Genomic DNA, 113,368 nt, shown 5'->3' on the forward strand with positions numbered 1-113,368 from the left:
ATGGCTGCGCAGGCGACGATGGCGGTGGCGGAAACCTCGTTGCGGGCCGCCGTGGCGGAACGGATCGGCGAGTCCCGGTTCGGCCTCTGGTTCGGCGAGGGGGTCCACCTGGGCGTGGCCGGCGACGCGCTGGAGGTCGGCGTGCCCAACGCCTTCTTCCGCGAGTGGATCCGCGGCCACTTCGCCGGCAACCTGATCGAGGCGGCCCACGCCGTGACCGGCCGATCCTTGCGGCTCCGGTTCCACGTCGCCGACGAGGCCGAGCCGCCCCTGGGACACGTCGTCTCCCCCCTGCCCGCCCCCGACCATCGGCCCGGCGGCGGCGATGATCACCCGACGATCCCCCTGCCCTCCCCCCCGGCCGATCGCCCCCGCGCCCAGTCCGCGCCGGCCCCGAGCGTCACGCCGCCGCCCCCCGGCCGCCCGGCCCGGCGGCTGGAGGATTTCGTCACCGGCCCGGGCAACCGGCTGGCGCACGCGGCGGCCATCGAGCTGATCCAGGCGGGCGGGGCCTCGTTCAACCCCCTGGTCATCACGGGCGGGACCGGCCTGGGCAAGACCCACCTGCTGGAAGGGATCGGCGCCGCGCTGCGGGCCCGACACCCCGGGCTGCGGGTCGTCCAGATCACCGCCGAGTCGTTCACCAACGGGTTCCTGGACGCCATGAGGCACGGCACCCTGACCGCCTTCCGGGCCAAGTACCGGGGGGCCGGGGCCTTGCTCGTCGACGACGTCCACTTCCTGGCGGCCAAGAAGGCGACGCAGGACGAATTCCTCCACACCTTCAACGCCCTGGTGGCCGACGGCGTGCCGATCGTGCTGACCGCCGACCACCACCCCCGGCAGATCGCCAAGCTGAGCGACGAGCTGGCCACCCGGTTCCTGGGCGGGATGGTCGTCCGGCTGGACGCCCCCGACCCGGCCACCCGCAAGGCGATCCTCCAGGCCAAGGCGGCGGCGCGGGGCGTGAGCGTGCCCGACGCCGTCCTGTCCTACGTGGCCGAGCACCTCCGCGCCAGCGTCCGCGAGCTGGAAGGGGCGTTGCACAGCCTCCTGGCCCACGCCCTGCTGGCCGGCAAAAGGCTCGACCTGCCCCTGGCCAAGGTGGCGCTCCGCGACACGATCCGCCACACCGCCCGCTCGGTGGCGCTGAAGGACGTCGAGCGCGTGGTCTGCCAGCTGTTCTCGATCGAGCCCGACGCCCTGAAGGCCGACAACCGGGCCCGCGCCATCGCCTACCCCCGGATGCTCGCCATGCACCTGGCCCGCCGGCACACCGGGGCGGCCTACAGCGAGATCGGCCGGTTCTTCGGCAACCGCAACCACTCCACCGTGATCTCGGCCGAGAAGAAGGTCGAGGGCTGGCTCCGCGACGAGGCCCGCAACGGCATCCTCCCCGGCTTCGAAACCATGGGCGACATCCTCCACGCCCTGGAACGATCGCTGGGCGCTTGAGGCACTCGCCTCTTGACGGATGTCAGAGGCAACCCGCAAACTGGTCCCGGCTGGCCGAACCCAGCCCGGCCATCGAGCGGGGGCGGATCCGATGCGTGGGCGGTCATTCTTGGTGTCGTGCATCATCGCGGCCGTGCTTTCCCCGGGACGCCGCACGATCGGCCAGGAGGCCGGGGGCCTGGCAAATCCCCTCCGCGCGATCGTCGGGGCCCAGGAACAGGCCCGCCGGCGACTCGACGAGGCGCCCGAGGCGAAGGCGGACGCGGCCATCGCCGACTACCTGGCGGAGACGGCCCGGAACACGGATCGGGCCCTCGACCTGATCCGCGCCCATCCGGCCGACCCGGCTGTTGTCGAGGCCGCCCGGTTCGTCATCACGACGGCCGGCCGGGGCCCGGGGGACCAGTCCTACCGGGCGATGGAGATCCTCCTGGACGGCCACGTCGCCGACCCGGGCATGGGGGAACTGTGCGGGCGGATGTTCCACTTCGCCCACGCCCCGGTCGCCGAGCGGCTGATCCGGGCCACGCTCGCCACGCACTCGGACCATGCGGCCCGGGGTCTGGCGTGCCACTCTCTGGCGACGCTCCTGGGCTATCGGGCCGGGATGGTGCGGGCGATCCACGAGGGACGCAGGGGGGCCGACGACTACGCCCATGAGCCGATCCTGGAGTCGACCCGGCGCCTGGTGGCCGAGTCGGACCCGGCCGCCCTGGATCGCGAGTCGGCCTCCCTGCTGGAACGGTGCGTGGCCGAGTTCTCCGACGTCCCGGACTGGTTCACGCCCCGGCGGTCGGTGGGGGCGATCGCCGAGGGGGAGTTGTTCGCGCTCCGCCACCTCGGCATCGGCCAGGTCGCGCCGGAGATCGAGGGCAAGGATCACGAGGGCAAGCCGTTCAAGCTCGGCGATTACCGCGGCAAGGTCGTGGTGGTCGTCTTCTCGGCCAGCTGGTGCGGCCCCTGCGTGGGGATGTACCCCGAGGAGCGGGCCCTGGCGAAGAAACTGGAGGGCCGGCCGTTCGCCCTGCTGGGGGTCAACGCCGACGCGGATGTGGGGACGCTCAAGGCGGCGATCGCCTCGGGCGAGATCACCTGGCGGTGCTGGTGGGATGGCGGGATGGACGGGCCGATCACCACGCGGTGGGGCGTGTCCGGCATCCCCGAAACCTACCTCATCGACGCCGCCGGGGTCATCCGCCGCAAGAACCTCCGGGGCGAGGAGCTGGAGCGGGCCGTCCTGACCCTGCTCGACGGGCCGCCCGCCGGCCCGCCCTCCCGATGATCCGGGCGGGTGAGCCTGCCCCGAGCGGAGGCACGTCGACGCACCGACGCCGAACGGATCCGTCAACGCCGCCCGCGAGGATCGGTCCGGGCGGGTCGGTTGTGGCGTCAGGGCAACCCGCCATGAGGCCTGATTTCCCCACGAATTGACCCGCCCCGGGGGCCGTCCGGGGTCCATTGACTCGCTCGGAATTCGGCCGCTACACTGATCCGCGGCCTGCGCACGATCGCCGGGCTCGCTCGCGCGATGGGTGGCGGACCCCGGGATGTCGATCATGAAAGACGCGTTGGTCATCATCTCTCATTACAATGCCTGGCCGGCCACCCAGCTCGTCAGCCTGCTCGACCAGATGCGCGAGATCCCCGCGGGCCACCCGTTCCGGGCCCGGATCGTGGTCAACCAGGCCGAGGACAAGCCGCTCGAACTCCCGGAGCGCCATCGGGGCATCGACGTCTTCTATCGCGAGAATGTCGGCTACAACATCGGCGCCTGGGATCACGGCTGGAAGCAGGAGCCCAAAGCGGACTTCTACCTCTTCCTCCAGGAAGAGTGCGTGATCCTGAGGCCGGGCTGGCTGCGGGACTTCATCCGGGCGGCCTCGGATCCCCGGGTCGGGCTGGTCGGGGAATCCCTCGAACTCTGGCAGCAGACCTGGGAGCAGATCGATTATTACCGCGACCTCGCGGGCAACGTCCCGATGACCGTCTTCGGCCGGGATTGTTCCTGGTCGGAGGCGAACCGGATGTTCCTCGACAAGCACGGGATCCGGGCCGGGAGCGGCTCGGATCATCTCCAATCCCTGATCCTCGGGATGCGGGGGGATGTGCTGGAGAAGATCGGCGGCTTCCCCCTGGGGGTGACCAAGGACGAGGCGATCTGCTCCGAGGTCGCCATCTCCAAGGCCGTGCAGGCCCTCGGCCTCCGGATCCGCCAGGTCGGCCTCCGGAGATTCACCCGGATCCACCACCCGCAATGGGAGGCGGAGCGGGCGGAATCGCACCGCATCGGCTGGATGGTCGGGCGGGCCTTCGAGACCTATCTCCCGTCCACCAACCGCCGCGTCCGCGGCACCCTGTCGTCCCTCAAGGGGAAGGTCCGGGGCCTGCACCATCGCTGACCCGGCGTCGGGATTTCGACCGCAGACCCCGGCGCGATCGGGCGCGGGCCGGACGAGGTGCGGGGGGACGTCGAGGAGGATGGGCCCCCTCCGTCCCCCGCCTCGGACCGGATCAGCCCTTCTTGACCGTCTCGTTCGGGGACGGGGTGTTCCCCTTCAGTTCGCGGAGCCGGGCGCGGGCCTCGGCGCGGCGGATGAGCTTGCGTTTCCTCTGCTGCACCTTCAACGAGCTGGTCTTGACCATGGCGGTTCTCCCTGGGTCGATCCGGGCGTGCGCCCGGCGAATCACAGCGACGATTGGACCAATCCGGCACCGCTTTGGCAACACCGTCCGGGAGGATCTCGGACGCCGGGCTCGGCCGGCCACCCGGCGGTGGGCCCGCCCCCCCGGTGGCCGATGGGCCTCTCCCTGCTAAAATGGGGAGGGCGGGACCCGCCCCCCCGCGCCCCGGGAGTGGCCTCGCCCTCCCCCCACGAATTCGTTAAAAGTAGTTCCGGGGACCATTCAGCCAGCCCGAACGATCGGGCTTGGTCAATCCAGGAGGCCGGGGTTCATGGCCTCGGATCGGGCCGAGGGATGAGAACAGACGTTTTCAAAGAAGTGACCGCGCAGCGGAACCAGGCCCTTTGGCTGCTGCTGGGCTTCCAGAGCGGCTTCATGAACGCCGGGGGCTTCCTGGCGTGCCACCAGTTCGTCTCGCACATGACGGGCTACGGGACGACGGTCGGGGTCTCGATCGGGACGGGTGACTATATCCGCTCGTTCGAGCTGGCCCTGGCCCCCCTGTTCTTCCTGGCCGGGGCCGCCTATGCCGGGTGGCTCGTGGACCGGCGGCTGATCCTCGGGCTGGAGCCGAGGCTGGAGGCCGGGATCCTCACCCTGGCGATCATGAACGTCGCCGTCTTCGTGGGCGATGCCTCGGGCCTGTTCGGGCCGTTCGGCGAGCCGCTGGTCATGCAGCGCGACTTCTTGCTGCTGTTCTGCCTGTGCTTCGCCTGCGGCCTCCAGAACGGGCTGTTCACCGGCCTGACCGAGGGGAAGGTCCGGACCACCCACATGACCGGCCCGACCACGGACATCGGCCTCACCCTGGCGAAGGTCTTCACGCTCCACCGGGGCGACCCGGAGCGGGGCAAGCTCACGCGCCTGAACCTGCTGCGGGTCAAGATCGTGGTCGCCTTCTCCGGCGGGTCGCTGATCGCCGCCCTGGTGTTCCAGCAGATCACCTTCGAGGGGTTCGCCATCCCGGCGGCGACCTCGCTGTTCGTGCTCTGGTACGTCCGCCGGCTGCTCCGGGTCGGCGGGCCCGAGTCGCCCGACCAGGTGGTGCAGTCCCTGCTCATCCCCGACGAGCCGTCCCACGCCGCCAAGGTCGGCTGACCCGGACGCCCCCGTCGAGGCACGGCCCGCTCGCCGGGGACCGGGCCTCGCTCGACCCGACCGGCGCGCGGGCGGGGGGCGGCGAAGTCGATATGACTCGCCGCCCCCCGCCCGATCACATCCGGTTCACGCGACTGGCCGAGAGGCTCAGCGCGGGATCTTCCTGGCGGGGCCCGCGTAGCTGGCCCGGTTGAACCGCCCGGCGAAATCCGTGCCCGGCCGGTTGTTGCCCGCGCCATCGAGGCCGACGCCCTGGATGCTGCGGATGCCGCCGGGGCCGCCGTTGACGGCCACCCGGTACGCCCCCCTCAGCGGCAGCCTCTGGGCGAGGGTGAGCACGACCTGATTGGTCCGCGCGATGAAGCGGATCGAGCGGATCCGGACGGACGCCCCGTTGCCGCGGGACACTCGGTAGTTGCTCAGCAGGCTCGCCGTCGCCGGGTCGACCGGCCCGTCGAACGAGATGACCAGGGTGGTCTTCTGGAAGGCCGTCCCGTACCGGACCACGCCCGCGACCCGCGGCCCGACGAACACCGGCGCCGGGGAGACGTTCAGGATCACCGAGCCGAGGTTGCTCTGGGACGTCCCGTCGCTGGCCCGGAAGGTGAACTGGTCCACCCCGGAGAAGCCGGCGTTGGGCGTGTAGGCGAACGACCCGTCGGCGTTCAGGATCAGCGTCCCGTTGGCCGGCGGCGTCACCAGGATGGCGGACAGCGGGTTGCCCTCGGGGTCGGTCGCGTTGGCCAGGATGCCCGGCGCCCCGACGATGGCGGACTGGCCGGCGATGGCCGCGAAGGTCTGGCTGCCCGGGATCACCGGCGGGGCGTTCGCCGCCGCGATGGTCAGGGTGACCGTCGTGATGGGCCCGTTTTGCGTGCCGTCGTTGGCCTGATAGGTGAAGCTGTCCGCCCCGACGAACCCGGCGTTGGGCGTGTAGATGAACGAGCCATCCGCGGCGAGCGTCAGGACGCCGTTGGCGGTGGTCGTCACCAGCACCGCCGTGAGGGACGAGCCTTCGGGGTCGAAGTCGTTGCCGAGCACGCCCGGCACGGCGACGACCAGGGGCGTGCCCTGCGTCCCGTTGTAGAAGTCGGGCAGGGACACCGGGGCGCCATTGACCGCCGTCACGGCGATGGACACCGAGGCGATGTCGCTCTGGCCGCCGCCGCCGCCGGCCCGGTAGGTGAAGCTATCCAGCCCGGAGAAGCCGGGGTTGGGCGTGTAGGTGAACGACCCGTCGGCGTTGAACACCAGCGCGCCGTTGGCCGGGCCGCCGACCAGCACCGCCGTCAGGGCGGCGCCCGTCGGCGAGTTGTCGTTGCCCAGCACGCCCGGGGCGGGCACCGTCAGCGCCGCGCCGGCGGAGACGGTGTAGGTGTCGGCCACCGCCACCGGGTTGGTCGCGACGACCTGCGAGACCAGGATCGTCACGCCGGTCAGGTCGCTCTGGTTGACGGCGTCGCTGGCCCGATAGGTGAAGCTATCGACGCCGAAGAACCCGGGATTGGGCGTGTAGGTGAACGAGCCCTCGGGGTTCAGGATCAGCGTCCCGTTGGCCGGGCCGGCGACCAGCACCGCCGACAGCGGGGAGTTGTCGACGTCGGTGTCGTTGGCCAGCACGCCGGCCGGCGCATCGATCGTCAACACGGTCCCCTGGGGGGTGGTGTACGTGTCGGGCAGCGCCACCGGCGGGGTGTTCACGAACGTGACGGTGAGGGTCACCGTCGCGATGTTGCTGGCCTGCGAGCCGTCGTTGGCCCGGTAGGTGAAGCTATCCTGCCCGGAGAAGCCGGCGTTGGGCGTGTAGGTGAACGAGCCGTCGGCGTTGAGCGTGAGCGTCCCGTTGGCCGGGTTGGCGACGATCACGGCCGTCAGCGGGTCGAGGTCGGCGTCGGTGTCGTTGGCCAGCACGCCCGAGGCGGCGGGGACGGTCAGGGGGGTGCCCTGCGGGGTCGAGTAGGCGTCGTTCGCCGCCACCGGCGCCGCGTCGTCGTCGATGATCGTCAGGACGGCCGTCGCCACGGTGCCCAGCGCCGCCCCGCCGGTGGGGTTGGTCAGGGCGAGGTTGATCGTGGCGTCGGGCTCATCCAGGCCGTCGTCGATGATCGGGATCTGGATCGTCTTGGAGGTCTCGCCGGGGCCGAAGACCAGGACCTGGTCGAAGGCCGTATAATCCGCCGGGCTGGTGGCCGTCCCGTCGGAGGTGGTCAGGCGGATCGTGGCGATCCCCTCGCTGCCCTCGACTCGGTTCACGGTGATGGTCGCGAACGGCCCGGCCTCGCCCGTCGAATAGGTCGCCGTGCTGAATCGGAACGAGCCGAACGGGGCCACGGCCAGGCCGCGGAGCAGCAGCGGCGTGGCCCCGCCGATCGGCGAGGCGCCGACCCGGGTGGCCTGGCCGCTGCCCAGGTCGATCGTGTAGAGCGACGAGGAGACGCCGTCGGTCGTCAGGGCCGCGAAGGCCAGGTTGCCTATGCCGCCGAACGACAGGATGTCGAAGCCGGCCACGTCCTGGAAGTCGACGCCCAGGGCGCCCACGTTGGTGAGCGTCCCCGCGTTGGGCGGGTCCTGCACCACCAGCGAGTTGGTCGTCGAGTCCAGGTTGTACAGCGTCGTCGAGGTCGAGCCGGCGAAGCTGTTGGTGTAGGCCGAGGAGACGACGTTGGGGTTGCCGGACGCGTAGGCCAGCGCCCCGTCGGTCGCCGTCAGCGTCCCGTCGTTGGGGTTCAGCCGGAGGTTCTGGTCGGCATCGCTGGTCACGCGGGCCCGGTCGGGCACCGGGTTGAAGTCGAAGCCGAACGTGGTGCCGTTCAGGGTGAACGCCCCGTCGGCGCCGACCTGGGTGGCCGCGCCGGTGAGCGGGTTGATCGTGTAGAGGCGGCCGTTGCCCAGGCCGTAGAGCTGCCCGGTGGACGGCCGGAAGTCCAGGTCGAGGATCGACTCGCCCGACGCCAGCCCGGTGATCGGGATCGAGATGATCGCCGTCGAGATGTTATTGCTGCTGAACCGGACCAGGTTGCCCGTCGTGGCGTCGATCCCGTAGAGGATCGCGCTCGGGGGGACCTCCGGGACGATGGCGATGTCGGTGACCAGGGTCGGGGCGGAGCCGATCGCACCGATGGGCGTGGCGGCCCCCGTGGCCAGGTCGATCGTGTAGAGCGACGAGGAGACGCCGTCGGTCGTCAAGGCCGCGAAGGCCGTGTTGGCGCCGACCGACAGGATGTCGAAGCCGGCCACGTCCTGGAAGTCGACGCCCAGGGCGCCCACGTTGGTGAGCGTCCCCGCGTTGGGCGGGTCCTGGATGACCAGCGAGTTGGTCGTCGAGTCCAGGTTGTACAGCGTCGTCGAGGTCGAGCCGGCGAAGCTGTTGGTGTAGGCCGAGGCGACGATCCTGGGCGTACCGGCCGAGTAGGCCAGCGCCCCGTCGGTCGCCGTCAGCGTCCCGTCGTTGGGGTTCAGCCGGAGGTTCTGGCCGGAGTCGCTGGTCACGCGGGCCCGGTCGGGCACCGGGTTGAAGTCGAAGCCGAATGCGGTGCCGTTCAGGGTGAAAGCCCCGTCGGCGCCGACCTGGGTGGCCGCGCCGGTCGAGACGTCGATCGTGTAGAGGCGGCCGTTGCCCAGGCCGTAGAGCTGCCCGGTGGACGGCCGGAAGTCCAGCCCATTGAGGGTGTCGCCCTGGGCCAGGCCGGTGATCGGCGTGGTGGCGATGATCGCGGAGGGGGCGGCCGTATCGAAGCGAATCAGGGTGTTCCCGGCGGTGACGCCCAGCGCGGTCGCCATCAGCGTGCGGTCTTCGCACTGTTCCAGGAGCCGGATCGAGCGGAGTTTTCGATTCTGGCGATCCCGCCGTTCGGCGGAGGCCGATCGCGACGCCTGCCATGAGCCCCAGAGAGAAACGGTCATGTCGCCCGGCTCCTTCGAAGAAATTCAGAGACCGCGAGCGAGGATCGGCGCACGACAGCCGATGGGCCCTCGCAAACCAACGGCGGCCCCGGGCGATGGCCCGGTCGAACGCGCCATATAATCCGGCCGAAGCCGCCCAGCCATGATGCCGTGAAGGAGTTCATTTCTCCATAGGTTGAAAGGCGGTTTGGGTGAAATAGGTAAAGATTTCGCCATTTCCCGGGTTCCCGACCCGCCAAATGATGCGTTTTGGCAGCGGTCGGGATGCGATTCGCGAGGAACTGGCCGACCGCGCACCAACCAAGGCAGGCCCTGCGACGTAGCAAGGACGGGCGGGCACGACCGGGGAGACGCCCGATCCGCCCCGCCGACTCCTCATGTTGGGAGCACACAGCAATGAATCTCACGAGCGGATTCTTCCCGAAGGCGGCCCTGGCGATGGCGATGATCGCCGGCACGATCTCGCCGGCATTCGCGGGGCATGGCGGTGGCGGCGGCGGGCACGCCGGCGGAGGCCATGTCGGAGGCGGGCACCCCTCCGGGGGCCATGTCGGCGGGGGTTATGCCCACCACGGCGGATATGGGGGCGGGGGTTATGCCCACCACGGCGGATATTATGGCGGCTACGGCGGGCTCGGCCTGATCGGGCTGGGCCTCGGCGGGTATGGCTACGGCAACGGGTTCGGCTATGGCTACGGGAATGGGTTCGGCTACGGGTTGTCCCCGAACTTCGGCTATTCCAGCGGCTACGCGACCGCCCCGGCGATCCCCGCGGCCCAGCCCGCCTCCGCCCCCTATCCGACCGGGCAGACGTACGAGCCGGGCGACGGCTACAGCTATCCCGTGTACTACGACCCGGCCACCGGGCGCACGATCTACTATCCGGCCGCGCGTTGAGACGGGGCGGAGGCCCGGCCCTCCCCGGCTCAGGCCCGGGAGGGCTGGATCGCGCCGGGGGCGGCCGGGATCGGGGCCGATCCCGGTTGGTGGGCGTTGCGGCGTTCGGCGACCAGGGCGACGGCCAGCGAGATCGCGGCGCACCCGGCCATGGTCGCGGCCATCGGCCGGGGCGTCCCGTCGTGGAACAGGGCGACCACGGCCCCCGTGCCCGCCCCCACGGTGAACTGGAGCGCCCCCACCAGGGCCGACGCCACCCCGGCCCGGTGCGGGAACGGCGCCATCGCGGCGGCGGTCGCGTTGGGCAGGATCAGCCCGACCGTCGACAGGCAGGCGAAGATCGCCGCGAAGCACGCCGGGAACCCGCCCCATCCCGACCACGCCAGGGTCAGCACCAGCGCCGCCGACGCCGCGTTCGCCAGGCACGCGGCGCGGAGGATCGCGTGGGTATCGAACCGGCGGGTCAGCCACCGATTGACCTGCGCCGACCCGATCAGGCCGATGGCGATGCTGGCGAACGCCAGGTTGAATCCCCAGGGCGACAGCCCGTAATACCGGGTGAACATCGACGGGGCCGAGCCCACATAGGCGAAGATGATCCCCAGCGCCAGGCTGACCGGGGCCGCATACCCCATGAACCGGGGGTCGACGATCAGCTCGCCGTACTGGCGGAACACCACGCCCAGCGAGTCGCGGCTCCGGCGATCGGGCGGGTGGGTCTCGGGCAGGTCGACCGCCACGGCGACGCCGCACAGGCAGGCGAACCCGGCCAGGGCCCAGAAGATCGACCCCCAGCCGCCGAGGCCCATCAGCCACGCGCCGACCGACGGCGAGATGATCGGCGCGATGCCGATCACCAGCATCAGCATCGAATAGATCCGCGCCGAGTCCGCCTCCTCGAACGAGTCCCGGACCACGGCCCGCGCGATCACCATGCCGGTGGCCCCGGCCAGACCCATCGCGAACCGGGCCAGGATCAGCGCCCCGATCGACCCGGCGAAGGCGCACGTCGCCGAGGCCAGGGCGAACGCCGCCGCCCCATAGAGCAAAGGCTTGCGCCGCCCCACCCGGTCGGAGATCGGCCCGCAGATCAGCTGCCCCACCGCCAGCCCGGCCAGGAACATCGAGAGCGTCAGGGGCATCGCCCCGCCCCGGACCCCGAGGTCCCGCTCGATGCTGGCGAACGCCGGCAGGTACATGTCGATCCCGAGCGGGCCGAAGGCGTCCAGCAGGCCGAGCAGCAGGATGAAGCGGAAGCCGGAGCGGGGCGAGGGGGACGCCGGTTGGTCGAGGGGCATCGAGAGATTCCGGGAGGTCGGCCGAGGGGAGGGTTTCGGCGGGTGGTCGCTGGCGGATGATCCGGACTCATCCTAGGCGGGCAGGCAACCCGGACGCCCCTCCTCGGCCAACCCTCGCGTCACATCGCGCACATCCCCGAGCCGCATCCGCCCCCGCCGCAGCCGAACGACGGGGCGGCGGCCGGCTGGCAGACCGGCAGCGACGCCCCCTGCCCCGCGTTGGCCCTGGCGGCGGCCGGGACGCTGAACTGCTTGGCCAGTTCGGTCCCCCGGCAGCGCGGGCAGCGCGGGGTGTCGCTCGACGAGCGGACCAGGGTCTCGAAGGCGTGGTCGCAGGGCTCGCAGCGGTACTCGTACATCGGCATCGGAGGCCACCTCTCCCGTCTCGACATCCCGGGGCGGAGTTCGCCGCCGCCCCCCGGTTCGCCGGCCATTTTCCGCCCCGATCGGCCGGCCTGTCAACGCCGCCCGGCGGATCGACGTTGCCACGGCCCGGGATCGGGCGGACAATGGGACCATCGAAAAGGAGCCGCCGATGCCCGTCCGCCCGCTCTCCCGCGACGAGGTCCGCTCGATCGACGCCCGCGCGGCCGAGGAATTGAAGCTGCCGACCCTGGCATTGATGGAGAACGCCGGGCGCGGGGCCGCCGCGCTGATCCGCGACCGGATCGGGTCGGGACGCGTCGTGATCGCCTGCGGGCCGGGCAACAACGGCGGCGACGGGTCCGTGGTGGCGCGGCACCTGGATGCCTGGGGCTTCGACGTCCGCGTGCTCTGGTTCGTCCGGCCCGATCGGCTCAAGGGGGATGCCGCCATCCAGCGCGACGTGGTCGAGCGGTCGGGGATCGCCGCGACGGAGGTCGACGACGGCGGCCCGATCGACGGCCTCTGGGAAGGCGCCGACTGGGTCGTGGACGGCCTGCTCGGCACCGGGCTGACGCGCGAGGTCGAGGGGCCGCTCGCCTCGGCGATCGCGTCGATCAACCGTTCGGGGCGGCCGGTCCTGGCGTTGGACCTCCCCTCGGGGCTCGATGCCGATTCGGGCCGGCCCCTGGGGGACGCGGTCCGCGCCACCCTCACGGCGACGTTCGTCGCCCCCAAGCTCGGGTTCAGCCAACCCGGGGCGTCGGTTTATACGGGCGAGGTCGCGGTGGTGGACATCGGCGTCCCGCGGCTGATCCTCGCCCCGTTCCTCGCGGATCGATGATCCGCCCCCCGCCCCGGCTCAGAAGTCGCGCGGCGGGGCCGGGACGGCGGGGCGGGTCGCCCGGGGTTCTTCGAGTTCGAAGGGGGGCAGTTCGTTCTCCCTGGGCTCGATCCTGGCGCGATGTTTCGAGAGGGCCACGTCGTTGAACCGACCCTTGAGGCGATCGGTAGCCATCGGCGTGTTGTCGGTCGGCCAGAAGAAGGTGGCCGCATAGTCGCCCGGCACGGCGCCATCGCCGTCGGCGTCGGTCGAGAGGACGAAATGCCCCGCATCGTCGGCCACGCCCACCGGCCGGGCGGCGTTGCCCTCGGCCGAGGGGTTATGCATGGTCACGATCATGCCCTTCGCGGGGACTCCGCCTACGAGCACGGTGCCGCGCACCGGATACTTGGCCGGCCCGTCGGCGGTGCCGCCGCATCCGGCCGCCAGGCCGGCGATCCCCATCAGCAGGGCCGCCGCGGCCGTCCGGCATCGATTCTTGGTCATGGGTGTGAGGTCGGGTCGTGGTGGGTTCATCGGGGGTTCAATAAGAATCGGCGCTGATGATGGTGCCGTCGTTGATGCCGATCAGTCCGAACAGGGTGTTGGCGGCCAGGGTGGACTTGAGGAAGCGCACCGACCCGTCCCCCATCACCACGTTGGCCCCGCCCGGGTGGAAGCTGTACGGGCAGGACGTCGCCGAATTGGTGCAGTTGATGACGCAGTTGCCGCCGCCCGAGATCCGGCCGTCGAAGCTGAACGTCCGCTGCGACAGCCGGTTGGTCGCGCCCAGGTGCCCGGTGAAATAGCCGTAAGGATTGTCGCCGCCGTCCACGCCCTTGGCGTAGTAGACCTTCGGGCCGCCGGTGATCTCCGCGAAGAAGATCGTGTTGGACAGGCCGTCCGTGATCGCCGAGAGCGGCATCGACTTGAAGCCGGCCGAATAGGAGATCGCCCCTTCGTACTGGAGCGGGGGGACGTAGACGTTGGCGGCGGCGTGGTAATCGACCAGCGCCGCGCGGAACTTCCCGCTCGGGGCCCCCGCCACCAGGAGGCCGGCCGGGGTCGTGAAGTCGTCGACCAGTTGGGTCGGGTTGGAGGGGCAGTGGTAGGCCGAGATCCCGGCCTGGCAGACCGTCGTGTTCGGCGCCTCGGCGAAGTTGAAGCTCACGTTCCAGGCGTTGAACGACGACCCCAGCTCGATGAACGGCAGCAGGCTCACCGACCAGTTCGTCGCGATCCGATAGCCCCGCGCCGTATCGGTGTTGTAGACGTCCTGCCCGAGCGGGACCGTGCCGTTCGCGTCGATGTAATTGTGGACGCCCAGCCCGATCTGCTTGAGGTTGTTGGTGCACTGGGTCCGCCGGGCCGCCTCCCGCGCCGCCTGCACGGCCGGCAGCAGCAGCGCGATCAGGACCGCGATGATCGCGATCACCACCAGCAATTCGATCAGCGTGAAAGCCCTGCGGGCGGCGGGCGTGCAACGGACGCGGCGTGAACCTCGGGGCATCGGTCGTCGGCTCCACAAGCAAAAGAGTCCGGATCGGCGGCGAGATCGACGGGACCAACGCCCATCCCACCCGATCGGCCCTCGTCAAATCGCGAGTTCCTTGCGAAAGGCCTGTCATCGTCGGAATAAGTTTGAAATCGAGACTCGATCTCAACTACAATCCGACGCGATCAAATTACCGCGGCGATCGCGGGCTTTCAAGGACGGACTTGCCGTCGCGTCCGAATCGGGTCGGACAGGTTCCCGGCGGAAGGCCGGCCCCGTCGGGGAGATGGGTCATGGGGATGGTCGAGGTGCCGATGCTCGCCGAAGTCGCCCAGGAGGCGCCCGCCGTGCGGGGGCCGCGGCCGTTGCGGAGTCCCAGGCCGGCCGCCGCGGGGCCATTCCGCACGGTCTGGCGGTGGCACTTCTACGCCGGGATGATCGTCACCCCGTTCCTGGTGATCGTGGCCCTGACCGGCGCCCTGTTCATCTTCGAGCCCGAGATCATGCGGGCCGCCCACGCTCGGCTGATGACGGTGCCGCCCGGGCCGGCTTCGGTCGGGGCGAGGGCGATGGTCGAGGCGGCGGTCCGGGATCAGCCCGGCCAGATGCCGATCGTGCTGGCCCTGGGCCACGAGCCGGATCGGGCGGCGGTCGTCCTGTTCGGCAACCGGGAGCGGAGCATCCAGGTGTTCGTGGACCCCCGCACCGGGCGGGTCCTGGGCTCGGTCGACGACTCCAGGGACCCGGTCGCGATCCTGATGCGGGCGACCCTGAAGCTCCACCGGCAGTTGTTCCTGGGGACGACCGGCCGGATCTTCGTGGAGCTGGCGACCGGCTGGACGGTGGTGCTGCTGGTCTCGGGGATCTACCTCTGGTGGCCCCGCCGCCACGAGAAGGTCAAAGGGGTGTGGAAGGTCCGCTGGTCCGGGGCCAAGCCGTACACCCGGCTCCGCGACCTCCACTCGGTCTCCGGGGCGTACCTGATGCCGGTGGCCCTGGTGATCGCCGTCACCGGGCATTTCTATACCCTGGGCTGGGGCACCGGGGCCCGCTACGCGATGGGGGCCGTCCCCCCCGCGTCGAAGGCGAAGCCCGCCGCCGGCGGCCAGGCCCCCGCCCCGGCCAAGGTCGCGGAGATCCCCCCAGGACTGGACCGGATCGTCGCCGAGACGCGGGCCCTCTACCCCGACCGGGTGATCCGGGTGCCGCTCGCGGCCACGCCCGACCGGTTCGCTCCCGAACTGGGCAAGACGGTGGCCGCCACGGCGATGAATCGCTATGAATCCGGGGCGTATGGGCCGATCCGGGGGGCCCTGGTCACCTGCCGGCCGGAGGACGGGTCGGTGATCTCGCATCGGTCGATGGCCGAGAAGACCGATCGCTGGGTGCAGAGCTGGGCCTACCCGCTCCACGTCGGCAGCATCGCCGGGCTCCCCTCCAAGCTGATCTGGCTGGCGGCGTGCCTGGTGCTGGCCGCCCTGCCCGTGACCGGGGTCTGGATGTGGTGGCAGCGCCGGCCCAAGGGGCGGCTGGGCCTCCCGCGTCGGCCCGAGGCGGCGATCCCGGCCTGGCTGGGGGCGACCGTCACGGCCCTGTCCTTGTTCTATCCGGCCGTGGGCCTGAGCGCCCTCCTCCTGGTGTCCTGCGAGTTCGCCTGGACCCGGTCGGCCCGGCTCCTGGCCCGGCGGAGGGGGATCGGCGCGGCCTCGGCCTGAGCGGATGGCACGGCAACTGCGGATCCATCCCACCCGGACGATCCGCCCAGGCCGATCCACGCGGGGATGATACGCCGTGGCAACCAAGGTCAAGCACCCGGTGGCGATCTCGATCTCGGAGGACGTGCGGGCCCGGGCCATGCTCGTCAACGACCGGCTTTGTGCCGAGTACGACGCCCCGATCCCGTTCTTCCACGACTTCGACCCGATGAGCGAGCTGGTCTCCTCGCTCCTCTCGCACCGGACCCGAAACGCCGATTCCGGCCGCGCCTTCAAGCAGCTCCGGGCCCGCTTCGCCGACTGGCCCGCCGTCCGCGACGCCCCCACGGCCGAGGTCGAGGACGCCATCTCCCCCTGCACCTGGCCCGAGCAGAAGGCCCCGCGGATCCAGCTGATCCTCCGGACGATCACTGAGCAGCGCGGCGAACTGTCCCTGGACTTCCTCGCCGACCTGCCGGTGGTCGAGGCCCGGCGATGGCTCGAATCCCTGCCCGGCGTCGGCCCCAAGACCAGCGCCGCGGTGCTCCTGTTCAGCCGCCTGCGGATGCCCGCCCTGCCGGTCGACAGCCACCACCACCGCGTCGCCGCCCGCCTCGGCCTCATCCCCGCCAACATGGACGTCGGCCCATCCCACGCCGTCCTCGCCGCCCAGCTCCCCCCCGACTGGTCGGCCCAGCAGGTCTACGACAACCACGAAGCCCTGATGCTCCACGGCCAGAAGGTCTGCTTCCCCCGGGGCCCGAAGTGCGCCAAGTGCGTCGTCCTCGACCTCTGCCCGTTCGGCCAGGGTCGCACCAAAACGGATTGATGTCTTTCCTGCCGCCGGGAGATCGATCTTTCAAGCCAGCCCGTCCGGGAGCGATCGCCAGGGTTCTTCAAGCTCCTGGATGATGTCCGAGGCATCGGTCTCCAGCCGGACGTCGGCGGTGCGGGCCTCGGGCCGCCACCCCCGTTCCAGGCCCCGGCGGATGACGGCTTCGATCCAACGCGGCATGAAGCCGTGATCGGTGAATAACGTGTACGGCAGGTGTTCGGAGAGGACGAAGGCCACCAGGCGGGAGGAACCGCCGACGTCCGAGAACACGACGAGTTGGTGGCGAGCACGGGCCCGATTCGGCGGCGAAGGCTTGCCGAATCGCCAGTACAGGCGGCGGCCATCGACCGTGATCGTTCGCGCGGCGCGGGTCGAGCGGGGCATCGGCGGCGTCTCGGTCGGTCGCGGTCCCGGCGGAATGGGCGTCCGGAGCGGAGGATGAGCATGTTTCACGATTGTAACACGGTCCGTCCCGAAATGTCGTCGATCGTGCTCCCGCGTTCGGGTCCGGCGACCTCGGCGCGGTACGGGTTGGATCGGTGAAGTGACGGGCGTTGATGCCATGATTCCGGGGAAAAGCGCCGATGATGCATTTAATCATGCGTCGACACGACAAGTCACCCCGGGCGTAAGGTGAGCATGCCGGCCAACTTGCCGGGCAGCCCCCCTCACCCCGGAGTGACGCATCGATGATTCGACGCATGACCGCCCTCGCCGCTACGTTCCTGGTCCTCGGCTCCATGAGCCGGGCGGATGCCGCGCTTTCGATCGCCTCGATCGTCGGCGGCGTGCCGACCGGCGTCAATTATGTCAATTTCAACGACCTGACCCTGGGCGCCGGGGGCGGGACGAGCGGGGGGATCGCCGTCACCTTCACCGGCACCGCGCAGGCGGTCCAGGGCTCCTCGTCCGGCCTCTATGCCGCGCCGTTCCTCTCCAACAGCAACGGGGCCCTCTTCGGCGATCCGACCGTCGCCGGTGCGGACGCGACGACCTACCTCTCGACCGGGACGGGGACGGTGAGCCTGGCGCTGCCGGGGACCCAGATGTACCTGGGCCTGCTCTGGGGCTCGGTCGACTCGTACAACACGCTGCAATTCTTCTCCGGCAACAACCTCGTCGGGACGCTGACCGGGGCGGACGTGGCCATCGCCGCCAACGGGGATCAGGGGGCCTCGGGCACCTACTACGTCAACATCAACTCGACCCTGGGGTTCGACCGGGTCGTCGCGTCCAGCTCCAGCAACGCCTTCGAGTTCGACAACGTCGCGTTCAACCCGAACGCCGTCCCCGAGCCGGCCTCCCTGGCCCTGATGGGCTCCGGTCTGATCGGGTTGGTGCTCGCCCGGCGGCGGATGGCCCGCTGATCGGGAGAGCCCGCTCGCCGAACGGGCCGCGGGCCGCCCCCCCACCGGGGCGGCCCGAGGCCCGATGCGCGTGGCGGATCCGGCGGCGAACGCGTTCGGAGGTGCTGGAATAAGGCGATTTTGGCGCGAGTCTTGCTAAGAGCCCCCCCGGGACGGACCGGCTTGAATCGAACGATCGGGGGGTTGCAACAGGATGATGGGAAATTTGCCCAGGGTCGCGGAATACAAGCTGACGGACCTGCTCAGCTCGGCGGGCGCCACCATCGGCGTGATCATCGCGGGGACGATCTTCCTCCAGTTCCTCAGCACGAAGTTCACCGAGCTGGGCGGGCGCTATCGCGACCTGACGCGGGAATATCGGGGCGTGGACGGCGAACACATCCGCCACGGGCCGCTCCAGTCGCAGATCCGGAACTATCGCCAGCGGCTGATCCTGCTGAACCGGGCGTCGTGGCTGGGGGCGGTCGCGCTGCTCTGCTTCCTGGCGGCGGTGCTGGCCGGCGGCCTGTCGCTGGCCTACCCGCCGGTCCGGGCGTTCAAGGCGGTCGGGACGGCGGGCCTGGCGCTCGGGCTGCTGCTCGTCGCCGCGGCGGTGACGCTGGAACTGGCCGAGAGCATCATGGCCCGCAAGGAGATCCTGGACGAGATCTCCGACCTCGACGACGACGCCAAGATGGTGTCGCATCGGTGATCGTCCCCATCGGCGAAGGACCCCGGCGGCCGGCGATGGCCCCGGGGTCGTGGCGTGCCGATCCGGGTCAGGCGTACCAGCGGGCCAGGACATCGCGGGGGCCGTGGTTGGCCGGGCCGAACGAGCGGGTGAAGGCCGGGCGCCGGGCGGGCGGGGTGGTGGCCGGGATGTCGGTCGTGGTGCCCAGGACCAGGCCGGCCTGGCGGGTCCCGGTCGAGGCCTGGACGACCTGGATGGCCGACGAGGTGGGGGTGTAGGAATCGGCGGCGGCCATGTTGACCGTGTAGCCGATGTCGGCCAGCGAGGCGACCGTGATCCGGCTGATCGGGTTGCTGGCGGCGGAGATGTAGCCGGTCATCAGCTCGTTGCCGAACAGCGACTCGCGCCAGTGGCCGTCGCGGGTGCCGGCCGGGGCGGGCGTGCCTTCCACCGGCACGCCGGAGGCGTTGGTGCCGAAGATCGCGTTGTACTCGGCGATCGCCCGCGTGCCGAGGAACTGCGGGTTGGCCGTCCCGGCCCCGGACAGGAGCCCCAGCATCTGCCAGATGGTGCCGATGCCCAGGACGTGACCCATCTCGTGGAGGATCACCTCGGTCAGCGTGCCGTTGCTCTCCATCGACGCCAGGTCGGCGGTGTCGAACTGCATCGTGCCGTGGATCGGCAGCCGCGAGGCGCTCCGGATCGAGTCCGGCCCGGCCTGGCCCAGCACGCCCCCGGGGCCGTCGATGGCCACCGAGCTGGCGTCGATCAGGAGGTCATCGACGGCGATGCCGTTGTAGGTGGCGTTGGGCAGGTCGCCCACGATGATCGACTCCCACCGGGCGGCGGCGTTGTCGAAGGCGAGCTGCTGGGTCGCGGTCAGCCCGGAGGCCCGGATCACGATGTCGAACGCCCCGGGCGTCGGGGTGGTCGTGCCGCCGGCGGGCGGGGCCACCGTCAGGGTGTAGGACGGGTTCGTCGCGCCCCCGGTGCCGAAGGCCCGGACGAAGTAGGTGCCGGCGCCGAAGCCGGCGAGCGACACCGTCTCGACGTTGCCCGCGGTGTTGGACGCGGCCAGCACCTGCCCGGAGGCGTCGACCAGCTCCAGGCCAAGGTCCCCCTGGCCGTTCTGGAAGCTGATCGAGACCGAGCTGTCCGAGGCGCCCGCCGCCGTGGTGGTGAAGCTGAACCAGTCGGCCGAGTCGGCCATCACCAGGTTGGACACGGTGCGCGGGGCCGTCAGCGTGCCCAGGCCGGAAGCCGTCGCGCGGGTGTCGTTGTCCTCGAACGAGTCGTCGGCGACCTGCTGGATCGCCGGGCCGTCGACCGCCCACGAGTAGGCCCCGCCCCGGGTCCCGGAGTAGCTGGTGATCCCGAAGTAGTAGCGGCTGCCGGCGGCCAGCGTGACCGTCACCTGGCTATCCCGGTTCGACGAGGAGATGTCGTCGTTGTAGGCGATCCGGGTGCCGGCATTGGAGAAGACCCCGAGCACGGTGTCCACGCTGCTGGACGGGGTCGTCGCGGCGATCCGGTAGGAACCGCCCGTGGGGGCGACGAAGGTGTAATAATCGTTCTCGCTAGTCGCGATCGTGGCCGCCCCGGCGGCATCCCCCTGCGAATTCAACGACACCGCCACCGCGTTGCTCGGGGGCACGATCGAACTCGGCGGGGTCCCGCCCCACGACAGGACGAGACGTTGCTCCAGCGCCTCCAGGCTCGGACGATTCGTGCGGCGGGCCTGGGACGGACGCTGGGCGCGAGTGGCGAACATAGAGATGCGATCTCCGGGCCGGATGATGCGTGACGCGACGGTGTAATTCAGCGGGGTGCGGACGATCGAAGGGGCGGACGGACCGGCGAACGCCCGCGAGAAGACGCGGGGACGATCGAGGCCGTGAGAATACGTTATGGGCCCGACGATGGTTCGTCAACCCTCGGAATATCCGCGGCCGTGCCGTGTCCAGGAAGCTGTGCACGGCCGATCCGCCGATCCGAGGGGCGTGGGACGCCTGGCGAGGCCGGCCTCCGATGGGATCCTAGGTCGGCGTTCGCGATCGTGCCGCCCGGTTCATCGCCCCGGTTGCGCCCGGGGTTTGGAGGGGCCGAGGATCCCGGGGCGGGGCGGGCGCGGGTGCCGGGCGGCGTGCCGGGACCCGGCCGGGGGCGGGGCGTGGTCCGGGGCGATGATCGGCCCGACGCGATGCTCCAGGTCATCCCACAGGCCGGCCAGTTCGGCGCGGGCGGTCTCCGGCCGGGCCCGCGACGCGAGGCCGGCGACCTGTCGGCGGAGGCGTTCCAGGTCCGGTTCGTCCAGGACCCCGGCGCCGGTCAGGGCCACCAGCATGGCGTGGGTCGCGGCGACCGCCCGCCGCCACTCCTCGGCGGCGACGTCGGGCGGGACGACCGCGGCCAGGGGGTCGATGGCCGGGGCCACCCGGGCCATCCCGAACGCGGCGCGGGCCTCGTGGCGGGCCTTCCAGGCGCGGAAGCCCCGGTCCAGCCCGAACCACAGCGCCAGCACGCCCGCCACCAGCACCGCCACCGTCCACCGCCCCGAGACCCCGGGCGGTGCGGCATCTCGCCTCGTCAAATCGTCGCGCCTCCAGCGGCGGGTATTCATCGGCGACGCCTCCGGTCGTCCCGTTTCAGACGTGGGCGACCGTATTATCATGGGCGCGAAGGGCCTTGCGTGCGACTTCCCGGCGTCATTTTATCGAACCGGGGACGCGGATCGCCCCGGCAACTCCCGGAGGGGGAACGGCCGGGGCGATGGCATCGGCAGCAATCCTGACCCGTCTCAGGCGACCCGGCGACGTCGGGCCCAGGCACCCAGGCCGGCGATCCCGGCGACTCCGCACATGGCCAGCGACGCGGGCTCGGGCACGGCGTTGGGGATGATCCTGGCCGAATAAGAGCCCGGGAAGAACAACTCCTGTTGCACCACATCATCCGGGGATGGGAAGCTGACGGAGCCCGAATTCGTGGTGAACGTCCCGACAACCACCGGGTTGATGATATTCGGGTTGTTCGAAAGGGCGAATCCGAAATTCGAGGTCAGACTCGACGTTTTCGGGTCGGAGGCCAGCCCGAGGAGGACGAATTCCTGGTTCCCGGAGAGGGATAGGAAGCTGGCGTAATCGACCGTAAACCCCAGCGGGGTTGCCGGACGGCCGGAGTAGATGGCATTGAGGCCCGTCAGGTTGATGACAGTGTCGTCATCTTGCTGGAGGTCGCCGGAGACGGTCCCGGATATGGACTGTCCATCCCGGAGATTATAGGAAAAGGCGACTGTGACGAAAGAGGCCTCCGCCCGCCCCGTCGACCAGGCGATCATGCCCAAAGTCGCAACCATCAAAGCGCATCGACTCATCAGAGTGCTCATCCCCTGCGTATTCCAACATCGTCCGCCCGGCACCGGCCGGACGGGCGTGACATTATCGACGATTCAAATGATGACACAAGAAGGATGATATGATTCCGCACGGCGTCCGAGAAACGCCCGATATCTGGCCTTGCTCGCGCCGGGGCCGGGGATTATCCTCGCCGATGCAAGGATCGCAACCGCCCGGACGGCCGCGCGCCGGATCGGGCCCTGATTCACGGAAGGACCCGGCATGCTCCAGAAGATCCACACCGCGCCCCCGTCCCGCGCCCGCTTGCTGCTCAAGTACCTGATGTGGCCCGGCACCAATTGGGTGAGCCGCGACAAGTCCAAGGTGGTCAAGCTGTTCCGCGCGGGCACGCCCGAGAAGCCGGTGCGGACCCTGGATTGCGGCTGCGGCAACGCCTTCTTCACCCACCAGGCGGCGCTCCGGGGCGGCACCTGCACCGGGATCACGATCCACGACTGGGAACGCGAGAAGTGCGAGGAGATGCGCGACTACCTCGGCATCTCCGAGGAGCGCATGAGCTTCGAGACCACCCGGCTCGACGCGATGGCCGCCGACCCCGCCTACCGGGGGCAGTTCGACCAGGTCCTCCTGCTCGACGTGATCGAGCACATCATGGACGCCAAGGCGACGTTCCGGCAGATCCACGACCTGCTGGACGAGGACGGGTTCGTCTACATCACCACCCCCGATCGCGACTGGCAGGCCAACGCCGACCGGATCCGCGTGACCCCGGTGGAAGACGGCTGGCACGTCCGCAACGGCTACAGCTTCGACCAGCTCGAACGGGTCCTGGAAGACTCCGGCTTCGAGCCGATCGACCGCCTCAAGTTCGGCACCCTGGGCTCGACCGTCGTCACCCGGATCCAGCACCGGCTGTTCGGCTCGAAGATCGACACCCTGACCGTCGCCCTGTTCCCGCTGCTCAAGCTGATCTCGGTCGCCCTGTCCCCCTGGCGCGACCCGCACACCATCTTCGTCCTGGCCCGTAAGAAGCGGGCCAACCTGGCCTGACCGGGAGGTGGACTCCCGCCCGGGCGATCTCGCCCGGGAGGAAGCCCGCCGCCCGCCCGGTTCGAGACGTTCACATCGTCGACCAGTCCGCGTGGTCGAGGTCCTCGATCATCCCGGCCGTCTGGGTGGGGCGCCACCCCAGCCGCTGCTGCGTCAGGGCGCTCGACGCCGGCATGTCCATGCCGGCGAACATCGCCATCCAGCCGAAGTGGCCGGCGACCTCCTCGGGGGACAGCGAGGCGACCGGGAGCTTCAGGCCCCGCCCCAGGGCTTCCGCGATCGCCCGGGCCGTCACGCCCTCCTCGGCGACCGCGTGATACCGGGCCCCGGGCGTGCCCTTCTCAAGGGCCAGCCGATAGACGGGCGCGGCGTCGAGCAGGTGGACCGCGGGCCAGCGGTTGAGACCATCGCCGACGTAGGCCGAGACGCCCTTCTCGCGGGCGGCGGCGACCAGGAAGGTCACGAGCCCCTGCTTCCTCGTGTCATGCACCTGGGGTAGGCGCACCGCCGACGCGCGAACGCCACGCGCGGCGATCGCATCCAGCGCGACCTCCGAGGCCGTCCGGGGGTTCGGGTGATGGAGATCGAAGCGGTCTTCGGTCGCGGGTTCGCCCGGCCCGCCGCTCCCCATCCCGGTCCCCGAGGTGACGACCAGGGGCTTGTCGGTGCCCGCGAGCGCGTCGCCGAGCGCCTCGATGGCGCGGCGGTCCACCTCGCAGACTTCCTGGAACCGCGAGAAATCGTGGATGAAACCGCAGTGGATCACGCCATCCGAGGCGGCGGCCCCGCTGCGCAGGCTGTCCAGGTCCTCAAGATCGCCCCGGTGGACCTCGGCCCCGGCGGCGGCGAGGTCGGCGGCGTTCCGGTCGGAGCGGGCCAGCCCGAGAACCGTGTGCCCCGCCTTGATCAGATCCTGGACGACGGCGGAGCCGACGAAGCCGCTGGCCCCGGTCACGAAAACATGCATCGGCAGACCTCCCTGAGTTCGACCCGGCCGAAAGCTCGGCCTCGCGACTACCAGGGTAGGATGGGCCCTTGATACGATCTATGCTCCTCAGTCCAATCTTTCTTCGCGATCGTACGAGGTGCCGATGGACCCCCTCTCCGGCGTGCTGTCGCTGCTGAAGCCCCAGAACACGATGTGCGGCGGCTTCGACGTGGGCGGGGACTGGTCGCTGCAGTTCCCCAGGCATGACGGGATCAAGTGCTACGCGATCGCGTCCGGGCGGTGCTGGCTCGCCGTCGAGGGCGATCCCGAGGCGATCCAGCTGAAGGCGGGGCAATGCTTCCTGCTCCCGCGGGGGCTGCCGTTCCGGCTGGCGAGCGACCTCGCCCTGCCCCCCGTCGACTACCGATTGATGCATAAGAGGCCATCGAACGGCGGCTTCGCCGTCTGGAATGGCGGCGGGGACGTGTCGGGCGTCGGCGGCTACTTCGGCCTGCCCGGCAAGCACGCCGGCCTCCTGCTGGAGATGCTGCCGCCGATCGTCCACATCAAGAGAGAGTCGGACAAACGGGCGTTGCGCTGGTCCATGGAACGGATGATGGCGGAGCTTCGCGAGCCGCAGCCGGGCGGCTTCCTGGTCCTGCAGCACCTCGCCCACATGATGCTGGTCCAGGCCCTGCGGGCCCACCTGGAGGAAGGCCCCGGCGGGGGCGTCGGGTGGCTGTTCGCCCTGGCCGACCGGAAGGTTGGGCCGGCCATCAACGCCATGCACGACGACCCCGCCCGCCCGTGGACCTTGCAGGAACTGGCGGATCTGGTCGGGATGTCGCGATCGAGCTTCGCCGCGAAGTTCCGGGAGGCGGTCGGCTCGACGCCCATCGACTACCTGATCCGCTGGCGGATGCTCCTGGCCGGGGATCGGCTGAAGCACTCCGACGAGCCCATCTCGGCCATCGCCGCGTCGCTCGGCTACGAATCCGAGAGCGCCTTCAGCACCGCTTTCAAGCGGGTCATGGGCTGCTCGCCCCGGCAATACAGCCGCGACCGGGAAGTGGAATTGGTCGCCGCCTCGCCGGGGCCCGGCCCTCATCCCGACGAGGGCCGGGCGGCCCCCCCGGGCGACATGGATCGCCTCCTCGCCGGAGCCTGACTCGTCGGGTCGAGCAGGACGCGGTCGCCGGGCCGAAGCCCTTGCTTGACCTCGACGGCCTGCGGGTTGGCCCAGCCGAGGGACACCTCGCGCATCTCGACGGCTCCGGCGGGGGTCTTCACCGCCACCCAGTCCTTGTTGCCGATGCGGACCACCGCGCCGAGCGGCACGGCCAGCACATCATCGACTTCGAAGATCGGGATGCCGACCAGGGCCGTCATCCCGGGCCGCAGGTGGGGGACGGCCTTCGCAAGCTGGATGATGGTCGTGTACACCTTCCGGCCGGAGGCGCGGGGATCCGGGTCGGGCCTCGGGGCGACGGACTGGACGACGCCGTCCCATACCTGGTTCAGCATCGCGTCGATCTTGACCCGGACCGCCTGGCCCGGCCGGACCCGATCGACCAGAGACTCGTGGACCTTGGTGTTGACCTGCATTGGCGCATCCTGGTCGACCAGCCGGAAGAGGACCTGACGCTCGCGGACCGTCGCCCCCTCCTCGTACGCCGGCCCGTCGTCCTGGATGAGCACACCGTCGCCGGGCGCGCTGATCCTGCAAAGATTGATCTGGCGTTCGATCTTGCCGGCCCGGGTCAGTTCCAGGGCACACGCGGATGCCCTGGCCAGTTCCTCGCCCCGCGCCTTCATGACGTCGGCCCGGAGTCGGTTCGTCGTCCTGGGGATGCTGTACTTTTCCAGCAACATCAGCCGGCCTTCGATCGATTTGACGTCGAACTCCTGCGACCGGAGGGCAAGCTCGGCCTCGTCGAGGCGGTCGCCGAGGGCGAGGTCGGCCGCGATGTCGGCGGGCGTTTCGGGGCCGGCCCGGCGGGCGCCGGCCTCGTCGAATCGCTTGCGGGCGAGCCCGATCCGCGCCAGGCGTTCCCGGCCCTTCTCGACGCCGGCCCGGGCGAGGGCGACCTTCCCCCGCAAATCCTGGAGTTCCCGCGGCCCGATCCCATCGACATATTCGACAAGGGCAAGTTCGGCGGCCTCGCGGGTCGGCTTCGCCCGATTGAGCGCCGCCTCGGCCGAGGCGACGGCGATCCTCTGCGTCGTCAGCGCGTCGCGAAGTCGGGCCGAGTCGAATTCGGCGACCATCTCGCCTTTCTTGACCCGGGTCCCCTCGGGCCTGATGCCGATGAGGGTCGCCCCCCCTTCCACCTCGCAGATCAGATCGGACTTCCTGGACGCCTCCACGGCCCCCCGCTCGAGGATGACGTGCTCGAGCTTGCCCGGCCGGACCTCGACGACCGATGGGTCGTCGGCCGGGCGGGCCGGGCCCTCCTCGGCGGGCGGCGGCGGGCCGGCGGGCCGGTCGCCGCGGTCCTGGGCCAGCAGCCCCGCGCCCGAGGCGACGCCCAGGGCCAGGAGGGCCGGGGCCAGCTTCCCCCATCGAAGGATCGTCATGGAACGGATCACCTCCCGGGCAAGGGCCGCGGCCGTGCCCGGGGCGATCGCCCGGGACGCGACGAACCGGACCGCGGCGGCGGTCGTGCTCCCGACCAGGGCGGTCGGGAGCATGGGCAGCAGCTCGGGGCGGAGGGCCGGCAGGGCCAGCCCCGGGGCGATCCCGCGCCGGGCGAGCCGGTCGCGGAGCCGGTCGCGGGCCCGGGCCTGGCGGCTCTTGACCGTGCCGACCGGCCAGCCCAGGGACCGGGCCGCCTGCTCGTGGGTCCGCCCTTCCAGGTCGCAGAGCACCACCGGGGCCCGGTAGCGTTCCGGGAGCCGGTCGATCTCCTCGTGGAGCACCCGGGCCGAGTCGTCGGCCGGCTCCGGCCGGCGGGCCTCGTCCGCGATCGCGACCCGGAGGTTGAGCCTCCGACGCCGGGCGACGTTGGACCGCAGGCGCGACGCGGTCCGGTGGGCCGCCTGGTGGAGCCAGGGGCCGAGCGAGTCGCGGACCCAGAGGCCCCGGGCCCGGGCGATCAGGACCAGGAACGTCGCCTGGAAGGCGTCCTGCGCCTCGTGGGGATCATCGAGGATCCCCCGGGCGACCCGCAGGACCATCGGCCCGTGCCGCTCGACCAGGGCCGCGAAGGCCTGCTCGGCCGCCTCGCCCCGGCCGGCCGCGAACCGCTCCAGGAGTTGCCCGTCGGACAGCTCTCGGGCCGCCCCCAGGTCCAAGGCCATCCGGAGATGGCGGCCGACGGCCCCGTCCCTGCCGGTCGTCACGGGTCACCCCCTCGCCCTGCCCGACCCCACGCCCCCCCGGCGGAGGGCCCTGGTGTAATGTCACAGGTCGGGCCGGCGGTTCCCACTTTCTTCCCCGATCATCGGGGGCGGCCTCTTCCCCGCCGGCCGGGAACCCATTTCCATCCGTACACATTTCCCGGCCAAGGACTTGCACCCGGATTTCCGATCGGTGGCCGAATCAAGGCAATGGAATCGTCGAGAGGGGAATCATGCGAATCCGCATGAATCCGCGGCATCATCAGGCACGGCAGCAGCAGGGCAAGCCATCCCGAGGTCAGGAAGTGTCCTCCCGGTCGAATTGTCCACTCGGGGTCGTCCTGTTAATCGAGGGCGATCGCTCGCGGTTTGAATGATGTGGCCGCAGCGAGGGTACGTCATCCCGAAGAATGCCGGCCGAGTGCGACCCCGGAGAGAACGATGGTGGCTATTCCGCGAACCCCGATGCTCCTCTTCATCGCCGTCGCCTTGCTTGCGGAGATCGCCCACGCCGTGGACGGCGAAGCTCCGCCCGCCGACGGCAAAGAACTTGAGGTCGCTCACGGCCTGTTGCTCCAGGCGAAGCGGATTCTCGATGCCAAATATCGGGCGAATCCGATGGGTGGCTCCCGCTACACGGATGGCGTCGCCGCGGCGCTGGCCGAGGTCGGGGATCGCGACGCGGCCGAAGCGACCTTCAGCCACCTGCCGCTGGGGGACCGTTTCGGCAACGTCCGCCTGAGAACCCTCGCCGTCGGCTATGCTCGTGGCGGAAACCTGGAGCGGGCCCGACAGACCATCAATCGCATCCGTGATGCCGAGCCGGGCTACGCGAATCAGAGGTTGCTTGCCTGGCGTGAGGCGGGGCGGGCCCTGGCAAAGTTGGGGCGCACGCGAGAGGCGGCCGAGGCATTTGCCGAGGCCGTCCGCAGCATCGCAGGTCGTGATGATCGCCCCTGGTCGGAAGCGGCGCCCCTCTCCGAAATCGCCGAGGCACAGCACGCGATCGGCCGAGCCGATGAGTCTTCCGCGACGTTCGAGATGGCGGTCTCGCTCGCCCTCGCCGACCCCGACGAGTCGCTGCTCCGGATCAGCCTGTCGAATATCGCCGCAGCTCAGGCCAGGGCGGGTTACTTGCCGCAAGCTCTCGCGACCGTCGATCGGATCGGCGATCCGGAGCACCGGTGGTGGGCCTGGTATGGCATCGTCGAAGCCGAGGCCAACTCGGGCCGCCTGGACGAAGCGTACCGGATTGCCGAGCGGGTGGAGGGCAAAGCCGTCCCCAAGACGTGGATGGCACTCGCCGATGCCCAGGCAAAACGGGGCCATCGGCCCGAAGCCGGGCGGGCGTTGGAGAAGGCCGAAGCCGCGGTGAGGCCGATCGCCGAGATCGGCTATCGCATCCAGATGGTGCTCCTGCTGGCCGAGTCGCGTGCGTCGCTGGGCGACCGGAGTGCCGCCGAGGCCTGGCTCCGGCAGGCCACCGAGATCGCCGAAGGGGCGGTCGTCGTCGAAGGCGGGCCGTTCGCCCTCCTCCGTCGGATCGAACAGGCGCCAGGCGCCGTCCATCGCGAATTCAACCTCTGCGCGATCGCGATGACCCAGGCGAAACTGGGCTTCACGGACGCCGCGGGGGGTACTTTCGATCGGGCGAAGGTCGCCGCGGAGGGCCAACGAGCCGGCTTGTGGAGGGACTCCGCATTCAGGTCGCTCGCGGAAGTGCAGGCCAAATCGGGTTTCCCGGACGATGCAATTCGGACCCTGGCGGCGATACCGACGACCGAACGGGGCTGGTTGGCCTATGCGCCGATTGCCGCGGCGAAGGCCCGGGCCGGCGATCTCGAAGGGGCGGAGCGAGTGGCGGGCCTCCACGCCGGTGACGCGACGTCAACGCGGTTCTACATCGCCCAGGCGCTGCTGGAAGCCGGCGATCCCAAGAACGCCTTGCGGGTCGGCCTGAGGGCCGCGAGTTTGGTGGAGGAGGTCCTTCATGACGCCGCCCGTAGGCTTTCCGAATCCGGCGATGTGGCCCGTGTCACGGACGCCGTCGCCCAAGCTTACGAAGAAGACCGCGTGGCACTGCTCCTGGGTGCGGCCGAGGGGCTTTTCGAGCGGAGCGGCCGGCGGGCGAAGGGCGCGGCGGCCGCGGCGTCGGCCCCCTCGAAATAAGGCCATTCGGGGCCGGGTCCAACCTGAGCCCGGATCAAGGCCGACTGATGAAGTCTGAGACCGGAGGGCTCCGGCGGATCTCAGCCCGAGGTATCCCGTCGCTTCCGCCGGTCTGACAGGTCCCTCGCCAGCCCGGCGCGTCGGCCTTTCGCTAGATCGGCCGACGACATCCGGGGGCAATCCGCGAACCGCAACCCCCTCGACGGCATCACCTCGGGCGGGGGATGAGGGATCGTCAGCCCCATTGGCGGGGGATGGCCATCTCGCGGACCTGCTTCTCGACGGTGAGTCCGTGGGGGATCAGGGCCTCGCGGAACGCCTCCAGGGCCTCCGACGCCATCACGGCGGTGGCGAAGGTGAGCCAGCCGGAGAACCGGACGTCGGTGGCCTCGACCCTCTTGGTGAGCGCGTGCTTGCGGACCCCCCGGATCTTGAACGCATCGGACAGGGCCTTGATGATCTTCGGGGCCTCGGGGATCTCCGCGACGCGGTCGTCGGCCTCGTCCAAAGGCCAGGTGACGTGCAGGTTGCAGCTGAGGTTGCGGTCCTCGGGGTTGCGCGCGAACAGGTCGAACGTGCTGTCCAGCTCGAACCGGAGGATCAGCAGCTCGGCGGCGACGATCCGGGCGAGCTGGCCGGGCGCCGCCCCGGCGTGCGACCTCTGGGCGCCGCCCCAACCGGACAGGTTGCCGGTCGGGGAGGCGTGCCCGGCATGGGGCGGGGGCGTTGCGGAGGGGCCGGGCCGGAAGTTGCTGGCCCAGCTCGTCTTCTTGGACGGCGGCTCCGGCGCGCGGGGCGCCTCGGCGGGCCGGACGTCGGCGCCGGCCCGGCCGACCACGCGCGCGGTGGACAGGACCTCGTAGGCCCGCGCGATCACGCGGAACGCCCACTCGTCGCCGCCGAGGTCGGGGTGATACTTCTTGCTCTTCTTGTGGTAGGCGTCGCGGATCTCCTGGAGCGTGGCATCGGCGGACACCCCGAGCACGACGAAGGGATCGAACTGGAACGTATGCATCATCGGAGGCGACGCCTCGTCTCGGCCGGTGTCTGGAAGATCGCACCCATGCGGGGCCGGGCATTCCGCCCTCTCCCCCCTACTGTACGTCACGACTCAAGGCTTCGGGCATCGCCGGGGCGGGAACGGGGCCGGCCTCACGAGCCGAGCGGCACCGCCGACGGCCTCGGGGCCCGGCGCCCGCAGAGCTTGCGGCACAGGGCGGCGTAGTCGGCCCGGCCGGCGGCCGTCGCCCCGTAGCCGATCGCATAGGCCAGGCAGCCCACCGACAAATTGGCCAGCAAAGGCAGGGCCCGCGCCAGCCGACCGATCCCGGCGGGGTCGGGCGGCCAGGCCGAGCGGAAGGCCCATGTCGCCACCACCAGGGCCAGGGCCCCGGCCAGGGGCGGGCCCAGCGTCCTCCGGAAGAACATCGCCGGGCGGATCTCCAGGACCCGGCCCACATACAGGCCCGGCACCAGCAGGTTGGAGAACAGGGTCGTCAGCACCGTGCCCCAGATCACCCCGACCACGCCCATCCGGCGGGTCAGGACGTAGCTCAACGGCAGGTTCACCAGGGCCCCGGCCAGGGCCGAGAGCGCCACGACCTTGATCTTCCCCATCCCGATGGCCATCTGCACCAGCACCGAGAGCATCAGCGGCAGGGTCGCCACCAGGAACAGCTGCATCATCCCGGCATCCTTGGCGAACTCGACGCCCACCCAAAGGGTCAGGAACGGGGCGGCGTAGAGGCCGGCCAGCAGCGAGATCGGCAGGAGCATGGCGATCAGCAGCCGGGTGCCGTCGTACTTGATCCGGTCCAGGCTCTCGCGGTCCTTGGCCACCGCCAGGCTCACCACGGCGGGCATCACCAGGTAGGCCAGGGTCCAGCCCATCTGGCGGATCTGCATGAACGGCTTGCTGACGTTCTGGTAGACCGTCAGCATCGGCCCGGCCTGCTTGGCGTCGGGCAGGGCGAAGCCCAGGATCGTGGTGTCGACCTTGTCGGCCAGGACCACGCTCAGCTGCATGAGGGCCATGTACAGGCTGATGTGCAGCATCGGGGCGAAGTCGGACCAGCTGGTGCGGCGGAACCGGGGGACGATGCCGAGCTCCACCACCATGACCCAGGCGGCCGGCCCGAACGACAGCCCGATCTGGGCGGCGACCTGCGCCGCCACGATCCAGATGAACGGGACCCGGAACCAGATGCCCGCCCCCAGGATCGCGAACCGGAGCACCACCACCACCAGTTCCAGGCGGGGGATGAACTCGTACCGCCGCGCCGCCTGCAGCACGCTGCCCACCACCGTGGACGCCCCGAAGAACGGCGCCGTCAGGATCTGGATCCAGAGCACCTGGATGACCAGGGTATCCCCCCGGAACTTGGTATAGGGCAGGACCACGTAGGCGATCGCCAGGAGGCACGCCATCTGGATCGCGGCCAGCCAGGCGTAGAACTTCATCCCGCAGGCGAGGGCGCGGTCGAAGCCCTCGCGGTCGCCCCGCGTCCAGGTGTCCACGACCTGCTTCTGGAGCGCCGAGCCCATGCCGAATTCGAGCAGGAACTGGATGAAGCCGAAGTTCCAGGCATAAAAATAGGCGCCGTTGGCCGCGGTACCGATGTACGCCTGGGTCAGCGGGACCTGCCAGAGGGCGATCACCATCTGGATCGGCGTCTTGAGCGCGAGCCAGAACGTCCCGCGCATGAGGCGGCCGAGGACGGGGATCTGGTTCGAATCGGGGGGGGAGTTGGGGGCGAGCGACACGGAATCCTTCCTCGGCGGGTGCGTCGTCATGGCGTGGGCGTCCTCGCCCGATCGTCGCACTATAGCCCAACGCCCGGAAGCTGGGTAGGCCGACCGCCCGGCGGTCAGCGGGCCCGGCCGATCGCCATCGGGATGTCGCAATGCCCCTCCGGGGCCGCCTCCCAGGCCATGCGGGCGGGGGCTGGAGGGGACGGCAACGGCCTCGCGGGGGCGGGGATCGGGGCCGGGGACGCCTGGAAAAACGAAGCCAATTGGCCGGTCGGCTCCGACGCCTCCTCGACCGCCCTCGCCACGGCCGCCGCGATCGCCGCCTCCTCGACGGCGGCCGTGTCGGCCTCGGCCCGCATCCGCCGCAACTCCCTGAGGGCGGCGTGGAAGCCGCGTTCCGAGGCCGCCTCGTACTTCCGCGCCAGGATCGCCCCCGGCGAGTCGTCGAACAGCGCCCGGTTGGCCGCGTCGGCCCGAAGCGCCCGGGCATTGCCGGCGTAGCGGTCCGACGACGCCATGAAGGCATCGGTCGCCTCGCGGACCCGGCCGGACAGCGCGGCGGTCTCCTGCACCACGGCCCTCTCCATGCGGACGGCGTGCACCGCCATCCGCCGCACCAGGACGGCGCCGGCCTCGCCCGCCGGCTTCAATTCGGCGCGGAAGGCCTCGGTGAGCCGGTCGACTTCGGCGGCGTCTTCCCTGGGCAGGACGATCCCGGCGCCGGTCATCCCGTGCTTGAGCGAGTTGGCCCGCGAGCGGGATTTGCCGTCCTCGCTGGTCGGCCCCGTGCTCTTCAGGCTGTTCCGGCGGTTGGCCTCGATCTGCGCGGGGGTGGCGGGCATCGGCGTCGTCCTCGGTGATCGTCGCTTCGGCGGGGTGGGGTCTCCACCCGATAGTATCACCTCCGGAGGACCGGCTTAATCATACATTATCCAGGATCGGCAATTTTCATCCCGAAAAGGGGACGGACGTCCCATTTCAATCAGACCGGCCGGCGCGGGGCCGGGGGATGGGGCGGAAGACGCGGATGGTCGGCCGGCCCGCGATCTCCTCGACGGGCTCGTAATCCAGGCGGCCCAGCCAGGCCGGGCTACCGCGTTCGTCGGCGGGGATGGCGATCACCGCCTCCTCGCGGGGGACGTCGCGGTTGGCCGGATTCGGGGAGGAGCTTGCGCGATAGGTGGCGCCCCAGAATTTCCGCGTCGAGCCCCGGTCCCGGAGCACGACGTTGGCGTGGAAGACCACCGGCCAGACCGTCCAGTAGGTCCCGGCCAGGTGGGTACACCCGGCGTCGAGCAGGTCGGCCGTCATCGCCCCGTAGCGCCGGTCGAAGTCGGCGCGGACCCGGGCCGGGGATGGCCGGCCATCGCGGGCGGCCGAGGCCAGGACCAGCAGCGCCGGCGCGGCGAAAACCGCCCATCGACGCAGCCGAGCATCGCCCGGCCATGCCCGGAGCGGGGCGGCCGCCACCAGCCAGCAGGCGGCCTGGATCTGGATCGTCGCCACCATCGTGTAGCGATAGTCGTACCCGTTGCCCGCGACCCACGACCGGGTCCCGATCAGCAGCCAGGAGGCGACCGCCGAGATCAGCAGGGCCGCGGCCCCCCGGATCACGCCCGGCGACCGCCGCCGGACCTCCGCCGATCCCGCCCATGCCGCCAGGCCGAACATCCCGGCGCCGCCGAAGGCCAGGGGCCAGGTCCCGGGCCGCTGCGCGATCGCCATCTGACCGGCCAGCCGCCACCACGCTTCCGGCCATCGCCGGGGGGGCAGGGCTTCGGCGTTGGTCGGGGACGTGACCGTGACCAGCCCCATCATCGCCGCCCCGGCCGCGTAGCCGACCGCCAGCAGCACCAGGGCCACGGCCGTCTCCGACCCCCTCATCCATCGGACCCCCGCGCCGATCGCGTGGCCGACGTCCAGTTCGCCGAGCCTTCCCCGTTCCCACCGCGCCCGGATCCGACGGGCCAGGGCGAGCGTCGGCCCGGGATCGGCCAGCAGGCCCAGGGCCCCCCGGGCCGCGACCAGCGGGGCCAGGTAGACCGCCGTGGCGCAGTTGACCCAGTGGGCCAGGAGCATCAGGGCCAGGCCCCCCGCCCGGGGGAGCGTCCCCCGCCCCGGCTCGGCCAGGATCAGCCCGAGCAGGGCCAGCGAGAGGCCGACCCCGTAGGGCTGGTCGATCAGGTACTCGAACCGGAACAGTTCCGGGGCCAGGAGGACGAACGCCGAGGCCGCCAGGGCGGCCGCCATCGGGTAGGACGCATCCCGCGCCACGAACCGGGCCAGGAGGAAGAACGCGGCCAGCCCCCCCGCGACCGTCATGCAACCCTGGGCCAGCAGGTTCGCCATCGGGTCGCGGATCGGCAGGGCGAGCAGGGGGACGAGCATCCCGAACCGGTCCTGCTCCCAGTAGAACGGGGTCCAGCGTTGCAGGCTCGCCAGCACCGGGATGAGCGAGTCGGCGTGATGGCCCCGATGGATCGGCCCCAGGCCGATCCAGGCCGAGGCCGCCAGGCAGGCGACCATCCCGGGCCAGGCCGGCGGGATGGCCGCCGGCCGCCCGGGGTCGGGGCCCTTGCTCACCTGGGCTGGGCTTTGGGCATCGCCGGGGCCGGGGCCGGGGCCGGAGCGGGCGGCGGCGGGATCGGGATGAGCGGGCCGGCGGCCTTCCTGGCGGCGGCGTCGGCGCGGTTGGGGTTGGGGATGGTCCGGACCTCGCTGTAGGTGACCGGCGTGAGCAGGTAGCGGCCCTCCCACTCGTCGTTCTTGCCCTTGACGGTCCCCTCCAGAAACTTGGCGATCGCGGCGGGGAGGCCGGGCTCCAGCCGGAGCAGCTTGTAGCCGTGGAGCGCCGAGGGGAACGACTCGACCTTGTTGGCGCGGACCCGCTTGACCACGTTGGCGACCGAGGCGACCATGCCCGCCGAGGCGGCGTCGCGCTCGCCGTAGAGGATGTCCATCGGCACCCGCGCGGCCATCCGCGAGATCGGCGAGGCGGCGGGGAGGCCCTGGGCCTGGGCGTCGACCATCGGCGAGACCAGCACCAGGGCGCCCAGGTCGCTGGTCCGGCCCTCGCTGGAGACCCCGCCGCCGTTGGCGGCCCAGGCGGCGGCGAGGTTGGCCCCCTCGCCCACGGCGACCACGCCGAGCTTGGCCAGGTTCAGCTCGCCCCGGTTGTGGCGGTCGACCAGGCAGGCATAGGCCGCGTTGAGGTCGTCGATCGCCGACGGCCAGTCGATCCGGGCCTGGGCCTTGCGGGGGTTGTCGCCGTGGCCCCGGAGGTCGATGGCCAGCACCGCATAACCCTGCTTCTGGAGGTCCTCGGCCAGCGTCAGGCCCTTCAGCTCGACGATCGTCTCCTCGAAGTCCTTGCTGGAGCGGTCGCGCTCGTGGATCAGCAGCACGGCCGGGGCCGTGTTGGTGAGCGGCGACGGGTAGTAGGCCGCGGCCAGCGGCTCGTTGTCGGCGACGGCGAGCTTGAACCGATAGCGGAACGTCCCCAGGGCCGCGGGCTGGCCCGCCGCGTTGGGGTTGTTGGCATCGGCCGCGGGGCCTGCCAGGGGGTCGCCGGCCTTGCGGGCCGCCTTGAGCCGGTTGCCGCCGGGGACCCGGAGGCCCCCCTTCTTCGCCGTCCGCCCCTTGGGGTTGGCGGCGGGCGGGGCCGCCCTGGCGTTCGGGAGCGGCTGCGGCGGGGCCGCGGGCGGGTCCTGGGCCACCACGGCCCCCACCACCAGCGCGGCCATGACGACCGAGGCCGCCCCCGCCCGGAACCTGCGCTCTCGACGGCCTCGCATCGCTGCCTCCCCTCGGGGTTGATCCGGCCCCGATCGCGATCGGACGGCCCGGCTTTCTCCATCCATCGTAGCCCGCGCCAGCCCCCCGCCACAAGCGCCGAGGCCCGCCCGGGCGGCCGTCGGTCGCCGGGCTTTCGCGCTTCCATTATGATGCCCGGAACGACGGCCGGGGCGAAATCCGCGCCGGCCCGCTTCGGATCGCCGTCCCCCTCGCCCCACGGAGACCGCCCGATGCCCGAACCGAGCCCGATCCCCGCCGTCCTTCGCCGCGACTTCCTCCGGCGGGGCCTGGCCGCCGCGACCGCCGGCCCGCTGGCCCTGGAGGCCGTCGCGTGGGGGCAGGAGCCGCCGCGCGGGGCGACGCCGGGCGCCTCGGCCTTCCTCGCCGTGTTCGTCCGGGACTGGCTCCTGCTGGCGACGGCCGCCGCCGAGGCCGCCTGGATCGCATCGACCGACGTGTCCGAGGCCCACACCGCCGACCAGATCGCCAGGCAGCAGGCGGTCAACGAGTTCGTGGGGAGGCAGGGCAACATGCAGCGCCTCCGCATCTACCTCGCGAACCAAGCCGACCTCGACGAGTCGACTCGCCGCCAACTCGACAAGCTCCGGCTCAAGGCGGCCGAGGCGCCGGGGACGATCCCGGAAGTCGTCAAGGCACGCACGGAAGCGGAAGCGAAGCAATCTGCGACGCAGGACGGGTTCACCTATACGCTCCGGCGTCCAGGAACTCCCGAAAGCCATCCGTCCGCCAACGATCTCGACCGGATGCTGGTCGAGTCGCGCGACCTGGATGAGCGTCTGGCGGTGTGGGAAACGTCCAAGACGATCGGCGGGCCGCTCCGCCCCGGGTTGCTGAAGCTCCGCGACCTCCGCAACCTGGTCGCCCGGCAGTTCGGCTTCCAATCCTTCTTCGAACTCCAGGTGGCCGACTACGGGCTGACCGTCGACCGGATGATCGCCCTGTGCGACGACGTGGTGGCCCAGACCCGGCCGCTCTACCAGCAGTTGCACGCCTGGTCCAAGCACGCCCTGGCGAAAAGGTACGGCGTGGAGGCCCCCGACGGGCCGATCCCGGCGCACTGGCTGACCAATCGCTGGGGGCAGAACTGGCCCGGGCTGGTGGAAGGGGTCGACGCCGACGGGCCGTTCCGGGGCAAGACCGCCGAGTTCATCACGAAGCAGGCGGAGGCGTTCTACGTCTCGCTCGGCTTCCCGGCCCTGCCGAAGTCGTTCTATGAGAAGTCCGACCTCTACCCGGCCGACCCCGCATCCGGCCGCAAGAAGAACTCGCACGCCAGCGCCTGGCACATCGACCTCGACGAGGACGTGCGGAGCCTGATGAGCATCGAGCCCGACATGCGCTGGTTCACCACGGCGCACCACGAGCTGGGCCACATCTACTATTACCTCAGCTACTCGACCCCCCAGGTCCCCCACCTGCTCCGCGAGGGGGCCAACCGCGCGTTCCACGAGGCGATCGGCGAACTCGTCGGCCTGGCGGCCAGCCAACGGCCCTACCTCAAGTCGATCGGCCTGCTGTCCGACGCGGCGGCCCAGGCCGACCCGGTGACGTGGCTCCTGGAGTCGGCCCTGGACAAGGCGTCGATCGTCTTCCTGCCGTTCGCCGCCGGGGTGATGACCCACTTCGAGCGCGACTTCTACGCCGGGGCGATCCCCGACGACAGGCTCAACGCCGCCTGGTGGGACCTGGCCCTGCGGTTCCAGGGGATCGCCCCGCCCGGACCCCGGCCCGAAGACTCCCTGTGCGACGCGGCCACCAAGACCCACATCAACGACGACCCGGCGCAGTACTACGACTACGCCCTGGCCACCGTGTTCAAGTTCCAGTTGCACGACCACATCGCCCGCAAGATCCTCAAGCAAGACCCGCGCGACTGCAACTACTTCGGCAACCGCGAGGTCGGCGACTTCCTGCGTGGAATCCTCGCCCTGGGGGCCACCCGCGACTGGAACCAGGTGCTCCGCGAGGCGACCGGCGAGGGGATCTCCGCCCGGCCGATGATGGAGTACTTCGCCCCACTGCTCTCCTGGCTCCAGGAGCAGAACCGGGGCCGCAAGATCGGATGGGAGTGACGAAAAACGTCCCCGGCGTCCAGTCGGAATCTATCCGCCCTGGACGCCGGAAGGCTTGCCGTATCAGGCCCTGGCGCGCTCGAACTTCTCGCGGCGGGGGCCTTCGAGGTTCCAGGCGGTGTTGATCAGGCCGAGGTGGGAGAACGCCTGGGGGAAGTTGCCGAGCTGGCGGCGGGCCTTGGGGTCGTACTCCTCGGCGAGCAGGCCGACGTCGTTGCGGATCGCCAGCAGGGCCTCGAAGACCCGGCGGGCGTCGTCGGCCCGGCCCATCAGGGCGTAGTTGTCGGCCAGCCAGTAGCTGCACAGGAGGAAGGCCCCCTCCCCCTTGGGGAGGCCGTCCACGCCGCTCTCGGTGCGGTAGCGGTCCACGAAGGCGCCCTGCTTGGTCAGGGTCTGCTCGATGGCCTCGATGGTGCCGGCCAGGCGCGGGTCGTCCGGGGGCAGGAAGCCGACCTCCAGCATCACCAGGACGCCGGCGTCCAGCTCCTTGGAGCCGTAGGACTGGACGAAGGCGTTGAGTTCGGGGTCGAAGCCCTTCTCGCAGATCTCCGCATGGATCGTCTCGCGGAGCGCCCGCCAGCGGTCCACCGGCCCTTTCAGGCCGAAGCGCTCGACGTCCTTGATGGCCCGGTCGAAGGCCACCCAGGCCATGAGCTTGGAGTGGACGAAGTGTTGGGTTTCTCCCCGGACTTCCCAGATCCCCTCGTCGGGCTCCTGCCAGACCCGTTCCAGGCGGGCCATCAATTCGCGCTCGATCCGCCAATCGTCGTCCTCGGAGTCCAGGCCGAGGTGGCGGGCCAGGTGGAGGCAGTCCATGACCTCGCCGAAGACGTCGAGCTGGAACTGGTCGTAGGCGCCGTTGCCGATCCGGACCGGGGTCGAATCCTCGTAGCCGGGCAGCCAGGGGAGTTCCATCTCGGGCAGGCGGCGTTCGCCGGCCACCCCGTACATGATGTGGAGTTCATCCCCCTTGCCGGCCACCGACCGCACCAGCCATCGGCGCCAGGCGCGGGCCTCCTCGGTGTATCCGCTCTGGAGCAGCGCGGTGAGGGTGAAGGTGGCGTCGCGGAGCCAGCAATAGCGGTAGTCCCAGTTGCGTCCGCCGCCGATGTGCTCGGGCAACGAGGTGGTGGGGGCGGCCACGATCCCGCCGGTCGGGGCGTAGGTCAGGGCCTTGAGCGTGATCAGCGACCGCACCACGGCGTCGCGGTATTCGCCCCGGTAGGTGCAGCGGCCCGACCATTCCCGCCACCACGCCTCGGTCGCCTCCAGCGCGGCTCGCGGGTCGGTCTCGGCCCCCGGGGGCAGGTGCGACGGATACCAGCAGAGGACGAAGTCGACCCGGTCGCCGGCCTTGACCTCGAAGCTGGCCGACGCCGCCCACCCGTCCAGGGTTTGCGGGACGTCGGTGCGGAGGTGGAGCGTGTCCGGCCCCGCGATGGCCACCACCCCGCCGTGGTCGAGCCGGGTCCAGGGCGTGGCGCTGCCGTAGTCGAACCGGGGGGCGAAGTCGGACCGCATCCGGACCGTGCCGCGCACGCCGACCACGACCCGGATCAGGTTGGGGGCCCCGTCGCGGATCGGCATGAAGTCGACCAGCGTCGCCTCCCCCTCGCCGGTGACGAAGGTGGTCTCCAGGATCAGGGTATCGCCCCGGTAGGAGCGCCGGACCTCGCGGACCTCGGCCTCGGGGGCCACCCTCCACCGCCCATGCTCGGGGGTGCCCAGGAGTGCCGCGAAGCAGGCCGGGGAGTCGAATCGGGGGAAGCAGAGCCAGTCGAGCGAGCCGTCGCGGCCGACCAGGGCCGCGGTCTCGCAGTCGCCGATCAGGGCGTAGTCCTCGATGAGGGGAGGGTTCGTCACATATCACCATGTCGGTTTGCGTTATGGAAGCCGGCCCGAGGCCGCGCTTGACGATTCGCATGGTCGCAAAATCGAGGCCGCACGCCGGTTCGGGCCGGCCTCCCCGAGATGAATCGGGGTCCCCGGGGGGCCCGGGTCGCCGCGTTCCTCCCGCCTCTGGGCCCCGGTGGCGGCCGTGTGGCACGGCCGCCACCGGGGCCGCTCCGGGTGTTGTACGCCGGCTGTGGCGTTGATAGGATGATCCGACATTCCTCCGGCCTGGGATGACCTTGCGATGGTCCCCGGCCGCAGCATCGTAAGACGCGAACGCGGAGCGCCGTCCATGACGAGAGCGGGTATTGCGGCGGGCGATTCGGCGGTGGGATCGGCCCGGCCCCACGACGCCCCGCCCGCCCACCGGCCCTTCTCCGCGCCGACGGCCATCGCCCTGGTGCTGATCATCGCCCTGGGGATCGCCCTGCGGGTGAGGATCAACCTCGATTACGACGGCCTGGCCCACGACGACGCCCTGCTGAGCTCCAACGTGGTCCGCTTCGACGAGTGGCGGCTGCTCAAACCGCTCGAACTCGCCCAGGCGGCGCCGATCGGCCACCTCCTGCTGATGAAGGAAGCGTCCCGCATCTGGGGGACCGGGGAGCGGATCCTCCGCCTCCCGTCGCTGGTCGCGTCGATCCTGGCGCTGGCGCTGAGCCCCTGGCTGTTCTCGCGGATCACGCGGCCCGCGGGCACCATCGCCGCCACGGCCCTGCTGGCGTCCTCGCTGTTGACGATCATGTACGCGGGGACCGTCAAGCAGTACTCGGGGGACGTGCTCGCCGCGGTCGCCCTGCTGGCCGCCGGGCTCGGCGTGCTGAGGTCGCCGGGGGGGGCCTGGCGATTCGCCTGGATGGGGGCGGTGGGGATCGTCGCGATCTTCTTCTCGCAGTCGTCCGTGTTCCTCCTGGGCGGGATCGGCCTGACGCTGATCGCCTCGGCGCTCCTGGACCGGAAGTTCGGCGAGGCCGCCGGCTGGGTCGGCGTCTCGGCGGCCTGGCTGGCGGTGTTCCTGGCCCTCTACCTGCTGATCTACAAGGCCTACGCGGCGGACGAGTACTTCGCCTCGTGGTGGAAGGCGAACTTCGCCCCGTTCCCGCCCCGGTCGATCTCCCATCTCAAGTGGTACTCCGACACCTTCTTCGCGATGTTCTGGGATTGCCTGGGCGTGAAGTTCGCCGGCCTGGCCGGCGTCCTGTTCCTGGCCGGCGTGGCCCACCTGTATCGGCAGGGGCGCGGGCGGGAGCTGTCCATGCTCCTGCTGCCGGTCCTGCTGACGCTGGCCGCCTCCGCGCTGCGGAAGTACCCCTTCGGCGACCGGCTCATCCTGTTCATGGGCCCGATCCTGGCGGGGCTGATCGGGGCCGGCCTGGCCAGCCTGCTCGACATCCCGGGCCGGGCGGCCCGGACGTTCCTGGTGCTGGCCGCGATGGTCCTGTTCTTCCACCCCGCCTACCTGTCCATGAAGCAGCTCACCGGCGGGTTCCCGGTCAGCCACGACATCAAGCCGGCGCTGGCCTACGTGTCCGACCACGTCCAGCCGGGGGATGAGATCTTCCTGGAATTCGACGCCACGGAGTTGACGGACTATTACCGCGACGTGATCAACTTCAAGGACACGCGACGCCTCCAGTTCATCCACGGCCAGTTCGCGGGCGGCGGGGCGGGCCTGGAGCAGGAACTCGCCTTCCACGAGAAGATCCTCGACCGCCTCCGGGGCAAGAAGCGGGTCTGGTTCATCTTCGCCATGAATCACACGATCATGGAGCCCAAGTACGCCCTGCTGCTCAACCGCATCGGGATGCAGATCGACGCGTTCCATTCGGAGGGGTCGTCCGCCCTGCTGTATGACCTGAGCCGGGGCAAGGCGCCCGAGGCCGCGGAAGGGCCCGAGGAGGCCACGAAGCCGCCCGAAGCCGCGAAGCCGCCCGAGGCCGCGGAGGAGCCGGAGCAGGCCCCGAAGCCGCCAGCCCCCCCGGCCTGACGGCCCGGGCCGCGCGATCGCCCCGCCGCGATCCCGGCCCCGTTCCCCGCATCGATCGGGCCGCCGCCCGCCTCCCCGCCCGGACTCTGGCGCACCGTCTGCACCAGGGGTTCCCCGGACCCGGATGGGCGCCGGCTCGGGCGCCCACGCGCCCCGACCGACATCGATGCTGGAGACGCAAGATGGCCTCGCGATTGATCATCCTCGGTGCGACCGGCGACCTGGCCGGACGCTACCTCTTCCCGGCCCTGGCGGACCTCGAACATCAGGGGGTCCCCCAGCTCCGGGACACCGCCATCGTCGGCGTCGGGCAGGAGGACTGGGACACCGAGGCGTTCCGCCGCCACGTCGCCGACCGGCTCGACAAGCACGGGTCCAAGCTCCCCGAGGAGGCCCGGCGGTCGCTGGTGGCCGGGCTCGAGTATCACCAGGCCGAGGTCACCGACCCGAAGAGCCTGGGCCCGGTGATCGAGGGGGGGGACGGCCCGGTCGTCCTGTACCTGGCCCTGCCCCCGGGCCTGCTCGCCGACGTGTTCCGAGGGCTCGCCCAGATCAAGCTCCCCGAGGGGAGCCGGGTCATCGTCGAGAAGCCGTTCGGCACCGACCTGGCCTCGGCCAAGGCGTTGAACGAGTTGATCCTTCCCAGTTTCCCCGAACACTGCGTCTTCCGGATCGACCACTTCCTGGGCAAGCAGACGATCCAGAATGTGCTAGGGCTCCGGTTCGCCAACCGGATCTTCGAGAACCTGTGGAATCGCGACAACATCGAGCGGGTGGAGATCACCTGGGAGGAGTGCGTGGCCCTGGAAGGCCGCGCCGGCTATTACGACCGCTCCGGGGCCTTGCGGGACATGGTGCAGAACCACCTGCTCCAGCTCCTCTGCCTGGTGGCGATGGAGCCCCCCCTGTCGTTCAACCAGCGCGATTTCCGCGATCGCAAGGTCGAGGTGCTCCGAGCGGTCCAGAAGTTCGGGCCCGACGACGTGGCCCGGCACACGACCCGGGGCCGATACACGGCCGGCGAGATCGACGGCCGCGCCATCCCCAACTACGTGGATGAGGAGGGGGTCGACCCCGCCCGCGACACCGAGACGTTCGTCCAGGCCACGCTGTTCATCGACAACTGGCGATGGTCGGGCGTGCCGTTCGTCCTCCGCTCCGGCAAGGCGTTCGCCGAGAAGCGGGACGAGATCGTGATCCACTTCAAGCCGGTGCCCCACCTCCCGTTCCAGAAGGGGGAGACCGCCCCCAACGTCCTCCGCCTGACCATGGCCCCCGACCAGGTCGGGCTGGGCATCAACGTCAACGGGCCCGGCGACCCCTTCGACCTGGAGCGGGTCGACCTGAACACCACCCTGGCCCCCCAGGAGTCGTCGGCCTACGCCCGGCTGATCCTGGATATCCTCTCGGGAGACCCGATCCTCACCATCCGGGGGGACGAGGCGGAGGAGTCCTGGCGGATCGTCGAGCCGATCCTCGCCGCCTGGAAGGACGGCAAGGTCCCGATGAGCGACTACCCGGCCGGCTCGCGCGGCCCGGCCTGATGCGCCCGGTCGTCACGATGGGGTGACGCACCCGGGCCGATCCCGGGCCCGGGATCATCCCCGAAATCACGCCCGGGCCGATGCCGGAACGACCGGCACGACCCGGGCGTCCGCACGCCCATTCCATCCACAACGGGCGGGGGAAAACCTGTCAGCAACCCGTGGCGCGCCGGGTGACGGGCCGACGCGCCACGGCGCCGATCCGGCGGTGGCATCGGACCCATGCGCATGAGTGCCGGCGCCCCCCGGCGCGCGCAACCGGGTTGTCGACCGGTTTTCCCCCGGGCCGGAACCCGCGTTGTCGCCGATTAAGTTCTTTGGTAACATGCGATTCGATGCGGTGCGCCCCGACTTATCCACCGGATGACGCCGCGCCTTCGAAGATGAAGATGGTGGGTTGACCTCTCTTTAGACATCCAAGAGGGACGCGGATCGGTCCCAGGATCGACCGGGCCCCGATGCGGGGGATTGCATGAAGGCGCTGTGCAAGCGAAAGGAATTGCTCGCCGCGTTCGGGATGGTGAGCGGGGTCGTCCCGTCGCGGAGCCCCAAGCCGATCCTCCAGAACGTCAAGCTCGTCGCCGACCCCGACGCCGGCGCGATCTTGATGGCGACCGACCTGGAAGTCGGTATTCGTCACCGCGTCCTGGGCGTCAACGCGTATGAGCCCGGCTCGGTCATCCTGCCGACGAACAAGATGCAGGAGATCCTGAGCAAGTCGTCGGACGCCGAACTCCACATCGAGACCGACGGCGAGAAGCTCCACATCCGCGGGACGTACGCCAAATACCAGCTCCAGAGCGAAGACCCGAGCTTATACCCCGAGGTCCCGGACTTCGGGGCGACCAGCTACCACGTCGTCGCTGCGTCCGACCTGCGTCGGCTCATCCGCCGGACCATGTTCGCCACCGACGCCGAGAGCACCCGCTACGCCCTGGGCGGCGTCCTGATCGAGCTGAAGGACGACGCGATCACGATGGTCGGCACCGACGGCCGCCGCCTGGCCAAGATGGAGGCCGTCGCCGAGGCCGAGAACGGCGCGACGCCGCCGACCGGCAGCCCGGTGATCCCGATCAAGGCCCTCAAGCTGATCGACCGCAACCTGGACGACGAGGATCTGTCCGTCCACATCGCCATCCAGTCCGGCTCGGCGGTCCTGATCCGCACGTCGGACCAGGGGGCGATCATCTACAGCCGCCTGGTCGAGGGGCGGTTCCCGCGCTATCAGGACGTGTTCCCGACCGATGTCGAGGTCCGGATCCCGCTGGACGTCGCCCTGCTCCGCCAGGCGGTCGAGCAGGCGTCGATCCTCACCAGCGACGAGAGCCGGGGGGTCGACTTCCGGTTCGCCGGGGATACACTGACCCTGACCAGCCAGGCCGCCGACCTGGGCAGCTCGCAGGTCACCATGCCGATCCATTACGAGGGCAAGGAGGTCGACATCACCTTCGACCCCCGCTACCTGACCGACGCCCTGAAGACCGTGGCCGACGACGCGATGATCACCGCCGAGCTGATCGACCACAAGAACGCCGCCGTCTTCAAGACCGAGGACCGCTATACCTACGTCGTCATGCCGCTCACCCGCGACCGCTGAGCGACCCGGCGGGCGTCGCCGCCCGCGGGGGATTCGGGCGAGTCCCCGCCGCATGGGTTGCGGCGGGGGGAGAGGTGGCGTATCATGGAAGTACGTTCATGCCGCCGAGAAGGGTAGGCGTCGTCATGCCGTCCAGCCCGAAGCGTAGGGAGCCGAAGGCGCTCTCGGACATCCTGGGCAACCTGTTCGCCGCGCGGGGCTATGGCCGCCTGATGGGGGCCGGGGAGCTGGAAGCGGCCTGGAATGCCGCGGTCGGGGAGCCGGCCAGCCGCCAGACCAAGGTGGGGGCGGTGCGGCGGGGCATCCTGAACGTGACCGTGGCCCACCCGATCCTGATCGATGAACTGTCGTCGTACCGCAAGCCCGAAATCCTGGCCGCATTGCGTCGCGAGGCGCCCGGCACCCCGATCCACGACATCCGGTTCCGCGTCGGCCCGATCGAGCCGCCCGCCCGCGGCCCGGGCTGAGGGGACCTCCCCGCCGGGCCCGCGAGGCAGGAGCCCGGCCCGCACGAGGGTCGCGCCCGCCCGCCATGACGAGCCTCGCCTTTCCCGAACGATCGAGGTGATTCCGCGATGGCCCTGACCAATTCCGAGCAGGCGACGGCCGAGATCCAGGATCGCGAACCCGGGACGATCCAGGGCGACGGGGCCGCGCTGGGCCCGGGCTACACCGAGGCCAACATCCGCGTGCTGGAAGGGATCGAGGCGATCCGCAAAAGGCCCGGGATGTACATCGGCGACACCACCACCCGGGGCCTGCACCACCTCGTCTACGAGGTCGTGGACAACTCGATCGACGAGGCGATGGCCGGCCATTGCTCGACGATCACGGTGACGGTCCACGCCGACGGGTCGGCGTCGGTGATCGACGACGGGCGGGGCATCCCCACCGGCCCGCACCACCAGTTCAAGGACAAGAGCACCCTGGAGATCGTCCTGACCAAGCCCCACGCGGGCGGCAAGTTCGACCACGACACCTACAAGGTGTCGGGCGGGCTGCACGGGGTCGGGATCACGGTGGTCAACGCCCTGTCGGAATGGCTGGAGGCCGAGGTCCACCGCGACGGCAAGGTCTGGAAGCAGGACTACAAGCAGGGCGAGGCCTGCGGCCCCCTGCGCGAGGTGGGGCCGGCCAAGACCACCGGCACCAAGATCCAGTTCCTGCCCGACATCGCCATCTTCCCGATGATCGAGTTCGACTACGACATCCTGGAGAAGCGGCTCCGCGAGCTGGCCTTCCTGAACCGCGGGGTGCGGATCATCCTGGTCGACGAGCGGGGCGATGAGCCGAGGCGCGACGAATTCTTCTCGTCGGGCGGCCTGACCGAATTCGTCGCCTACCTCAACCGGGCGCAGAGCGTGATCCACGCGCCGGTGTTGCTTTCCGGGAAAGACGAGGAGAGGGCGGTTGAAGTCGAGGTCGCGTTGCAGTACAACGATTCGATCAGCGAGACCCTGGTCTCCTACTGCAACAACATCAACACGGTCGAAGGCGGGACCCACCTGACCGGCTTCCGCACCGCCCTGACCCGGACCCTGAACCTCTACGCCAAGCAGTCCGCCCCGGCGAAGAACAAGGACCTGGAGATCAAGGGGGAGGACTTCAAGGAAGGGATGACGGCGATCGTCTCCGTCCGCGTCCCCGACCCCGAGTTCCAGGGCCAGACCAAGACCAAGCTGGGCAACGGCGAGGTCGAGGGGATCGTCTCCAAGGTCGTCAACGACAAGCTGGCCGAGTTCCTGGAGCAGAACCCCCAGGCGGCCAAGAAGGTGATCGCCAAGGCCCAGCTGGCGGCCGAGGCCCGCGAGGCGGCCCGCAAGGCCCGCGACCTGGTCCGCAACCGCAAGGGCGTCCTGTCCGGCGGCGGCCTGCCCGGCAAGCTGATGGACTGCACCACCCACGACCAGGATTCCAGCGAATTGTTCCTGGTCGAGGGCGACTCGGCAGGCGGGACCGCCGAGGGGGGCCGCGACCGGCTCTACCAGGCGATCCTCCCGCTCCGCGGCAAGATCCTCAACGTCGAGCGGGCCCGGCTCGACCGCGTCCTGGGCAACGACGAGGTCCGCAACATCATCACGGCGGTCGGCAACGGGATCGGCGACGAGGAAGACCCGGGCAAGCGGCGCTACGGCAAGGTCGTCATGATGAGCGACGCCGACGTCGACGGGTCGCACATCCGGACCCTCCTGATGACGTTCTTCTATCGACAGATGCCCAAGCTGGTGGCCGAGGGGCACCTCTACGTGGCCCAGCCGCCGCTCTACATGCTCACCCAGAAGAAGACCCGGCGCTACGTGCAGACCGAGCCCGAGATGCAGGGGATCCTCAACGAGGTCGGACTCCAGGACGCCCGCCTGGTCCCGGCCGGGCCCGCCGAGGCCGACCCGTCCGCGTCGATCGAGGGGGACCGGCTCAAGGCCCTGCTGGAGATCGTCACCGGGCTGGACAACGCCCTCCGGGCGTTCGGGCGGAGGAATTTGCCGCTCCGCCCCTTCCTGGCCCTGGCGCACCCGGAGACCGGCCTCCTGCCGCTCTACCACGTCCAGGCGGCCCCCGGCGGCGGCGTCGACGCCTGGCCCCACACCGCCGAGGAGTTGGAATCGGTCCAGAAGTCCCTGCCCGAGCCGGGCGAGGACGGCGCGGGGGCGCACGTCACCGAACTGCACGAGGTCCGCACGCTCAACAAGTTCCTGGCCCGGCTCCGCGACGAGTTCGGGATGAAGGCCGACTCCCTGGTGGCCATCGAGGTGACCGGCGACGACCCGCCCGCCCGATTCATCCTCCATCGCGACGGCGAGGAACACGCTTTGCTGGACCTCCGGTCCCTGGTGGCCACGATCCGGCACCTGGGCGAGAAGGGGATGAAGATCACCCGATTCAAGGGGCTGGGCGAGATGGACGCCGACCAGCTCTGGGAGACCACGATGGACCCGTCGCGGAGGACCCTGCTGAAGGTCCACCTCGACGACGTCGCCGCCGCCAATGACCTGTTCACGACCCTGATGGGAGACGACGTCGAGCCCCGCCGCGAGTTCATCGAGAAGCATGCCCTGGAAGTGAAGAATCTCGACGTCTGACCCCTCCCGGACGGCCGACGATTCGCCGAGATCCGGGCCGGGCCGCGGGCCGTGGCCCGGCGGGTCGGGCCCCGCACGGGCCGAGGCCTGCGAGGTCGATTCCGCGCCATGAGCGGTCCCGCGACGGGCCCGACGACCTGGCGCGCAGGCATCGCGGAAGGGGCGGGGTGACGGCGGAGCGGGCGTCCCGGCCCATCCGCCCCGGCCGGATCTTTCGATTCCCGAATCGTATCGATGGGTGTCAATGCAGAGAGATCGAGAGCGGAAGCGGAATCGCGTCGAGGTTCGCGGGTTGGATCAACCTTCGTCGGCTCATGGTCGTCCCGACCCGCCCACCGGGCGCGGCGGGGGCGGCGAGTCTGCGGGCCGGGTGCCCCGACGAGGTGACATCGGTGAGGACGCCGGGGAATTCGCCCCGGCCGTCGGCTTCGGCCGCCCCGGATGGGAAGTGACGATGGGGATCGCCCAGAAACTGGCCCGACATTTCAGCGACGCCGTGCGTTCCCGCGGCCAGTCGTACTTCGCCAAGAACCGGGTCGTCATCACGACGGCGACGCCGGGCGAGGTCGTCGCCAAGGTGCGCGGGACCGAGAAGTATCGCGTCCGGGTCCGATCCCGGGGCCCGAAGCTGATCGCGACCTGCTCGTGCCCCTACTTCGCGCCCACCGGCGCGCCGTGCAAGCACCTGTGGGCGACGTTCCTGGCCGCCGACGCACGCGGGCTGCTGGCGCCCGAGCCGAACCGGCCGGTCTACCTGATCACCGACCCCCCGCAGCAGCGCCAGGCGGGGCCGCGGCCCCCGGCCCCCGAGTCCAACCTGCCGATCACCGGGATGGGATCCCCCTACGGCCCCGGCCCCGGCCCCTCGCCGGGCAACAACGGGATCGGGCCGGGGCCCGGCGTGCCCCATCGCGGCTACGGGCCCAACTACGCCCCGCCCCGTCCGCCCCACCCGGGCCCCCATGCACGGGGGCCCAACCCCCCGCAGATGCCGCCGCGCGGCCAGATGCCCCGCGGGCCGAACCCCGCCCAGGGGCCGCCCCGGGGGCCCCATCCGGGGAAGGCCCCGCGTGGCCAGGGGGCGGGACAGGCCGCCCGGGGCCAGGGGCCGGGACAGATGCCGCGGGGGCCGGGGCAGGCGCCCCGGGGCCAGGGGCCGGGTCAATCGCCCCGGGGGCCGGGACAGATGCCCCCCAGGGGGGCCAACGGGGAGCGCGAGCGTCCGGGCCGCGGGCCCGGGCCGATGCCGCCGGCGCGGCCGGGGCGGACGCCCAAGGACCGCAGGGGCCGGGAGATCGCGGTCGACGGGCCCAACGGCAACCTCCACCCCCAGCACCTCAAGGCCCAGGCCCGGGAGGCCCGCGCCGCCCGCGCGGCCGCCGTCGCCGCCCAGAAGGCCAAGCGGCTGCTGGCCTACATCATCGACGTCCCGGCCACGCTCGCGGCCAATCAGGTCGTGATCGACCTGGCCCGCCGGGCCCGCCGCCCCAACGGCGACTGGGGTCCGCTCAAGCCGTGGTGGCACACCCCGAACCTGCCCGCCGTCCGCTACGACCAGGAGGATCAGGACCTCCTGGCCGAGCTGGTCGCGGCCCAGGTCGCCTCGGCCAGCGCCACGGCGGTCAACAGCAACGGCCACGGCGAGTCCGCCGGGACGCGCCGGTTCATGATCCAGGCCGAGAAGCAGGCGGCCATCGTCGAGCGGCTGGCGCGATCGGGGCGGCTGCGGCTCCGCCGGACCGACGGCGAGGAGGATCCGCCCCCGGTCCGCTGGGACGACCAGGCCCCGTGGCGGTTCGGCCTCGACCTCCGCTGCGACCCGTCGGGCAAGCGCTGGTCGTGGCGGGGGATGCTCCGCCGCAACCTCGGCCAGGGGGCCGACCGGATCGACCTGACCGAGCCCCTGGCGATCGTGCCCGGCCTGGTGATCCACGGGGTCGGCAAGGTCGCCCGGCTCGAAGAAACGATCTCGTTCCCGTGGGTGATGCGGCTCCGCCACGAGAAGGAGATGGTCTTCCTGGACGTCCCCGACCTGGACGAGAAGCTGGCCCGGCTCCTGGCCGACGCCCGCGTCCCGGTCGGCGAGCTGATCGAGTCCGAGGCGATCAAGTTCCGCGAGGCCGAGGGGACCCCGATCCCCTGCCTGACCCTCCGCACCCCCCGGCAGAACTGGGGCACCGATCGCCTGATCGCCGAACTCGGGTTCGACTATTCGGGCGCCTACGTCACGATCATCACCCCCGGCGACCTCACCGTCCGGAGCGAGCAGGGCCTGGTGATCCGCCGCGCCGTGGCGCTGGAGCAGGCGGCGGGCATCCAGCTTTATGAGCTGGGCTTCCGCGACGCCAAGGACCACCTGCTCGACCCCGGCAGCCTGGAGCTGCCCGCCAAGCGGGTCCCGCAGGTCACCAAGGAGCTGGTCGCCGCCGGCTGGCGGGTCGAGGCCGAAGGGGTCCTGATCCGCGCCGCGGGCGAATTCAAGCTGAACGTGACCACCGGGATCGACTGGTTCGAACTCGGCGGCCACGTCGACTACGGCGGCCAGGACGTCGCCCTGCCCGACCTGCTCGCCGCCGCCCGCCGGGGCGAGACCATGGTCACGCTCGGCGACGGGTCGATGGGGATGCTGCCCGAGGAGTGGCTCCGCAAATACGGGCTGCTCGCCGAGATGGGCTCCTCCGACGAGGGCGGCCCGCTCCGGTTCGGCAAGGCCCAGGCCGGCCTCCTGGATGCCCTGCTCGCGGCGCAGCCGGAGATCAAGGTCGACATCGGCTTCGGCAAGATCCGCAAGGCCCTGCCCCGGTTCGAGGGGGTCCAGCCCAAGGACGCCCCGGCCGGCTTCCGGGGCGAACTCCGCCCCTACCAGCAGGAAGGGCTCGGCTGGCTGGAATACCTCCAGAAGTTCGAGTTCGGCGGCATCCTGGCCGACGACATGGGTTTGGGCAAGACCGTCCAGGTGCTCGCGCTGCTCCAGAGCCGCCGGGCACGGCGGCTGTCCAAGGGGCCGTCGCTGATCGTCGTCCCGCGGTCGCTGGTGTTCAACTGGATCAGCGAGGCGGAGAAGTTCACGCCCCGGCTCCGGGTGCTCGACTATACCGGTCCGAACCGCCACGCCGCCCGCGAGACGTTCTCCGACCACGACCTGATCGTGACGACCTTCGGCACCCTGCGGACCGACATCGTCGACCTCAGCCAGGTCATGTTCGACTACGTGATTTTGGACGAGGCCCAGGCGATCAAGAACGCCGACAGCCAGGCGGCCAAGGCGTCGCGGCTGCTCCAGGGGCGGCACCGGCTGGCCATGAGCGGCACGCCGATCGAGAACCACCTCGGGGAACTCTGGTCGATCTTCGAGTTCCTCAACCCCGGGATGCTGGGCGCCTCGGCGGTGTTCAAGAAGTACGCCTCGGGCGCCTCGGCGGCCGACGAGGGGGCGCGGGCGCTGCTGGCCCGGACGCTCCGCCCGTTCATCCTCCGCCGGACCAAGGCCCAGGTCGTCAAGGACCTGCCCGAGAAGGTCGAGCAGACCCTGTTCTGCGACCTCGAACCGGCCCAGCGGCAGGTCTACGAGGAGTTGAAGGCCCACTACCGCACGGCCCTGCTCCGCAAGGAGACCGCCGAGATCGGCCGTTCCAAGATCGAGGTCCTGGAGGCCCTCCTGCGGCTCCGCCAGGCGGCCTGCCACCCGGGCCTGATCGACCCCGACCGCGCCGGCGACCCCAGCGCCAAGCTCGACATGCTGATGCCGCAGCTGGCCGAGGTGGCCGACGAGGGGCACAAGATCCTGGTGTTCTCGCAGTTCACCAAGTTCCTCGGATTGGTCCGCGACCGGCTCGACGCCGAGGGGATCAAGTACGAGTACCTGGATGGGAAGACCCGCAACCGCGCCGATCGGGTCGAGAAGTTCCAGAACGACCCGACGATCCCGCTGTTCCTGATCAGCCTCAAGGCGGGCGGGCTGGGGCTGAACCTGACCTCGGCCGACTACGTCTACCTGCTCGACCCCTGGTGGAACCCGGCCATCGAGGCCCAGGCCATCGACCGCTCGCACCGGATCGGCCAGACCCAGCAGGTGTTCGCCTATCGCCTGATCGCCCGAGACACGGTCGAGCAAAAAATCCTCGAACTCCAGCAGAAGAAGCGCGACCTCGCCGACGCGATCCTCGACGAGAACCGCAACGTCATCGGCACCCTGACCCGCGACGACCTCGAATTCCTGCTGACCTGAGCCTCGCAGGGTGGTCGCCGCCCGCCGTATCCTATGAGTTCGTGGTGGGAGGTGCCCACCCTGCCTGGCATGCCTATCGATCGACGGGGGCGTCATGGAATCTTCGATCGGATCCCACGATGCAGGGATGAACTTGCCGCAACTCCTGGAGCGAGTGGCCCGGGGTGAGAGGATCACGATCCTCGACCATGGCGTGCCGATGGCCGTCCTGGTCCCCCCCCAGGCCCCACACTCCGGATGAGCCCGCAGGAGGCGGTCCAGGCCATGAATCAGTTTCGGGAGGGGGCCCCGACGCTCGGGCTTGGCCTCACCATCAAAGCGATGATCGAGGAAGGAAGACGTTTCTGACCCTGGTCGCAAGAGGCGAAGGGAGTCATGCTGGCGGTGGCTTCGGCTGGGCTTACTCCATGGGGGACGGGATGCACGAGTGCAAGCTGCGATATTCCGAGCCCTTATTACGCGAGGCCGTGCGAGCCTTCGTCTTCCGAACGATCGTTCGCCAACTCGGCATTTCATTCTTCTTCGTTGCGACATTGATTGCATTGTTCTTTATATATTTGCTCCTTAGCCACGACTGGGATTGGACGGTCGGATTCCTCGGCGCCGGTTTACCGTTCGCTTGTTTGATGTTCATTTCTTTGTATGTTGTTCATGCTCGCAGTACGATCGGTCGGTTCCGCAGGATGCGCTCTCCCGAGGCGACCTTCGCCTACAATGAGGAACAGGTCAGCTTCGCTTCCGAACTCGGAAGCTCAACCCTGCCCTGGTCGAGCATCGCGGAAGTGTGGCGTTTCCCCCGCTTTTGGCTTCTCCTCTTTTCCCGGGCGCAATTCGTGACCCTACCGCTCGACTGCCTCGACGATCAGGCTCAAGCGTTCATCTCCCTCAAAACCAAACAAACCGATAGGATCGTAGGGTGAACAACGCCCATATTATGGTATGATTTTATGGTGGGCAGTGCCCACCCTGCCCGGCTACCTGGGGCGGATGAGAGGTGCCATGACGAGATCGGAATGGTTCGCGACTTCGGATACGCGGGGCATGATCGAAGCATTGTGGCAGGCCCGCGGGACCGAAGGGATGTGGCTCGATTTCGTCGAGGCCCTGTCCGAGTCGCCGGCGTTCCGCGAATTCCATGCGGCATTGTATCGGTATTATTTGCTGTGTTGCCGCGAGATCTGGGATTTGCTCGTGGTGGAGTGGAGCCGACTTGGGGTGGAACTGGCGGAGCAGTATCTGGCCGGGGAGGTCAATCGGGAAGGGCTCGATGAGGCGGATTGGCTCGCGGAAGGCGGGTTCTTCGCGGTCATCCACAACACCGATCCCGACTCGATGGACCGATGGTTGGCCGAGATCCGGGCTATCCCCGAGGGGAAACTCCGGGCCATGCTCCATCCTCCCGAGACGTCCGGGAGGCTCGGCGAGAGAGATTTGCTGGAGTGGGCGGCCCGATTCGCCGGTTGGGCCGTGTGCTTCCCGAAATGCCCGTACAAGAACCTCCCGTCCGAATCTTTCGCCCCCTTCCTCTCCGCCGAGATCCTCCGCGCCGTGTTCGACGATCCATTCGGTAAGCGGCATCAGTAGCGTAGGTTGGGCACCGACCACCGTATCATATGATCTCATGGTGGGAGGTGCCCATCCTGTCCGGTTTTCACGTCAGGGTTCCGGCCCGCGTGGACTGGGCCGGGAGCCGCAGGATGTCGCTCGCCGCTTCGCCGGCCATCGGGCCTCCGAGTCTCGTGGTGGACCGTCCATGGCGGGGCGCAGGCGTGGCGGATCCGGGGATCATGACCTGGGCTCGATCGGCCAAATCCCACGACCCGGCTTCAGCGGCCCTCTATTTCCGGTCATCCTCGACTTTTCGCAACGCCTTGGCATAGAGAGAGTCTTCGCCGAACGGGCCTTCCTGGAAAAGGACACGGATCGGGGAAAGCCTGTTGTTCAGGTATTGACGACCGGCGTCCTCATTCAGGCGCACGGCGTCGAACTCACCGCGCATCGACTCCGCCAGATCGAGGAATCGCTTGATATCCCCCGATCCGGCCAGGCGAATCTTCTCGGACTCGGCGGGCGTGAGTTGGCGAGCCCGTGCCGCCCATCCGATGCGGACGTCGAGCCGGTGGTTCAGCCATTCGCGACGCGACGCCGGGTCCACCTTGGAACCGAAGATCCATCGGTCGTAGCAATCCGGGGCGAGGGCGAGTCGACGTTTCGCCGGCCCGGGCGGGACGTCCACCCGGCGGCGCGCGAAGCCTCCCGCGAGTTCGTCCTCGATGAATTCCCCGACGACCGCCTCATCCGGGGCCGCGTACTCTTCGTAGGTCAAGAGGTTCGCCGGGCGGAATTGGGGAGGCAGGGGTTCGGCCATGACGCGGGCGATGATCTCGGCCCTCCTGGCCCGGTCCGCCTCGGGGTCCGACTTCGGAGCATCGGCGACGCAGAGCAGCATCGCCACGGCCGGCCAGGTCGTCATGGGCGTCTCCTTTGCCCGGCCATGATAACCGCAGTGCCCGGCCTGCATGCGTGAAAATCCGGGAAGAAACCCGCGGGGAAATGGCATCGGCGGTCGCGAGGCCGACCCAACCCCGACGGGCGGCCTTCCCCGCCCCGCTCCGGGGGTTGCTCGACCCGGGGCCGGGGTGAGGTTGGCGGTTCGCCTCGCCAATCCCTCCCCTTCCCGGTACGATCCCCGCCGAGGGCCGGGGAGGGCACGCGCCTGTCGATGGGAGGACCTGGAATGGCCCTTGGATTACCATCGCGACGAGGGGTGATTTGCTATGGGATGAGCATGAGGTGGTATATGTAAATGATGTATTGGCCTTGGGCCCCGGATCATGCCAGGAAACGCAGGGATTTGGACGATGTACAGCGTCATCAGGTTTTCCGGATTCTCAGGCATCGAAGATTTGCATGAGATCGGGGATGAGGTGAATCGCCTGCTACCCGCCCCGTTCGGTGGTCCTGATCGAGTGCTGAACAGATTTTCTTGCAGTCTTTCCAAGGACGATGACTGGGGGACGCAGTGCCGAAGCATCGAAGAAATCATCCCGACGCTGTCTCCGGCCATCAGGAAGTCTGCAGAACTCGGAGTTCGCGTTGAAATCGACGTGGCAATCGAGCCCGAAGATCACTCGGGTCGCTTTTTGGCAGACTTCCCATTGGGGCAAAGTTTCCTGAAAATCCTCGTTGAGGCCAATGTCGCGTTCCGCTTCTCGCTCTACGGCGTCGGGCCACATTGACCCTGGCACCTGGGTTTAGCGGAGGTCATCGTATGCCGGTGCATGACTGGACTCGCGTCGATGCCGAGCTGTTCCACTCGTTCCACCAGAGGTGGATCGCGGCCCTGTGCGATGCCTTGAACGACGGGGGGCTGCCCCCCGACTATTTCGCCCTGGCCGAGCAGGCGATCCGGGGGCCGATCCCCGATGTTCTGGCCCTGGGGCTGGGCGGGCGCGAGGGGGGGCCCGGCCCGGCGGAGGGGCCGGCGGTCGCCGTGGCCGAGGTGCCGCCTCGGGCCCGCGTGGTGCGGGTCGCCGAGTTGGGCTTGTACGCGCAGAAGGCGAATCGGGTTACCGTGCGGCACCGCCACGGTCAGGTCGTGGCGTTCATCGAGATCGTCTCGCCGGGGAACAAGGGGGCGGCCAGCAGGTGCGGGCGTTCGTCGCCAAGGTGTCCGACCTGGTCCGGCAGGGTGTCCACGCCCTGATCGTCGACCTGTTCCCGCCGACCGCGCGCGATCCGGACGGGCTGGCCCGGGCGATCTGGGACGAGTTTCAGGAGGAAGAATTCGAGGCGACCCCGGATCAACCCCTGACGCTGGCCTCTTATGCGGCGGGGCCGGCGGTGACGGCTTACATCGAACCGATTGCGGTGGGCGACACGCTGCCCGACATGCCGCTGTTCCTGACCCCCTCGGTCTACGTCCCGGTCCACCTCGAAGCGACCTACCAAACCTCGTGGGCGGCCTTCCCCGCCCCGCTCCGGGGGCTGCTCGACCCGGGGCCGGGGTGAGGTTGGCGGTTCGCCTCGCCAATCCCTCCCCTTCCCGGTACGATCCCCGCCGAGGGCCGGGGAGGGCCCGCGCCATGAAAGGGACGACGTTGGGACGGGCGAGGATCGCCGCGATCGCCGGGCTGGCGGCGCTGACGCTGGGCGTCGGGCTGGGCGGGTCGGGGCGTTTGACGTACCACGAGGCGTTCGTGGCCCAGGCGGCGCGTGAGATGGTCCGGGGGGGCGGGTTGGGGCTGGTGCCGACCATCGACGGGCGGCCGTGGCTCGAAAAGCCGCCGCTATCGACCTGGATGGCCGCCGGGATCGGGTGGGCGGTCGGCGACGTGACCGAGGCCGCCGCGCGGCTGCCGTCGGCGCTGGCCGCGGCGTTGATGGCGGTGGGCATCGCCGTGTTCGCGGCCCGGAGGTTCGGGGCCGACGCGGGACTGCTGGCCGGCGCGGTCCAGGCGACGACGGGATGGACGGTATTGAGGGGAAGGCTGGCCGAGGCCGACATCGTCCTGGCCTGCCTGATCGTCTGGGTGATGGTCGCGTTCGACCGGGTCCGCGAGCCCGGGTCGGGCCGGCGGTGGCTGTGGGCGTTCTTCGCGCTCCTGGGGATGACCTCGCTGGCCAAGGGGCTGGGGTTCGGGGCGGTGCTGGCGGGGTCGGCGGCGGTGGCGGTCCTGCTCTGGGACCGGGATCGGGCCACGGCGAGGCGGCTGGTCGACCCCCTGGGTTGGCTGCTGGCGGCGGTGCTGGCGCTGGCGTGGCCGGTCGCGGTGGTGGTGCGGCACCCCGAGGCGTGGTCGCTCTGGACGCTCCACGTGTCCGACCGGATGGCGGCGCGGCCGGAGCACTTCATCGGCGGGCCGTGGTGGATGTACGGGCCGTCGGTGCTCGGGCAGGTGTTGCCGTGGACCCCGCTGGGCCTGTGGGGCGCGTGGGCGTCGTTCCGGAGGGCCCGCGTCACGCCCGGGGGCGGGGATCGCCTGCTCTGGGCGTGGGCCCTGGTGCCGGTGCTGGTGCTGTCGGCGGCCACGGTCAAGAATGGCCACTACGCCATCTATGCCCTGCCCCCGTGGTCGGTGTGGACGGCCCTGGCGCTGGTGCGGGTCGGGGAACGGCTCGGCCGCCGGGGCTGGAGCGGGGACCGGGTGCGGCGGGCGGCCGTGGCGGGGTTCGCCCTGCTGGGGCTGGGCTGCGGAGTCGGACACCTGGCCCTGGGGCCGAAGTACGACCGGAGGGGCGTCGAGTGGGGGTTTTATGCGACCCTGGGCGGGGCCGTCGACGGGCCCGGGCCGGTGGCGTTTTTGTACGAGGACTGGGACCGCAAGCCGTACCCGACCCCGTTCGGCCCGGTCCCGCACGACTGGGCCGTGCGGCTCTACTACCTGGATCGGCCCGCGACCTGGAGGCAGGGGGCGGACGACCTGGCCGCGCGGCCGCCGACCCCGGGGCGGTTCGACGTGGTGGCCCGGGACCGCGACCGCCCCGCCCTGCTCCGCCTGGGATCGGTCGAGGCCCTGGCCCGGGGGCCGCGCACCCGGTTCGATCGCGAGTTCGTCCTGTTCCGGGTCACCCCGCGCGGGGCGGACGGGGCCCGATCCGCCTCGAATCGGCGGGCCGCACCGATCGACGGCGGCGAGAGGTCGCTATGATGGCGCCGTGATGATCCGGGCCCGGCAACATGGAGGCATGGCGATGGCGGAGCTGATGCTGTTCAGCGAGACCGGGATGTTCCACTCGGGGGTCCGATGCACCTGGGGGAGCGTCGTGGAATGGTACGGCTTCCTGCCCGAGCGGCATCGGTCGCCGGCCGGCCGGGGGAAGGTCGACCGCTCCGACCGCTCGGCCCTGATCAACCATTCGGCCCGGTTCCGGATCGATGACCTGGTCCTGAGGAAGGCGGTTGACGCCACGGCGGCCGATTATGCGACCAAAACCTATGTCGTCACCGTCGTCGACTGCGTGAGCTTCACCGCCGACGTCGCGCGGAAGGCCGGGTTGAAGGTGCCTTTGGTCAACTTCACGCCCTACGGGTTCCTCAAGACGGTCGAGTCGCTGAACCCGTCGGCCGTGATTCGCTGAGGTCCGGGGCCGCTCGCGGCGTCCGGCCGGGATAGAGGGGTGGGCGTGTTCGAGGACATTCCATTCGGGGCCGTGATCGCCGGGTCGACGGCCATCGACGCGGCGGTCGCCGGCCTGGCGCTGTTCGGCGGCCGGGGCCGGCCCGCGATCGGGGCCGCGCGGGTCGGGCTGGCCTTCGCGGCAACCTCGGCCGCGTTCCTGCTCAAGCTGATCGTGCTGGGCCGGCTCGGGGTCCACCTGTTCGGGATGATGCACCTGGTCTACGTCGACCTGGTGGTGCTGGTGCCCGCGATCGGGGCCGCGCTGCTGCTGGCGTCGTGGCCGGTGCGCGGCGAGCCCTGGCGGCGGGTCTCCGGGCCGGTGCGGGCGGCGGCGGCGGCCTCGCTGGGGCTGGCGTTCGTGGGCGTGTTCGCCAGCTGGATCGAGCCCTACCGGCTGCAACTGGAGACGGCCCGGCTGGCGATCCCCGGCCGCGATGGGTCGGAGGCCGTGCGGGTCGGGGTGCTGACCGACCTCCAGACCGACCGCGTGGGCGAGCACGAGCGCCGGGCCGTGGACCTCCTGATGGCGCAGAAGCCCGACGTGATCCTGATCCCCGGCGACGTCTTCCAGGGGAGCCACCAGGAGTTCGAGGCGAACCGGGAGGCCCTGGCGGCGCTGCTCGCCCGGCTGTCGGCCCCGGGGGGCGTCTACCTGGTCCTCGGCGACGTGGACGGGCCCGGCGACCGGATCCTCTCGATCCTGGACGCGACCTCGATCCGCCTGCTGGTCGACGAGGTGGCGCGGACGACGGTCAACGGCCGGCGGCTGGCGATCGGCGGCGTGGAGCTGGACTACGCCGGCCCGGCGGCGCAAAGGCTGGTCGAGCGGCTGGAGGAAGGGGGCGACGACGGCGAGACCCGGATCCTGCTGGCCCACCGGCCCGACGTGGCGCTGGGCCTGCGGCCAAATTCGCGGGTCGACCTGGTGGTGGCGGGCCACACCCACGGCGGGCAGGTGGTGGTGCCGGGCTACGGGCCCCCGGTCGTGCTGTCGGGCGTCCCCCGGGAGGTGGCGGCCGGCGGCCTGCACCGGATCGCGGGGGTGCCGATCTACGTGAGCCGGGGGGTCGGCCACGAGCGCGGCCAGGCCCCCCGGATCCGATTTCTCTGCCCGCCCGAGGTCTCGGTGATCGAGCTGGGGGGCGGGCCGCCCGCCGAGGTCAGGAACTCTGGATCAGGCGGCGGGTGAACGACAGGTCGAGGGCGACGTCCCTGGACAGGACCTTGGGCGTCGCGGGGGTCGCGGGGGCCGGGGCCTTCTTGACCTTGCGGGCCGGGATCGGGATGACCTGGTCGAGCTGGAACCGGCGCGGGCGGGAGATCGTGCCCCGGCCGATGGTCGCCTGGAAGATGCCGTCGGGCAGGCCGTTGAGGTCGCCGTCCAGGACGTTGCCCGAGGGGTCGACCAGGCCCGACGCCCCGACGCCGTTGGCGGTGAGCGCGTAGAACCGGCCCAGGGGCAGCGGCCTGGCGAACGTGAGCGTGACGGTGCGGCGCCTCGCGTCGTAGCGGGCCGAGGCGATCGCGACCGGGGCGCCCCTGGCGACGCCGTCGGCGTTGGAGGGGCGGACCTGGTAGTTGTTCAGGGCCTCGACCTGATCCGGGTTCATCGCCTCGCTGAAGGTGAGGACGACGCCGGTGACCGCGGTGCGCGTCGCGATCAGGCGCTGGGCCAGGATCGTGGGCGGGGTGACCTCGGAGACGACCGTGGAGGTGGTGGTGACGACGTTGTCGGCCGGGTTGAAGTCGGGCTGGTCGGCCCGGATGGTGGCGGTGTTGGAGATGACGCCGATCACCGACGGGATCACGACGATGGTGACCTGCGCCGACTGGCCGGCGATGATCGTGCCCAGGTTGGCGGTCACGATGCCGCCCGAGGCGGTGGCCGTCCCCTGGCTGCTGGTGGCCGAGACGAACGTGACGCCCGGGTCGAGCTCGTCGATCAGGGTCGTGGCGGTGGAGTCGCCGGGGCCGGGGTTGCGGACGTTGAAGGTGTAGGTCAGCGGCCGGCCCTGCTGGGGCGGGTTGGGGAGGGCGACGGCCGAGACGGACAGGTCGGCGAACGCGACGCTCACCAGCTGCTCCAGCGTGCTGGTGTTGTTCAGGGCGTTCTGGTCGGCCTGGGCGCCGACGACCACGGCCTTGTTGGTGAAGCGGCCGGGGATGGTCGGGCGGACGGTGATCTGGACGACCGCGTTGCCGCCCCTCTGGAGGTCGCCGAGGTTCGCCGTCAGGATGCCGTCGGCCACCGAGAAGGTCCCCTGGCTGACGCTGGCCGAGACGAACGCCGCTCCCTCGGGGAGGGTGTCGATCAGGGTCACGCCGCCGGCCACGGGGTTCGGGCCGTTGTTGCCGACGACCACCGTGTAGAGCTGATCTTCGCCGACGTTCAGCGGCGCGGTGGCCGCGAAGCTGTACACGACCAGGTCGGCCGGGGTGGGCGGGTTGACCGTCGTGGTGGCCGTGGCGGTGTTGTTGCCCGCCTCGGGATCGGCCTGGTCGGCCCGGACGGTGGCCGTCGTGGTGATCGTCCCCTCGGCGGTCGGGCGGACGGTGATCCGCACCGTGGCGAACTCGCCGGTCCGGAGTTCGCCCAGGCCGGCGGTCAGGACGCCGTCGGCCACCGCGAACGTCCCCTGGCTGGTGGTGGCCGAGAGGAACGTCGCCCCGGCGGGCAGGGCGTCCGTCAGCGTCACGCCGGTGGCCCGGGTCGGGCCGTTGTTGACGACCGTCACGGTGTAGGCGAGGTCGCCCCGGACCAGGACCGGGTCGGGGAAGTCGAAGATCGAGACGGACAGGTTGGCCTGGGCGGTGGGGGTCACCGACCGGGCCAGCGAGAATTCCGACGTGTTGCCGTCCCCGTCGGTCGCCGTCGCGGTGATCAGCTGGCCGGGCGGCACGGCGACCGGCAGCGTCGGGGCGAAGTCCGCGTTGCCGTCGGCGTTGGCCGTCGCCTGGGCCGAGCCGAGGTAGCGCCGGCCCTGGCCGTAGCCGGAGCGGCCCGCCGTGTCGTTGCCGTAGAAGTCGATGGTGAACGTGGCGTTGGGCGTGCTGACCAGCCGGCCCTCGACGGTCGTGCCGGCCCCCCCGGCCGACGGGAACGCCGCGTTCACCGACGGGAACGCCTGGAGCCGGTTCGGGCCGAAGCCGGTGCCGAACGAGTCCGGGCTCGTCACCCCGTTGCCGCCCAGGTCGATGCCCAGGGCATCGTTGGCGAAGATGCTGTTGCCCCGGATCGGGTTGGACGTCCGGTTGCTCTGGAAGCTGAAGCTGCCGATCTGGACGCCGTTGAACCCGTTGTTGGCGATGATATTCGCCTGTCCGGGAGCGACACCGCCGACCTGGACGCCCGACGCCTCCACCAGGACGCCGTTCCCGGAGTTGGGCAGGACGAGCGTGCCGGCCGGATCGGTCCCGATCCGGTTGCCCAGGATCGCGATCCCGGTCGGCTGCCCGCTCGAATTGGCGACGAAGATCCCGTCCCCGGCGTTGCCCGAGATGGTGTTGCCGTCCCGGGCCGCCGGGCCGCCGATGGCCAGGGCCCTGGATTCGAGGGTGCGGATGCCGCCCGTGCGGTTGCCCAGGGCGAGGGTGCCGGACGGGTCGGTGCCGATCGCATTGCCCGCGATCGTGCCGCCGATCGCGTTCTGGATGTCGATGCCGTAGCCGTTGAACCGATTGATCGCCAGCCCGCGCACCGTGGTGTTCGGGGCGGCCACGGTCAGCCCGGTTCGGATGGTCGGTGAGGCGTCCAGGCTGCCGTTGATCTCGATGACCGGGGTGCCGGCGTAGCCCGGCTGGGTGGTCGCGTCCAGGACGGTCGGGTCGGAGATCGTGGGCAGGTCGGTCAGGGGGGCGATCGAGTGGGGGCCGGCGCCCGGGATGGCGAAGCTGATGGTGTCCTGGCCCGGGGACGCGTTGGAATCCAGGATGGCCTGGCGGAGCGAGCCCGCCCCGGCGTCGCCGGTGACGGTGACGGAGAAGGTGGCCATCAGTTGCCGGGCCTCGACCTGCTCGACGTGGAGCGGGCGGGGGCGCGGGCGGCCACCGGGGCGGGTCCGGCTCGCGGGACGATCGTGGGGCATGGGCGGGGATCTCCGTGCGGGCCCTCATGGGCCGAGGGGGGAAATCCTGGGGGCCGCGAGGGGAGCGCGGCCCGGCTTCGGGGCCCCCCGTCCTGCCGTCCGGGGCCCGGGCCGGGGGATTGCCCGCGGGGACGACCTCGTCCCCCGGCCGGCCCGGACCCGCCACGCCCCGGGCGCGGGGGCCCGTCACGAATGGATTCGGATCGCGGGTCGCGGGGATCGAGGGGAAATTCGCGAATGCGAATCATGTCCGAATCATTATGAGCGAGGCGCGGCCTGCGGCGACCCTGCCGGCGACTCCGCGAACCGGCGCAGGGCGTCCAGGACGGCATCCCCGCCGACCCAGAAGAAGTCGTTGTGGTCGGCGGCGTCCACGGCGATGCGGGCGACCGGGGTCCGGGCCGCGGCGGCGAGCCGGTCCGACATCTCATAGGGGATGATCTGATCGCGGCGGCCGTGGCCGATCAGCACCGGGCAGCCGACCTCGGCGATCCGCGCGAGGTTGTCGAACCGGTGGCGGAGCAGGAGCGACGCGGGCAGGATCGGGAACATGCGGCGGGCCATGTCGGCCATCCGGGTGAAGGCGGAGAACGTCGCCACCCCGGCGACCCGGTGGCGGGCGGCCAGGTCCAGGGCCACCGCCCCGCCCAAGGACCACCCGGCCGCGATGATCCGGGCCCGGTCCACGTCGGGCCGGGCGGCGAGGTGGGCGAAGGCCGCGTCGGCGGCCTCGCGGCAGCCGATTTCGCCCGGCTTGCCCGAACTCATCCCGTAGCCGACATAGTCCGGGATCAGGACGTTGGCCCCGAGGCGGCGGAAGTCCTCGAACAGGTCGGTCGCGGCGGCCAGGCACATGGCGTTGCCGTAGAAGAACAGGATCGTCGGGCGGGTCGCGGCGTCGTCCCGGGGCCGGCCGTCGTCCGTCAATGCCGGGCCGAACAGGGCGACGACCCGGTCGCCCCGCGCCGTCGTCAGCGTGACCAACTCCGTCCCGGGCCGGGGCTCGACGATCGCGTCGGCCCGGCCCCGGGTCTCGGCCCCCGGGAAGATCATCCGTTCCTGGAAGGCGAACAGCACGGCGGCCACTCCCAGATAGGCCACGACGGCCACGCGTAACAGCAGGGCCGCCGGTCGGCGCCAACGGGCCTTGCGTCGGGGGGGCGCGGCCGGCGCCGGGGCGGGATCGGGGGGATGGTCCATCGGTCGCCCTCTCGCGTCCGGTCGCCGGGTCGGGGGCCTCGAACGTCGGGCCGCCCCCCATCATCTTAGCGGGCGTCGGCCCCGATGGCCCGCTCGCAACGGGCAATCGTGTCGTCGTAGCCCAGGGCCCGGAGCCTCGGCAGGGCGGCCCGGAAGTGGCGCCGGGCCGCCTCGATGTCGCCGCAGCCGGCGTGGGCCAGGGCCAGGTCGGAATGGATGAGGTCGAGCACGAGGGGGATCAGCGCCGACGCGTGCCGGAATGCGTGGAGCTTCCGCGAGGCTTCTTCCAGGAGCGGGATGGCCTCGCGGGGCCGGCCTTCTTCGAGCCGGATCAGCCCCTCGATGCGGGCGGCGAACGGCTGGGCGAGGTCGCTGATGGCGTGCCTCCGCGCCTGCGCCAGGAGTTCCGAGGCGCGGCGGGGGTCGTGGATGTGCCAGGCGTATGCCTGCGCCGCGTCGAGCAGGACGGTGGCGTTGTCGGGGGCCAACTCCACGGAACGGTCGGTCGCGGCCTTGGCCGCCTCGGGGAGGTGGGCGGGGCGGTAGATCTCGGGCATCCGCGACAGGAACATCCACTCCGGCATCGCCGCGCCGTCGCCGAACGGCAGGATCACCGCCATCGCCTCGTCGACCCGGCCCAGCCCGACCAGCGCCCGGGCCTTGCGGAAGGCCAGTTCCTCGGCGGGGACCGGCCCCTGAAGGCCGTCGACCCTGCCGAGGACTTCCTCCCAACGCCCCCACGATGCCGCCTCGATCAGGTCGTTGTACCGCCCGGCCGCCCCCCGGAAGAGTTGGGAGGCCAGGGCAAAGGCGGCGGGGAACAGGAGCAGGCCGACCAGGATCCAGTCGAACCAGCCCCAGGGGATCTCCTTGGTGCGCCGGAGGAGCAGCAGCCCGGCCTCGGCCAGGTAGAGCACCCACGACCTGCGGTAGAGCGAGCCGGCGACGATCAGGAAGCCGGCAAGGCGGGGGGGCAGGTCGCGGAACTTCATGAAATCGCGCGGGGAGATCACCTCTTCCACGGCGCTTTGCCGGGTGTAGCGGGCGCCCACGTCGTCGGTGTGGAGGACGATCTCCGACAGGCCATCCTCGCCGGCGATCCGCACGGCCTCGTCGGCCGAGTCGGCGTCGATCCGGACCGTCATCTTCTTCCCGCCGGGGTCGCGCCCGGTTAGTAGGTATTCCGCCATCGTGGGGATTCCGGGCCGGGCCTGTGGGGGAAATCGACGCGAATCAGGCCAGGGCCTCGGCCAGGGAATCGTCCCGATCGGCCGGACCGGGCTCGGCCCGCTTGCCGAGTCCGAGGAGGAGGAAGATGGTCCCCGAGATCAGGATGGCCCCGGCGAGGATGCCGAGGCCCATCTGGTACGACCCGGTCCGCTTCTCCAATTCCCCCATCATCGACGGGCCGACGAATCCGCCCAGGTTGCCGACCGAGTTGATCAGCCCGATGCTGCCGGCCGCCGCCGCCTGGCTCAGGAACAGGTAGGGCATCGTCCAGAAGGCGGGCAGATACGCCTTCAGCCCGGTCAACGCCAGGATGAACAGCGTGAGCGTCAGCCACAGGGGCGGCAGCTGGACGAAGGCCATCACCCCGAGCGCCGCCGCCGCCAGGTAGATCGGCAGGACGACGTGCATCCGCCGCTCGCCCACCCGGTCCGAGTTCCAGCCGACGAACAACTGGCCCACCAGCGACCCGAGCGGCGGGAAGATCACCAGGAACGTGACCTGGTCGTCGGTCAGGTGATGCACCGCCTTGAGGATCCGGGGCATGAAGAATTCGATGCCGTAGTTGCCCATCACGGCGAGCAGGTAGGCGACGGTCAGGATCTGGACCTTGGGATGCTTGAGGGATTCGCGGAACGAGGTGTGCACGCTCCCGTCCCGCGCCTTCAGCTCCTTCTCCCGGGCCAGTTCCTCCTCCAACGCCTCGCGCTCGTCGGCGGCGAGCCAGCGGGCTTGCCGGGGCCGGTCGGTGAGCAACGCCAGGACGACGAACCCGAGGATGACCGCCGGGATCGCCCAGAAGATGTACACCCATTGCCAGCCCACCAGGCCCATCAACGTGTCGTGGTGGATCTCCACGCCGTCGACGACCTCGGTCGTGCCGATCTTGAGGAGGTGCTTGGACAGGGGCGGGCTGCCCGCCTGCGCCAGCGGGGCCGCGATGAAGAAGTAGGCCAGGGCCCGCGCCCGGTCTCGGGTCGGGAACCAGTGCGTCAGGTAGACGATCACCCCGGGGTAGAACCCCGCCTCGGCCAGCCCCAGCAGGAACCGGACGACGTAGAAGTGCCAGGGCTCCCGGACGAACGCCGTCAGGCCCGCCATCAGCCCCCAGGTGATCATGATCCGGCTGATCCAGAGCCGCGCGCTCCAGCGCTCGACGATCAGCGACCCGGGGACTTCCAGCAGGAAATAGCCGAGGAAGAAGATGCCCGAGCCCCAGCCGATCACCCGGCTGTCGAAGGCCGGGAGCTGGTCGGCCATCCGCAGGGTGGCGATCGCCACGTTGGTGCGGTCGACATAGGCCACGGCATAGCAGATGAACAGGAGGGGGATCAGGCGCCAGTAGGCCTTCATCCGGGCGCGGTCGAGCGGGGACCGGGCGTTGGGCGTCGAGGGCGCGGAATCGGGGCTGGCCATAAGGTCTTGGCTCGCGGCGAGGGTCGCATCCGGTCGGTCTGGTACGAGTCGGGAGGACCGAAACTACCGCGCCGCCGGGCCCTCCGCAAACCTCCACCGCCTCGGTGCGGCGATTCGACGCCGGGCCGGCTCGCCACCGGGGGGCGTCGTCGCTACGATGGTCGCTCCCCCGCGAGTCCGGGGCCCCCCGACGATCGCCGACGACGAGGCCGAGACGCCATGATTTGCCCGGGCACCGTGGTCAGCTTCGACGCCGAACGCGGGTTCGGGTTCATCCGATCCGCGTCCTACCGCGAGGACGTGTTCGTCCACATCACGGCGGTCGACGGCCGCGTGCCGCTGCGGAGCGGGCAGAAGGTCCGGTTCACGGCCGAGCCCGCCGAGCGGGGCCCCCGCGCCGTGCGGGTCACGCCGGGGCGGCCCGGGCTGTCGCCCGCCCTGTCGGCCGCCGCGATCCTGGCCGCCGGGCTGATCGGGGCGACGCTGGCCCTGCACCGGCTGGGGCTGGCCTGGGTCGGGGCGTGGCTCGGCGGCATCTCCGCCGCGACTTGGGCCGTCTACGCCTGGGACAAGCGCCAGGCGTCGCTGGGCAACCGCCGCGTGCCCGAGGCCGTCCTGCTCAACCTGGCCCTGATCGGCGGTTCGCCGGCCGCCCTGGTCGCGATGATGACGCTCCGCCACAAGACCCGCAAACGATCGTTCCAGATCGCCTTCGCCGCCGTGGTCCTGATCCAGGCGGTCGCCCTGGTGGCCTGGTGGCGGCGCTGACCGCGGGCCTCTCGCCGAGGGATCGAATCGCCATGCCCTTCATCGAACCCGTCACCCTCGCCGGCCCTTCCTGGGTCACGCTCGAACCGCTGGATGTCGGCCACGAGGCCGGCCTGAGGGGAGCCGCCATCGACGGCGAGGGGTGGAACCTCTGGTACACCGGCGTGCCGGAGCCCGACGCGGTCGGGGCCTACATCGCCTCGGCGCTCGCCATGCGCCGGGATCAGGGGGCCCTGCCCTTCGTCGCCCGCCGCAAGGCCGACGGCGCGGTCGTGGGCACGACCCGGTTCTTCCACGTCGACGCGGCGAACCGCCGGCTGGAAATCGGCCACACCTGGTACGCCCAGTCGGCCCGGCGCACCGGGATCAACACCGAGGCGAAGCTCCTCCTGCTGACGCATGCCTTCGAGTCCCTCGGCTGCATCGCCGTGGAATTCCGCACCCACTTCTTCAACTTCGCCAGCCGCGAGGCGATCGCCCGGCTCGGGGCCAAGCAGGACGGCATCCTCAGGTCGCACCAGATCCTCGCCGACGGGTCGTTGCGCGACACGGTCGTCTTCAGCATCATCGCCCCGGAATGGCCCGCCGTCCGCGCCCACCTGCTCTGGCAACTCGCCCGGCCCCGTCCCCCCTCCCGCCGGCGGCCGGCCGCCGACCTCCCCCTGAAATCGACGATGAGCCCGACGGGCCGGATCGATGCCGGGCCCCGGAAGTGAGCGGCCCGCGATTTCCGGGTGGGGCGTTCCGCCCGGCGGCCGGGCCCGCGTATCATGGGTGGGCCGCCGGTTGGTCGAAGCACGACGGGGGGGATGATGGGCATGATGCGCGGACGGTCGCGGCTCTTGATGATGGGCCTGGGCGCGGTCCTGGCGACGGCCGGGCTGGGCGCCGACGGGGCGAAGCCCGATCGCAAGGTGGGGACCTCGTACCGGATCCCCTATCGGGTCACGGACACGAATCACTTCCTGGTCCGGGTCCGGGTCAACGGCCAGGGCCCGTTCAACTTCCTGGTCGACACCGGGGCCCCCGCCCTGTACGTCGGGACCGAGGTGGCCAAAAAGATCGGGCTGAAGGTCGACCCCGAGGCGTTCTGGACCGAGATCGACCGGCTCGACTTCGAAGGCGGGGCCTCGCTCTCGAACATGAAGGGCCGGGTCGAAGACCCGTTCCAGATGGTCGGGATGAACGCCCTGGGCCTGCCGGGGGCGTCGATCGACGGCATCCTCGGCTTCACCGCGCTGGCCCGGTTCCGGATCGAGCTGGACCCGACCGACGACCGGATGACCTGGACCCGGCTGGACTACGAGCCCAAGGATCCGTTCGTCCCCCGGGCGGCGGTCAAGGCCAAGGCGTCCGGCGAGATGGCGGCGATGAACGCGTTGGGGCCTTTGGCCAAGGCGGCGGCGATGCTGATCGGCAAGCAGCCCGAGGAGCAGCTCCACCCGCGCGGGTCGCTGGGCATCGCCCTGGACGAGTCCGACGAAGGGCCCCGGGTCGCGGGCCTCCTGGCCGAGGGCCCGGCGGCGGGCTCGGAGATCCGCGTCGGGGATCGCCTGTCGAAGGTGGCCGGGCGCGAGGTCAGGTCGGTCAAGGACGCGTTGGCCGCCGTCGCCGGGGTCCGCCCGGGCGACCGCGTCCCGGTCGTGGTCGTCCGGGACGGCCGATCGATCGACCTGAACCTGGCCGCCGGGGAGGGGTTCTGAGATGCCGATCTTCCATCCTCGATTAAAGTTGCGGCTGGGTTTGGGTCTGTTTTTCCTTTTCGCGGGATTGGCCCCCGCCCCGCCCCAGGACGCCCTGAAAGCGCCGGCCTCGGTGCCGTTCGAGTTGGTGGCGTCCAACCACATCGTGGTGCGGGCCAAGATCAACGGCAAGGGGCCGTATCGCCTGGTGTTCGACCTCGGGGCGCCGGTGACTTTGCTGGGCAACCGGGCGGCCGAGGAGTCCGGGGCGATCGCCAAGGACGCCCCGAAGTCGTTCCTGATGGCGATGCGCGGCGAGGGGGACATCAAGTCGATGGAGGTCGGCGACCTGACGGCCTCGGACATCCCGGTCGTCGTCCTGGACCACCCGACGCTCAAGGCGCTGGGCGGGTTCCTGGGCCGGCCGCTCGACGGGATCATGGGCTACACCTTCTTCGCCCGCTACCGGACCACGATCGACTACCAGAGCAAGACCATGAGCTTCGCCCCGGTGGACCACGAGGTCCGCAACCTGATCAAGGAGCTGCCCGACCGATTGGCGGGCCCCAAGGTCGCGAAGGACCGGATCCTGGCCCCGGCCGGGCTGTGGGGCCTGGCCCTGGGCGACCCGGCCGCGGACGGCTCGGGCGTGGCGATCCGGTCGGTGCGCGCCGGCTCGGCCGCCGAGGCGGCCGGCCTGAAGGCGGGCGACCTGCTGACGACGATCGACGGCCGGTGGACGACCAGCGTGGCCGACGTCTTCGCCGCGGCCGGCGGGGTCGCCGCGGGCCGGGATGCCGAGGTCGTGGCGCTCCGCGACGGCCAGGAAGTGCGCCTGACCGTCCGCCCGGTCGGCGGGATCTGACTGGTGGTGGCCGGGCCCGGGCCGTGGGACGGCTACCTGGTCGGACCGGAGAACGCGCTGGCGCAGGCCGGCGTGCTGGCCCTGGCCCGGGGGGAGACCGACGGGGTGTCCCCCCTGGTGATCCACGGCGTGGCGGGCTCGGGCAAGTCGCGGCTGCTGGCGGGGCTGGTCGCCGAATCGCTGATCCGCCGCCCCGGCACGGCGCTGGCGCACCTGGAGGCCGAGGCATTCGCCGCCGCCTGCGCCGAGGCCTCGGCCCGGCCCGGCGGCTGGTCCGACCTCCGCGATCGGTTCCGCCGCCTCGGCCTGTTCGTCCTGGACGACGTCCACGCCCTGGAGCGGGCCCCGTGGGCGATGGCCGAGCTGGCCCACACCCTGGACGCGCTCGACGCGGGCGGCGCGGCGGTGGCGATCGGCGCCCGAGAGGCCCCGATCCACTGGCCGCCGGGCTGGCCGCCCCGGCTGGTCAATCGCCTGGTCGGCGGGCTGGCCGTCCGGGTCGAGCCGCCCGGGCTGGAGACCCGCCGCCGCTACCTCCTGGACCGGGCCCGGGCCCTGGGCATGAACCTGCCCGCCGAGTCGGTCGAGCCGATGGCCGAGGCCGCCGACGGCTTCCGCACCCTGGATGGCTGGCTGGCGCAGGCCGGCCTGGCCGCCCGCGTCGGCCGCAGGCCGCCGGACCTGGAGGTCGTCGGTCCGATCCTCGGGGCCGACCCGGTGGGCGAGCCGCCGGGGCTCGACGAGATCGCCCGGGCGGTGGCCGCCGCGTTCGGCGTCCGGGCCGGCGACCTCCGCGCCGACACCCGACGCGCCGCGGTGGTCGAGGCCCGGCACCTGGCCATGCACCTGGCCCGGGAGCATACGCCGATGAGCTTCCGCGCCATCGGCGCCTTCTTCGGCGGCCGGGATGCCGCCACGGTCCGGCATGCCTGCAAGGCCGCGGCCGACCGCCTGGCCGCCGACCCCGCCCTGGCCGCCGCCTCCGCCGCCCTGGCCCGCAGTTGGGCCAGGGGCGGCGGAGGCGGCCCGGAGGGGGGGGCTCCCCGGTGAATCGATCGGGTCAGCGTTCCAGCGGGAGCCGCGTGGCCTCGGTCACTCGGTCGAAGAACGCCGCCTCGGTGATCAGGTGGATGACCTCGGCGACCTGATGGTCGGTGAACGGGCCCCGCAGGGCCGCGACGTCGGCATCATCGACCAGGGCCGGGTCGACGGTCAGCTTGCGGGCCAGCGCCAGCGCGGCGCGGTCGCCGGCCGAGAACGTCGAGCCGGGGGCGTCGAACGCGTCCACGGTCGCGGGGTCGACGCCCAGCGCCGACAGTCGCTCGCGGGCCTGGCCCAGGGCATACCAGGCGCGGTCGTGGCGGGCGGCCGTGTAGGCGATCTCAGCCTTGAGCTTCGGGTCGAGCGACCCCTTCTCCTCGGCGGCCCGATGCAGGGCGATCCGCGCGGCGCCGGCCTTGGGGAACGTGGCCAGGAGCCGGACGTAGGCGGGCAGCGGCCCCGACGGCCAGTCGCCGGCCACCACCTCGCGGGCCTTGGCGTCGTCGACCAGCGGCAGGATCGGCGTCCTCGTGCGGCAGGCCGCCAGGGCGGCATCGACCTCGGCCGGGGATTCCAGCGGGCCTCGGCGGGCGGGGGCGGCGCAGCTCATCCCCTGCGAGGGCCGGTCCTTGTCCAGCGGGGCGACCGTGCTGACCAGGCCCTGGAATTTGGCCGCCGTGGGCGTCAGGTAGACGCGGTGCTCCTCCTGGGGGATCCGCAGCGCCCCGGTCCAGCGGTTCATGGCGTTGAAGTTGCCCGTGACCAGCAGGATCTCCAGGATCTGCGGGTCGGTGTAGAACCGACGCAGGCCGGCGATGTCCGCCTCCTGGACCGCGTGCGGGGCCAGGGTCAGCTTCTTGGCCACGGCGAACGCGGCGCGCTCGGCCTCGGTGAACTCGGACCAGTCGCCGTCCAGCGCGGCGATCCGGTCCTCGGGCAGGCCGGCGGCGGCGAGCTTGCTCTCCTGGTGGCCCATGCAGTAGGTGCAGTTATTGCCCCGCGAGGCGATCCAGAAGAGCATCGTCTGGAACGGGTGGCCCAGGGTCATCGCCGGGTCCGGCTCGCGAAGGAACCCGGCGCCGGACAGCTCGGCGGGCAGGTAGAACTTCCGCATCCGTCCGTTGTTGACGACCGACCAGTCGCCCCGCTCCGCCTTCTCCTTCTCCTCGGCGGTCAGGGGCGGCAGGGGCAGGCGCGGCTGGTTCTTCTTGGAATCTTCGAGGAACTGCTTCAACTCGACCCGGGTGGCCGGGACCGGGGGGGGGCCGTCGGCGCGGGCGGGGGCGGGCAGGGCGAGCAGGGTCGCCGAGGCGAATGCGGCCAGGCGGGTGCGCATGGGTGAGGCTCCGATGGTTCGGGGATGGGGCGGCCCTGGTTCAGAACTGGTCGGCGCCGACGATCTCGCCGCCGTTGCGGGTCCCGATCGCACGCCAGGCCGCGACGTTGACGGTCTCCTTGATGAATCGGACCGAGCCGTCGCCCATCAGGACGTTGACCCCGCCCGGGTGCTTGCTGTTCGCGGTGGTCATGATCCGCGAGGGCGGGAACATGCAGGACCGGGAGTTGGGCGGCCCGGAGTGCCAGTAGCTGGTAGTCGAGTGGTAGCCGTAGATCCACGGGGCGCCGACGTCGGAAACGCCCTGGAGGGAGATGGTCTTCGGGTCCATCGCCCTGCACTGGGCCACGGCCTCATCGGGGGTGGCCGGGTAGGTGCCGGGCCGGAAGGTGTCGGACCGTTCGGTGGCGACCGTCTGGTTGAAGTCGCCCAGGATGTGCTCGCTGAAGGCCGCCGTGTTGCTCAGGCCGTCGGTGACGTCGGCGATCCGGACCAGCACGTTGGCGAAGAACAGCCCGTCGGGCGCCGGGAGGGCCGTGTTGACGTTGGTCGTGTCGGAGGCCCCGTACCACATCGCGACGCCGGTCCCCTCGTTGGACCGATAGTTGGTCCCCGCGCCGATCGCCGCCGGGATCTGGGCCGAGTCCGACGGGCAGAGCAGGAAGCTGATCGAGGAGAACATGACCGTGGTGTTCATCTCGGCGGCGTAGCCGACGTTGAAGTTGATCGCCGCGCCCAGGTTGCTCTGCTCGACATAGGGAAGGATCCGGGCGATCGGCGAGTACGACATGGCCGACGGGATCGTCCGGCCCAGCGTGAAGCAGCCGTTGGTCCCCTCGTAGTTGTGGAGGGCCAGGCCGATCTGCTTCAGATTATTGGTGCACTGCATCCGGCGGGCGGCCTCGCGGGCGGCCTGCACGGCCGGCAGCAGCAGGGCGATCAGGACGGCGATGATGGCGATCACGACCAGAAGTTCGATCAGCGTGAATGCGGCGCGGCGTCGGCGCATGGGATCTTCCCCGTGGCGAATGGATGAGACAGATGGATCCGGCGATGATGTGTCGGGGCGAGGGACGCCATCCTGTAGACCCCGGGCGGGCGCAATCCCGATCACCGATCGGCCCGGGCATCCGGGGGACGACGGGCGATGATCGACGGACGAGGGCGCACCGGGGGCGTGGATGGGTCGCGCAAGGCGGATGGGGAGATCAGGCGGGGAGTCGGGGCGGGTGGAAGATCGCCGAACCGGCGTGGATGGGGCGGACGATCGCAGGGTCGTCGGGCCGGCCCGCCGAGGGGGGGACGGCGGGGGGCTCGGGCGCGGCCAGGGTGGCGCGGGCCTCGACATCGACCGTCGTCGCGGGGGCGGACGTCGTCGGTGTCGCGGGGTTCCCCGAGCAGGACGGGCCATTGCAGGGCTTCGGCGCCTTCGGGGCCGCGTCCTGCCGGCCGGCTCCCTCGGCGAACGGGTCGCCCAGGTCGATCGCCGCCCGGTGCCGGGAATCCTGGGCGCAATCGGCCTTCGCGTCCTTCCCGCCGACCGCGCACAGGCCGATCATCAGGAGCGTCCAGGACGCCCCCGCGATGATGCGGGCCCGGGTGGAGGAGGAAAACGGCATGGCACGTCGACCAGGGAGAAGGGGCACGGATCGCGCGGGAAGGCACGATCGAAGCATCAGGCTACATTCCGGCCGGGCATCGGGCAAGGGTCAGATCGGAAAAATTCGGGGGTGCTGATCCCGGCGACGACCGGGCCGCCCCCGCACTCGCCGGAGGGCCCCTCGGATGCCCCGCCGCCCGGGGCCCGGGCCGGGCCGGATCGATCCCTCCCCGGCCCGGCCGCCGCCCCCCGCCCCGGAGGGCGGGACGATCCCCGACGAGGCCGGCGGGGGCTCCCCCCGTGGCCCGGCCCGGGTGGGTGCAAACCCTTTGAACGATCCCGATTTAGGTGGGGTCGGGCCGGGGCCGCTCCGCGTTGCCGGTCCCGGGCGTTTCGTGTACAATGATCCCCCTGGAGTCCGGTCGGGGCGGGCGGGGTGGTCCCGGCCGCGACGCGACGCCCCGCTTGCTGGTGAGTCCGCCGAGGGATCGAACGTGAGCACCGCCTCTCCCGCCAACCCCGATCACCTGCCCACGCCGCTGCTGAACATCGAGGAGGAGCTCAAGGAGAGCTACCTCAACTATGCGATGTCGGTCATCATCAGCCGCGCCCTGCCCGACGTCCGCGACGGGCTGAAGCCGTCGCAGCGGCGCATCCTGACGGCGATGCTCGACCTCGGGCTCAACCCGGGCGGGTCGACCAGCAAGTGCGCGGGGATCGTCGGCGAGACGATGAAGCGGTACCACCCGCACGGCGATGCCTCGATCTACCCGGCCCTGGCCCGCCTGGCGCAGTGGTGGAACATGCGCCACCTGCTGATCACCGGGCAGGGGAACTTCGGCTCGATCCACGGCCTGCCCCCGGCCGCCATGCGGTACACCGAGGCGAAGCTGAGCCCGATCGCCGCCGAGATGCTCGAAGACATCCGGCTGGACACGGTCGACTTCCAGCCCAGCTACGACGAGAAGCACCAGGAACCCCGGGTCCTGCCGGCGAAGTTCCCCAACCTGCTGGTCAACGGCTCGGGCGGCATCGCCGTGGGCATGGCCACCAGCATCCCGCCCCACAACCTCGGCGAGGTGTGCGACGCCGCGGTCGCCCTGATCGACGACCCCGACATCGATCTCGACGGTTTGATGGCCCACGTCCAGGGGCCCGACTTCCCCACCGGCGCCACCATCTGCGGCCGATGGGGCATCCGCGAGGCCTACCGCACCGGCCGCGGCAAGGTGATCCTCCGGGCCAAGTACACGATCGAGGAGCAGAAGGACGGCCGGTCGCAGATCATCTTCACCGAGATCCCCTACCAGCTCACCAAGGAGCCCCTGCTCAAGAAGCTGGCCGAGCTGGTCAACGGCGACCGCGTGACCGGCGTGACCGACATCGTCGACGAGAGCGACCGCAAGCAGCCGGTCCGGATCGTCGTGAAGGTCAAGAAGGGGGAAGACCCGGTCGTCATCCTCAACCAGTTGTATCAATACTCCCCGCTCCAGGACTCGTTCAGCGTCATCATGCTGGCGCTGGTCGACGGCCGCCCGCGCACGCTGCCCCTCAAGGAGATGCTCCGCCTGTTCGTGGAGCATCGGGTCAACGTGATCCGCCGGCGGACCCAGTACCAGCTCCGCCAGGCCCGGCAACGGGCCCACATCGTCGAAGGTTTGCTGATCGCGCTGGCCTACATCGACGAGATCATCCGCGTGATCCGGTCGTCGGCCAACCCGGTCGAGGCCCGCGCCCGGTTGATGGGGATGGAGGTCTCCGCCGAGATCCTCCGGCGCGCCCTCAACGACGAGGACGCCAAGCCGACCGGCGGGCTGACCCGGATGCAGGCCGACGCCATCCTGGCCATGCGGCTCCAGCAGCTCACCGGGCTGGAGCTGGACAAGCTGGCCGCCGAGTACACGTCGCTCCGCGAGGCGATCGGCAACTACGAGCGGATCCTCGGGGACGAGCGGCTGATCCTCGACATGATCCGCGCCGACCTCCGCGAGCTGAAGCACAAGTACGCCGACCCCCGGCGGAGCTTGATCGACCCCGAGGAACTCGGCGACTACGACAAGGAAGCCCTGATCCGCGAGGAGTACATGGTGGTGACCGTCACCCACGACGGCTACATCAAGCGGCTCCCGCCCAGCACCTACCGCGCCCAGAACCGGGGCGGCCGCGGGATCTCGGCCACCAACACCAAGGGCGACGACTTCCTCGAACACATGTTCGTGGCCCTGACCCACGACTACATCCTGTTCTTCACCGACCACGGCAAGGTCTACTGGCTGAAGGTCTACGACATCCCCGAGCAGACCCGGACCTCGGGCGGCCGGGCCATCGTTAACCTCCTCCAGCTGGCCGAGGGGGAGAAGATCACCGGGCTGGTCCCGGTCCGCGAGTTCCGCGAGGACGAGAGCCTGTTCATGGTCACCCGGCGCGGGACGGTCAAGAAGACCGACCTCACCGCCTTCAAGCGCCCCCTGGGCCGCGGGATCATCGCCCTGGGCCTGGACGAAGGGGACGAGCTGATCGGCGTGGCCCGGGTCAAGGCCAACGACCAGGTCATCCTGAGCACCCGCGAGGGGATGTCGATCCGCTTCGACGAGTCGCGGGTCCGCTCCATGGGCCGCCCCGCCTTCGGCGTCCGGGGGATCGACCTGGAAGAAGGGGACGAGGTCATCGGCATGGTCGTGGCCAACGGCGACGACGACCCGGCCAGCCTCCTGACGGTCTGCGCCAACGGCTTCGGCAAGCGGACCGCCCTGACCGAATATCGCTCGCAGAACCGGGGCGGCAAGGGGCTGATCGACATCAAGGTCACCGACCGCAACGGCCCGGTGGTCGCCATCAGCAAGGTCACCGACGCCGACGAGGTGATGCTCACCACCAGCGGCGGCATCCTGATCCGCACCGCCGTGGCCGACATGCGGCTGATCGGCCGCAACACCCAGGGCGTCCGCCTGATCCGGGTCGAGGAAGGCGCGTCGGTCAGCTCGCTGGCCAAGCTCCCCGAGACCGAGTTGCGGGTCTCCGACGACACCCCGGCCCTCGAATCCGGCGGCGTCACCGCCCCGCCCCCGCCCGAGCACATCCTCGACGACGGCGTCGGCGAGGCCGAGGCCACCGGCCACATCGACGACATGGACGCCGACGGCGAGCCCGACGCGGAGTGACCTCAACCTATTTTGTCGGGGGTGAGCAATGATCGCCTACGAAGATCGGTTGAAGCTGGATCGGAGGTGGGCCTTGAATGAAGGGGGGTGGCATTTCGATAAGGACAGCGAGCTGTTCAGGACGATGCGGCAGATTGCAAAACGCTTGAACGATCTCGAAATTCCTTACGCGATCGTCGGCGGCATGGCGCTCTTCGAGCACGGCTATGAGCGCTTCACCACCGACGTGGATCTCCTGGTCTCCCCGGACGGCCTTCGCCTGATCCACGAGCGATTGGAGGGGCTGGGCTACGTCCCCCCGTTTCAGGGGAGCAAGCAACTCCGGGACGTCGAGACCGGCGTCCGGATCGAGTTCCTGGTCACCGGAGCTTATCCCGGCGACGGCAAGCCGAAGCCGGTCGCCTTCCCGGACCCCGCCGAGGTCGGCATCGACCGCGACGGGATCACCTACCTGAACCTGCCCAGCTTGGTCGAGCTGAAGCTGGCCTCGGGCATGACCGGCGGGATGCACCGGCTCAAGGATTTCGCCGACGTCATCGAACTCATCAAGATCCGGGCCCTGCCCGCCGAGTTCGCCGAGCAGCTGAACCCCTATGTCCGCGATCGATACCTGGAGATCTGGCACGGACTCCAGGAGCCGACGAGCTTCGAGCACTGAAGGCCCCGCGTCCTGGAGCCGATCGCTACTACTGGTCGTCCTTGGTGCTGATGTGGGTCCAGTCACCGGTCTTGGGGTCATAGATGTGAACGACGTCCCCGTCCACGATAGTGATCTCGCCAGCGAGGTCGCCGGGCCCGATCGTTGAGAGATCGCTCAACATCCCATCCATGCCCAGCTTTCCACCCATGCCCATGCCCATGCCCATGCCCTTGACCGGGGACCGTGACCGTTCCAGCACGCTCCATTTCTTCGCCTGGGCGCTGTAGATATAAAGGAACCGGCCGACCTCATAGCGTGCGGTGCCTGCCGCCACGAAGGGTTGGATGAGACCATCGGCCGGCTCCTTGAGCTCGAAATCCGACCAGACATCCTCCGCGCGGTTGTAGACCGTGATCCGGGAGATCTTCGGGCCCTCGACCTTGAATGCGGTCAGGGAACCCGAGCCGTCCGAGGCCCCCGAGATCGAGGTGGCCGGATCCTTCAACTCGTGTTCGGACCAGCGGAACTCTTTCAAATCGAAGATTGCCGCCCGGGTGATCGCGGGCCCGCTCATCTCGGGGATCACCAGGCGGCCGCTGAAGATGGCCCTCATCTGCGTCACGGCACCCCTGGGCATCTGGAAAGTCGCCTTCTTCTGGGTCGCCGTGTCGATCATGGTGATCCGATCGTTCGCCCCGGAACGCACGACGATCACACGCGAGGCGCCGGCCCGGGCGATCTGCGTGACGGATGGAGATGGTGCGACACCTCCCCCCATCCCGGCCATGCCGCCGCCGGCCATCATCCCGCCTGCCCCGCTTTTGGGCGTCATCCCGCCCATCCCGCTCACGGATTTGGGGCTGGCATTGATCAGGGGCTGGGCCCTCGGGTTGCGGCGAATGGCCAGTTCCTGTTCGAGCCGCTCGATTCGCTCGTTGGCGGAGGCGAGGTCCTTCTTCAAGGACACGACCTCGGTAGCAAGCTGCTCCTCGATCGGTACGAGAGCCGACCCGGGAGGGGCCCCGGCGGTCTTCTCGGGAGCCGGCGAGTCCTGGGTCGACAGGATGGGCGATGGGCCGTTCGCGGGGGGGGCACCCTGCCGTCCGATGGCCGAGGCACCTCCCACCGCGAGCCCGACGATCAGGCCGGCCGCCCCGAGTGTCATCAGCTTGTTCCAGTACATGGCAAGCAACGCTCCTGACATGAGGTGTGCAACCTGCGTCGGGATCGACGATCCGGCGGCGGTCGCGAGCTGGGCCGTGGCGGAGATCAACGCTTCGGGGACCGAGGTGCCGGGACGCAGGGCGACGAGGCCCGCCGAAGGGGACAGGCCGAGGCGGGAGAGCCGGGATCGGAGCCGGTCGCGGCCCCCGGCCAGGCGGCTGCGGACGGTGCCGACCGGCCAGCCGAGCCGGGTGGCCGCCTCGTCGTGGGTCAGCCCTTCCAGGTAGCAGAGGACCAGGGGGACGCGGTACTTCTCGGGCAACCGGCCGAGTTCGTCGTCGAGCGTGCGGCGGAGTTCGTCGGCCTCGACCGGGCAAACTGCGTCGGCGGGGGCCGGCGAGTCGATGGGAAAGGGGCGTTCGCGGGATCGGCGGAGGGCGGCCCGGGCCCGGGCGCGGGCGGCGACGCGGCGGGCGACGCCGTGGAGCCAGGGGCCGAGGCGGTCGCCGTCGCGGATCGACCCGGCGCGGCGGGCCAGGACCAGGAAGGTCGCCTGAAACGCGTCGTCGACCTCGTCGGGCCGGTCCAGGGCGCGGCGGCACACGCCCAGGACCATCGGCCCGTGCCGCGACACCAGGGCCTCGAAGGCGGCCCCGTCCCGGTCGCGGGCGAACCGGTCCAGGAGCGACCGCTCGCCCACGGCCGCCGCCGTCCCGCCCGGGCCGAACAGCCGCGTGATCTGGGCCATCGCCGGGCCATATCGACCGCTCGCCATCGTCCCGCGCCTCCCCGACCCCGATGCCCTCGACCCATAGACTACGCCCGGCGGCGGTCCCAATCTCGGAATCTTGCGGATCGCCGCGATTTCGGGCGGCCCAAGCTCGCCTTGCCCGTCCTGCGGACCGAGGATACGGTAGCCGACGACCGGGCCCCTTCCCTTTTCCGCTCCGATACGAGGCGACCGCCCATGCGCGCGCTGGTGACAGGCATCTCGGGTTTCGTGGGCGGCCACCTGGCCGAACACCTGGTGCGCCATGAGGATCAGGTGGTCGGGCTGTCGGCCTCGGGGCGCTGGCCCGACGACCTGGCGCACCTCTCCGGCAAGATCCGGATCGAGCCGTGCGACCTGGCGGCGATCTCCGTCGAGGCCATGACCGACCTGCTGGCGCGGAAGCAGCCCGAGGTGATCTACCACCTGGCGGCGCAGGCCAACCCCCAGGCCAGCGTGGCCGACCCCAGGGGCACCTGGGCGTTGAACCTGGGCGGGGCCCTGACCCTGCTGGAGTCGGTCAAGGCCGCCGGGCTGAGGACCCGCGTGGTGCTGGTCGGCTCCGGGGTCTGCTACGGCAACCCCACGCCCGAGCAGATGCCGGTCTCGGAAAGCTGCCCGCTCCGGCCCAACAACCCGTATTCGGCCAGCAAGGGGGCCGCCGACCTGCTGGGAGTGCAGCACTTCCTGGCCCACGGGACCGACGTGGTGATGGCCCGCCCGTTCAACCACGCAGGCCCCCGGCAGTCGTCCAAGTACGTCCTGGGCGGGCTGGCGCGGCAGGTGGCCGAGGTCGAGGCCGGGATCGCCCCCCGCGTCGAGGTCGGCAACCTCGACATCGTCCGCGACTTCGCCGACGTCCGCGACGTGGTCCGGGGCTATCACCTCCTGGCGACCCGGGGCGACGCCGGGGAGATCTACAACCTGGGCTCGGGCCGGGGCACCCGCCTGTCCGACGCCCTGGAGATCCTCCGGGGCCTGGCCACCGTGCCGATCGAGGTCCACGTCGACCCCGCGCGGGTCCGCCCGGTCGACCAGCCCTTGCTGGTGGCCGACGCCTCGAAGCTCCGCGCCGCGACCGGCTGGGAACCGCGGTTCTCGATCGAACAGACCCTGGAGGATATGCTGGATGGCTGGCGCCAGGCGCTCCGATCGTCGCCCCAGTGAGTGAGGCCGGACCCATGAGCATCGAGGCCAAATCCCGCGTCGAGGCCGACCCGTTCCGTTACGGCTACCGGGTCGTCGCCCGCAAGAGGCCCGACGGCCGCGTCGAGACCGCGGAGGTGCCGCTCTCCCTGGAAGACCTCCTGTTCCCCCGGGAGGGAGATCAAGAGTTGCACAATCAGGAGCACATCGAGCTCTGCCTCGACCTCTATGCGGTCTTCCGGGAACGCCTGCGTCATGATCCCGGGGCGTTGGTCCTGACCGACCATCGGGTCGACTACAACGTGCCGGGGATCCCGCCCGTCGGCCCCGACGTCGCGATCTTCCGGGATGCGGCCGTCTCGCCCGGCACCGCGACCGTCGACCTCGGCGAAGGCGGCCGCCCCGTCCTGGTGATCGAGGTCACCTCGCCCGAGACGCGCAAAAACGATTTCGGGATCAAGAAAGAGATCTATCACCGGGCGGGAGTCCCGGTGTATGCGATCGTCGATCTGCGACCCACGCGCAAACGACCCCGTTCGCTGCACGGTTTCCGGCACACGCCCGAGGGCTACGAGCCGATCCCGCCCGACGATCAGGGCCGGCTCTGGTTGGAACCGGTGAACCTCTGGCTGGCCATCGCCGATGACCGCGTGATTTGCCTGGATGGCGAGACCGGCGCGAAGATCGGCGACTACCTCGAACAGGTCCAGGGTCGACGCGAGGCCGAGGCCCGCGCCGAGGCCGAGCGTGCCCGCGCCGAGGCCGAGCGTGCCCGCGCCGAGGCCGAGCGTGCCCGCGCCGATACGTTCGAGGCGAGGCTCGCGGCGATGGAGGAGGAGATCCGCAAGCTCAAGGGCGGCTGACGGGCGGCGGTGGCTTCCGTCGCGGGGGGTTCCGCGCTAGGATGGGGCGATCCGGCTCGATGCCTCCTCCCACCGAAACGATTCCGAGGTCCCTCGCGCGATGGCCGACAGCAGCAAGACGACCGATTACCTGGCCCTGGACCTGGGGGCCGAGAGCGGACGCGGGATGATCGGCCGGTTCGACGGCGAACGCCTGCAGTTGGAGGAGGTCCACCGCTTCCCCAACGGCCCGGTCCGCCTGCTCAACACCCTGCACTGGGACGTCCCCCGTCTCTGGGACGAGATGAAGGCGGCGATCCGCAAGGCGGTGGCCGGCTATCCCGGGCTGGACGGCGTGGGCGTGGACACCTGGGGCGTCGACTTCGGCCTGGTCGGGCGGGGAGAGACCCTGCTGGGCAACCCGGTCCACTATCGCGACGCCCGCACCGACGGGGTGATGGAGGCGGCCGCCAGGACCCTGCCCCGCGAGGCGATCTACGAGGCGACCGGGCTCCAGTTCCTCCCGTTCAACTCGATCTATCAGTTGATCGCCATGAAGCAGGCCGGTTCGCCCCTGCTGAAGATGGCCGAATCCCTCCTGCTGATGCCCGACCTGTTCGGCTGGCTGATGACCGGGCGGAGGGTCGGCGAGCGGACCAACGCCACGACCACCCAGCTTTATGACCCCCGCGCCGGGTCCTGGTCCGACGATTTGTGCCGGGCCTTCGACCTGCCCCGCGCCATCCTGCCCGAGTTGATCGACCCAGGGACCGAGCTGGGGCCGATGCTCGGGTCGGTCGCCGACGAGGTGGGCCTGCGGTCGCCGCTCACCGTCCTGATGCCGGGCACGCACGACACCGCCAGCGCCGTGGCGGCCGTGCCGGCGGTGGTGGCCGACCCGACCGCGCCCCCCGACTGGTGCTACCTCAGCTCCGGGACGTGGTCCTTGCTGGGCGTGGAGGTCCCCCGGCCGATCATCACCGCCGAGACCCTCCGGGCGAACTTCACCAACGAGGGGGGCGTGGCCGGCACGACCCGGCTCTTGAAGAACATCATGGGCCTGTGGCTGGTCCAGGAATGCCGCCGGACCTGGGCCCGCGCCGGGCGCGAGTTCTCCTATGATGAGCTGATCGCCGCGGCCCGCGAGGCCCGGCCGTTCGCCACCTTGGTCGACCCCGACGACCCGTCGTTCTTCGCCCCCGGCGACATGCCGGCGCGGATCGCCGCGTTCGCCGCCCGGACCGGCCAGCCGGTCCCCGAGGGGGAGGGGGGCTTCGTCCGCTGCGCCCTGGAGAGCCTGGCCCTGAAGTATCGCTGGACGGTGCGGCGGCTGGAGTCGATCGTCGGCACCACGATCCGGGCGATCCACGTGGTCGGCGGCGGGTCGCGCAACGCCCTGCTCTGCCAGTTCACGGCCGACGCCTGCGGCGTGCCGGTCCACGCCGGGCCGGTCGAGGCGACGGCGGCCGGCAACATCCTGCTCCAGGCGATGGCCCGGGGCCGGATCGGCTCGCTGGCCGACGCCCGCGCCGTGGTGGCCCGGTCGTTCCCGGTGGCGACCTTCGAACCGCAGGACGCCGGGGCCTGGTCCGAGGCGATCGGCCGCTTCGACGGGCTCGTCCCGCCGGCCTGATCCGGCCGGTCGATCAACGCTTCGGGACGGCGATCCCGCAGGAGCGGCAGGAGGAGGTCCCCAGGTGGACCGGCTTGCCGCACTGCGGGCAGACGCGGAGCCCGGCCTCGCCCCGGCGGGCCGCCGCCTGCGGCGAGATCTCGGCGGTGCTGGGCGGCTTGTCGTCCGACATCGGTGGGGTGATGGGGGCGGCGGGCCCCAGGTGGCGGCGCGACCAGGCCTCGATCCGGGCGAGGTCGGCCGCGTTGAACTCCTCGGTCGGGGTCTCGGCGTCGTCGGACGGGTTGGTCGTCCGGGCCTCGGCCGTGGCGATCACCCGCCCGCAGTCGGGGCATCGGCCGTGGGTCGGCCCGGACGAGGCGTCGATCTTGAGCCGGCGCCCGCACGGGCAGAAGAAGCGGAGGAAGCCGTCGGAGTCGGGCACCGGCGGCGGGACCGGCGCCTTGCGGCGGATGATCCGCACCTTCGCCGAGCACTTGGGGCAGACGATCCGCTCGGCGTTGCCGGCGAGTGCATCCAGGGGCTCGCCGCACCGACAGGTCAACGCAGCCATGACGCCCCCGGATCGATCGCTCATTCGTGACAGGAACGGGCCCGCCCCGGCCCGGCGGGGTCAGACGACGGTCAGCCGGGGCGACGCGGACGCCGGGGCCTGGAGCCGATCCAGCGGGATCAGGGTGTTCAGGCTCCCGGAGCGGAACCCTTCCAGGTCCAGCGTCACGAACTTGAAGCCCAGGGCCTTGAAGGCGGGGATCAGCTCGCGGCGCACCGCCACGTCGGCCAAGGCGGCGACCTCCTCCACCGGGACCTCGATCCGCGCCAGGTCCCCCTTGTGGTAGCGGACGCGGAGCAGGCGCAAACCCCTCTGGCGGAGCCACGACTCGGCCTCGTCGACCATCCGGACCTTCTCGGCCGAGACCTCCTCGCCGTAGGCGATCCGGCTCGACAGGCAGGGGGTGGCCGGCTTGTCCCAGGTGGGCAGGCCCCAGGCCTTGGCCAGGGCGCGGACGTCGGCCTTGGTCAGCATGGCCTCCTGCAACGGGTGTCGGACCCCGTGCTCGCCGGCCGCCTTCATGCCGGGGCGGTGGTCCCCCTGGTCGTCGAGGTTGGCCCCGGAGGCGATCGTCTCCACCCCCAGCGCGTCCTTCAGGCCCGCCAGGCGGCCGTACAGCTCGCTCTTGCAGAAGTAGCAGCGGTCCGGGTTGTTGCGGAGGTAGTTGGGGTCGGCGAACTCCTCGGTGCGGATCACCCGATGGTCGATCCCGATCTGCACGGCGAGCGCCTGGGCCTCTTCCAGCTCGCCGGAGGCCAGGCTTTCCGACGCCGCCGTGACGGCCACCGCGCCGTCGCCCACGGCGACCTGCGCCGCCTTGGCGACCACGGCGCTATCGACGCCCCCCGAGTAGGCGACGGCCAGCCGGCCATAGCCCCGGAGGATGTCCAGCAGCCGCTCGCGCTTGCCGACGAGATCCGGGTCGTTCCACTCGCTCAAGGTCCACCCCCACTTCGAGACGAATCCGGACTTCGGTCGTTTCATTCTATCCCCGCCGGGCGCCCCGCCTCAAGACACCGACGCCGATCGGCCCCGGTCCCCGATCGGGGTGGGGGGCGATTGAGGCCCCGCGCCGGGCCCGCTACACTCCGCATCACGACCTGGTATCTCGACGACGCGGCCGGGGATGGATGGACCATGAGGACGAACCTGCCCTGGCTGCTGGCCCTGATCCTGGCCGGCCCGCCGGCCGAGGCCGGATCCGGGCGGTGGGAGCGATTGCCCTCCCTGCCCGACCGCGAGGGGTTCGCCGGCTCGTTCGCCGGGGTGAGCGGCGGGGCGCTGGTGGTCGCCGGCGGGGCCAACTTCCCCGGCGCGAAGCCCTGGGAAGGGGGCACCAAGGCCTGGACCGACGCCGTGTTCGTGCTGGACCGGCCCGGGGGGGAATGGAAGATGGCCGGGAAGTTGCCCCGGCCCCTGGGCTATGGCGTGTCGGCCACCTGGGGCGATGGGGTGATCTGCGTCGGGGGCAGCGACGCGGGCCGGCATCACGCGGACGCCTTCCGGCTCGTTTGGAAGGACGGTCGGATCGCCGTCGAGCCGTTCCCCGCCCTGCCCCAGCCGGTGGCCAACGCCTGCGGGGCCGTGGTCGGCAACACCCTGTACGTCGCGGGCGGGCAGGAGACGCCCGACGCGACCGGGGCGCTGGATGCGGCCTGGGCGATCGACCTGGATGCCCCGAGCCCGGCCTGGCGGGCCATCGCCGCCTGCCCCGGGGGCGGGCGGATCCTGGCCGTGGCCGCCGCGTGCGACGGGGCGTTCTGGGTCGCCGGCGGCGCGGGGCTGGAGGCCGGCGAGGGGGGCAAGGCGGTGCGTCGCTACCGGACGGATGCCCATCGATTCGACCCCGGCCGGGGCTGGACCCGGGTGGCCGACCTGCCCCGCCCGGTCGTCGCGGCGCCCTCCCCGGCCCCGTCCGATGCGCGGGGGTTCCTCGTCGCGGGGGGCGACGACGGGTCGCGGGCCGGGATGGCCCAGGAACGGCACACCGGTTTCGATCGGAAGGCGATCCGGTTCGACCTCGCCGCCGGCCGGTGGGCCGGCGCCGGCGACCTCCCCGCGCCCCGGGTGACGGTGCCGGCGGTCCGGTGGGGTCGGTCGTGGGTCATCCCGGGGGGCGAGGTCCGGCCCGGGGTCCGATCGCCCGAGGTCTGGAGTTGGACGTCCGACGCCGCCACGGAGACGGCACGCCCATGACGAACCCTTCCTCGACCTTGCCCCGGATGGCGTGGCGGGTGGTGATCCTGCTCTGGCCGGTGGCCCTGCTCAACTACCTCGACCGCCAGATGCTGGCGTCGATGAAGTCGTCGTTGATGCACGACCTCCCGGACATCGGCACGGAGCAGAACTGGGGGTTCATGCTCGGCCAGTTCAAGTGGGTGTATGCGATCCTCAGCCCGGTCGGCGGCTACGTCGCGGACCGGTTCGGCCGCCGGTTCACGATCTGCGGGAGCCTGTTCGCCTGGTCGGCGGTGACGTGGTGGACCGGCCACGTCGGCAGCTACCAGGAACTCCTCTGGGCCCGGTCGCTGATGGGGATCAGCGAGGCGCTCTACATCCCGGCGGCCCTGGCCCTGATCGCCGATTACCACGCCGGTCCGACCCGGTCGCGGGCGGTCGGCTTGCACCAGATGGCCATCTACTGCGGCGTGATCGCCGGCGGGTTCGGCGGCTACGCGGCCGACTCCCCCGCCATCGGCTGGCGGTCGGCGTTCGTCGCCTGCGGCCTGTTCGGGATGATTTATGCGGCCCCCCTGCTGTTCCTGATCCGGGACCTCCCCCGGGCCGATCCGAAACGCGACGCGGAGAAGCCCTCGCCGCTCCGGGCCGGGCTCGAACTGCTGGCCAACCCGTCGTTCCTCCTGCTGGTGGCCTACTTCACCCTCCCGGCGCTGGCGGGTTGGGTGGTGCGCGACTGGATGCCGGCGATCCTCAAGCAAAGGTTCTCCATCGGCCAGGGGTACGCGGGGGTGGCGGCCACCCTGCCCTGGCAGGCGGCGGCCATCGTCGGCGCCGTGCTCGGCGGGTGGCTGGCGGATCGCTGGATGGGTTACAACGAGCGCGGGCGGATCTACGTCAGCGCCATCGGGATGGGCCTGATCGTCCCGGCGATCTTCGGCGTGGGCAACGCCGGGACCCTGGCCGTGGCGGTGGTGTTCCTGGTGCTGTTCGGGCTCGGCTGGGGCTTCTTCGACGGCAACAACATGCCGATCCTCTGCCAGGTCGTCCGGCCCGAGTTGCGCGCCACCGGCTACGGCCTGATGAACCTGGTGAGCATCAGCTGCGGCGGGCTGGCCGACTGGGGATTCGGCGCGATGCGCGACCGCGGCGTGCCGCTCAACGTGATCTTCGGCACCTTCGCCGGCGCCGCGATCCTCTCGATCGTCCTGGTCCTGCTGATCCGGCCGGCCAGGCCCCTCCCCCCTCAGGACCTTCCCGCATGACCGCGAAGCTGCACGGGCTCGTCGCCGCCACCCACACCCCGTTCGACGCCGAGGGCCGGCTCGCCCTGGATGTCGTGGAGAAGCAGGCCGAGCACCTCGCCCGCGCCGGGGCGTCCGCCGTGTTCATCGGCGGGAGCACCGGGGAGAGCCACTCGCTGACCGTCGCGGAACGCCTGGCGCTGGCGGAGCGGTGGGTCGCCGTGGCGAAGGGGTCGCCCCTGCGGGTCGTGGTCCACGTCGGGTCGAACTGCCTGGAGGATTCGAAAACCCTGGCCGAGCAGGCCCAGCGGCTCGGGGCCGCCGCGATCTCGGCGTTGTCCCCGTCCTACTTCAAGCCGCCGAGCCTGGACGTGCTGGTGGAGTGCTGCCGGGCGATCGCCGGCGCGGCCCCGGGGCTGCCGTTCTACTTCTACGACATCCCGTCGATGACCGGCGTCCAGCTCCCCATGCCGGACTTCCTGGTCCGGGCCGAGGGCCGGATCCCGACCCTGGCCGGGATCAAGTTCACCAACCCCGACCTGATGGCCTACCAGCTCTGCCTCCGCAGCCACGAAGGCCGGTTCGACATCCCCTGGGGGACCGACGAATCCCTCCTCGCGGCGCTGGCGGTGGGGGCGCAGGGCGGGGTGGGCAGCAGCTACAACTTCGCCGCGCCGCTCTACCTCCGGGTGATCGAGGCGTTCCGCGCCGGGGACCTCGACGCCGCCCGCGAGTGGCAATTCCGCTCGGTCCGGCTGATCCGGCTCCTGGCCGGGTTCGGCTACATGGCGGCGGCCAAGGCCACGATGGGCCTGCTCGGCGTGCCGGTCGGCCCGCCCCGCCTGCCCAACGCCGGCCTCGGACCGGGGCGGCACGAGGAGCTGCGCGGGGCGTTGGAACGCCTCGGCTTCTTCGACTGGTGAGGCCGGGCGTTCGCGGGGCGGGGGCGCCCGGGGCGCCCGGATCATCCCGGGCCGATGCGGGCTGGCCCCTCGCCACCCGCCCGCGTCGGGGGGATGGCGAGCCCGTGTCGGTGACCCGCATCAGCACGGCATGGCGGGGCGGCCGATGCCCCGGATCACGATCGGAAACTTTTCCTCATCCTGGCGAACGGCTGCTCGATCAGCACGAAGATCGCGTAGGAGAGCACCAGGGAGAGTGCCAGGGACACGACGGCGGTCGCGACCTTGGGCAGCGGGGTGAACGCCCCGACCAGGATCAGGATGCTGAAGTGCAGCAGGTAGAGTGAGTAGGACAGGACTCCCAGGAACCGCACCCAGCGGAAATTCAGGGCCCGGAACAGGGGCGCGTCGGGGTGTCGGATCGCGGCGTCGAAGATCGGGATCAGGGCCAGCCCCTGGATCGAGTAGCGGAAGGTCTCGCGGAACCGCGGGTCGCGCACGACCAGGCTGAACAGCAGGGCCAGCAAGCCGCCGACGAACAGCAGGCGGCCCGACCGGCGCCCGCCGAGGCCGTAGCGGGGCGGATCCAGCACCGGGTTGCCCTGCAACGCCAGGATGCAGCCGAACAGGATCGAATCGGCCCGCGTGTCGGTCCCCTCGTAGGTCCGCGTCTCACCCGCCCCGAAGCCGTAGACCAGGAGGCATCGCCAGGCGAGGATCGCCCCGCACAGGGCCAGCAGGGTCATCGCCTGCGCCCGCCGGGATAGCCACTTCCGCAGCCCGAGATAGAGCGGGGGGAACAGGAGGTAGAAGTGCTCCTCGACGGCCAGCGACCAGGCCACCACCAGGCCGAGAGGGATGCCTTCCCTCCCGAACAGGATCAGGTAGTAGTTGGTCAACTGGAAGGCCTGCGCGAGGGTCGCGAGCGGCCGGAAGTCCGCCGGCGCGAAGAGCACCGTCGCCAGCGTCGACACGCCCAGCACCAGGTAGAACGGCGGGAAGATGCGGAGGCATCGCCGCGCGTAGAAGTGCTTCAAACTGACCGTGCCAGACCTGTCCGCCTCTCGCCTCATCAGGGTCGTGATGAGGTAGCCGCTGAGGAAGAAAAAGATCGTGACCCCGAGCCCACCGGGGACGATGTGCCCCCAGCCCGCGTGGCCGACGAACACCATGAGGAAGGCCACGGCCCTGATCCCATCCAGCGATGGTATGTAGAACGGGGACGGCGCGGCCCCCTCCGGCTGCCGCCTGGGCTCGGCCCGCACATCGTCCGGCCCGGCACCGATCGTCATGGGTTCCGCAGCCAGCGTCTCAGGTTGTCCCAGGGTCATGGATCAAATACCCCAAGCGGGTTGCATCGGGCCCCCCTCGAGGGCTGCTCCTCCCGTGCAACGGTCTCTTTCAAGTCATCCGGATGGGCCACGCATCGAACCGGGCGAGGCCCCGCATCCCGATGGACACGAGATCATGAGACGCTCTTGCGGCGTAATTTTCAAATGGAAATGATTCTCTTGCAGGGAAGCTGCGATGTCATGTTAAGCGTTGAGCGTCCTAAATGCAGGGAGGCTCGCCTCGATTTTAGGCTGGAAGCCCTTCGTGGTTTGTCCGGATCCCAGGGCTTGGTGCTCGATTTGTGTTCGGGTAAACGTGGAGGTTATTTTGTTAGGTTGGCCATGGTGGAGCCGTGGTTCTGCGGTTTCTAATTTGGCGTTTTCTGGGGCGTTGATTTCACGCAGCGCGAAGTCCCGATTCTTGACGGAGGCGGACTCGCGGCGGTGCCGGCCGGATCCTCGGGACGTGCAAGGCGTCCACGGGCATGGTCGGACCGCGCGAGGCTCGGTCCGATCGGTCCCGGCCCGCCCGCGCCATCCCGGCTTCGCGTCGGGATGGCACGAAAGGGCCGATCGGGGCGTCTCGGGGCGGGGTCTCAGGGCACCCGGTTGAACAATTCGCAGAGCAGGTCCCCCTCCGGGTCGTTGAGCCGGGTCCGCGCCTCCCCGTCCGCCGCGAACAATTCGAGCCGGCTTTCGGGGGTGCCGTGGTCGAGGGTGGAGAGCAGCGCGAACAGGCTCCCCTCGGCGACGTAGTCCATCAGCAGCCCCGCCGTCTCTCGCTGGTCGTCGGCCAGCCCCCGATACCAGCGGGAGAACTCCCCGAGGTGCCCCGGCGGATCGGCGACGGGCGGATAGCCCAGGTAGTCCCGGGTCGATGCGGACACGCTCCTCGCGATCCGCTTCATCTCGGCCACGAATTCCGGCGGGGTCATCCTCCACCTCCTGCGTTGTTGGCTTTTCGCCACCATCGGGCCGCCTCCGGCGCGGGGTGGCGGTCGATTCGCCATGATTTCCGAATTTTTGGAAGATACTCGGTTTAAACCATCCGGAAATCCAGAACATGTAGGGTGAATGGTCCGCGCGTCATGGGGATGATGGTGTTCGGGGAGGGGAAGAAGTGATCGATTCGGGGGCGAATTCCGAGGTCTGGTATGAGCCCGGCCGGCGCGTCGGGCCTGATTCGACGGTCCCGCCGGCATATACGATGAATGGCCGATTCCTGGCGCGGCCGGGGGGCCGCGTCCCCGCCTCTCTCGCGAAGTTCCATTCGACCTGGGCCGTCGAGACGGCGGCCGATCAGCTGGAATTGATTTTGGACGAAAGCGGGGCCCTGCTCCCCTTCCACTTCCTCCGGACCGGCGACCAGCGCGGGCGGGCGGTCGTCAAGCTGCTCCGGGGCGACGGGGGGGCGGGGACGGGGTTCCTGGTGGCCCCCGGCATCCTGCTGACCAACCACCACGTCCTGCCCGACGCGGCGAGCGCCGCCACGGCCACGGTCCACGGCAACTATGAGGCGGCCCCGCCGGGCCCGTCGCTCGGTCGGCCGACGTCGGTGCCGCTCGACCCGGAGGCCCTGTTCGTCACCAACTCGGACCTCGACTTCACCTTCTGCGGGGTCCGGGGGCTCGATGCGCTGGGGACCATCCGCCTGGACCGCAACAGCCAGAACATCTCGACCAACGAGACGGTCAACATCATCCAGCACCCCCGGGGCCGGCCCAAGGAGGTGGCCCTGCGCGACAACCGGGTGATCAAGGCCGACGGCGTGGTCCTGCACTACGCCTGCTCGACCGAGCCGGGCTCCTCGGGCAGCCCGGTCTTCAACAACGCCTGGGAGGCGGTGGCCATGCACCACGCCTCGGTGGTGGCCCACCACCCCGAAGGCCGCCGCGCCGAGGGGCTCATGGACGACGGCGTGACGCGCTACCTGAACGAGGGGATCCGGATCTCGGCCATCGCCCTGTGGCTGGAGACGGTGGAGGCCGAGCAGTCGCTGGGCCCCGAGGGGGCGGCGCGGCTCCGGGCGATCTTCGGCGGGATCGACCCCCAGGTCGGGTTCTTCGGCGCCCTCGGGCGGAAGTCCCACGGCAACGAGGCGCCGGAAGTCATCGCCGAGAGCTATCGCCGCGAGACCGACGACATCGACCTGGCCTTCTGGAACACCCGGGGGCTGGAGGCGACCTTCCGCGAGCGGATCTCCGACATCGGCCGGGTGGTCGCCGACATGGGGCTCGACGTCTGGTGCCTGGCCCACGCCGACGTCGTCTCGGTCGCCGCGCTGCGCGAGCACCTGGACTCCCACTACCAGCTCGACTACGAGTTCCTCCACGAGCCGGCCGGCCCCCACCCGTCGCTGATCCTCCTGTACCGCCGGTCCAAGGCGCTGGTGGTCGAGCGGAAGCCCTGGGACCTCGAAGGCCTCGCCACCGAGGGCCTCCCCCCCCTGATCTCGCTCCGGGTCATCACCCCGAGGCTGGGGGCCGTGGCGTTCCACCTCGTCCCGGTGGTCCGCGTGGTCGGGGACCAGTCCGTCGACGCCTACGCCGAGGCGATCCGCCGCTCGACCCGACACGCGCCCATCGAGGCCGACTGGATCGTGGTCGGCGAGACCGGCGTGCTGTTCGAGCCCGGGCGGCTCCAGGTGCTGGCCGATTGCGGCGGCGACCTCCTGGCCGCGGCCTCCGACCGCGACGGCTCGCTGGCGCTTCTGGCCGGCCCGCGGTCGCAGGTCCGGCGGGTGTTCGCCTCGGCCAACCTCCGGCCCGCCTTCGGCAACTCCGACGCCCTGGCCTTCCCGGGCGATCGCGAGATGCCCGCCCGGCTCCGCACCCTCGGCGGCCACCTGCCGATCGCCTTCCGGCTGTCGCTCGACGAGGATCCCCGCCCGAAGCCCCCGGCCGATCCCGGCCCGGCCCTGGTCGAGCCCCCGCCCCCCCAACGCCCCGAGGACGACGAGCTGGAGCGCCGGATCCGCGACATCCTCTCCCCCCTGCTCGCCCGGCTCATGAGCGAGATGCGATCCGCGACGTGAATGGGGGCGCACCGGCCCTTCGCCCTTCGTCCCTCGCCCGTCGCCCGCCCCGGCGGGCGGCGGTTATGATGGGGCGCCGTGGACCGGCCGGCATCCAACCCCAGGGAGTGCATCCGATGCGTCGCGCCCCGCTGTTCGGCCTCGCCTCGCTGCTGCTCGTCGTCCCCGCCCCGGCCTCGACCCAGGTCGCGCCCCCGCCCCTGTGCCGGGCCCTGATCACCGCCGCCGACGACTTCATCGTCGACGTCTACCACAACGGCGCGAAGATCCCCGACGACCGCCGCGAGCTGCTCGAAGAACTCCACGGGGCCACCGCCGACCGCTGGTCCGCCTGCGACGACCCCGCGCTGGTCGCCGCCTTCATCGCCGACCGCGACTTCCTCTCCGCCCGCCGCGCCCGCCCCATCGCCGTCCCCTGGTCCGACGGCGACTCGAAAATGGCCCACCACGCCGACGGCTGGTCCGGCCGCCCCCTCTGGGGCGAATCCCGCAACACCTGGATCAAGTACGTCGCCCGGTGATGTCCCTTCGCCGGGCGCGAGGGCCCTATTTGCCCTCGCGCTTCCAGACCGTGACCCCGATGAAGGTGTCGTCCGGTTCGATCTTCTCCGGCCGATTCGGCTTCATCTGCATGTAGGGGCGGCAGACGACCAGCTTGTCGCCCCGGAACTCGTAGAGGCACGGGGTGACCCGTTCTTTCCCGCCGATTTCGTCGATCAGGTCCAGGTGCTTGGGCGTCTTCGCGGGGTCGATCTTCACCTTGTACTTCTTCGATCCCTGCGTCGTCATCGTCCAGGCGTCGCCCTCGACGGTGAGGCGAAACGAACCCAACGATTCGGCCGGCGTCTTCTTGGGGCCGATCTGGATCGATTCCGGCACCCACTCCCCCTGGAGCTTGGCCAGGTCATCCTTCTCCGGCCCGTCCGCCGCGACCGACGCCACCGCCGCGAACAGGATGAGCCACCGAAGATGTTGCATGGGAACCACCCGGGTTTGGGGAATATTCAGATGTCCTGGGTTGGTTAATATAACAGGTGGTTGTCAGGAATGGTTCATTCTGCCTGAAGGCTGGCACTCCCCTGCAGACCCCGCTCTCTCGGTCGCTACTCGCCGCGTCGACCTCGGTTCCCCCGGAATTCGGATCTTTTGTGCAGGAGGACGAGGACCGACGGCAGGAAACACAGGGACGTCACCATCAGGCTGGATATGGCCAGGCCGGGCGCCTCCCTCCTCTCGAACGATGAAGGGTTGGGTTCGCTGCCAAGCCATTTGTAGAACCAGACTCCTGTATAGAAGGCACAATTCAGGCCGCAGAGGATCGAGAGGACCAGCAGCGAATAGCAGAATAATCGGATCATGCTTAAATTCATATTCCAGGATATTCCAAGGCGATGTCTCGGCTTATTTCCGTGCGGCGATAGCGTGCGTCCGACGAGACCAACGGAAGTGATCCGGTGCCGCGATGGCCATCACCCCACGATCGCGACGCCGGCGCCGTGGCTGGCGAGCCAACCAGTGACACCGGAACCGCGAGGAATTGCCGCCAAAAATTGAGGATACGTCCAGCCCGGTTCAATCCCGCCCGGCTCAATGGGACCGTGCCATCCCGGACGTCTCCTAATCCTCGTAGGGACCATAGAAGTCGAACCACAATTCGAGGTTGAGGTCGGCAAGCCTCCTCATCTGGGTCGGCGGTAGGGACGGGCCCCCATGCCCGCTCTGGGATGTCCAGAAGCAAGACACGTCCATCCGGCAGCCCTCCTCTTGCAGCGACCGGATCGCTGCAGCCTTCGGCTCCACGCGGTCGAGGATCCAGTCGATGTGGCGACGCGAATCCCGCGATTCGACCCGGCCCTTCGACCCGAGGAACCAGCCATTGATGGGGGTCACCCTGGTGATCCTGCCGCTTCCCCGATCCATCTCGCCGCGCCGCTGCCAACCGGTGGGCTCGATGCCGAGGCGATCGGTGACCGTGGCCGGGTCGATTTCACCGGGGTAGATTCGCAGTGTCGCGTAAGTGCTGTGGCACGTGGGATAGTCATCGTCGTAGGACATGGGAACTCCGGCGGGCCGGGCTCAGATGTAGATGCCGTCCGGCTCGATCGAGAACGACTCGTAACAGTCGTCATCGTCGAAGATGGTCAGCGAGAAGCCACCCTCGAAATGCAGGGTGAAGGAGGCCGGAGGGTCGATGTCGTAGCGTCGGACTGGCAGACCGATGAGCCTGTGGACGCGGTAGCCATCCCTCTCGTCGTGCTCCTGCATCCGGTCGATCATCCGGTCCGAGCCGTCGCAAAGTTCCCACCCGCGATGGACGCGGATGGTGCCGGCGTCCGGGAACACGAAGACGATCTCGAATCGGCCGATCTCGATCAGGGTGCAGGCTTCCCCGAGGAAGCGATCGAGGGGGAGGTCCGGCGGGACGCCGTGCATGAGGACACCTCCGGCGACGCGGGGTTCAGGCCGGGCGGGGAATGGGCGATCCGGCGATGCGGTCGACGGCGGCGGAGACGCGGAGGATGGCGGCGTCGATGTCGCCAACGGTGGTGGGGGCGCCCAGGCTGAAGCGGACCGACGAGCGGAGGCGGTCGGCCGGGACGCCCATGGCCAGCAGGCTCGGGGACGGCTCGGTGGCCCCGCTGGAGCAGGCGGAGCCCAGCGACGCGGCGATGCCGGCCAGGTCCAGGTGCATCAGGAGGGCGTCGCCGTCCAGGCCCGGGAAGCCGACGTTGAGCGTCTGCGGCAGGCGGTCGGCCGGGTCGACGGGGCCGTTGCGAATCACCCGGTCGGGGCCGAGGCGTTCCAGGAGGCCGGCTTCGAGCCGGTCGCGCAGCGCGGTCCAGCGGGCGATGCGGGCGTCGGCCTCGGCCTCCCAGCGGCGGAGCGCGGCCGCCAGGCCCACGGCCAGGGCCACGGCGGGCGTCCCCGGGCGGAGGCCCCCCTGCTGGCCTCCCCCGAACAGGCGGGGGGCGAGCTTGACCCCGCGCCGGATGAGCAGCAGGCCCACCCCGCCCGGCCCGTGGAACTTGTGGCCGCTGGCCGCCAGGGTGCTGACGCCCAGCGCGTGGAAGTCGACCGGGATCCGGCCCACGGCCTGCACCGCGTCGGTGTGCACCGGCACGCCCCGCTCGGCGGCCAGCGCCGCCAGCCGGGCGACGGGCTGCAACGCCCCGGTCTCGTTGTGGGCCAGGATCAGCGTGGCGAACCGGGTCCCGGGGCGGATCGCGGCGGCCATCGCGTCGGCGTCGGCCCGGCCCTGGCGGTCGACCGAGGGCCGGTCGACCGCGACCCCCTCACGTTCCAGATGGGCCATCGGGCCGGACACCGCCGGGTGCTCGATCGGCGAGGCGACCGCGTGGCGGGGGCCGTCCGCATCATCGCCGGCGAGGCCGAACAGGGCGAGGTTGCTGGCCTCGGTGCCGCCGGAGGTGAAGACGACCTCGTCGGGGAAGGCGTTCAGGATCCGGGCGACGGTCTCGCGGGCCTGCTCCAGCGCCCGGCGGGCCTGGCGGCCGGCCCCGTGGCGGCTCTCCGGGTTGCCGCCGGCCAGCCACGCGGAGCGCATGGCGTCCCACACCTCGGGGTCGAGCGGGGTCGTCGCGTTCTGGTCGAGGTCGATCATGGGGTGCGGGTCGATCGGGCCGGATTCCCCCGCCGGGGTGGGGGGATTCCGCTCAACGCCGGGGGTCTTCGGCCAGGCACGGCAGTTCGTTGTCGCGCCTCCCCTGCGCCAGCAGATACACCTGGACCGGGCCGACTTCCTCCTCTCCCGACAGGTGCAGCACCCGGCGCTGGCCTCGGGCGCGGTCGAGCAGGGCGTCGCGATGTTCGTCGCAGGCCAGCCCGTAGGTCTTCAACTCGCGGAGCGGGCCCGAGATCCACGCCGCCGCGACCTTGAATCGCGGGGTCGCGCGACATCCGGGCGTCGAACAATTCGAACGATAACAGAAGGCGGGCTCGTCCATGGCGTCCCCGTGGGAGGGGAGGATCGGCGGGGAGCCGCCCCGGACGTCCGGCGGCGGCCTGTGATTCGATCCTAACCCACCCGGGGGACTCGGGAAAGTGGAGACCCTTCGCAATCCCGACATCCGACCTTCACAACGCATTCATCCCATGCGATCGTGTTGGCCTCTGTGCCGCGTGGCCCCCGGTTTGCACTGGTTCGACGGCATCTCTCGAAGGCCGGCCCGGTCCCGATGCCCGGCCGGCCCCGTGACCATGGCGTCATCCCGGAGGCCGGCCCCCCGCGACGGGCCGGCCCCATCCCCACGCGACGGACCCCGAACGTGACACCCCCGCCGGCCCCATCGATCCCGCTGGTCTCCACCCTGTTCGGACTCACCTACCTGGCCCTGGCCCTGGGCAAGATCCCCGGGCTGCGGATCGACCGCGCCGGGATCGCCCTGGTCGGCGCGGCGGCGATGGTCGCCTGCGGCGTACTGGCGATGCCCGAGGCGACCCGGGCCATCGACCTCGACACGATCGTCCTCCTGTTCGGGATGATGGTGGTGGCCGCCTACCTGCGGCTCTCCGGCTTCTTCGCCCTGGCCACCGAGGCCATCGCCGATCGGTTCTCCGCCCCCTACACCCTGCTGGCGGTGACGATCGGGCTGTCCGGGGTGCTCTCGGCGTTCCTGGTCAACGACGTGGTGTGCGTGGCGCTCACGCCTCTGGTGCTCCAGATCTGCCAGCGTCTGGGGCGGCACCCGATCCCCTACCTGGTCGGCCTGGCCACGGCGTCCAACGTCGGGTCGGTGGCCACGATCACCGGCAACCCCCAGAACATCATCATCGGGTCGCTGTCGGGCATCTCCTACCTCCGGTTCGCCGAGAGGCTGGCGCCGGTGGCCCTGATCGGGCTGGTGCTGAACTTCCTGGTGGTGGCGCTGGTCTATCGCGGCCTGCTCGGCCGGGCGGTCGCGGACGATGCCCCGGCGGCGGCCCGGCCCCGGGTCCATCGCGGCCTCCTGATCAAGAGCGTGGCCGTGACTCTGGCCACGATCGCCCTGTTCTTCGCCGGCCGGCCGATCGCGGCGGTGGCGCTGGCGGCGGCGGCCGTGCTGATGCTGGGCCGGGTCCGCCCGGAGAAGGTGTACGAGTCGATCGACTGGCCGCTCCTGGTGATGTTCGCCGGCCTGTTCGTGGTGGTCCACGCCTTCGAGGTCCACGTCGTCCGCGGCTGGGGCCTGGAGCGGTGGCACGCCCTGCTCGAATCGCCGGTGGTGCTGGTCAGCGGTCTGTCGGTGCTGCTGTCCAACCTCGTTTCCAACGTCCCGGCGGTGCTCCTGTTCCGCCCCCTGATGGAGGTCATGCCCGACCGGGAGCGGGCGTGGCTGGCCCTGTCGATGTCCAGCACCCTGGCCGGCAACCTGACCGTGCTGGGCTCGGTCGCCAACCTGATCGTCGTCGAGAACGCCCGCCGGGCCGGGACCGACCTGGGGTTCGTCGAGTACCTCAAGGTCGGCGTCCCGCTCACGATCCTGACGACCCTGGTGGGCGTCGCCTGGCTGTCCTGGACCTGAAACCCGACCCTCTCCGAGTCCTCACGAAGGGACGACCATGACCCTGATCGATTCGCCGACCGCCCCGACCGCCGGGGGCAAGGCGCATACGCCGTCGAGCCTCAGCCTACGCTCGCTGGACGTGCTGAACTTCTTCCTGGCCGACGTCCGGGATGGGCTCGGGCCGTACCTGGCCATCTTCCTGACGTCCTCGCTCCACTGGACCCCGGAGCGGGTCGGCATCGCCATGGCCGCGATGCTGGTGGGGACCGTGGTCGCGCAAACCCCGGCCGGGGCGATGATCGACCGGATCCGCTGGAAGCGGTGGGCGGTCGCCGGCGGGGCGATCCTGGTCGCCCTGGGCTGCATCCTGATGATCACGATCCCCACCTTCCCGGTCATCGTCGGGGCGCAGGCCGCCGTGGGCGTGGCCTCGACGGTCTTCCCGGCCGCCATCGCGGCGCTCAGCCTGGGCATCGTCGGCCACGCCCGCATGGCCGCGCGGACCGGGCGGAACGAGGCGTTCAACCACGCCGGCAACGTGGCGGCGGCTACCCTGGCCGGGGCCTGCGGCTACTTCCTGGGCTACTGGAGCATCTTCTACCTGGTCGCCGCGATGGCCGTGGGCAGCTCGATCTCGGTCCTGATGATCCCCGAGTCGGACATCGACCACGACCTGGCCCGGGGCTCCGGCGACGAGGGCAAGGCGGGAGGGGCCCCCGGCGCCGGCGGGGACGAGGACTGGCCCCCGGCCCCCGAAGGGCTCGCGGCCCTGTTCGGCGACCGGCGGATCCTGATCTTCTCGGCCTCGGCGGTGCTGTTCCACTTCGCCAACGCGGCCATGCTGCCGCTGGTCGGCGAGAAGGTGACGCACGGGCTCGACCGCGGGGCCTCGGTCCTCATGTCCGCCTGCATCATCGCGGCCCAGCTGGTCATGATCCCGGTGGCCCTGTGGGCGAGCCGGCTGGCCGAGACCTGGGGGCGCAAGCCCGTCTTCCTGATCGCCCTGGCGGTGCTGCCGGTCCGGGGCGTGCTCTACACGTTCACCGCCAACCCCTACCTGCTGGTCGGCATCCAGCTGCTCGACGGCATCGGCGCGGGGGTCTTCGGCGTGGTGTCGGTGCTGGTCGTGGCCGACCTGACCCGGGGGACCGGCCGGTTCAACCTGACCCAGGGGGCGCTGGCCACCGCCACCGGGCTGGGCGCGGCGCTCAGCAACGTCCTGACCGGCTACGTGGTGAAGGCCGCCGGCTTCGACGCGGGGTTCCTCACCCTGGCCGCGATCGCCGCGGTCGGCCTCGGCTTCTTCGCCGCCCTGATGCCCGAGACCCGTCGGCAGGTCGGGACATAGCCGGGGCCGCCCGCCCGTCTTGCCTCACCGCACCTGGACCCGCCCGGCGAACGGCCAGGGCACGACCTTGCGGGCCGGGATCCGGGGCGTGGGCCGGGCGGCGGGGCCCGGGGCCGCCTGGCGGGGCGGTCCCCCGGAGGGCCGGACGGCGCCGGGCGGGCTCGGATCCGGGGCGGCCCGGTAGCTGGCCTCGCGGACGACGCCCGCGGGGCTCGCGGCGGGTGCGGGTGCGGGTGCGGTGCCCGCCAGCCGGACGCCCGGCCCGACCGGGGCCGGGGCGGATCGGGGCGGCGCCGCCGGGGGCGATGCCGGCGGGGCCTGGGGCGTCCTCGCCGCTGCCTCGCTCGCGGCGAGCCGGGCGAGGGCCTCGTCCCGCAGCGCGAAGGCGCGGGCATGCTTCGGGTCGATCTGGAGCGTCTCGGTGAGGTCGCCGATCGACCGGGCGAAGTCGCCCGACTTGTACCGCGACAGGCCGCGGAGGAACCGGGCGTCGGCGTCCCCGGGCCGGGCGCGGATCACCTCGCCGAAGTCGGCGATCGCCCGTTCATGGTCCCCCAGCGCGTCATACGCCCGCCCCCGCCAGGAGTAGGTCGGGATCGCGCCCGGGCGGGCCCGGATCACCTCGCCATAGTCGGCCACGGCGGCGCGGAGATCGCCCGAGCGATGGCGGGCGATGGCCCGCCCGAAGACGCTGGCGACGTGGCCGGGATCGAGCCGGATGGCCTCGTCGAAGGCGGCGATGGCCCCGGCGTACGATCGGCCCTCGACCAGGGCCCGGCCCCGGGCATAGGACGCCTCGGCCGGGCTGGCATCCGGCGCGGGCGACGGGGCCGGTGTGGATGGCCGGGCGATCGAGGCCAGCACCACGGAGGCCGTCCCGACCGGGGCGGCGGGCCCGGGCGGCGTCATGGGCAAGGGGGGGAGCGTGCCGGGCCGGCTCACGCCCATCGCGATCGGCCCTTCCAGGGCGATCTCGGCGTCGAAGGCCGGCGGGGGCACGGCCAGGCCCGGGGCGGCCGGATGGATCGCCAGTTCGGGGACCGGATCGGCCTCGCGGGCGACGGGCGGGGCCGGGTCGAGGGTCGGGCAGTGGGCCCTGGCGCCGGCCAGCGCGATCGTGGCCGCGGCCGCGGCGGCGAGCCGCCCCGCCCGTCGCGGGCGCCGTCGGGGCCCGGGCGGGGCCGCGGGGGACGACTCCGGGCCGGCCTCCACGGCCGGGATCGTCGGCAGGACCAGCGTCGGATGGGTGCCGGGGCCGGAAAGCGACGCCTCGAAGTCGTCCGGCGAACTCCCGGTGAACGGGAGGGGATCCCGGCCGGAATCGGGGCCGGAGACGCCCCGGCCCCACGCGGAGCCCGAGGTCCAGTCGACCGGGGGGAGGTCCCAGGAGTCGAGGCAGGACGCGCCGGCCATCGCGGCCACGTCGGCCGAGGCCGGGTCGTCGATCGATCCCCCCGGGTCGAGCAGGACGTCGGGGACGGCGTCCGGGGAGATCGCCAGGAGGGCCTCGACGAACGCCCGGCAGCCGGGCCAGCGGTCGCCGGGCGCCTTGGACAGCGCCCGCCCCACGACGGCCCGCTCGGGACCGGGCAGGCCGCCGAGGTCGGGGTCGCCGAACAGGTGCCCCGCCGTCACCGACGCGGCGCCGCCGTCGAACGGGAGCCGGCCGCCGCGGAGCTGGCAGTAGGTCACCGCCAGGCTGTACTGGTCGGACTGGCGCGAGGTCTCCCCCCGGAAGAACTCGGGCGGGGCGTAGGCGAACGTCCAGATCCCGGTGTGGCCGGCCACTTCCCGGTCCATGGCCCGCGCCATCCCCAGGTCGGCCACCTTGGCCCCGCCGCCGAACAGGAGGATGTTGGACGGCTTGAGGTCCCGGTGCTGGACCCCGTACCCGCCGCGCCCGTCGATCGTGTGGCGATAATCGTTGAGGTGGTCGATCCCCGCCGCGGCCCCGGCCATGTAGGCGAGCAGCTCCCCGCGCGGGATGCCCAGCAGGCCCCGGTGGTTGGCCTCCTGCTGGCGATCCCAGAGCGAGCGGTCGGCCAGCTCCATGCCGATGATCAGGGTGTCGTCGACCTGCCACGACCCGAAGTTGGCGAGCAGGTTGGGGTGGTGGATCCCCCGGACGAAGTCCAGCGCCCTCAGCTCGGCGGCGCGGGCGCGGGCCGACAGGTGGACGAACTTCAGGGCGACCAGGAATCCGCCCGGCGCCTCCGCCTCCCACACCTCGCCGAAGCCGCCCCGGCCCCGGCGACGGATGAGCCGATACCCGGGGATGGGCCGGTCCCCCTCGTGCATCGCGGCGTATCGGCAGTCGGCCAGGCTCGGTTGCATCGCGTACCCCGGGTCAAGCAACGGGCCCCCGCAGACTTCGCGGGGTGGGTTGCCTCGGCCGTCGAGGCAGGATGGGTGGGTTTGGGCCTCGGGAGTTCGATCGGCGTGGCCGCCCCGATGGGTGGACGCGTCATCACGGCATTATTCGCCGACGAGCGCCGTTTTGACAATATGCCAGGTCCACGGTGCTCCGGGGCCTGGCCCTCCGGGAGCATTTCCGATACCGGGCGCCCGCCCTTCCCGCCCGGCCCTCGGTTCGGTTAGCCTGCGACGTGGCGGTCGCGGCTTCCCACGGATCGACAACGGAGCGGCATCATGATCCCCCCTGCCTCGCGGACCCGGGCGCGTCGGGTGGCCTTCCTCGCGCTGGCCTCGTTCGGATTCGCGTCGAGCCTCCCCGGCGAGGAGCCGGCCCCCCAAGCGGACGCCCCCGCCGCCCCGGCCGAGATCAAGCCGCTGCCGCCGACGCCGATCCCCGACGACCCCCCGCCCCACCAGGGGGCCATGTTCGACCTGCCTTATGTGATCGAGCCGCCCGACATCATCGTGGTGGAAGTCCTGGAGGCCCTGCCCGGCCGGCCGATCACCGGCGAGCGCCTGGTCCGCCCGGACGGGACCATCTCGCTCGGGTTCTACGGCGATGTCCACGTCCGGGGCCTGACGCTGCCCCAGGCCAAGGCCAAGGTCATCGCCGCCCTGAACAAGCACCTGACCGACGAGATCCTCGGCCTCGCCGTCTTGTCCGAGCCGGAAGACGAGGACGACGAGCCCGCCCCGGACCGGGGCAAGGATCGGCCCCGCAGGCGTGGCAAGGGCAAGGGGAAGCGGCGCAAGGCCGCGACGGCCCCGCCCCTGAAGGTGCAGGCCGTGCCCCCGGAGGAATCCACCAAGGTCTCCATCGACATCGATTCCTACAATAGCAAGGTCTATTACATGGAGGGCGAGGTCGCGACGCCGGGCCGCCTGCCGTGCACCGGCAACGAGACGGTCCTGGACGCCATCCACTTCGCCGGCGGCCTCGGCGCCTCCCACGACCCGGAGAACATCCACCTCTACCGACCGGCCCGCGGCGCCGCCCCGGCCCGCATCTACCGGATCGACCTGATGCCGATCCTCCGGGGGGACGCCGCGCAGAATTACCAGATCTTCCCCGGCGACCGGATCGTGGTCGGCCGGAAGAAGGACCCGGCCCCCGAGGCCGAAGCCGCCGATCGCTGACCGGCGGCACCCTCCCCGGCGACGGCCGGCCCGGGCGGATTCAACGCCCCGATGCCGGCCCGCCGGATCCTCGACCCGGCCCGCCCGCGTCCCCGGGCCCGATGAGGCTCCAGGCGATGCAGTCCCTGGCGAGCCGGTTCAACTCGAACGCCCCCCACCATCCGTCCAGGTACCAGAGCGTCTTCCAGGCCCGCCGGCGCAACTCGCGGCGAGATAGGTCCGGCCGGCCGAGCGTGTGGCTGAGGTAGCGGGACAGGACGGCCGGCCGGCGGAGCAAATCGGCATAGCTGGGGTTGGCCTCCAACTGTTCGGCCCAGTCCGCCAGGTCGGCCCGCGCTCGCTCGCGCAGCCCATCGGGACGGGCCCGCAGGCCCCGGATGCCCAGGTAGGCGAGACACAGGGCCAGCCAGGCGAGGGCGGCGGCCAGAATCCACGCGATCACGAACATCATGTCGCGGCATCCTCGATTGGCGGCCCGGAGCATCCGGCCGGGAAGGTTGGACGGCCGGGGCTCGCCGGTCCGATGAAGAGGGTTGGCCGGGTCGCGCGGATGTTGCCGGCGCCGGGCGGTCGGGGTCGATTTCGCGGGGCGATCATACGATGAAGTTGAGCCTGGCCGGGATGGCCCTGCTGGCCCTGGCCGGCCTGGTGACGACGTCGGCCTGCCCGGCCCGGGCGCAGGATCCGCCGGGCCTGCCGACGACGGCGAATTCGCCCGGCCTTTCGCCGGTGCGTCAGGGCCTCCTCCGCTTGCCGCGGTCCCTGAGCGGCCGGATCCGCCAGACGTTCCCGCTCTCCAGTTTGTTCGTGCCGTATCCTGTCCGGTCGGCGTATGCGGGGCCGGGGACGCCCGCCAGCCGCCCGAGGCCGGGGAGCCGGTTCGACCCCGGGGCCGGGGGGCCGGGGATCAGCCAGTTCGGCGACGAGAACTTCCTGGCCGGGGCGCTCGACGTCCGGACCGGCTGGCCGTTCGTCCTGCTCGACCACTACCGCCCCCGCCCCGAACGGCTGGGTCAGGTCTGGATCGTCGAGACCCGCGACTGCCCGCAGGAGCTGGGCTCCGACCCCTGGCCGGCGCTGAAGATCCTCACCTTCGACGAGCAGGGCCGGAGCGTCCAGAAGACCCCGGCCGACCTCTTCGCCGCCGTCGCCGGGCGGCCGACCCTGGTCCAGGTCCAGGGGAACCTGACCACGCCCGACTCCGCCTTCGGCGGCCTGCTCTGGACCCATAGCTGGCTGCGGCACCACCATTCGCTCCCCCCGGACGCCGTGGTCATCGCCTTCGACTGGCCCAGCCAGCGGGTCTACGGCCAGGACCTCCGCGACATCAACGAGAAGGGGCGTCGGGCCTTCGTGGCCGCCCACCACCTGGCCGTCCTCCTGTCCGCCTTCCCGGCCACGAGCCGGGTCACTCTGCTCGGCCAGAGCTACGGCGGCCGCGTGGTCCCGTCGGCGCTCCACCTGCTGGGGGGCGGCGAATTGCACGGACGCAAGGGGGAGCCGACCGCCCGGCTGGCCGCCCGCCCCGACCTCCGCGTCCGGGCCGTGATCATCGGCGCCGCCAGCGACCGCCACTGGCTCGACCCCGGCGAGCGGCTCGACCGCGCGCTCCACGGCTGCGAGGGGCTGCTGAACCTCTACAACCGCAAGGACGAGGCCCTGCTGCTCTACCCGTCGCTGATCCGGGGGGATCACCATCGGGCCCTGGGCCGGGTCGGGCTGTCGAACGCCGACCTCGCGAAGCTCGGCCCCCTGGCCGCCCGCTATGCGGAGTACGACATCCACGACCACCTGGGCCCCGAGCACACCCTCCTGGATGCCGTGGCCAACCCCGACATCGCCCGCCGGATCGCCCCCTACGCCTGGGCCGGCGACCCCGGCCCCCAGCCGTCCCAGGCCGACACCCCCCCGCGCGTGGCGAGGGGGATCGGCGCCCGGACCCTCCGCTGACCCATCAGGCAACCCGGGGCCCCGCCGGCAGGAGCCGGCGTCGCGAGCGGATCTCCGCCCGCGCCCGTGCCTTCCAGCCGCCCCAGGCCAGCACCACGGCGCCGGCCACCGCCAGCCCCTCGACGCGATCGGCGGGCGAATCCGGCCCGTCCTCGGACGACTCCGCATCGGCCCCGACCAGCCCGAGCGCGGCGTCCCAGGCATCCAGGGCCATCGGCTCCCCCGCCTCGCCCGGGATGGACTCGGCGATCGGGGCCGGCGCCGGGGCCTCCTCGGCCTGCAACGATGGGGCGTCGATCGCCAGGGTCAAGCCGGACGCCACGCCGATCGGGGTGGCGATCAGCAATCGTCGAGCTTCCAACCCCTCGGCCCAGAGCATCGACCGCTGGCGGGCCCGGCGATGGGAGCGGGCCCGGCGTTCTCGCGCGTGCATGGAACCTCCTGACGACGGATCGGCAAATCAGGGCGACCGGCCCGGCCGAAAGGGCCGCATGCGCCTCAACCTAGCGATTTCCCGAAACCACGCAATCCGGACCTGCGGCCGATCCGATGTCGCGGATGGAGCCCCGGATTCGATTTGGGCTGAGCGGCCCCGATCTCGGCGTGATCCGATGGATGGCCGGCCACCGCCGTTCAACCTTCGGGCGGGCCGGGTTTCTTCACGAGGTGATAGGCCTCGACCAGGTCGTTCATGAGGATTTCCAGGCGACGGGACCACTCCGATTCGGCGGTCGAGATGGTGATCGTCAGGCGCTCGATCGAGCCGCCTCTGAAAAGAGCGACGACGAGATTGTCGGGATCGGGGCGGCATTCCCAGACGGACGACTCCGATGTGAAGTTGTAGTAATGCCATTCCTGTCGGGTCAACTCGGACCAGATCATGGTCGCCACGCCCTCCGCGATCGCAGGAGGAGTCGCCGCACCGGGAACCAGGTGTAATGCCATGAGCATCTCATGAGGCAAGATCATGTGGTTCGAGTCATGTTCCACGGAGGCGGCAGACTTTCAGGCGAAGTTCCATTCGCAGGGTAGCCCCGCACCGCAAATCTGGCACTCGAAAACGTCATCTTTCACCAGGTTCCGCTCGCCGCATGAGGGACAACGGCGGAAGATGACCTGGGTCGTGAACTCCCCCGGGTGATCGACCCCGAGGCGGTCCAGCGCCGCCGCCACGGCAGGCCACGACTCGGGCTCGGGGCAGAAGCCGGTCGATTGATTCGAGACTTCGACGACGCTGACGCCCCGCCCGGTCCACTCGAAGAACATCTCCCCGGCCGAGAGGACCGGCTGGCCGCCGCTGCAGGCGATGTGCTCGGAATGTCGGTCCGCCAGGCACAGGCGACCGTCCAACGCCACGACGAAGGTCGCCACGAGCTGGCCCGCGGGCGAGGTCGAAGGCTTGTTCGCGGCGGCCCATCGGTTCAATTCTCGAAGCGAGCCGATGCCCTGCCCCGGCGGTGATGCGGCCACCCTCAGGCGAATCGCTTCGGGGCCGACATAGCCGTAGTGCCTGGGATTCATCACGCCCTTTCTCGCCGGGTGGCAGAGGTTTCGGCGTCAGCAGACCCCGGCGCCTCACGACCGAACACCGCCTCGGCCAGCCCCGCCGACCGGGGTCCGCTTCGCGGAAACCCCTGCCACCCGGCCGAGTGTTGTCAGTCTCGGATGAAGTCCTTTGGCATAGTCACGGCCACCAGTGTTCCAGGGTTCATAGGAGACGGAACGATGCATCTCCTTCGACCACAGCCTTGAGAGCTGCCGCAGGGCCACCGCCGACGACTTCCATGCGATATGCCAATTGCAGGCGACCGGCGTTATAGGTGCCTTCCCAATCAGTCTCCCACCAACCGGCTCCGAACGAGAATCGCATCCGCGAATCGCCGTGTAGCTGATAATTCACCGTGCCTTCATGCTCTTCTTCGAATTCGGTCGCAGGATCGATTGAAAACAAGTATTTCAGTTTGCCGCCCCGTTCGAAGTGGAGTGAGACGACGACGGATTCGCCATAACAAGAGTCGAGGACGATGGGGGTGGCCGTCTGATAGACGCCGTCGTATAGAAGTTCCTCATCTCCCATTATTGAAACTCCCGGTATCTGGCGATGAGTCCTCAGGCGGAGCCGTCTGTGGCACGGGCCGACCATTGCGAAGCTCGGTAGCACCCCACAGGACCGTGATTTGGGCGGCTGGGGCTGGAAATACGCGGTTCCACCAAGCATTTCTCCGGACATGGCCGCCAAGCCGTGTCCCGAAGTGGCCGCCGATGGACCCGCAATCCCGATTTTGCCATGACCCCGACTGCACCGCACGCGGCCTCCACGGCCCCGGCTGTTTTCGAGACTCAGCGGCCGGAATCCGGCGGTCTCGCACGATTTGCCGCCTTCTTTCAGACGGAAGCGGAGTCATGCGAACACTGCCATGGATCAATCAACCAAGGGGCTCGGGCGAGATTACTTGTGGGGGAACGAGTCTGGAAACGCAACCGTTCCATCCTCGCATAGATAGCCCCCAGAATATTTTACGAGTGAAACTTCGCCGCGCTCTTCCTTCCTGACGAGAAGTTCGCCCTTCTCGAAGTCGGCCGACCGGAAATGTTCGCCTTGAAAAAAGCGAAGCAAGGCGTGCATGACTTGCGTAATCTCACCGCTTGCCATGCCCGTCCTGAAATCCAAGTTTATGGCCCCGCCCTCCGAGTCAGTATCTACAAAATCAACCATGACCGTGGAATCCGATACGATTGGGGTAAATGGGCACCAGGCGTTAACGAGTATTTCCAGTATGTACGGCATTAGGCAGCCCTCCGGGATGGACCAGGGGCACGTAGGCTCGGGACCTTTGTCTACCCAACCAGTCGGCCCCTCAATATCGAACCGCTAGACCGACGTTGCCGATTCTCCGGGAGCTTGCTCGTGATTCCAAATGAATCGAAAGTTATGATAATGGATAGGGTTGTGAATTTTCGGGATATGATGTGCCTTTCGACCCCGAACCAAGCCGCTGCCGCCACTCCAGTCGGACGGGCAGGGTGGCCGTGGTCGGCAAGCCATCCACGGCCATCCGGACGCAATCATCCCCGACGCCCCACGCCGGATCGTCCCCGGCCCGCGGCCCACAGGCCGACGAGCGTGGCGACCGACCAGACGGCGACCGAGGCCGGCTCGGGGACCGTCCCCGGCACCACCAGGCTCGAGGCGAACGACACGCCGTACCCCTTCTCCGCCAGGGAGGTGCCGTCCGCGAACGATACGCCGGTGATGCCCAGGGTCTCGTTGTGCCATGCCCCCCCGGTGCTCGTGTTGCTTCCCCAGGACGGCGAGCTGGAAGTGAGCATCAGGGAAAGCGTGTCGCTCATCCCCGACGCATCCACGGCCAGGTCGACGTGGAACTTGCCGACCCATCGCTCGCCCGTGGTGATCGAATCGAAGAGCGTCTGCGCATAGGCGGGACTGATGTCGAGCGGGTGCTGGACCGAGATCTCCTTCTCGTTCGCCCGGGCGACGAACGTCCCGGAGCCATGACCCTGGTAATACTGGGAGTCGATCCCCATCGAAGGGCCGAATTCCAGGGCGAGATCGACCCGGATCGTGCCGGGCATCGCGCCGCCCGAGGCGGGAGAGATCCGAATCACGTCGTCGGCCCAGCCCGCCGAGGCGATCGACGAACCCCCGCTCAACGAGATGCCCAGCCCGGGGGCGGAGCCGGGGCTGGTCCTCGCGTCCACGGCCAGCAAGGATTCGGCCGCCCCGCCCGCACGGGCCGATGCGGTGCCCGAAGCGTCGAAACTGTGGCCGCGCCCGGTGAAGGGGAAGACGCTCCCCGGCCCCCACATGGTGGCCGGGGTGAATCCGGTGCTGCGGCTCCACCGATCGGTTGCCGAGGCGGTCGGGCCGGTTTGATTCGATGAGGTCGCGAGGCTGCCCGCGTAATCCTTGGACCCGGCCATGGCCGAGGCGCCCGACCAGGCTTGCATCGCGTCGCCCCGGGCCGCGCCGGCCGCGAGCGCGAGGCCCAGGAAAATCCCGCAGGAAAGCAGCGGAGGAAGGGAGGCCCTGCGAGAGATCATCCTTGAATCCCTTCGTTTCGACGGCCCGTGCCGCGAGCATCGGGCGTGGGGGGAGGTTGCTGCACGATGACGACTCCTACCCCAATCGAGAGGAATCCACAAGCGAACATCCGGCCGCCGGGCGGAGGGCCGAGGTCGGATTGACGGATCGGGGATTTTTTGTGATGAAGCACCCCGGAAAACAGGATGTTGTAGGGTGAGAGATGGCGGGCGACGCGGGCGGCGATGCCGCGGCGGGGCCCACCTCGCATTGATCGACGTCTCGCGATGCGGCGAGGCCCCCGGGGGGACGAGGACCACCCCCGGCGGCAGAGGCCCGTGGGTTCGCACGCCCTCGTGGGATGCGAACGGTCCGATGCCCGACTCCATGGAAGGAGACGAGGTACCCCATGAAGCTCCGACCCCCGATCGGCGTCCGTCTCGTCCGGCCCCTGGCCGCGATCCTCCTGGCCGCCCTGGCCCCCTCGTCCTCCCCGCCCGCCTCCGCCGGGGACATCTCCGCCCCGACGTCCCCCGCCACCGCCCGCCTCGTCGTGGTCGAGCGCGTCCTGGCGCAAGACCAGGGGGACTGGCAGGTCGACTACGCGTTCCGGCTCGACGCCGACGCCCCGATGACCCTGACGCCCAGCGACGTCACCGCCCGGGTCGAGGGCTGGCTGTCCAACTCCCGCGTCCCCGTCCACGCCACGCCCCGGCGCTCCGCCGCGATGCTCGAAGGGTCGGCCGGCTCGACCGCCTTCGCCGACATCATCACCTCGGCCGAAGAGTGCCAGCGCTGCCGCGAGCGGGTGGTGGTCCGCCTGGACGCCGGGCCGATCCCCGCCCAGGCCCCGGCCCGGCCCAGGGGGTCGGACCCCGAGCCGCTGGCGCCGGTCACGATCGCGCCGGGCGGGACGCTCCGGGTCCGGCTCCGGCTCGAACACCAGCACGACCTGTTCGGCGACTACGACCCCCTGCTCGGCCGCCGCGAACTGGAACTGCACCTGGGGGCCACGGCCTTCCGGGACAACCTGCCGCTCGACCGGGAGCAATACCTGGCCCAGCCCCGCGACACCTGGGGCGAGCCGGCCGAGGATCGCAAGGATAGCCGGATGGCCCTGTCCGGCCCCGACAGCCTCCACCTGGAGGCCGACGTCCCGGGCAACCAGTACTACCGCTTCCCCGAGCGTAAGGTTCGCTATGGGACGCGGATGAGGCTCCGCTATTCGTACTTCATCGCCCACGGGACGGAAGGGGAGTTCCGGGCCCGGATCGCCCAGTACCGCGAAAGCACGAGCGCCTGGAAGCCGCTGGTCGAGGGGGCGTCGGAGCAGACGCTCCGGACGGTCGGCCGCTGGGTCAAGGTCGAGAAGGTGTTCCGGACCGAGCTCGAGGCGACAACCCTGGCGCTCGACTTCCGGATCGTCACCCCCAATGCCGAGATCGGCGAGGTCTGGATCGACGACGTGTCGCTGGAGCCGGTCGACGCCCCCCCGGGCGGCCCGTGACCCGGCCCGCCCGCCCCGCCGATGCCCCCGGCTCACGACGGCCGGGGGGATGTCTCGAAGGCCCAGCGAATGAGGTCGGTCTCGGGGGACGGGGCGCCCAGCCGCCCCAACTTCGAGGCGACCTGGCCGCGATGGTACGTCGCGTGGTTGACCACGTGCCGGAGCGCCGCCCAGAGCGGGGCCGTGCAGTCCTCCCCGCGCATGTTGCGGTAGGTCCAGGGGGCGGCCAGCCGTTCGGGGGTCAGCTCGCGGGCCACGGCATCGAATTCGTCGTGGGCCTCGCCCAGCAGGCGGGCGGCGGCCTCCAGGTCCGGCACCTCCCCCGCGCCGGGCAGGGCGGTCACGACCTCGCCCCGGAACCGGCGGGCCCAGGCCCGGGTGGACCCGGCCAGGTGGACCAGGGTGGCATGGACCGACGGCCAGCCGGGGGCGGGCTCGCGTCGGTAATCCTCGGGGCCCAGGGCGCGGCAGGCGGCGATGACCCTCCCGTCGGCCCAGCGGTTGAAGGCGAACAGCGCGGCGAAGTCGTCGGTCATGATCGTTCCTCCCGGGTGATTGGCGGCCTCGATCCGATCGGACACGCCCCGCCCGGCCCCCGTTCGCGCCCCGGGCCGTCGCTGGCCTTGTCGGTTCGGGGGACTGGGGCTAAGCTGCGGCCCGAATGCCGGGATCGCCCCGATGTCCCCGAACGAACCCAACGACGGGCGGATGGACGGTCGGGACGGCCGGCGGCGAAACGAACCCAACGCGAGCCCGGCATGGATGCCGCAAATTCAGCGAGACAGTTGGCCGGGCGCCGGGGTCGGCTGGCGCCGAAACCCCTGCCACCCATCGGTTCCCGGGGATCTGGGTGGCTGTGGTTGGCTTGCCAACCACGGCGCCGGCGAGTCGGGGTCATGGCGTCGGCCCTTGCGTCCGTCGGTTGGAATCCGCCGGTTCGTCGTCCGGCCTCGCTTCGCATGCCCGTGGGCGCCGTGGTTGGCAAGCCGACCACGGCCACCCGGGAGCCTAAACGAACCCAAGGGGCAGCGTCGGATCGACTTCCAGGCTCTTCGCCGAAACGAACCCAACGCCGGGCCTCCGATCTCCTCGGTCCCTTTGCGTCGAAACGAACCCAAGGGACGACGCTCGATCTTCTCGGAGAAGTTCCGCCGAAACGAACCCAAGGGGCGCCGGGGCTCGTCGGCGCAACATCATCGGGGAGATCGGTTTCCGATCCCTGGTGCTGGTGCGGACTCGCCCCGCCAGGCGTCGGCCAAGTCGTGCAGGCCGGCCCGATCGCACAGGTCGGCGAGGTCGGCGGCGGCGCGGGGGTCCCCGGGCGACCGCAGGCCCGAGGCCAGGCGGGGGCCCAGGGTGGACGGGTCGAGCAACTCGCGGAGCCGGGCGACGGCCTCGGCCTCGCGGCGGGCCTCGGCCTCCTGGCCGAGGGCGCGGAGCGCGCGGGCCAGGCCGTAATGGGCCTTCCAGTCGTGGGGCATCGCCCCGACGGCCCGGCGGAACGCGTCGGCGGCGCGGTCGGGGCGGCGGTCGTGGTCGAGGTCCCAGCGCCCCCGGATCCGGTCGTAGCGGGCGTCCCGGTCCGGCTCGGGCCAGGCGTCGAGCAGGTCGCGGACGCGATCGACCTCGCCGGCATCGGCCAGGGCTTCGGCCAGCGACGCGCGGGCGAAGGCCCGGCCGGGATCCCGGTCGAGGATGGCCGTCAGCCCGGCGATCCGTTCGTCCCGGCCGGCGTCCCCGGCCCGGGGCATGGCGGCCATCCGGTTCCAGAGCGCCACCCGGGCATCGACGTCATCCGGGTCGGCGGCGATCCGGCGCGCCAGGCGATCGCGGGCCTGGTCGTCGGGGATCTCGGCGAACGCGGCGGCGGTCGCGGACCGGAGCAGCCCGCCCCGATCCTCCGACGCGACCCGCTTCAGCGCGAGCCGTCCCAGTTGCAGCGCCTCGACCGTCCGGTCCTCGACCCGGAGGATCTCCAGCCGGAGCCGCCAGGCCTCGGCGTTCGCCGGATCGAGTTCGAGGGCACGCCCCAAGGCCCGATCGGCCTCCGCCACGCGGTCGGCCGCCAGCAGGGCGCGGGCCTCCGCCATCCGGGCCTCGGCGGTCGGGGGGCGGACGCGAGGCCAGGCGATCAACCCGCCGACCAGCCCGACCACCACCGCGACCACGCCCGCCAGCACCTTGACCCTCGACCGCCGTGCGGCAGGGGCCGGCCCCCGGCGATCGCGACGGCTCGGCGACGGGCGGGGCTCGCGGCGGGGCGGCATGGCGGCGGGCTCCGGGCGGGGATCTCGGGGCGTCGCTGCGACGCGGCCCGGGGCTCGAATCATACCTACCGCCTCGACATGCCCGGACGCAAGGCCCACGGCGGCCGGACCCGGATCGGAGGAGACGCATCGTGAGCGACGACGGACGAGACCAGGACCGGGCCGCGACGACCCGGGAGCGCATCCGGCTGCTGATGCTGTTCGGGGCCACGGTGATCGGCTTCGCCTTCGCCCCCCTGCTCAACGGGGCCACCCACCGGAGCAACAAGGATTATACCCTCTGGTACTACGCCGGGAGGTCCGAGGCCCACGGCGTGTCGGTCTACCCCGAGGACGCGCGGCCGTTCCCGTTCATGTACCCGCCTTCGTGCGCGGCCCTGTTCGCCGTGGCGAGCGCGGCCGGCGAGGTCCCGTTCATCACGCTGCTGGTCGCGGTGAACTCGCTGGCGTGGGCCGCGGCGGCCTGGCTCTCGGTCTGGCTGGCGGCGGGCAAGTCGTGGGATCGGCAATCGAAGTGGCTCTACCTGGTCCCGTCCCTGGGCGTGGCGGCCTACGTCCACGATACCTACCTGCTGGGGCAGCCGAACCTGGTGCTTCTGGCCTGCATGGTGGGGGCCGGGGCCTGCCTGCGGCTGCGGAGGCCGATCGGCGCCGGGGTCCTGGTGGCGATCGCGGCGGCCATCAAGGCGTTCCCGTTCATGGCCATCGGCTACTTCGTTTATCGGAGGATGGGCCGCGCGACGCTCGCCCTGATTGTCGCGCTGACCCTGTCCGTGCTGGTCGCCCCGATGCCGTTCCGGGGCGTCACCGGCGCCTATCGCGACCTGGGCACCTGGACGGTGGGCATGGTCTTCCGCTATGACTCGGGCAGC

97 protein-coding genes (1 of these 97 cut by a window edge) are annotated in these 113,368 nt (G+C 70.8%); 50 read left to right on the forward strand and 47 right to left on the reverse strand.

Translation table 11 applies throughout. The features are described 5' to 3' along the window. From dnaA to TA3x_RS00015, 3 genes are all read left to right on the forward strand, one after another. On the forward strand, positions 1–1,455 hold the full coding sequence (gene dnaA / locus TA3x_RS00005; protein WP_435018057.1) for a chromosomal replication initiator protein DnaA: 1,455 nt from the start codon (positions 1–3) through the stop codon (positions 1,453–1,455). Positions 1,456–1,567: 112 nt separating this feature from the next. After that, entirely contained in the window at positions 1,568–2,737 is a 1,170-nt protein-coding gene (locus tag TA3x_RS00010) for a TlpA family protein disulfide reductase (protein WP_435018058.1), read from the forward strand. Positions 2,738–3,011: 274 nt separating this feature from the next. Next, positions 3,012–3,854 (forward strand): hypothetical protein, encoded by an 843-nt coding sequence (locus tag TA3x_RS00015; RefSeq protein ID WP_435018059.1) that lies wholly within the window; start codon positions 3,012–3,014, stop codon positions 3,852–3,854. 112 nt (positions 3,855–3,966) lie between these two features. On the opposite strand, the gene TA3x_RS00020 is transcribed toward TA3x_RS00015, so the two are convergent. Then, positions 3,967–4,098: a hypothetical protein gene (locus TA3x_RS00020; protein WP_435018060.1), complete on the reverse strand. Its 132-nt coding sequence runs from the start codon at positions 4,096–4,098 to the stop codon at positions 3,967–3,969. A gap of 333 nt (positions 4,099–4,431) precedes the next feature. Here TA3x_RS00020 and TA3x_RS00025 point away from each other — a divergent pair, with 333 nt between their 5' ends. Continuing rightward, a complete protein-coding gene (locus tag TA3x_RS00025) occupies positions 4,432–5,235 on the forward strand; it encodes a YoaK family protein (RefSeq protein ID WP_435018061.1) in 804 nt (267 codons plus the stop codon). Positions 5,236–5,382: 147 nt separating this feature from the next. Here TA3x_RS00025 and TA3x_RS00030 read toward each other — a convergent pair whose 3' ends face one another. Continuing rightward, positions 5,383–9,138, reverse strand: a complete 3,756-nt coding sequence (locus TA3x_RS00030; RefSeq protein ID WP_435018062.1) for a DUF4394 domain-containing protein — start codon at positions 9,136–9,138, stop codon at positions 5,383–5,385. Positions 9,139–9,534: 396 nt separating this feature from the next. On the opposite strand from TA3x_RS00030, the gene TA3x_RS00035 reads away from it, so the two are divergent. Further along, entirely contained in the window at positions 9,535–10,035 is a 501-nt protein-coding gene (locus TA3x_RS00035; RefSeq protein WP_435018063.1) for a hypothetical protein, read from the forward strand. A gap of 29 nt (positions 10,036–10,064) precedes the next feature. Here the strand turns inward: TA3x_RS00035 and TA3x_RS00040 are convergent, their stop codons facing one another. Further along, positions 10,065–11,333 carry a multidrug effflux MFS transporter gene (locus TA3x_RS00040; protein ID WP_435018064.1) on the reverse strand — a complete coding sequence of 423 codons (1,269 nt, stop codon included), beginning with the start codon at positions 11,331–11,333 and terminating at the stop codon, positions 10,065–10,067. Between the two features lie 119 nt (positions 11,334–11,452). Next, complete coding sequence (locus TA3x_RS00045; protein ID WP_435018065.1) at positions 11,453–11,698, reverse strand: FmdB family zinc ribbon protein; 246 nt, start codon at positions 11,696–11,698, stop codon at positions 11,453–11,455. 170 nt (positions 11,699–11,868) lie between these two features. Between TA3x_RS00045 and TA3x_RS00050 the strand changes: the two genes are divergently transcribed. After that, entirely contained in the window at positions 11,869–12,540 is a 672-nt protein-coding gene (locus TA3x_RS00050) for an NAD(P)H-hydrate epimerase (RefSeq protein ID WP_435018066.1), read from the forward strand. A gap of 18 nt (positions 12,541–12,558) precedes the next feature. Here the strand turns inward: TA3x_RS00050 and TA3x_RS00055 are convergent, their stop codons facing one another. Both TA3x_RS00055 and TA3x_RS00060 read right to left on the reverse strand, forming a co-directional pair. Continuing rightward, on the reverse strand, positions 12,559–13,026 hold the full coding sequence (locus TA3x_RS00055) for a hypothetical protein (RefSeq protein WP_435018067.1): 468 nt from the start codon (positions 13,024–13,026) through the stop codon (positions 12,559–12,561). A gap of 37 nt (positions 13,027–13,063) precedes the next feature. Beyond that, complete coding sequence (locus TA3x_RS00060) at positions 13,064–14,029, reverse strand: DUF1559 domain-containing protein (RefSeq protein WP_435018068.1); 966 nt, start codon at positions 14,027–14,029, stop codon at positions 13,064–13,066. A 278-nt stretch (positions 14,030–14,307) separates the two neighbouring features. Between TA3x_RS00060 and TA3x_RS00065 the strand changes: the two genes are divergently transcribed. Continuing rightward, entirely contained in the window at positions 14,308–15,729 is a 1,422-nt protein-coding gene (locus TA3x_RS00065; RefSeq protein ID WP_435018069.1) for a PepSY-associated TM helix domain-containing protein, read from the forward strand. 139 nt (positions 15,730–15,868) lie between these two features. Further along, the gene (locus TA3x_RS00070) at positions 15,869–16,537 is read left to right on the forward strand and encodes an endonuclease III domain-containing protein (protein ID WP_435022456.1); all 669 of its coding nucleotides are present in this window, start codon (positions 15,869–15,871) and stop codon (positions 16,535–16,537) included. A 30-nt stretch (positions 16,538–16,567) separates the two neighbouring features. On the opposite strand, the gene TA3x_RS00075 is transcribed toward TA3x_RS00070, so the two are convergent. Further along, positions 16,568–16,927 carry a hypothetical protein gene (locus TA3x_RS00075; RefSeq protein WP_435018070.1) on the reverse strand — a complete coding sequence of 120 codons (360 nt, stop codon included), beginning with the start codon at positions 16,925–16,927 and terminating at the stop codon, positions 16,568–16,570. Between the two features lie 305 nt (positions 16,928–17,232). Between TA3x_RS00075 and TA3x_RS00080 the strand changes: the two genes are divergently transcribed. Together TA3x_RS00080 and TA3x_RS00085 are read left to right on the forward strand one after the other, a co-directional pair. Continuing rightward, positions 17,233–17,910 (forward strand): PEP-CTERM sorting domain-containing protein, encoded by a 678-nt coding sequence (locus TA3x_RS00080; RefSeq protein WP_435018071.1) that lies wholly within the window; start codon positions 17,233–17,235, stop codon positions 17,908–17,910. 193 nt (positions 17,911–18,103) lie between these two features. Further along, the gene (locus TA3x_RS00085; RefSeq protein ID WP_435018072.1) at positions 18,104–18,601 is read left to right on the forward strand and encodes a DUF2721 domain-containing protein; all 498 of its coding nucleotides are present in this window, start codon (positions 18,104–18,106) and stop codon (positions 18,599–18,601) included. Positions 18,602–18,668: 67 nt separating this feature from the next. Here TA3x_RS00085 and TA3x_RS00090 read toward each other — a convergent pair whose 3' ends face one another. From TA3x_RS00090 to TA3x_RS00100, 3 genes are all read right to left on the reverse strand, one after another. Continuing rightward, positions 18,669–20,351 carry a pre-peptidase C-terminal domain-containing protein gene (locus TA3x_RS00090; protein WP_435018073.1) on the reverse strand — a complete coding sequence of 561 codons (1,683 nt, stop codon included), beginning with the start codon at positions 20,349–20,351 and terminating at the stop codon, positions 18,669–18,671. A gap of 297 nt (positions 20,352–20,648) precedes the next feature. After that, positions 20,649–21,200, reverse strand: coding sequence for a hypothetical protein (locus tag TA3x_RS00095; protein ID WP_435018074.1), 552 nt, complete (start codon positions 21,198–21,200; stop codon positions 20,649–20,651). A 177-nt stretch (positions 21,201–21,377) separates the two neighbouring features. Continuing rightward, on the reverse strand, positions 21,378–21,932 hold the full coding sequence (locus TA3x_RS00100) for a PEP-CTERM sorting domain-containing protein (protein WP_435018075.1): 555 nt from the start codon (positions 21,930–21,932) through the stop codon (positions 21,378–21,380). A 262-nt stretch (positions 21,933–22,194) separates the two neighbouring features. Between TA3x_RS00100 and TA3x_RS00105 the strand changes: the two genes are divergently transcribed. Further along, positions 22,195–22,983: a class I SAM-dependent methyltransferase gene (locus TA3x_RS00105; RefSeq protein WP_435018076.1), complete on the forward strand. Its 789-nt coding sequence runs from the start codon at positions 22,195–22,197 to the stop codon at positions 22,981–22,983. A 70-nt stretch (positions 22,984–23,053) separates the two neighbouring features. Here TA3x_RS00105 and TA3x_RS00110 read toward each other — a convergent pair whose 3' ends face one another. After that, positions 23,054–23,950 (reverse strand): SDR family oxidoreductase, encoded by an 897-nt coding sequence (locus TA3x_RS00110; protein ID WP_435018077.1) that lies wholly within the window; start codon positions 23,948–23,950, stop codon positions 23,054–23,056. Positions 23,951–24,074: 124 nt separating this feature from the next. Between TA3x_RS00110 and TA3x_RS00115 the strand changes: the two genes are divergently transcribed. After that, positions 24,075–25,079 (forward strand): AraC family transcriptional regulator, encoded by a 1,005-nt coding sequence (locus TA3x_RS00115; RefSeq protein ID WP_435018078.1) that lies wholly within the window; start codon positions 24,075–24,077, stop codon positions 25,077–25,079. Here TA3x_RS00115 and TA3x_RS00120 read toward each other — a convergent pair. Next, on the reverse strand, positions 25,016–27,253 hold the full coding sequence (locus TA3x_RS00120; protein ID WP_435018079.1) for a sigma-70 family RNA polymerase sigma factor: 2,238 nt from the start codon (positions 27,251–27,253) through the stop codon (positions 25,016–25,018). The genes TA3x_RS00115 and TA3x_RS00120 overlap by 64 nt on opposite strands. 462 nt (positions 27,254–27,715) lie before the next feature. On the opposite strand from TA3x_RS00120, the gene TA3x_RS00125 reads away from it, so the two are divergent. Then, positions 27,716–29,419 carry a hypothetical protein gene (locus tag TA3x_RS00125; protein WP_435018080.1) on the forward strand — a complete coding sequence of 568 codons (1,704 nt, stop codon included), beginning with the start codon at positions 27,716–27,718 and terminating at the stop codon, positions 29,417–29,419. A gap of 235 nt (positions 29,420–29,654) precedes the next feature. Here TA3x_RS00125 and TA3x_RS00130 read toward each other — a convergent pair whose 3' ends face one another. From TA3x_RS00130 to TA3x_RS00150, 5 genes are all read right to left on the reverse strand, one after another. Beyond that, entirely contained in the window at positions 29,655–30,437 is a 783-nt protein-coding gene (locus TA3x_RS00130; protein ID WP_435018081.1) for a J domain-containing protein, read from the reverse strand. 134 nt (positions 30,438–30,571) lie between these two features. Next, entirely contained in the window at positions 30,572–32,212 is a 1,641-nt protein-coding gene (locus TA3x_RS00135) for a polysaccharide biosynthesis protein (RefSeq protein WP_435018082.1), read from the reverse strand. Between the two features lie 74 nt (positions 32,213–32,286). Further along, entirely contained in the window at positions 32,287–33,012 is a 726-nt protein-coding gene (locus TA3x_RS00140; RefSeq protein ID WP_435018083.1) for a hypothetical protein, read from the reverse strand. Positions 33,013–33,148: 136 nt separating this feature from the next. Further along, positions 33,149–34,753 (reverse strand): hypothetical protein, encoded by a 1,605-nt coding sequence (locus TA3x_RS00145; protein WP_435018084.1) that lies wholly within the window; start codon positions 34,751–34,753, stop codon positions 33,149–33,151. Then, a complete protein-coding gene (locus TA3x_RS00150) occupies positions 34,750–35,964 on the reverse strand; it encodes an alpha/beta hydrolase (protein WP_435018085.1) in 1,215 nt (404 codons plus the stop codon). Before TA3x_RS00150 ends, TA3x_RS00145 begins: the two co-directional genes overlap by 4 nt. Before the next feature lie 231 nt (positions 35,965–36,195). Between TA3x_RS00150 and TA3x_RS00155 the strand changes: the two genes are divergently transcribed. Beyond that, positions 36,196–38,058 carry a M2 family metallopeptidase gene (locus TA3x_RS00155; protein WP_435018086.1) on the forward strand — a complete coding sequence of 621 codons (1,863 nt, stop codon included), beginning with the start codon at positions 36,196–36,198 and terminating at the stop codon, positions 38,056–38,058. Between the two features lie 63 nt (positions 38,059–38,121). Here TA3x_RS00155 and TA3x_RS00160 read toward each other — a convergent pair whose 3' ends face one another. Further along, positions 38,122–39,921: a glycoside hydrolase family 15 protein gene (locus TA3x_RS00160; protein ID WP_435018087.1), complete on the reverse strand. Its 1,800-nt coding sequence runs from the start codon at positions 39,919–39,921 to the stop codon at positions 38,122–38,124. Between the two features lie 322 nt (positions 39,922–40,243). Here TA3x_RS00160 and TA3x_RS00165 point away from each other — a divergent pair, with 322 nt between their 5' ends. The 9 genes from TA3x_RS00165 to TA3x_RS00205 all read left to right on the forward strand — a co-directional run bounded on the left by TA3x_RS00165 (position 40,244) and on the right by TA3x_RS00205 (position 53,971). Further along, on the forward strand, positions 40,244–41,938 hold the full coding sequence (locus TA3x_RS00165; protein ID WP_435018088.1) for a hypothetical protein: 1,695 nt from the start codon (positions 40,244–40,246) through the stop codon (positions 41,936–41,938). A 182-nt stretch (positions 41,939–42,120) separates the two neighbouring features. Next, positions 42,121–43,482, forward strand: coding sequence for a glucose-6-phosphate dehydrogenase (locus TA3x_RS00170; protein WP_435018089.1), 1,362 nt, complete (start codon positions 42,121–42,123; stop codon positions 43,480–43,482). Between the two features lie 472 nt (positions 43,483–43,954). Continuing rightward, positions 43,955–45,079, forward strand: coding sequence for a DNA polymerase III subunit beta (dnaN, locus tag TA3x_RS00175; protein WP_435018090.1), 1,125 nt, complete (start codon positions 43,955–43,957; stop codon positions 45,077–45,079). Between the two features lie 125 nt (positions 45,080–45,204). Next, the gene (locus TA3x_RS00180; protein WP_435018091.1) at positions 45,205–45,546 is read left to right on the forward strand and encodes a DUF721 domain-containing protein; all 342 of its coding nucleotides are present in this window, start codon (positions 45,205–45,207) and stop codon (positions 45,544–45,546) included. Positions 45,547–45,654: 108 nt separating this feature from the next. Then, the gene (gene gyrB, locus TA3x_RS00185) at positions 45,655–48,159 is read left to right on the forward strand and encodes a DNA topoisomerase (ATP-hydrolyzing) subunit B (RefSeq protein ID WP_435018092.1); all 2,505 of its coding nucleotides are present in this window, start codon (positions 45,655–45,657) and stop codon (positions 48,157–48,159) included. A 370-nt stretch (positions 48,160–48,529) separates the two neighbouring features. Next, positions 48,530–52,387: an SNF2-related protein gene (locus tag TA3x_RS00190; protein WP_435018093.1), complete on the forward strand. Its 3,858-nt coding sequence runs from the start codon at positions 48,530–48,532 to the stop codon at positions 52,385–52,387. A 127-nt stretch (positions 52,388–52,514) separates the two neighbouring features. Continuing rightward, positions 52,515–52,628, forward strand: a complete 114-nt coding sequence (locus tag TA3x_RS00195) for a type II toxin-antitoxin system Phd/YefM family antitoxin (RefSeq protein ID WP_435018094.1) — start codon at positions 52,515–52,517, stop codon at positions 52,626–52,628. A 178-nt stretch (positions 52,629–52,806) separates the two neighbouring features. Further along, on the forward strand, positions 52,807–53,307 hold the full coding sequence (locus TA3x_RS00200) for a YcxB family protein (protein WP_435018095.1): 501 nt from the start codon (positions 52,807–52,809) through the stop codon (positions 53,305–53,307). 121 nt (positions 53,308–53,428) lie between these two features. Continuing rightward, complete coding sequence (locus TA3x_RS00205) at positions 53,429–53,971, forward strand: hypothetical protein (protein ID WP_435018096.1); 543 nt, start codon at positions 53,429–53,431, stop codon at positions 53,969–53,971. A 253-nt stretch (positions 53,972–54,224) separates the two neighbouring features. On the opposite strand, the gene TA3x_RS00210 is transcribed toward TA3x_RS00205, so the two are convergent. Continuing rightward, positions 54,225–54,860: a hypothetical protein gene (locus tag TA3x_RS00210; protein ID WP_435018097.1), complete on the reverse strand. Its 636-nt coding sequence runs from the start codon at positions 54,858–54,860 to the stop codon at positions 54,225–54,227. Positions 54,861–55,248: 388 nt separating this feature from the next. On the opposite strand from TA3x_RS00210, the gene TA3x_RS00215 reads away from it, so the two are divergent. The 6 genes from TA3x_RS00215 (at position 55,249) to TA3x_RS00240 (ending at position 59,698) form a co-directional block, all read left to right on the forward strand. Continuing rightward, on the forward strand, positions 55,249–55,626 hold the full coding sequence (locus TA3x_RS00215; protein WP_435018098.1) for a hypothetical protein: 378 nt from the start codon (positions 55,249–55,251) through the stop codon (positions 55,624–55,626). 32 nt (positions 55,627–55,658) lie between these two features. Continuing rightward, the gene (locus TA3x_RS00220; protein WP_435018099.1) at positions 55,659–56,093 is read left to right on the forward strand and encodes a hypothetical protein; all 435 of its coding nucleotides are present in this window, start codon (positions 55,659–55,661) and stop codon (positions 56,091–56,093) included. Further along, positions 56,036–56,398: a hypothetical protein gene (locus TA3x_RS00225; protein WP_435018100.1), complete on the forward strand. Its 363-nt coding sequence runs from the start codon at positions 56,036–56,038 to the stop codon at positions 56,396–56,398. Before TA3x_RS00220 ends, TA3x_RS00225 begins: the two co-directional genes overlap by 58 nt. Positions 56,399–56,472: 74 nt before the next feature. Then, positions 56,473–58,038: an ArnT family glycosyltransferase gene (locus tag TA3x_RS00230; protein ID WP_435018101.1), complete on the forward strand. Its 1,566-nt coding sequence runs from the start codon at positions 56,473–56,475 to the stop codon at positions 58,036–58,038. 43 nt (positions 58,039–58,081) lie between these two features. Further along, positions 58,082–58,468 carry a hypothetical protein gene (locus TA3x_RS00235; protein ID WP_435018102.1) on the forward strand — a complete coding sequence of 129 codons (387 nt, stop codon included), beginning with the start codon at positions 58,082–58,084 and terminating at the stop codon, positions 58,466–58,468. A gap of 39 nt (positions 58,469–58,507) precedes the next feature. Then, positions 58,508–59,698 carry a metallophosphoesterase gene (locus tag TA3x_RS00240; RefSeq protein ID WP_435018103.1) on the forward strand — a complete coding sequence of 397 codons (1,191 nt, stop codon included), beginning with the start codon at positions 58,508–58,510 and terminating at the stop codon, positions 59,696–59,698. Here the strand turns inward: TA3x_RS00240 and TA3x_RS00245 are convergent. The 4 genes from TA3x_RS00245 to TA3x_RS00260 form a co-directional block, all read right to left on the reverse strand. Beyond that, positions 59,670–62,594, reverse strand: a complete 2,925-nt coding sequence (locus TA3x_RS00245; protein ID WP_435018104.1) for a hypothetical protein — start codon at positions 62,592–62,594, stop codon at positions 59,670–59,672. The genes TA3x_RS00240 and TA3x_RS00245 overlap by 29 nt on opposite strands. A gap of 258 nt (positions 62,595–62,852) precedes the next feature. Then, positions 62,853–63,794 carry an alpha/beta hydrolase gene (locus tag TA3x_RS00250; protein WP_435018105.1) on the reverse strand — a complete coding sequence of 314 codons (942 nt, stop codon included), beginning with the start codon at positions 63,792–63,794 and terminating at the stop codon, positions 62,853–62,855. Between the two features lie 65 nt (positions 63,795–63,859). Next, positions 63,860–64,984: a hypothetical protein gene (locus tag TA3x_RS00255; protein WP_435018106.1), complete on the reverse strand. Its 1,125-nt coding sequence runs from the start codon at positions 64,982–64,984 to the stop codon at positions 63,860–63,862. 43 nt (positions 64,985–65,027) lie between these two features. Continuing rightward, positions 65,028–66,437 (reverse strand): MFS transporter, encoded by a 1,410-nt coding sequence (locus TA3x_RS00260; RefSeq protein ID WP_435018107.1) that lies wholly within the window; start codon positions 66,435–66,437, stop codon positions 65,028–65,030. Positions 66,438–66,656: 219 nt separating this feature from the next. Here TA3x_RS00260 and TA3x_RS00265 point away from each other — a divergent pair, with 219 nt between their 5' ends. From TA3x_RS00265 to TA3x_RS00285, 5 genes are all read left to right on the forward strand, one after another. Further along, positions 66,657–67,205: a DUF1294 domain-containing protein gene (locus tag TA3x_RS00265; protein ID WP_435018108.1), complete on the forward strand. Its 549-nt coding sequence runs from the start codon at positions 66,657–66,659 to the stop codon at positions 67,203–67,205. A gap of 32 nt (positions 67,206–67,237) precedes the next feature. Then, on the forward strand, positions 67,238–67,921 hold the full coding sequence (locus tag TA3x_RS00270) for a GNAT family N-acetyltransferase (protein ID WP_435018109.1): 684 nt from the start codon (positions 67,238–67,240) through the stop codon (positions 67,919–67,921). Between the two features lie 102 nt (positions 67,922–68,023). Further along, a complete protein-coding gene (locus tag TA3x_RS00275; RefSeq protein ID WP_435018110.1) occupies positions 68,024–68,908 on the forward strand; it encodes an aspartyl protease family protein in 885 nt (294 codons plus the stop codon). 40 nt (positions 68,909–68,948) lie between these two features. Then, the gene (locus TA3x_RS00280; protein WP_435018111.1) at positions 68,949–69,752 is read left to right on the forward strand and encodes an aspartyl protease family protein; all 804 of its coding nucleotides are present in this window, start codon (positions 68,949–68,951) and stop codon (positions 69,750–69,752) included. Between the two features lie 3 nt (positions 69,753–69,755). Next, on the forward strand, positions 69,756–70,802 hold the full coding sequence (locus TA3x_RS00285) for a DnaA/Hda family protein (protein ID WP_435018112.1): 1,047 nt from the start codon (positions 69,756–69,758) through the stop codon (positions 70,800–70,802). A gap of 10 nt (positions 70,803–70,812) precedes the next feature. On the opposite strand, the gene TA3x_RS00290 is transcribed toward TA3x_RS00285, so the two are convergent. The 3 genes from TA3x_RS00290 to TA3x_RS00300 all read right to left on the reverse strand — a co-directional run bounded on the left by TA3x_RS00290 (position 70,813) and on the right by TA3x_RS00300 (position 73,748). Further along, positions 70,813–72,129, reverse strand: coding sequence for a carboxymuconolactone decarboxylase family protein (locus tag TA3x_RS00290; protein WP_435018113.1), 1,317 nt, complete (start codon positions 72,127–72,129; stop codon positions 70,813–70,815). 40 nt (positions 72,130–72,169) lie between these two features. Continuing rightward, the gene (locus TA3x_RS00295; RefSeq protein WP_435018114.1) at positions 72,170–73,138 is read right to left on the reverse strand and encodes a DUF1559 domain-containing protein; all 969 of its coding nucleotides are present in this window, start codon (positions 73,136–73,138) and stop codon (positions 72,170–72,172) included. Between the two features lie 199 nt (positions 73,139–73,337). After that, the gene (locus TA3x_RS00300; RefSeq protein ID WP_435018115.1) at positions 73,338–73,748 is read right to left on the reverse strand and encodes a hypothetical protein; all 411 of its coding nucleotides are present in this window, start codon (positions 73,746–73,748) and stop codon (positions 73,338–73,340) included. Positions 73,749–74,223: 475 nt separating this feature from the next. Between TA3x_RS00300 and gyrA the strand changes: the two genes are divergently transcribed. Continuing rightward, positions 74,224–76,890 carry a DNA gyrase subunit A gene (gyrA, locus tag TA3x_RS00305; protein ID WP_435018116.1) on the forward strand — a complete coding sequence of 889 codons (2,667 nt, stop codon included), beginning with the start codon at positions 74,224–74,226 and terminating at the stop codon, positions 76,888–76,890. 28 nt (positions 76,891–76,918) lie between these two features. Continuing rightward, positions 76,919–77,548, forward strand: a complete 630-nt coding sequence (locus TA3x_RS00310) for a hypothetical protein (RefSeq protein ID WP_435018117.1) — start codon at positions 76,919–76,921, stop codon at positions 77,546–77,548. Positions 77,549–77,576: 28 nt separating this feature from the next. Here TA3x_RS00310 and TA3x_RS00315 read toward each other — a convergent pair whose 3' ends face one another. Beyond that, entirely contained in the window at positions 77,577–79,469 is a 1,893-nt protein-coding gene (locus TA3x_RS00315) for an RNA polymerase sigma factor (protein WP_435018118.1), read from the reverse strand. A gap of 192 nt (positions 79,470–79,661) precedes the next feature. Between TA3x_RS00315 and TA3x_RS00320 the strand changes: the two genes are divergently transcribed. The 3 genes from TA3x_RS00320 (at position 79,662) to TA3x_RS00330 (ending at position 83,084) form a co-directional block, all read left to right on the forward strand. After that, complete coding sequence (locus TA3x_RS00320; protein WP_435018119.1) at positions 79,662–80,630, forward strand: GDP-mannose 4,6-dehydratase; 969 nt, start codon at positions 79,662–79,664, stop codon at positions 80,628–80,630. A gap of 14 nt (positions 80,631–80,644) precedes the next feature. Then, a complete protein-coding gene (locus TA3x_RS00325; RefSeq protein WP_435018120.1) occupies positions 80,645–81,472 on the forward strand; it encodes a Uma2 family endonuclease in 828 nt (275 codons plus the stop codon). Between the two features lie 100 nt (positions 81,473–81,572). Next, positions 81,573–83,084, forward strand: coding sequence for a rhamnulokinase (locus TA3x_RS00330; RefSeq protein ID WP_435018121.1), 1,512 nt, complete (start codon positions 81,573–81,575; stop codon positions 83,082–83,084). A 13-nt stretch (positions 83,085–83,097) separates the two neighbouring features. Here TA3x_RS00330 and TA3x_RS00335 read toward each other — a convergent pair whose 3' ends face one another. Both TA3x_RS00335 and larE read right to left on the reverse strand, forming a co-directional pair. After that, positions 83,098–83,637, reverse strand: a complete 540-nt coding sequence (locus TA3x_RS00335; RefSeq protein WP_435018122.1) for a hypothetical protein — start codon at positions 83,635–83,637, stop codon at positions 83,098–83,100. Positions 83,638–83,697: 60 nt separating this feature from the next. Continuing rightward, entirely contained in the window at positions 83,698–84,621 is a 924-nt protein-coding gene (larE, locus tag TA3x_RS00340) for an ATP-dependent sacrificial sulfur transferase LarE (protein ID WP_435018123.1), read from the reverse strand. A 153-nt stretch (positions 84,622–84,774) separates the two neighbouring features. On the opposite strand from larE, the gene TA3x_RS00345 reads away from it, so the two are divergent. From TA3x_RS00345 to TA3x_RS00355, 3 genes are read left to right on the forward strand one after another with little or no spacing between them, the layout of a single operon-like run. Further along, entirely contained in the window at positions 84,775–85,833 is a 1,059-nt protein-coding gene (locus TA3x_RS00345) for a galactose oxidase (RefSeq protein ID WP_435018124.1), read from the forward strand. After that, positions 85,830–87,080 carry an MFS transporter gene (locus TA3x_RS00350; protein WP_435018125.1) on the forward strand — a complete coding sequence of 417 codons (1,251 nt, stop codon included), beginning with the start codon at positions 85,830–85,832 and terminating at the stop codon, positions 87,078–87,080. The genes TA3x_RS00345 and TA3x_RS00350 overlap by 4 nt, the downstream gene beginning before the upstream one ends. Further along, positions 87,077–87,982 carry a dihydrodipicolinate synthase family protein gene (locus TA3x_RS00355; RefSeq protein ID WP_435018126.1) on the forward strand — a complete coding sequence of 302 codons (906 nt, stop codon included), beginning with the start codon at positions 87,077–87,079 and terminating at the stop codon, positions 87,980–87,982. The genes TA3x_RS00350 and TA3x_RS00355 overlap by 4 nt, the downstream gene beginning before the upstream one ends. 155 nt (positions 87,983–88,137) lie before the next feature. On the opposite strand, the gene TA3x_RS00360 is transcribed toward TA3x_RS00355, so the two are convergent. Together TA3x_RS00360 and TA3x_RS00365 are read right to left on the reverse strand one after the other, a co-directional pair. Then, positions 88,138–89,253: an acyltransferase family protein gene (locus tag TA3x_RS00360; RefSeq protein WP_435018127.1), complete on the reverse strand. Its 1,116-nt coding sequence runs from the start codon at positions 89,251–89,253 to the stop codon at positions 88,138–88,140. Positions 89,254–89,888: 635 nt separating this feature from the next. Further along, on the reverse strand, positions 89,889–90,227 hold the full coding sequence (locus TA3x_RS00365) for a hypothetical protein (RefSeq protein WP_435018128.1): 339 nt from the start codon (positions 90,225–90,227) through the stop codon (positions 89,889–89,891). 272 nt (positions 90,228–90,499) lie between these two features. Between TA3x_RS00365 and TA3x_RS00370 the strand changes: the two genes are divergently transcribed. Together TA3x_RS00370 and TA3x_RS00375 are read left to right on the forward strand one after the other, a co-directional pair. Continuing rightward, the gene (locus TA3x_RS00370) at positions 90,500–92,326 is read left to right on the forward strand and encodes a trypsin-like serine peptidase (RefSeq protein WP_435018129.1); all 1,827 of its coding nucleotides are present in this window, start codon (positions 90,500–90,502) and stop codon (positions 92,324–92,326) included. 116 nt (positions 92,327–92,442) lie between these two features. Next, a complete protein-coding gene (locus tag TA3x_RS00375) occupies positions 92,443–92,847 on the forward strand; it encodes a hypothetical protein (RefSeq protein ID WP_435018130.1) in 405 nt (134 codons plus the stop codon). Positions 92,848–92,872: 25 nt separating this feature from the next. Here the strand turns inward: TA3x_RS00375 and TA3x_RS00380 are convergent, their stop codons facing one another. The 6 genes from TA3x_RS00380 to TA3x_RS00405 form a co-directional block, all read right to left on the reverse strand. Further along, the gene (locus TA3x_RS00380) at positions 92,873–93,304 is read right to left on the reverse strand and encodes a TIGR03067 domain-containing protein (RefSeq protein ID WP_435018131.1); all 432 of its coding nucleotides are present in this window, start codon (positions 93,302–93,304) and stop codon (positions 92,873–92,875) included. Positions 93,305–93,429: 125 nt separating this feature from the next. Continuing rightward, positions 93,430–93,684: a hypothetical protein gene (locus tag TA3x_RS00385; protein WP_435018132.1), complete on the reverse strand. Its 255-nt coding sequence runs from the start codon at positions 93,682–93,684 to the stop codon at positions 93,430–93,432. Positions 93,685–93,943: 259 nt separating this feature from the next. Further along, on the reverse strand, positions 93,944–94,381 hold the full coding sequence (locus TA3x_RS00390) for a DUF4279 domain-containing protein (protein ID WP_435018133.1): 438 nt from the start codon (positions 94,379–94,381) through the stop codon (positions 93,944–93,946). Positions 94,382–94,402: 21 nt separating this feature from the next. Further along, positions 94,403–94,759: a hypothetical protein gene (locus TA3x_RS00395; protein ID WP_435018134.1), complete on the reverse strand. Its 357-nt coding sequence runs from the start codon at positions 94,757–94,759 to the stop codon at positions 94,403–94,405. Positions 94,760–94,784: 25 nt separating this feature from the next. Then, positions 94,785–95,948, reverse strand: coding sequence for a cysteine desulfurase family protein (locus TA3x_RS00400; RefSeq protein ID WP_435018135.1), 1,164 nt, complete (start codon positions 95,946–95,948; stop codon positions 94,785–94,787). Between the two features lie 52 nt (positions 95,949–96,000). Further along, positions 96,001–96,291: a hypothetical protein gene (locus TA3x_RS00405; protein WP_435018136.1), complete on the reverse strand. Its 291-nt coding sequence runs from the start codon at positions 96,289–96,291 to the stop codon at positions 96,001–96,003. A gap of 321 nt (positions 96,292–96,612) precedes the next feature. Here TA3x_RS00405 and TA3x_RS00410 point away from each other — a divergent pair, with 321 nt between their 5' ends. Continuing rightward, positions 96,613–97,848 carry an anion transporter gene (locus TA3x_RS00410; RefSeq protein ID WP_435018137.1) on the forward strand — a complete coding sequence of 412 codons (1,236 nt, stop codon included), beginning with the start codon at positions 96,613–96,615 and terminating at the stop codon, positions 97,846–97,848. A 37-nt stretch (positions 97,849–97,885) separates the two neighbouring features. Beyond that, complete coding sequence (locus TA3x_RS00415) at positions 97,886–99,178, forward strand: MFS transporter (RefSeq protein ID WP_435018138.1); 1,293 nt, start codon at positions 97,886–97,888, stop codon at positions 99,176–99,178. Between the two features lie 24 nt (positions 99,179–99,202). Here TA3x_RS00415 and TA3x_RS00420 read toward each other — a convergent pair whose 3' ends face one another. Next, a complete protein-coding gene (locus tag TA3x_RS00420; RefSeq protein ID WP_435018139.1) occupies positions 99,203–101,512 on the reverse strand; it encodes a protein kinase family protein in 2,310 nt (769 codons plus the stop codon). Positions 101,513–101,827: 315 nt separating this feature from the next. On the opposite strand from TA3x_RS00420, the gene TA3x_RS00425 reads away from it, so the two are divergent. Beyond that, positions 101,828–102,730 (forward strand): polysaccharide biosynthesis/export family protein, encoded by a 903-nt coding sequence (locus TA3x_RS00425; protein WP_435018140.1) that lies wholly within the window; start codon positions 101,828–101,830, stop codon positions 102,728–102,730. A gap of 40 nt (positions 102,731–102,770) precedes the next feature. Here TA3x_RS00425 and TA3x_RS00430 read toward each other — a convergent pair whose 3' ends face one another. Next, complete coding sequence (locus TA3x_RS00430) at positions 102,771–103,181, reverse strand: hypothetical protein (RefSeq protein ID WP_435018141.1); 411 nt, start codon at positions 103,179–103,181, stop codon at positions 102,771–102,773. A gap of 149 nt (positions 103,182–103,330) precedes the next feature. On the opposite strand from TA3x_RS00430, the gene TA3x_RS00435 reads away from it, so the two are divergent. After that, the gene (locus tag TA3x_RS00435) at positions 103,331–104,680 is read left to right on the forward strand and encodes a hypothetical protein (protein ID WP_435018142.1); all 1,350 of its coding nucleotides are present in this window, start codon (positions 103,331–103,333) and stop codon (positions 104,678–104,680) included. A 4-nt stretch (positions 104,681–104,684) separates the two neighbouring features. Here the strand turns inward: TA3x_RS00435 and TA3x_RS00440 are convergent, their stop codons facing one another. From TA3x_RS00440 to TA3x_RS00465, 6 genes are all read right to left on the reverse strand, one after another. Further along, positions 104,685–105,113, reverse strand: a complete 429-nt coding sequence (locus TA3x_RS00440) for a hypothetical protein (protein WP_435018143.1) — start codon at positions 105,111–105,113, stop codon at positions 104,685–104,687. Positions 105,114–105,313: 200 nt separating this feature from the next. Next, positions 105,314–105,670, reverse strand: a complete 357-nt coding sequence (locus TA3x_RS00445; protein WP_435018144.1) for a hypothetical protein — start codon at positions 105,668–105,670, stop codon at positions 105,314–105,316. Positions 105,671–105,685: 15 nt separating this feature from the next. Further along, entirely contained in the window at positions 105,686–106,201 is a 516-nt protein-coding gene (locus tag TA3x_RS00450) for a hypothetical protein (protein ID WP_435022458.1), read from the reverse strand. A 187-nt stretch (positions 106,202–106,388) separates the two neighbouring features. Next, entirely contained in the window at positions 106,389–106,757 is a 369-nt protein-coding gene (locus TA3x_RS00455; protein WP_435018145.1) for a hypothetical protein, read from the reverse strand. A 372-nt stretch (positions 106,758–107,129) separates the two neighbouring features. Continuing rightward, positions 107,130–107,468, reverse strand: coding sequence for a hypothetical protein (locus TA3x_RS00460; RefSeq protein WP_435018146.1), 339 nt, complete (start codon positions 107,466–107,468; stop codon positions 107,130–107,132). Between the two features lie 278 nt (positions 107,469–107,746). Beyond that, a complete protein-coding gene (locus TA3x_RS00465) occupies positions 107,747–108,742 on the reverse strand; it encodes a hypothetical protein (RefSeq protein WP_435018147.1) in 996 nt (331 codons plus the stop codon). A 389-nt stretch (positions 108,743–109,131) separates the two neighbouring features. On the opposite strand from TA3x_RS00465, the gene TA3x_RS00470 reads away from it, so the two are divergent. Then, positions 109,132–110,229 (forward strand): hypothetical protein, encoded by a 1,098-nt coding sequence (locus TA3x_RS00470; protein ID WP_435018148.1) that lies wholly within the window; start codon positions 109,132–109,134, stop codon positions 110,227–110,229. Between the two features lie 32 nt (positions 110,230–110,261). Here the strand turns inward: TA3x_RS00470 and TA3x_RS00475 are convergent, their stop codons facing one another. Next, the gene (locus TA3x_RS00475) at positions 110,262–110,765 is read right to left on the reverse strand and encodes a DinB family protein (RefSeq protein WP_435018149.1); all 504 of its coding nucleotides are present in this window, start codon (positions 110,763–110,765) and stop codon (positions 110,262–110,264) included. Positions 110,766–111,422: 657 nt separating this feature from the next. Continuing rightward, positions 111,423–112,496, reverse strand: a complete 1,074-nt coding sequence (locus tag TA3x_RS00480) for a tetratricopeptide repeat protein (RefSeq protein ID WP_435018150.1) — start codon at positions 112,494–112,496, stop codon at positions 111,423–111,425. Between the two features lie 131 nt (positions 112,497–112,627). On the opposite strand from TA3x_RS00480, the gene TA3x_RS00485 reads away from it, so the two are divergent. Beyond that, on the forward strand, positions 112,628–113,368 hold the 5' portion of the coding sequence (locus TA3x_RS00485) for a glycosyltransferase family 87 protein (RefSeq protein ID WP_435018151.1). It continues 681 nt past the right edge of the window; only the first 741 of its 1,422 coding nucleotides appear in the window; its start codon is at positions 112,628–112,630; its stop codon lies off the right edge, out of view.

This window comes from Tundrisphaera macrotermitis (assembly GCF_051175315.1).
Taxonomy (GTDB): Bacteria; Planctomycetota; Planctomycetia; order Isosphaerales; family Isosphaeraceae; genus Tundrisphaera.

Excerpts from the sequence above, each read along its gene's own strand:
- dnaA (WP_435018057.1), top strand. The coding sequence starts at position 1 with ATGGCTGCGCAGGCGACGATGGCGGTGGCGGAAACCTCGTTGCGGGCC.
- TA3x_RS00015 (WP_435018059.1), top strand. The coding sequence starts at position 3,012 with ATGAAAGACGCGTTGGTCATCATCTCTCATTACAATGCCTGGCCGGCC.
- TA3x_RS00020 (WP_435018060.1), bottom strand. The coding sequence starts at position 4,098 with ATGGTCAAGACCAGCTCGTTGAAGGTGCAGCAGAGGAAACGCAAGCTC.
- TA3x_RS00025 (WP_435018061.1), top strand. The coding sequence starts at position 4,432 with ATGAGAACAGACGTTTTCAAAGAAGTGACCGCGCAGCGGAACCAGGCC.
- TA3x_RS00030 (WP_435018062.1), bottom strand. The coding sequence starts at position 9,138 with ATGACCGTTTCTCTCTGGGGCTCATGGCAGGCGTCGCGATCGGCCTCC.
- TA3x_RS00035 (WP_435018063.1), top strand. The coding sequence starts at position 9,535 with ATGAATCTCACGAGCGGATTCTTCCCGAAGGCGGCCCTGGCGATGGCG.
- TA3x_RS00040 (WP_435018064.1), bottom strand. The coding sequence starts at position 11,333 with ATGCCCCTCGACCAACCGGCGTCCCCCTCGCCCCGCTCCGGCTTCCGC.
- TA3x_RS00045 (WP_435018065.1), bottom strand. The coding sequence starts at position 11,698 with ATGCCGATGTACGAGTACCGCTGCGAGCCCTGCGACCACGCCTTCGAG.
- TA3x_RS00050 (WP_435018066.1), top strand. The coding sequence starts at position 11,869 with ATGCCCGTCCGCCCGCTCTCCCGCGACGAGGTCCGCTCGATCGACGCC.
- TA3x_RS00055 (WP_435018067.1), bottom strand. The coding sequence starts at position 13,026 with ATGACCAAGAATCGATGCCGGACGGCCGCGGCGGCCCTGCTGATGGGG.
- TA3x_RS00060 (WP_435018068.1), bottom strand. The coding sequence starts at position 14,029 with ATGCCCCGAGGTTCACGCCGCGTCCGTTGCACGCCCGCCGCCCGCAGG.
- TA3x_RS00065 (WP_435018069.1), top strand. The coding sequence starts at position 14,308 with ATGGGGATGGTCGAGGTGCCGATGCTCGCCGAAGTCGCCCAGGAGGCG.
- TA3x_RS00070 (WP_435022456.1), top strand. The coding sequence starts at position 15,869 with ATGCTCGTCAACGACCGGCTTTGTGCCGAGTACGACGCCCCGATCCCG.
- TA3x_RS00075 (WP_435018070.1), bottom strand. The coding sequence starts at position 16,927 with ATGCCCCGCTCGACCCGCGCCGCGCGAACGATCACGGTCGATGGCCGC.
- TA3x_RS00080 (WP_435018071.1), top strand. The coding sequence starts at position 17,233 with ATGATTCGACGCATGACCGCCCTCGCCGCTACGTTCCTGGTCCTCGGC.
- TA3x_RS00085 (WP_435018072.1), top strand. The coding sequence starts at position 18,104 with ATGATGGGAAATTTGCCCAGGGTCGCGGAATACAAGCTGACGGACCTG.
- TA3x_RS00090 (WP_435018073.1), bottom strand. The coding sequence starts at position 20,351 with ATGTTCGCCACTCGCGCCCAGCGTCCGTCCCAGGCCCGCCGCACGAAT.
- TA3x_RS00095 (WP_435018074.1), bottom strand. The coding sequence starts at position 21,200 with ATGAATACCCGCCGCTGGAGGCGCGACGATTTGACGAGGCGAGATGCC.
- TA3x_RS00100 (WP_435018075.1), bottom strand. The coding sequence starts at position 21,932 with ATGGTTGCGACTTTGGGCATGATCGCCTGGTCGACGGGGCGGGCGGAG.
- TA3x_RS00105 (WP_435018076.1), top strand. The coding sequence starts at position 22,195 with ATGCTCCAGAAGATCCACACCGCGCCCCCGTCCCGCGCCCGCTTGCTG.
- TA3x_RS00110 (WP_435018077.1), bottom strand. The coding sequence starts at position 23,950 with ATGCATGTTTTCGTGACCGGGGCCAGCGGCTTCGTCGGCTCCGCCGTC.
- TA3x_RS00115 (WP_435018078.1), top strand. The coding sequence starts at position 24,075 with ATGGACCCCCTCTCCGGCGTGCTGTCGCTGCTGAAGCCCCAGAACACG.
- TA3x_RS00125 (WP_435018080.1), top strand. The coding sequence starts at position 27,716 with ATGCTCCTCTTCATCGCCGTCGCCTTGCTTGCGGAGATCGCCCACGCC.
- TA3x_RS00130 (WP_435018081.1), bottom strand. The coding sequence starts at position 30,437 with ATGATGCATACGTTCCAGTTCGATCCCTTCGTCGTGCTCGGGGTGTCC.
- TA3x_RS00135 (WP_435018082.1), bottom strand. The coding sequence starts at position 32,212 with ATGACGACGCACCCGCCGAGGAAGGATTCCGTGTCGCTCGCCCCCAAC.
- TA3x_RS00140 (WP_435018083.1), bottom strand. The coding sequence starts at position 33,012 with ATGCCCGCCACCCCCGCGCAGATCGAGGCCAACCGCCGGAACAGCCTG.
- TA3x_RS00150 (WP_435018085.1), bottom strand. The coding sequence starts at position 35,964 with ATGCGAGGCCGTCGAGAGCGCAGGTTCCGGGCGGGGGCGGCCTCGGTC.
- TA3x_RS00155 (WP_435018086.1), top strand. The coding sequence starts at position 36,196 with ATGCCCGAACCGAGCCCGATCCCCGCCGTCCTTCGCCGCGACTTCCTC.
- TA3x_RS00165 (WP_435018088.1), top strand. The coding sequence starts at position 40,244 with ATGACGAGAGCGGGTATTGCGGCGGGCGATTCGGCGGTGGGATCGGCC.
- TA3x_RS00170 (WP_435018089.1), top strand. The coding sequence starts at position 42,121 with ATGGCCTCGCGATTGATCATCCTCGGTGCGACCGGCGACCTGGCCGGA.
- dnaN (WP_435018090.1), top strand. The coding sequence starts at position 43,955 with ATGAAGGCGCTGTGCAAGCGAAAGGAATTGCTCGCCGCGTTCGGGATG.
- TA3x_RS00180 (WP_435018091.1), top strand. The coding sequence starts at position 45,205 with ATGCCGTCCAGCCCGAAGCGTAGGGAGCCGAAGGCGCTCTCGGACATC.
- gyrB (WP_435018092.1), top strand. The coding sequence starts at position 45,655 with ATGGCCCTGACCAATTCCGAGCAGGCGACGGCCGAGATCCAGGATCGC.
- TA3x_RS00195 (WP_435018094.1), top strand. The coding sequence starts at position 52,515 with ATGAACTTGCCGCAACTCCTGGAGCGAGTGGCCCGGGGTGAGAGGATC.
- TA3x_RS00200 (WP_435018095.1), top strand. The coding sequence starts at position 52,807 with ATGCACGAGTGCAAGCTGCGATATTCCGAGCCCTTATTACGCGAGGCC.
- TA3x_RS00205 (WP_435018096.1), top strand. The coding sequence starts at position 53,429 with ATGATCGAAGCATTGTGGCAGGCCCGCGGGACCGAAGGGATGTGGCTC.
- TA3x_RS00210 (WP_435018097.1), bottom strand. The coding sequence starts at position 54,860 with ATGACGACCTGGCCGGCCGTGGCGATGCTGCTCTGCGTCGCCGATGCT.
- TA3x_RS00215 (WP_435018098.1), top strand. The coding sequence starts at position 55,249 with ATGTACAGCGTCATCAGGTTTTCCGGATTCTCAGGCATCGAAGATTTG.
- TA3x_RS00220 (WP_435018099.1), top strand. The coding sequence starts at position 55,659 with ATGCCGGTGCATGACTGGACTCGCGTCGATGCCGAGCTGTTCCACTCG.
- TA3x_RS00230 (WP_435018101.1), top strand. The coding sequence starts at position 56,473 with ATGAAAGGGACGACGTTGGGACGGGCGAGGATCGCCGCGATCGCCGGG.
- TA3x_RS00235 (WP_435018102.1), top strand. The coding sequence starts at position 58,082 with ATGGCGGAGCTGATGCTGTTCAGCGAGACCGGGATGTTCCACTCGGGG.
- TA3x_RS00245 (WP_435018104.1), bottom strand. The coding sequence starts at position 62,594 with ATGCCCCACGATCGTCCCGCGAGCCGGACCCGCCCCGGTGGCCGCCCG.
- TA3x_RS00250 (WP_435018105.1), bottom strand. The coding sequence starts at position 63,794 with ATGGACCATCCCCCCGATCCCGCCCCGGCGCCGGCCGCGCCCCCCCGA.
- TA3x_RS00255 (WP_435018106.1), bottom strand. The coding sequence starts at position 64,984 with ATGGCGGAATACCTACTAACCGGGCGCGACCCCGGCGGGAAGAAGATG.
- TA3x_RS00260 (WP_435018107.1), bottom strand. The coding sequence starts at position 66,437 with ATGGCCAGCCCCGATTCCGCGCCCTCGACGCCCAACGCCCGGTCCCCG.
- TA3x_RS00265 (WP_435018108.1), top strand. The coding sequence starts at position 66,657 with ATGATTTGCCCGGGCACCGTGGTCAGCTTCGACGCCGAACGCGGGTTC.
- TA3x_RS00270 (WP_435018109.1), top strand. The coding sequence starts at position 67,238 with ATGCCCTTCATCGAACCCGTCACCCTCGCCGGCCCTTCCTGGGTCACG.
- TA3x_RS00275 (WP_435018110.1), top strand. The coding sequence starts at position 68,024 with ATGATGCGCGGACGGTCGCGGCTCTTGATGATGGGCCTGGGCGCGGTC.
- TA3x_RS00290 (WP_435018113.1), bottom strand. The coding sequence starts at position 72,129 with ATGCGCACCCGCCTGGCCGCATTCGCCTCGGCGACCCTGCTCGCCCTG.
- TA3x_RS00295 (WP_435018114.1), bottom strand. The coding sequence starts at position 73,138 with ATGCGCCGACGCCGCGCCGCATTCACGCTGATCGAACTTCTGGTCGTG.
- TA3x_RS00300 (WP_435018115.1), bottom strand. The coding sequence starts at position 73,748 with ATGCCGTTTTCCTCCTCCACCCGGGCCCGCATCATCGCGGGGGCGTCC.
- TA3x_RS00310 (WP_435018117.1), top strand. The coding sequence starts at position 76,919 with ATGATCGCCTACGAAGATCGGTTGAAGCTGGATCGGAGGTGGGCCTTG.
- TA3x_RS00315 (WP_435018118.1), bottom strand. The coding sequence starts at position 79,469 with ATGGCGAGCGGTCGATATGGCCCGGCGATGGCCCAGATCACGCGGCTG.
- TA3x_RS00320 (WP_435018119.1), top strand. The coding sequence starts at position 79,662 with ATGCGCGCGCTGGTGACAGGCATCTCGGGTTTCGTGGGCGGCCACCTG.
- TA3x_RS00325 (WP_435018120.1), top strand. The coding sequence starts at position 80,645 with ATGAGCATCGAGGCCAAATCCCGCGTCGAGGCCGACCCGTTCCGTTAC.
- TA3x_RS00330 (WP_435018121.1), top strand. The coding sequence starts at position 81,573 with ATGGCCGACAGCAGCAAGACGACCGATTACCTGGCCCTGGACCTGGGG.
- TA3x_RS00335 (WP_435018122.1), bottom strand. The coding sequence starts at position 83,637 with ATGGCTGCGTTGACCTGTCGGTGCGGCGAGCCCCTGGATGCACTCGCC.
- larE (WP_435018123.1), bottom strand. The coding sequence starts at position 84,621 with ATGAAACGACCGAAGTCCGGATTCGTCTCGAAGTGGGGGTGGACCTTG.
- TA3x_RS00345 (WP_435018124.1), top strand. The coding sequence starts at position 84,775 with ATGAGGACGAACCTGCCCTGGCTGCTGGCCCTGATCCTGGCCGGCCCG.
- TA3x_RS00350 (WP_435018125.1), top strand. The coding sequence starts at position 85,830 with ATGACGAACCCTTCCTCGACCTTGCCCCGGATGGCGTGGCGGGTGGTG.
- TA3x_RS00355 (WP_435018126.1), top strand. The coding sequence starts at position 87,077 with ATGACCGCGAAGCTGCACGGGCTCGTCGCCGCCACCCACACCCCGTTC.
- TA3x_RS00360 (WP_435018127.1), bottom strand. The coding sequence starts at position 89,253 with ATGACGATCGGTGCCGGGCCGGACGATGTGCGGGCCGAGCCCAGGCGG.
- TA3x_RS00365 (WP_435018128.1), bottom strand. The coding sequence starts at position 90,227 with ATGACCCCGCCGGAATTCGTGGCCGAGATGAAGCGGATCGCGAGGAGC.
- TA3x_RS00370 (WP_435018129.1), top strand. The coding sequence starts at position 90,500 with ATGAATGGCCGATTCCTGGCGCGGCCGGGGGGCCGCGTCCCCGCCTCT.
- TA3x_RS00375 (WP_435018130.1), top strand. The coding sequence starts at position 92,443 with ATGCGTCGCGCCCCGCTGTTCGGCCTCGCCTCGCTGCTGCTCGTCGTC.
- TA3x_RS00380 (WP_435018131.1), bottom strand. The coding sequence starts at position 93,304 with ATGCAACATCTTCGGTGGCTCATCCTGTTCGCGGCGGTGGCGTCGGTC.
- TA3x_RS00385 (WP_435018132.1), bottom strand. The coding sequence starts at position 93,684 with ATGATCCGATTATTCTGCTATTCGCTGCTGGTCCTCTCGATCCTCTGC.
- TA3x_RS00390 (WP_435018133.1), bottom strand. The coding sequence starts at position 94,381 with ATGTCCTACGACGATGACTATCCCACGTGCCACAGCACTTACGCGACA.
- TA3x_RS00395 (WP_435018134.1), bottom strand. The coding sequence starts at position 94,759 with ATGCACGGCGTCCCGCCGGACCTCCCCCTCGATCGCTTCCTCGGGGAA.
- TA3x_RS00400 (WP_435018135.1), bottom strand. The coding sequence starts at position 95,948 with ATGATCGACCTCGACCAGAACGCGACGACCCCGCTCGACCCCGAGGTG.
- TA3x_RS00405 (WP_435018136.1), bottom strand. The coding sequence starts at position 96,291 with ATGGACGAGCCCGCCTTCTGTTATCGTTCGAATTGTTCGACGCCCGGA.
- TA3x_RS00415 (WP_435018138.1), top strand. The coding sequence starts at position 97,886 with ATGACCCTGATCGATTCGCCGACCGCCCCGACCGCCGGGGGCAAGGCG.
- TA3x_RS00420 (WP_435018139.1), bottom strand. The coding sequence starts at position 101,512 with ATGCAACCGAGCCTGGCCGACTGCCGATACGCCGCGATGCACGAGGGG.
- TA3x_RS00425 (WP_435018140.1), top strand. The coding sequence starts at position 101,828 with ATGATCCCCCCTGCCTCGCGGACCCGGGCGCGTCGGGTGGCCTTCCTC.
- TA3x_RS00430 (WP_435018141.1), bottom strand. The coding sequence starts at position 103,181 with ATGATGTTCGTGATCGCGTGGATTCTGGCCGCCGCCCTCGCCTGGCTG.
- TA3x_RS00435 (WP_435018142.1), top strand. The coding sequence starts at position 103,331 with ATGAAGTTGAGCCTGGCCGGGATGGCCCTGCTGGCCCTGGCCGGCCTG.
- TA3x_RS00440 (WP_435018143.1), bottom strand. The coding sequence starts at position 105,113 with ATGCACGCGCGAGAACGCCGGGCCCGCTCCCATCGCCGGGCCCGCCAG.
- TA3x_RS00450 (WP_435022458.1), bottom strand. The coding sequence starts at position 106,201 with ATGAATCCCAGGCACTACGGCTATGTCGGCCCCGAAGCGATTCGCCTG.
- TA3x_RS00455 (WP_435018145.1), bottom strand. The coding sequence starts at position 106,757 with ATGGGAGATGAGGAACTTCTATACGACGGCGTCTATCAGACGGCCACC.
- TA3x_RS00460 (WP_435018146.1), bottom strand. The coding sequence starts at position 107,468 with ATGCCGTACATACTGGAAATACTCGTTAACGCCTGGTGCCCATTTACC.
- TA3x_RS00465 (WP_435018147.1), bottom strand. The coding sequence starts at position 108,742 with ATGATCTCTCGCAGGGCCTCCCTTCCTCCGCTGCTTTCCTGCGGGATT.
- TA3x_RS00470 (WP_435018148.1), top strand. The coding sequence starts at position 109,132 with ATGAAGCTCCGACCCCCGATCGGCGTCCGTCTCGTCCGGCCCCTGGCC.
- TA3x_RS00475 (WP_435018149.1), bottom strand. The coding sequence starts at position 110,765 with ATGACCGACGACTTCGCCGCGCTGTTCGCCTTCAACCGCTGGGCCGAC.
- TA3x_RS00480 (WP_435018150.1), bottom strand. The coding sequence starts at position 112,496 with ATGCCGCCCCGCCGCGAGCCCCGCCCGTCGCCGAGCCGTCGCGATCGC.